Here is a 115,343-nt window from a genome sequence, read left to right as displayed (position 1 = left end):
GGAATATCTAGAAGAAAAAGAACTGTATAAAGATTTTAATATAGATAAAAAAGTAGTTGAAAAGGCACTTGAAAACAGAACTATAAAGACTGATTCTGGATTTAAAATAAGTGCAAATTTAGTAGACTTTGAAGATCCTATGAAATATAGCCTAAGACAAAATGAAGATGGAACGTGCGATATAGTAATTAAAAATGTTAGTTTTTACGAAGGATAAATAATAACTGAATAGGGGTTAGTACTTGAATATTAACTCCTATTCTAAAATAGGGAGATGATGTAATGCTATTCAATAGAGCCTATATAAATGAGTTAAAAGCAGAGAATGAAAGACTTAAAAGAAAAAAAGAAGAATATGAAGACGGAATGATAAGATCTATGAGTTCAAAAGATTCTTATAAAAAGGCAAATATAAAATTGATAAATGACATTGGGAATTTAAAAAAAGATATAGAGAGTAAAGAAAATAGTGTATGCAACTTACTAGAAGCAAATAAGGAACTTAGTTTATCTAATAATTACTTAGAGAATAAGATAAAACTTCTAGAACAAGTTATAAAGCAACATGAAGAGAATGAATGCAGATTGAACCAGAAGGTTGTTAAATATAAAGGAATGCTTGATAAGATAGATAATTGCACTAGGATGCTTGAAGGGAGAGAGATGAATAAATCAGTTACGGCGGAAGAATTTGAACTTGGGTTCAATAAGTTTTGCGATAAAAATAAAGGCGACTATGATAAGTGTAAATCGAGTTGTAAATATTACGAAGTTTCGAGATATAATTGCGATTTGCTTTGGATATTAGATAACTACAATGTAACAAGAAAGGATAATAAATAAAATGGAATATACAGATTATAGACAAGCAGTAGAACACAATAAGGACTTATGCAGTACAATAGCCATGGAAGAGAATGCAGAGCTTATACAAGCTATTTCAAAGGCTAAGAGGGGCAAACTAGATAAAGATAATCTAGCAGAAGAAATAGCAGATGTATTGATTTGTATAGATTGGATTCAAGAAATATACGGAATAAGTCCGGCAGAAGTATATAGCTGGACGGATAGAAAAAAAGAAAGAATAGTTACAAGATTAAATACTGGTGAATTTAAGTAGGAATTAAATATTGTATTTTAAGTGGTACCGGCATAAATGTCGGTACCAGGAGGAGGAAATATAATGGGATTAAGTAGAATAGCTAAAGAATGCAAAGAATGCAAAGAATGTAGCTTTAAATATATATGCAATAAGAAAAAAATGGTAGCATATGCAGAAGCTCCTAACAGTATGAGCAACACGGAACAAGCAAGTCAACCTATAATAGCTAAATATACTCCTATAACAATTAACCTAGGTGGTGGCGAACAAGTTCAAACATCATTAGGGGAATTAAAAAAGCAGTTAGAAAAAGATTTTTATGAAAAATCAGGCTTAGGTATTTCAAAAATTAAATAAGTTAGGAGGAAATAAAATGTTTGACCCTATGAAAGAATTAATGGAAAAGTTTGCAAAAGAAGAAGATAGACAACGAAGAGAAATTGAACAAAATCCACTAGCTGCATACTCAACAACGGAGTTAAAGAAAGAGTTGAGAAGAAGAAAAGGGAAATTAAAATAGGAGGAACTTATGAGAATACATGAGCTAAAGATATTACCTAAGTACTTTGAAAGAGTGATTAAAGGTGAGAAAACTTTTGAAATAAGAAAAAATGATAGAGATTTTCAAACTGGTGATGAAATAGAGCTGAAAGAATTTGATAATATAAGAAATGAATTTAGTGGTAGATGTGTATTTGGAAGGATAAGTTATATACTCAATAGTGGAGAATATGGTCTAAAACAAGGATATTGTGTGTTTTCTTTTAAAATAAATAAAGTAGCTATGGAGGAATTGAAATAAATGAGGAAAGTTAAAGAAGGTAATGTTATATTTTTAATACCAAAACAACCAGATACAATGGATCTAAGATGTAGTTGTTGTGGAGTGATTAAGAATGAACTTGATATAGATGTTTTAGAAGGGGTTTATAGATGTGAATGTGGCTCAAGTAGTTTTATTCCACAAATTGATATAGAAGAAATGATGTAGAAGACTGGAGGGAATATACATGACAAAAGAGGAATTAAAGGAGTACATAGAAACTAAAAGAGAAATAAAAATAATTGAAGAAAAGATAGAATTTCTTAAAGAAAAGAAAACTAGTATAAAATCAATGATAATAGATGATATGCCTAAACCAGAACCGGAGCAGGATAGATTAGGAGAATTACTAGGAGAAATAGAAGAATTAATAGATATATATAATAAAAAGCAGGACAAGTTATTTAAACAACAGATGAAAATAGAAAAATGTATAGATAAAATAGAAGATTCAATAGATAGAAATATAATGAGACTTAGATATTTAGAAGGTATGAAGTGGGAAAAGATATGTGTTGAAGTTAATTATAGATGGGCACAAATACATAGACATCATAAAAGTATATTAGAAAAAATATGTGAGAAACAAAATGATGATATGAAATGATACTATAAGCCATGATAATATTGTATTATGGAAGATTAAATAAAGAAATGACTTAAATTCTCATACAAATTTAAGTTGTCTGTCGAGGGAAAGGTACGGTAAAGCCTTCCCTCAATATGTTAGCATTGGATTATAAGGGATTAAATCATATCGAAGGCCAAGAATGATATTAAAAACTTATCTTTAGTTCGATTCTAAAGGCTAACCAATACGTATTAGACTGGATGATAACAGTATAAAATTAATCAAGCCATATAATTTAAACGGCAAAATTATGGACGTAATCCGTAGATGTAGGTTCGAATCCTGCTATGGCTTCAATAGAAGGAAAACTAATAAACCCAACATAAAAGTTGTAAAAATATAAATTAATCGTAGGGTAATGCGATTAACATTTACTTAAAAATAGTAGTAGTAACAAATAGTTTAATTATTTCAATAAACACTATATATTGTATAACCTATAATTAAAGCCTAGTTCTAACATCGCTAGGCTTTCTTTGTGGGAATGGTGGACCAATAACCTTTCATGTTATGTTGTAGTTCGATTCTACAAATTCCCTTGTGTAATTTACTCATAATATTCCCTCATTAAGAGCAGCTAATAATTTAGTTGCTCTTTTTATTATGTTTGAAAGGTGTGTTGAAAATGAAACGTTGGATTGATGCAGGATTAATAGCCGAGGTTACAGAGATGCCAGAAGATTTATTTAAGTATGATGATCTAATGAAATCTGTACCTAACTTTGATAAGACTGATGGTGCAAAGAAAGTGTATTCAAGAAAAGAATATATTATATTGGCAGTTAAGAATGGATATATAGTTTATAATACTTTAAAACCTTTTGAAAAATCTCATACGCATCTTCGTTCATTCAATATGTCAAAGACTATTATAGAAAACTGTATCAATAAAAGAACACCTAAAACAAATAACTTATATTTGCTTGAAAGTCACGTTAGAGTAAGTAGTGATGCTAAGTATATAAAGTTAGTAGAGGAATTGATTGAAGCTAAAAGAGATAAAGATAAATTGAAATATAGAAATAAAAATATAAAAAAGTAAAGACTTGAGTATTAGAGTGTTTTATAATGTAAAAAGGGGGGATATTATGGATTGGAAAGAAACTATACATTTGGAATGTAAAAATTATATATGTGGTTATTGTGGCTTGAACGTTGGAAATGATAGGGGTTTTCATACTGATGAAAGAATTGGTATGTTAGGTGGTTCATATCGTGAATATAACATATATATATGCCCAAAGTGCAATAAACCAACATTTTTTGATGATAAAGAAAAGCAATATCCAGGAGTGAAAATTGGTTCAAATATTCAAAATATAACACATGAAGAAGTAGTAGATTTATATAAAGAAGCTAGAAATTGTTTTAGTGTAGATGCATTTACTTCAGTAGCTTTATGTTGTAGAAAATTGCTAATGAATATATCTGTTAACCTAGGAGCAAATGAAAATGAATCATTTTTTTATTATGTTAATTGGTTAGATAAAAATATGTATATACCACCAAATTCAAAAGGGTGGGTAGATCAAATCAGAAAAATAGGAAATAATGCAACCCATGAAATTAATATCATAAGCAAAGAAGATGCAGAAAAAACTATGAAATTTATTGAGATGTTGTTGAAAATAGTGTATGAACTTCCTGCTATGTTGAATAATCAAGAAGAATTCTAAAAATAGGGTTCTTTTTTATTAAATATATAATGAATTTTTTATATGAATTAACAAAATATAGAAAAAAGTGATATTATATACTTTTGGAGGTGATATTATGACTAAAACCAACGTGGAAATAGTAAAATTTAACGATATTAAATACCTAATAAACTCAACTTCTAGAAAGTACAATAATTTTAAAGATTTTTCTATAGTTAACAATTTAAAAAACGAAGGTACATATATAGTATATTTAAATTTTTATGATACAGAAATTGAGTATAGACAAGAATGTATTCAAGTAGAAATTATAAAAAATGTTTTGCATAGAGAAATAGGTGATGCTATTAAAAATGCAGAAAATGATTTTGATAATTTTATAGGTCAAGAGATAATAGAAAATATAGAAAAAATTAATTTTGTTGATATTATATTGAAATATAAGACAAATAGAACTGTTAAAAATTTTAATCTTAGTCACTTGAAGAGAAGTAGTTGTGGACATAATTATAAAACAAATATAAGTGATATTTATTTTAGAATTACATGTTATGATCCTACAGATATATACGATTTAGTACGTGAGGGAAAAACTGATAAAGAACTATATATTGAGAGTAATGAAAACGGCATGTTGATAAGTTTATTTGACAATAATAAAGCTATATTGTTAGGGAAAGATGATAATAGCGTAAAGGATATATTGTATTTTATTGAATATGAAAAAGATAGTGCAGGATATATAATATCTAAATATGATGAAAAAGATAATAATAATTGGAATAACAAAAGAGTTGTTGTTGAAAAAATAGAAACATCATCTATAAATACAAAAGATTTATCGGACGAGATAGTATGTTTTTTACAAGAAAAATTTAATGTAGTAATTGATAATCAATCAAAGATAAGGTTGGAAGAAGAATTAAAATGGAGACTTAATAATAAAAATAAAAAACAATAAAATATAATCTAAAGAACTCTAGTTATAGGGTTCTTTTTTTATGCTTAAATATAAAGGTAATGAGGTGGTGATATGGCTAGAGTAAGAAGTCCTAATAGAGATAAAGCTTATGAAATATATAAACTAAATAATGGAGAAATCTTACTTAAGGATATTGCTACTCAACTTGGTGTGAAAGATACTCAAGTTAGAAAATGGAAATCTCAAGATAAATGGGAAGAAAAACTAAAAGGAACGTTACCTAAGGAGAAAAGGAACGTTAATAATAAAAAAGTAACTAAAAAGAAGGCAGAAAAACAAGCTGATTTTAATGAAGTTGAGTCGGTATTAGAAAATACTGAACTTACTGAAAAACAAAGATTATTTTGTATTTATTATATAGAGGATTTTAATGCTACAAGAGCGTATCGCAAGGTTTATGGATGTAGCTATAATACAGCTAAAACAGAAGGTTCTAAATGCCTAACAAAACCTAACATAAAATTAGAAATAGATAGACTGACTGAAGAATGCTTACAAGAACAAGAAATTAATTCTAAATTACTTAATAAAAGATTATTTCAAAAGTATATGAATATAGCTTTTTCTGACATAACTGATTTCTTAGAATTTAATAGTGAGAAAGTAGAAGGAGAGTTTGGGCCATATCTAAAAAATAGTGTAGTTCTAAAAGATAGTACTCAGCTGGACGGAACTCTTATAAGTGAAATATCTGAAGGTAAAGATGGAGTTAAAGTTAAATTATTAGATAAAATGAAAGCGTTAGATTGGTTAGACAAACACATAGGATTGGCTTCAGAAGAACAAAAGGCAAGGATTGAAAATATAAAAGCTAAAACTAATAAGATAACAGGCGATAACACCGAGGTAGAAGATACATCAGAAACGGATAGTGATATTTATGGCTGTGACTAAAAAGAAAACAATATACTTTAAATTTTCTGATAAGCATAAAGAATATATTAGGAATTGCGCTAAAAATACTTATAATTTTGCAGAAGGAGCGGTAAGAGCTGGTAAAACTGTTGATAATGTTTATGCTTTTGCTCATGAGATTAAAGATACTAAAGATAAAATACACTTAGCTACAGGTTCAACAAGTGCAAATGCTAAATTAAATATAGGTGATGCTAATGGATTTGGCCTTGAATATATTTTTAGAGGACAATCTCACTGGGGAAAGTATAAAGGCAATGAATGTTTATACATTAAAGGTCCAAGTACAAAATACAAGCAGAGAATAGTAATATTTGCTGGTGGTGCTTTAGCTAATTCATATAAAAAGATAAGAGGGAACTCTTATGGAATGTGGATAGCAACAGAAATCAACTTACATCATGATAATACTATAAAAGAAGCTTTTAACCGTTTGATTGCAGCTAATAAAAGAAAAATATTTTGGGATTTAAACCCGGACAATCCTAATGCAACTATATATACAGAGTACATAGATAAATATGATAAGTTAAATCAGAAAGGTGAACTATTAGGAGGATATAACTATCAGCATTTTACTATAGACGATAATATAACAATATCAGATGAACGTAGAGAAGAGATAAAATCACAATATGATAAAACTTCTATTTGGTATCAAAGAGATATTCTAGGTAAAAGATGTATAGCTGAAGGACTTATATATAGGCAATTTGCAGATAACACGGAAAAATATAAAAATAATGAAGTTAAAGATTTAATGATGATTAATGTAGGAGTTGACTTCGGAGGGAATAAATCTGGACATTCTTTTGTTGCTACTGGAATAACACCAGGATATAGAAAAATAAAACCGTTGTCTAGCGAAAGACATTTTGGAGATATAGATCCTAAAAAGCTAGGGCAATTATTTGTAAGCTTCTTACAGAAAATTCTAGATAGATATGGGTTTATAACTTGTGTTTATTGTGATAGCGCAGAACAAGTTTTAATAAGAGGATTAAGAAGTTCAGCCATTGAAGCAAGGTTAGGGCATATTCATATCAGAGATGCACTTAAATCATCTATTACAGATAGAATACAACTTACTTGTATGTTGATAGCTCAAGATAGATTTGAATATACAGATGATTGTGCTACTTTAGAAATTGCTTTATGTGGGGCAATATGGGACCCAAAGGAACTTACTGAAAATGTAAGGTTAGATGATGGTACAAGTGACATAGATACACTTGATGCATATGAATATTCAATAGAAAAATATACTAATAGGCTATTACCTAGAAAAAGATAGAAAATCGCAGGAGGAATAAGCCATGTTTGAAAAAATAAAAAACTTTATAAAGGGGGTGCTAAAAAAGTTGAATAAGAAACCAATCATTGAAAAAGAACTTAATATTGAAGTTGCTGTATCAGATGAAATGATAAAAGCTATAGATTTATGGACTTCAATATATAACAATAAACCTCCTTGGATAAATGAAAATGTAAAAACAATAGGATTAGCCCCTGCTATTGCTGGAGAATTTGCGAGGCTTGTAACTTTAGAGTTGGAAAGTGTAATTACAGGAAATGATTACATAAATGAACAGTATCAAATAGTTATAGAAAGAATAAGAGATTATTGTGAATTTGCTTGTGCAAAAGGTGGAGTGGTATTCAAGCCTTATATAAGCGATGAAGATATAGCGGTTGATTTAGTTCAAGCTGAAAACTTTTATCCTACATCTTTTAATAGTAAAGGTGAAGTAACAGGAGCGATATTCTTAGAGTTTAAGCAAGAAGGTAAAAAGACATATACAAGAGTTGAATATCATAACTTGACAAAACAAGGATATTATATTTCAAATACTGCATATGTAAAAGAAAATTACAATGGAGCTTCTTTGAACAATAATAATGATTTAGGTGATCAAGTGCCTCTTGGTGCAGTAAAAGGCTGGGAAGATTTAGAGGAAGAAGCTCTTATTAAAAACGTAGATAAGCCTTTATTTTCTTATTTTAAGATTCCTATAGCTAATAACATTGATACATCAAGTCCACTGGGAGTTAGTGTTTACAGCAGAGCTACAGATTTAATAGAAGAAGGAGATAAACAATATAGTAGGATACTTTGGGAATATGAAGGCACAGAGCTTGCAGTTAATGCAGGTATAGAAGCTTTTGCATTAGATAGAGAAGGTAATCCTAAAATACCAGTAGGAAAAGAAAGACTATATAGAACCTTTGATATAGGAAATGGTTCTAATAATAAGCTTCTTGATACTTTTAGTCCAGATATTAGAGACGCCCCACTATTTAACGGATTAAATCAATTACTTAGAAAAATAGAGTTCAATTGTGGATTAGCATATGGAACTTTAAGTGATGTACAGGAGACAGCTAAGACAGCTACTGAAATAAAAACAAGTAGACAAAGAAGTTATGTGACTGTAAGTGATATTCAAAAGGCTTTAGAAAAATCTTTAATAAATTTAGCTTATGCAATGAATGTGTGGGCCATGCTTGCTGGATATTCTAAGACTAGTAAATATGATATGTCATTTAAGTTTGATGATAGTTTAGTAATAGATAAAGATACAGATTTGCTAAGTATGCAAAATGATGTAGCTTCTGGACTTATTAGGCCAGAGTTATATATCATGAAAAAATATGGAGTAACTGAGGAAGAAGCTCTTAAAATGATGCCGAATAATCAAGAACTAGATGAAGTTGATGATTTAGAATAGGTGATTAAATGTTAACACCAGATTATCTTAAAAAAGCTCCAGATTATATAGTTAAACTGTATCAAGAGTTAGAAGATTTTATTATTGAAGATATATCAAGAAGGATTGCTAAAGCTGGGAAAATTACTAGTACAGCAGAATGGCAATATATAAAAGCTCAAGAAATAGGACTAAGCGAAAGAGAAATAAAAAAGAAAATAAAAGAGATGCTTAAAAAGTCAGATAAAGAAATAGATAAATTATTTAAAGAAGCAGCAGAAGAGTCTATTAAATTTGATAATAAAATATATGAAAAAGCTAATCTTAAGACTATCAGTTTAGATGGCTCTAAAATGTTACAAGACTATGTAAAAGCATTTAAGAAACAGACAAAAGGAGAATTAAAAAATATAACTAATTCATTAGGATTTTGCACAAAAGAAGTAAATGAAAAAATAAAAAGCAGATTGTTAACTCAAGCTTATATAAAACATATGGATTTTGCACAACTTCAAATATCAAGTGGAGCTATAGATTATAATACTGCTATTAGGAATACCGTAAAGGAACTTTCAAAAAGCGGAGTTCAATTTATTAATTATGATAGTGGTTGGCATAATAGATTGGATGTAGCTGTAAGAAGGTCAACATTAACAGGACTTAATCAGATGTCTCAGAAAATGACAGAAGGCTTAATGGAAGAAATGAACTGCGAATATGTAGAAGTGTCTGCACATCCTGGAGCTAGACCAACTCATGAAGAATGGCAAGGTGGAGTATATCAAATGAATGGGAGTTCTTCGGAATATCCTAACTTTGAAGATACTACAGGCTATGGAAGCGCAGATGGTTTAGGTGGGTATGGTTGTAGGCACAGCTTTTTTCCGTTTTTCCCAGGTATAAGTACAAGGACTTATTCAAAAGAGGATTTAAAGAATATAAATCCATATGAAAATATAGATTATAATGGTAAAACTTATACTTATTATGAAGCTACACAAAAGCAAAGACAATTAGAAAGAGATATAAGAGCAAGTAAAAGAGAGTTAGTAGGATATAAGGCTATAGGAGATAATCAAGCATTTGCAAATGCAAGTATCAAGCTACAACAACAGAAAGAAGCTTATAATTCTTTTAATAAAGCTGTTAACTTGAAAGCAAATAATGCAAGAACTCAGGCTAATGGATTTGGAAGGAGTATAAGTCAAAAATCTGTTAATAATTATAAATCTGTTGAAAAAGAAGCTAATAGGTTATACAATTTAGGTAGTAGCAAAGATAATATAAAAGCTTACTTGAGAGACAAACCAACGAGAGATATTTTAGAGAAACGTAACATACAATTTGTTCAAAGAATTAACGAAAAGGAAGTAATTGTTAAACTAGATAAGCCGAATATAACCGGTGTGAGAGAGCATATTTATGATAATATGAAGGTAAAAGAAGATAGAAAAAATATGACACCAAGTAAAGGGCAAGAATTTGTTGATAATGCTAAGTTAGTACTTTATCAAGAACTTAACGAGACGATTAAATTCTTAGCAGACAAAGGCTATACAGTGTTAAATTTGGACTATGAGTTAGTAACTATAGTTCCACAAAAATGGAGAAATAAATATAATAAATATATTTAATTTAAATTGAGGTGATAATCAAATGGCTAGAGCAGAAGAAAAAAAATATTGTCCATTACTAAATCAAGAAATAACTCGAATGATATGCTATGAAGTTGGTGAAGTAAGAGATGATAATATGGACATGGAGATTTTTGCACTTGATTCATTTGACATAGAAGAAGCAAATGAAAAATGTGAAAAATGCAAATGGTATATGACAATAATAGAATAATAAAAAAGCATTTACTAAAAGTTAAGAGTAGGTGTTTTTTTTATGTGTAAATTTAGGAGGTAAGTAATATGTTATGGAATGAAGCTTTTAAATTAATGAAAGAAGGAAATGAAATAAAACTACCTTCATGGGGCGGTTACTGGTATTGGGATAAAGACAAAGAAACAATAATTATACATGCAAAGATGATAATAAGTTAGACATAAGAGAAACACAAATTCCAGATAAATATTCCAAAATGACAAAGCCTTATTTATTTATAAAAACTGCAGATGATAATAGAATACAGTGGGTAACTTCTCAAGCAGATGTATTCGCAGAGGATTGGATGTTTTATAATGAATAAAAATAAGATTTTAGTAATTACTTTATATACAATAACAAGCTTATTTATGATATTAGGTATATTTTTCATGCTAATGCTAATTAGTTTTATGTTACCACTTGAGTACACGATAAATCCAAAATTATTTATAATTATATTATCAATAATGACGGCCGTTATGTATGTAGGTTTAATGAAAATGATAGATAAAGTTGATCCAAAGTCCTTATAGGGCTTATTTTTATGTCTTTTTATTACTTATAGACGTAAAAGAATAAGTAAATTACTAAAAAATAAGAGATGTGAACTCGTAAAAAACGTAGTTTGGAGGTAAATATATGAAAAGAGAATTTTTAAAAAATTTAGGCCTTACTGATGAACAAATAGACAGCATTATGGCTGAAAATGGTAAGGATATAGAAAAACATAAAGCTTCATTAGATAAAGCTAATCAAGACTTAGAAACAACAAAGGAAAAAGTAACAGGACTTGAAATGCAGTTAGCTGATGCAAATACTCAAATACAGCAGTTTAATGATATGGACATTGAAGGTATTAAAAAATCAGTTGATGATTGGAAAGCTAAATATGAAGCTGATACAGAAAAACTTAATAAGCAGTTAACAGATAAAGATTACGAGTATAACTTAAAAGAGTATACAGGTAAATTTAAATTTGCTAATGAACGTGTTAAGAACTCTATTATTCAAGATTTAAAAGAAAAAGATTTTAAACTTGAGAATGGAGTCTTTTTAGGTGCTGATGACTATATGAAGCAGTTACAAGAAAGTGAGCCAACTTCTTTTATAGCTGATGAACCTAAAGATCCAGTACCACAAATTATTAAACCTGGTGGAGGAGATCCATCACCTAAAAATAATGGCTTTGGTTTTGCAAATATGTTTTCTGGTGTAAGACCAAGAGAAGAAAAATAATAAAAGAAGAGAGGATGATTTAAATGACTAATTATGCTACAGAATATTCGAGGGAATTAGCTCAAGCTTTCCCATATGTACTATACTTTGGAGATTTATATAATACTCCTAACAACGGAAGATATAAGTGGGTAAATGCTAAAACAATAGAAATACCAGTAATAACTACTACAGGAAGAAAAGATGCTAATAGGGATTCTATAATGGCAGCTGCTAAAAGACATGGTAATGAGTGGGAGCCTAAGACACTTACTAATGAAAGATATTGGGATACATTAATACATCCTATGGATATAAACCAAACTAACATGGTGTTATCTATAGGAAATATAACTAAAGTATATAATGAAGAGCAAAAGTTCCCAGAAATGGATGCTTACACAATATCAAAAATATACGCTGATTGGACAGCAAGAAGTAAAACAGCGACTGCATTAGCTTTAACAGCAGAAAATATACTAGGTCAATTCGATGCCATGATGGAAAAAATGGATAATAAGAGAGTTCCATCCATGGGAAGAATACTTTATGTTACACCTGCAATAAAAACATTATTGAAAAATGCTAAAGAGATTGTAAGAAATATAAGTATAGATAAAGGAATTGCTTCTACAATACAAAGAACTGTATCAAGAATAGACGAAGTTAAAATAGTAGATGTTCCAGAAGAGTTAATGAAAACTACATATAACTTTACTGAAGGATGGGTTGCAGGAGCAGGAGCTAAGCAAATACAAATGTGCTTAATACATCCAGTGGCTGTAATAACACCAATAAGCTATGAATCTGCTTGTTTAGATGAGCCATGTGCTAAGACTCAAAATAAATACTATTACTATGAAGAATCTTTTGAGGATGTATTTATATTAAATAAGAAATCTGATGCTATAGACTTCGTTATAGAAGCAGCAGTATAGAAAGAAGGTTAAATTATGCTTACTGTAAGAAAACAAAATAAAGAATTAACTATATTGGACTCTCAGAAGGAGTCCTTTTTAGATCTTGGATATAGTGTCATAGATAAAGAAGGGAATGTAACTGAAGTTGGAAAAGCTACTGAGCTTGGAAATTTAAAAGAAGAAAACGAAACTTTAAAAACAGAAGTAGCTAAATTGAAAGATAAAGTTAAGAAGCTTCAAAATGAAAATAAAAAATTAAAAGAAGAAAAAGAAGCAAATAAGGAATAGGGGCTGAGGGTATGGAATATGTAACTTATCTTGAATATACAGAGTTTTCTAAGGGTAAATCCATACCCGAAGAAAGCTTCAATGACTTAATTGGATTTGCGTGGGATTTTATAGATTGTATAACATTAAACAGAATACATAGTCTTGAAAGTATACCTACCGGCGTTTATAAAGCTGTATGTGTTGTAATAAATGAAAAATATAAAATAGATAAAGAAAAAGAAAATGGTGTTGTTACTCAAGAAAAAATAGGTGATTATTCTGTTAGCTATCATATAAATGAAGATGCTAAAGCTTCTGAAACTAGACGATTATATAATGTAGCCAAAATGTATTTAGCTTCTACATGTCTTTTATTTAGGGGTGTTGGAATATGAAGTTTAATGAAAATATAACTTTATATAATGCTTATTATGATAAAACTAGTGATGCATTAAAATATAGGAGAACATATATAAGAGGTGTAAGTTTTCAAGGGAAAAGAGCTTTAAGTTCAGCTAGTAAAGATTTATTAGCAAATGATAATGCTTATAACATATACATACCATTTAATGCAGATATAGAAGATAAAATCTATGTGAGGCCTAAAGAATATGAAAAACTAAGTGAAGCTGAGAAAGAGAAATATTTTACTTTTAACAATGATGATAAAATAGTTAAAGGTATCATAGATTTTGAATTGACAGGTAGAAAGCCTAATAATATAGCTTATTTAGAAAACTCATATGATGATGTTGTTAATATAACTAGTATAAGTATAAATGATTACTGTAGTGAGAAATTAAGGCATTGGAAGGTAGGTGCTAAGTAATGGCTAAAGTAAAATTAAAAATGGAACCTTTGCAAAAGATTTTAACTGCTAGAAGGCTACAAGAAAATGGAGAGGGACAAAAGTTTTTATCTAGTCAAGTAAAAAAATTTTGTGATCCTTATGTACCGTTTCAAGAAGGCCCGCTTAAAAATACAGCAGTAGTTAATACAAAGAGCGTAATTTATCCGTCTATTTATGCTAGATATCAATACTACGGAGTTAGTAAACTAGGTAAACCACTTAACTATGGCCACCCTCCTTTGAGAGGAAAGATGTGGGATAAAAGAATGATGGCAGATAAAGGTCCGGAACTTGTAAGTTCTGTTGCAAAATTCTGCGGAGGAAAATCTAAATGACAATTTTAGAAGCAATAAGAAATTATATTAAAGAATGCCCCTATTTAAGTGAATTTAGTAGGGGCATTAATGTTGATTACCTAGGTGAAAATACTAATAGTTATTCAATTGAAAGTATTCCAGCTACACCAATAGTTCGAAGATATGTAGATGGTTCAAGTATAAGACAATTCTTATTTGTATTTTCAAGCCGAGAAGCTTATGGCCAAGATGCTTTTCAAAACTTAGAAAACATAGGGTTTTATGAACTCTTTTCAAAATGGATAGAGCAACAAAATAGATTAAGAAAACTTCCTGATCTAGGAGAAGGAAAAACAGTAAGAAAAATAGAGACTCTTACTACTGGTTATACTGGTGAAATCATGGATATGCAAATGGATAAATGTAGGTATCAGATACAATGTAGGATAGAATATTTTCAAGATAAAGGAGTGAGTTAATATATGCAAACAATATTTAGATATATGGAAGCTGATTATTTAAAGAAAGCTGGAACAGAAGGAACTTATATATTCATGGGAGCTGGATATACTGCTCTTGATGAAAGTCCCGGAGCAGAGATGGATGAAAAGACTTATATACATAATAAAACATCTTCTTCTACGGTAAAGGGGTATAAAAGAAAATTTCCTTTTACTGCAGAAATGATAAAGGACGAAGCTACAATAATGGATTTATGGTCAGTAGCTAGAGATAGTAAGACAGGAGTAGATGCAGAAAGAGATTATGTAAAAGCTGATTTATATAGCCCTGTTGAAAGCAAAGCGAATACATACAAGGCTAGAAAGTTTAAAGTTAGTGTTGAAATATCAGATAAAAAAGGTGATGGCGGAGAAATACTTGAATTAACAGGCAATCTTAATGCTGTAGGTGACCCTGTATTAGGTGAGTTCAATACAAGCACTTTGACTTTTACTGCTGATAGTGAATTAACACCAGCATAATTTAGGAGGATTAAATAATTATGATATTAAAAATTAACAATGAAGAAATTGAATTAGACTTTGATGTGTATGATGTAGATACATCTGAAAAATATGAGGATGCATTAAAAGAGGTTATACAAGGAAATGAATCGTTAGAAGATAATGCGAGTACATCTCAAATAATAAGAGAACAATGTAAATTAGTTTTTAAGTTTTTCAACGATATATTTGGTGAAGGTACTGACAAAGATGTATTTGGGGACAAGGTAAATTTAAGAATATGTTTAGATGCGCTTGAACAAGTTATAGCAAATGCTAATACTCAAGTTGAGGGTATGAAGAATAGAGTAAATAAATATTCTCCAAATAGAGCTCAAAGAAGAAAGAAAATGTAGGTTATGGAGTGTAATATACTTATTGATAAATTACCTAATTTAGTTAATATAGCTGGTGCGAAGTTTGTTATTAATACAGACTTTCGCACTGGTATTTTATTTGAAAAAATGATGCTAGATAAAGAAATAGAAGAAGATGAAAAATCAAAGTTAGCTATAAATCTTTATTATGACAATGAGGAAAATAGGCATTTAAGATATATTATAAATAACATGAATAATAAAGATGAAGCTACAGATAAATTACTTTGGTTTTATAGGTGTGGTAGAGAAGAACACGAAGTCGTAGGAAGTAAAAAAAGTTACTCATCAAGTAGTAGTAAAAATATTTATGATTATGACTTCGACCAAGAATATATATATTCAGCATTTTTAGAGCAATTCAATATAGATTTACAAGATATAGAATATTTACATTGGTGGAAATTTAGAGCATTATTTAATTCTTTAAATGAAAATTGTAAATTCTCTAAGATATTAAATTATAGAAGTATAGATCTAAGCAAAGTGAAAGATAAAGATGAAAAAGAATTTTATAAAAATATGAAGGCTTTATATGAAATACCTACTAAGATAAGTAAGGAAGAGAAAGAAAAAGTTGATGCTATAAATGAAGCTCTTAGAGCTGGTAAAGATATAAAGAATCTGTTGTAAAAATGATTTCGCTATAATACTATTACAGTATATAGGGAGGGGATTATATGAAAAGTTCATTTAAGAAATTTTTCGATTTTGAAAGCAAAGTAGATGGAAAATCAGTAAGTGATATTAAAAAGGAACAAAATACGGTAAAAACAATAGGGGAAATCATGGATGAAAAGGAAGGAAAACAAATACCGAAGAAAAGGTTAAGTAATAAATTAACTGGACGTGAAAAGATATTAATAGTAATGGTTATTTTTTTCTTTATTGCATACTGTGGAGCTAGTAGTCAGAGAGATACTTATCGAGAACAATTAAAAACATTAACGCAAGAAAAAGCAGAATTAGAAAGTAAAGTTACAAATCTCGAAGAAGAAAATGATGAACTACAAAGTAAAGCAGTTGAAACTGAATCTACTGAAAAAGTGACTGACAAAATAGATATATCGAATATGAGTGTGTATGCATCATTTTATAATGGTTCCGAAATATATGGCGGACATGTTCACAAAGACTATGATTGTTTGTTTTGTAAAAAAGAGTCACTTGGAAGTAAATTAGATGTTCAAGAAGTAGATATCAATGAATTAAATCAGATAGAAAAATATAAAAGTATAAGATTTTGCTCTATGTGTTTTCCAGAGCCTTATTGTGGAAATAGCATAACTGGAGTGGTTAACAATTAAATAGATTTTAAATTAAGCGCTTACTTTTTAGTAGGTGCTTTTATTATGCCTAAAAACAAGGAGGTGAAAATGTATGAGTGATGGTCAAATTATTATAGATACCGCCTTGGATAGTAAAGGAATAGAACAAGGAATTAAAGAGCTTAGTGGCATTGCAAATAAAGGATTAAAAGGTTTACTAGATCAATTTTCTAAAATATCCCCAACAGCAAAAACAGCGACTTTAGGAGTAAGTGCTTTAGTTGCTGGATTTAAAGCTTTTCATCAATTAGGAACTACTGCACTTAAAGAAGTAGGAGGCGCTTTATCTAGTATAGGTTCAATAGCACTTGATGTAGGAAAGCAGATATGGGATTCTCTCGCACAGATAGGACAGTTTCCGACATCGATTAATGATGTTATTTCTGAATATACTTCTTATAATTCAACAATGAAAGAGGTAGAAGCTATATCTGGAGCTACAAAAGAAGAATTTAAGCAACTATTAGATGTTACAGCTAAGCTAGGTAGAGAAACTCAGTTTACAGCAACTAATGCAGCAGAAGGTCTTAAATACATGGCTATGGCTGGATGGAGTGCAAAAGAGTCTATGGATGGATTACCTTCTGTACTTAGACTAGCTCAGATAGGTTCAGCGGATTTAGGTACTACATCAGACATAGTAACAGATACAATTACAGCAATGGGAATGAGTGCGACAGACTGTGGAGATATGGTAGATATGTTTGCTGCTACTATTACAAAAAGTAACACTACTGTTGAAATGATGGGAGAAACAATGACATATGTCGCTCCCATAGCTGGAAGTTTAGGTGTACAATTTGAAGATTTAGCTTTAGCAACTGGATTACTTGCAAATGTGGGTATTAAAGCTAGTATAAGTGGTACTTCTCTTAGAACTATGCTTACAAATTTAGCATCTCCAACAGATAAAGCAGCTACAACCATGAAAAAATATGGAATTTCAATGAAGGAAACAAATGACGGCTCTGTTGACTTAGATGCCACTATGCAGAATTTAAGAAAAAGCCTAAGTAGTTTGCCTCTTAAAAAACAAGCAGAAGCTGCTAAAAATCTTTTTGGTAAAACTGGCATGGCTGGTGGACTTGCGATTATAAATGCTAGTGAAAGCGATTATAAAAATTTAAAAACTGCCATTGAAGGTTCTACCGAGTCTATGACTTATTGGAAGAAAGAATGTGAAAAGGCAGGAATGACAGAAGAACAAACTGCTAAGAGGTTGGACGAATTACATAATGTATTTACTGAATCGAAGGATATGGCAGATGCTCTTAATATAAGTTCTACAGATTTAACTAAGTCAATTTCTCTATTAGGCAAAGATGGTAAAGTAACAAGTGGAAATATTGAAAATTTATTTACTGTATTTAATAAGTTGAACAATGCTACTGAGGAACAAAAAGTATTGATGAAAAAATACGGTATAGAATTAGTAAAAAATGATGATAACTCATTAAATTACGACAAGTCACTTAAAAATATAGTTACTTCATTGAGAGATAAAACAGATGCAGAAAGAGAAGCTATATTAACAGGATTAGATCTAGCAGGTTCAATTGAAGAAATTAATGAGCTATGTGCTCTTACTCCAAATGAGTTCAATAAAACAATTAAAGCAATAGAAGAAACTCAAAGTGCAGCAGAAAAAGCACAGAAGATAATAGATGAGTCATTAAAAGGTTCTATTATGAGATTAGGTTCCGCTCTTAGTGGTTTAGGCCTATCTATAATGAGTGAATGTGCTCCTGCTTTAGGTAAATTTTGCGACTTAATGGCTGAAAGTGCAACTTTACTTCTTAATGGAGATGTAGATGGAGCTGTTACAAAATTTACTAAGGGATTAAAAAGTGAATTTAAAAATATACCTAAGATAATGTCAAATGCTTTTAAAGGTATTGAGAGTTTTGTGGTTAAACAAGGACCTAAACTTTTTGATGCTGGTAGTTCATTGCTTAAAAATATATGTAAAGGTATAACTGGTAATAAAAAAAGTATTAGTGGTGCACTAGATAGTGCTGTAAAACAAGGTGCTGAGTTTATAAGTAAAAATGCTCCTGATTTAGGTGATGCAGCTATAAGTATAATAGATAGCTTATCGAAGTCATTTGACAAGAATAAAGGTGATATAGGTGATGCTTTATACAAAGCAACAAATGAAGCAGTAAAGGTGTATCTTGAAACTAAAAAGTTAGAGTGGAAAGTTAAAATTAATCTAATACCGCAAATAGTATTAGGTGCTATGGAAACTGGAAACGCTACAACTAAAGCTGAGGATTCTGGGAATTCACCTCTTGGTTTTTCTGGGGCAAAAGAAGATTATGCAGGTACAAAATCTTTAAAAGACTGGTTTGAAGATTTATTATCTGCTATAACTCCAAAAGCAGATGCAGCAGAAATAGAAAATGAAGGGAAAAAAGTAGGAGAAAAGGTAGTTAATGGAGCAAAAGACGGAGCTATAACATCTATACAAGATGCAACTAAAGAAATACAGCAATCAGCAACGAATATGTATAATGGCGCTAAAACATCATTTTCAAAATTAGCAGAAGTAGGAACTCAATCAGCTTCTCAAATGTATAACGGTATGAGAACTTCGTTTACAAGTCTTGCTAGTGTAGGTAAACAATCTATGACAGATATGTATAATGGATGTAAAACAAGCTTATCTGGACTTAGAAATATTGGGACTACACAGATGATAAGTCTTAAAAACGTTACAAGAACACAGTCAACAGAAGCTAGAAATGCGTTTACAACTCAATTCATAAGCCTTAGAAAAGTTGCTAGTACTCAAAGTAAAGAGGCTAGAGATGCTGTAACAACTCAAATGATAAGCATGAAGAAAGTAGTAAGTACTCAATCAAGAGAAGCAAGAAATGCATTTACGACTCAAATGATAAGTATAAAAAATGTAGCTAGAGTTCAATCTCAAGAGGCAGGAAGATATATAGCTACTGGGTTGGCTAGTGGTATTAGGAGTGGGACATCAAGCGCTGTCAGCGCAGCAAGAAGTATGGTTGCTCAAGTCAATGCAATAGTAAAAAGTGTAGCTAAAATAAATTCTCCTTCAAAGGTAACTACTGAATATGGTGAGTTCTATGCAGAGGGACTTGGTGTTGGTATTAAAAATAAAACTCCTGAACTATACAAAACTGCTATGAATCAGATTCAAGGGCTTAATAATAGAATGAAATCTGCTGTAAATGCAGAGATGTCTAGAATATATGTAAGCGCTAATGCTAATTCAACGAGCAATATTAAAAGTTACAATACAACCGAAGCTAGATTAAATAATGAGGATATAGAAAGACTAGGGGAAGCTTTAAGCTCAAGACCTAATATAATGAAAACTATTATAGGCGAGAAAGAAATAATTGAAGTTGTTGCAGAGCCAGTACGAAAACACATTGCTAAAAGCGATGAAAGAAACAAAAGAAAAAAAGGAGATAGTTAGATGCTAAATTTTAATGATATTGATTTAGAACAAATTTTAAATGTAATTAGTATAGAAAAACCGTTAATATCTTCAAGGACTAACTACTCCAAAGATATATCTTCAAGACATGGAGAAAAGTATAACGGCTTCAAATATGGCCCTAAGCCAATAAAGGTTAAGGCAGATATTAAGAGAGCCAGTGAGGAAGAATATTTAGAAGCATTGGACGAATTATCAAGTGCTTTAGATGTTCAATCAGAATGCCCGCTATATATAGACGATAGCGGGCGTTTTTTCTTTGCTGTGCCAGACGGTGACTATGAAGAAGATAAGATTTGTGACGGCTTTGGAACAATAACAATTGAGTTTATATGTTATGTGCCCTTTGCGTACAGTGAGGAAGCCAAGCAATATGACGGAAGTTATCTTGTAGAATGTGTTAATGAGGGAAATACAATTTGTCACCCTGTAATTGGTATTGGGCTAAGTCAAGATTGTCATTTTGTTCAAGTTGAAAACATGACAAATCATAAGAAAATATTAGTAGGTACTTATCCCGATCTAGCTTACACAACTATAAAAGAAAAATCAACTGTGTTAAGTGATAACTGCGAACAAACTACAGACTGGATTGTTGGAAGTTCAAGTGTTGATAGCGATAGGGCTACAAATGGAACTCTATCGGTTACTGAAAGTGGAGCAGGTATAACGGCTGGTGACTTTGGAAGTAAATCTTCTGGTGCTAACTGGTATGGGACAAGTGCTAGAAAAAACTTAAATGCTCAAGTTAAGGATTTTTATGTTGAGTGTGTTATGAGACATAATTCACCAGGTAAAAATGGAGACCCAAATACGGGAGATAATGAAACTGAAACAGTTGTAAGTGGCTCTAAGAAAACTTATTACAAGGTTAAATGTACCTCATTAAACGTTAGAAGTGGTCCAGGAACTAGATATAGAAGAGTAGGAGCATTAAAGAAAAACACAAAGGTATATCCTTCTTCTGTCTCTAAGCACTGGGCTAAGATAGAGTATAAAGGCAAGACTGCATATGTATCTACGGATTATCTTAGAAAATGTGTGAGTAGCAACACTGTAACTGCTACTAGAAAGAACTTTGTAACTCATAAAAGCACTGCTATTAGAAGTACCTACAAGAAAACTTCTAAAGACAAATGCACTATAAAAACAGGGCAAGTAATTAGATGCATTACTAGTAAGAAGTATCTTGACCCTACAGACAAGAAGAAAGAACGCTATTATTATAAGCTAGCTCAAAAGTATAAGGGACATTCGGGATATGTAGCTGTAGCTAATTTAACTGCGGCATCAAATACATTTTATGACTATGAAATTGAGCCAGATACAGCCGATGACAAAGTGGGAATGGTTGAGCTATACGGATATACTGCTAATAATGAAAAGTTATTTAGAATAGGGCTTTATGATGATAACGAATGGTATGAGTTTACTTATCCACTGATACAAGTTGGATCTCAAGACTTCTTGAAGGATAAAACTGTAGCTCCTGCGCCTAAGACAATTACACGATACGAAGGTGGAGGAGATAAGCTAACTGTAACTAAAGATGCATTATTGAGTGGTAAGTATGGTCCGTGGGAAAAGTTCTACGGAAAGTTAGGTATACAAAGAAAAAACGGCAAATGGAAAGCATGGGTTTACAAAATCAAAGATGGTAAAACAGTAAAACAATTACTTAGCAAAAAAGAAGTTAAAATAAGTGGCAGTAATACGGGTAATCTTGCTTACATTGTTGCGTATTTTGGAACTTTTGCCGAAACGTCAGAAAAAGCATGTGATATGGCTATCAATCATGTTACTGTTAAAAACCTTAATCCTAAAACGTCAACATATCAGAATGTTAAAAAATTTGAAGAAGGAGACGTTATAAGTATTGATTGTTATAACAACAGTGTTTATTTAAATGATAAGCCTTACCCTGATGCGGTAGATATTGGCTCACAGTTCTTTGGATTAGACGTAGGAGAAAATACGATAAAAGTTAGTAGCGATGATATTGACTTGTCAACATCGGTAACATTTAATGAAAGGTGGCTATAAATATGAGTAATCAAATATGCGATACTATATTTGTCATGGATCCACAATTCAATGTAATAGGTATATTAAGTAATAACGGAGCGTTTCCTAATGCTCCGTTTTTTGATGATATATATATACAAGAATTAGCCACTGGAGCTGAAACTTATGAATTTTCCACACATTCAAATTCTATTACAAGTGAAATTCTTCAACTAGGCAACTATATAGTATTTAAATATGGTGACAAATACAAGTTATTTCAAATCATGGATAATGACGATGAACACAAGGAAAGTCAAATTATAACTTGTTATTGTGAAATGGCTGGATTGGAGTTGCTTACTGATTATTGTGAACCTTTTTCAATTGAAGGTAATGTTGAATTATTTTTCAATACAGTGCTGCAAGATACTAATTGGTCATTAGGTGGGTATAGTTCATCGCTAGTCACAAATATTCAGCAAGTTAAAAATGAAAAATATGCTAACGTATATAAGATAATACAAGATAATATCGAAACATATGGAAATATAGAAATTGAATTTAGAGTAGATTTCAATGGTAATACTGTAACTGGGTTTTATATAGATGTTTACGAGAATGGTTATCGTGGAAGTAAAACATACAAGCGTTTTGAATATGGTGAAAATGTAGAAGGAATAAAAAGGAATAGAAATATGTATGACTTTGCAAGTGCCATGATAGGTACTGGTAAAGATGGTTTAACATTCAAGGATATAGAATGGAAAAAAGCTGATGGAAAGCCTGCGGATAAACCAAAAGGACAAGACTTTATTGTAGATTTAGGCGCTAATGAAAGATTTAATAAGCGTGGTAAGTATATTAAATCATTATATGAAAGTGACGACAATAATCCTCAAGATTTATTATTACACTCTTGGGAAAGGCTACAGGAAGTAAAAGAACCTAAATTTGATTATGAAGTTGACTTGGCTCTTACTGATACAGAATTTGAAGAAATATCAATCGGAGATACTAACTATGTTATAGATAATGACTATAATCCTCCTATACTTTTGGAATGTAGAGTTGGTAAACTTGAAATTTCATTAACTGATAATAGTAAGAATAAATGTACTTTAAGTAACTACAAAGAGGTTACTAGTAAAATTAGAGAACCTAAAGATGGAGAAAACGGCAAAACTCCAGAGATAGGTGATAATGGTAACTGGTGGATAGGTGGATTCGATACGAATAAGCCGTCTCAAGGACAACAAGGGTTACCTGGTCCCGCTGGTGAACCCGCTAAATATGTAAGAGTTAATAGTGAGCAAGTTTTTAAATATGCTAATGGATTTGCAGGAAGTCCAACTCCTTCTGTAATAACTATTAATTCTTCTGTTATTGGTGTAACTAACCCAAGCAGAGTTTGGTCATATAAAACTCCTTCTATGAGTAATTACGTTAGTATGTCTTCTACAGATGCAAATATAGTTATAATGCATAATGACGTGATTTGGGGAGGAAGTAAAAGCATTACAATTAGATGTAGCGTTGGTGATAAATACGATGAAATAACTTTAGTAAAAGTAGCAGATGGAAGTCAAGGAATACAAGGTAATGGAGTTAAAAGTACTCAAGAAGAATTTTATTTATCTTCTGATAAAGTAAATCAACCAAGTGAGACTGATTCTAATTGGACAACTACATGTCCTCAATGGAAACCTGGTAAATATATATGGACAAGAATAAAAATGACATATACCAATAATAACGTAGAATATGTTGGTTACTCCGTTGATACGTCTTGGGAAGCGGTTAATGAACTACAAATTAGTGACAGAAACTTCATTTTAAAATCAGATATGTATATAGAAAATGGAAGGGATATAACTACTTGTTCTATATCGGACGATTTTATTGCTAGATATAATGAAAGTAAAGGTAAAAAAATAATAACATCTTTGGAAATTACTGCTGACAATGCAATATCTACCAACACTTCTGGAAGTAAAAGAGTTGGTGTTGAGACAAATGTTGAGTTCACCGATGGTACTTATGGTTACATAGGTTGTTGGCAACAGCTAAGTGATGTGCCATTTAGTTGCGATAAAAAAAGAATATCGTATGAGCAAATTGTATCTAGTAAAGATATAAAACGTATCGTTGGTATAGGATTATATATACAAGGGCTTACTAGTGGAACAGTAAAAATAGGTAAGCCGAAGACACAAATATCTGATAAGGTTACAGACTGGAATTTAGCTCCCGAAGATAATGTGACTGGCGTAGATGTTATGTTTTATTTATCTACATCAAATACAGAATTAATAGGCGGAACATGGCAAACTACTGCTCCAGAATGGACAGAAGGTAAGTATATGTGGCAGAAAACTGTTACTACTTTAGGTAATGGCCATACAAAAGAAACTAATCCAACTTGTATAGCTGGTGCTAAGGGTGATTCGGGATATACAATAGTATTATCTAACGAAAATCACGCGTTCCCTTGTCAATGGAATGGTAATATACCAAGTGCGATAACTACTACAACAAAAGTTGTAGCTCTCAAAGGAACAAAGGAGATAACTCCAACTATAGGAACTTTACCTACTATTCCAGGGCTTACATTAAATAAAAGCGGAGCGACCATAACTATTGTGGCTAATGTGGGGACTAATTTATCAGATTATGGCATGTTTGATATACCTATAACTGTAGATGGAATAGGATTTACTAAGACTTTTACTTGGACAAAATCTAAAGCTGGTACAAATGGTTCTAACGGAAGCAATGGTATAAGTCCTTTAAATGCGACATTGTCGGGGCAAAGTCTTATGAAATATTTAGACAAAACAACTGCCCCTACTCCTGCGACTATCTCTATAAAATGCAAGGCTATGAAGGGCGCTACAGAAGTGACAGGGACATGCACTTATCAATGGCAGGCTTATTATAATGACGCATGGAATAACATAGGCACAGGCTCTAGTATAAGCATAGCTTACAACTCTAGTTATTTCTTGAATTTAGACATATTGCAAATAAGAGTAAGCATCACTTACAGTAACGAAACCATAACGCTTGAGCATACGATAAGTAAAGTATATGACAATAAATATATATCTCAACAAGAAATATTTGATAAATTAACAGAAAACGGAAATGATTTCATATATACTGATCCCGATACTGGAAAAATATATATCGACGTTACTTATGCAAGAACAGGGCAATTAGTAGCTGACCTAATAAAAGGTGGAGTACTAACGCTCGGAGGAATGGGGGATAATAGTATCTCCGACTATGGAGTATTTAGAATTTTGGATTACGATGGCTTAAATGAACTTGCTAGATTTGATGGTGGTGATGCATGGTTTCAGAGTTTATCTGCAAGTGAAATTAATACTGATAAATTAATAGTTAATGATATAGAAGCAAGCGGAATAACAAAGCAGCTCACAAGTAACGTAAGTGTTTCTGTAAATAGTAGTACTGGAAATGATGATAGTATATTTGAAGATGGCGCTATATTTGCAAGTATGCAAGGAGCTTTGGACGCTTGCCCTAAAAATTTAGGCGGTAAAATGGTGAGTATAACCCTTGAAACAAATACTACGGAAGATGTATACTTTGATTTTTTTTACGGTGGAAGAATGAGAATATTTTTTAATGGTAAAAAATTGTATGGATTCTTGAGAGGAAATAGATGTACTCATCATTTCCAATTTTTTGGAGGAACAGCAGATGATTATTACGCATCTACTGGAAAGGTAATGCCAAATAAAGGGTATGCTCATGCTTCAATATCTACGAGTGTGTCATTGACAGCGTGTAGCGATTGTGCCATGTATAATATGAATATATATGCAGCTACTAACTTAGCAGACGACTGCACAGAATCAGTTGGATTATGTTGTGGTGATGGAGGGTATGTTTATCTAAATGGTGTTACGCCTATAAATTGTATGCATGGATTTAGGGCAAATGCTAATGGCGTTTTATACTCTACTGGAACTGGTGGCAAGGGTAGCAAATATGGATTTACTGCCGTGTCTGGCGGACAAGTTAGATTATCAAATGGTAAGCATACTGGTGGGGTTACTGCAAATACATACGAATCTAGTGGTGCTACAGTTAAATATCACAGCGCAACCTTTGAAGGTACTGCAACTGGTGGGAATAATGACAGTAAACCTACGCCAACAACGTATAAGGTATCTTATACTAGCAACTATGGAGATACTTACAGAAGTTCAGTATACAACTCTTGGAAAAAAGATAATACTGTAAGACAGGGAGATTACGGTTATGGAGACTGTAATGGAGCATGGTTCTTTAGTTCCAATTTTGCAGAATTAAAAGGCAAAACTGTAACAAAAGTAACTATAAAAGTATCGAGGACTTCTGGAGGGACTTCTTCAAGCGTAACTCATACATTAAAAGCTCATAAGAACAGTTCCCGACCAGGTGGTATGCCAGATTATATAGATGGTTTTTCTCAATCATTTGGGTTGTCCGTAGGTGCTTCAACAACTGTAACAATAACTAATTCAACTGTATTAAAAGCTATAAGCGATGGCGTTTGTAAAGGATTTGGTTTACGTTCTGCATACGACAAATCTCACTATAGCGTATGTAAAGGTAGCGCTACTGTAACAATTTGGTATCAATAATTAAGGAGGTATTTATGAGAATTAATGGAGAATACGATAACTGCGGATTATCAGAAGAAGAGATTAGAGCAAGAAATGAAATGGATGAACCCGCACAACCAGGATTAAACGAGAAAGAAAAAATCAAAGAACTGCAATATGAGAATACTATGCTAAAAGAGTGTATTCTGGAAATGAGTCAAGTTGTATATGATGGACAATAAGGTGGATTGGTATGATAGCAAAACTATGGATGCAAGAAATAATAGATGAAAATAAGAAATATACACAAGTACCTAAATTACTCAAAGAACAAGTCAAAATATTATTAATAGATGCTGGGCATGAAGAACTAATTGTAGAATAGTTCTTTTTTTATTTTCAATAGGTAAATGATGCGAAATAAAAATGTTTTTGATGCCATATAGATAAATAGGAATTTGATGAAAAAATTTTTAATAAAAGGCCATTATTAAGAGATAAAAAACAAAAAAGATAATAAATCTTGAGGATTATATACAGATTATCAAGCTGAAACCTTTTGATTCCCTAGAAAAATAGCTTTTTATATTAAAATAAGAGCTAAATAAGGTAAATTATCCAGCTCCTATTATATTGTGCAATTAATTAATATCTAAATTAATTTCTACTAGATTCAGCAGCCTCTGCATCTGATTTAGTTAGATGTACTGTATTTTTGGGATGCTCAGGTGGAGCATAAATAGCATATAGTTTAAGTGGTCTATTTCCTTTATTTATAACATTGTGCCATTTGCCAGCTGGTATAAGAATAGCATATTCAGCAGAGATTTTTCTTTCAAAATCAAGATTATATTGGGTATCGCCCATTTGAACAAGCGCTTCACCATCTTCGATTCTTATAAATTGATCTCCTTCTGCATGAACTTCAAGACCTATATCATCACCAATATCAATACTCATTAGAGTAACTTGCAAATGATTCCCTGTCCACAAGACTGTACGGAAAGTATTATTCTGTCTGGTTGTATATTCAATATTAAAGACAATAGGATTTGGACCATAATCTTTTAATATAAGATCAGGTCTTTTATATATTGACTTAGTGTACTCAAAAGGGTATGGATACATATTATACATTTCTTGGTTACTCCAAAAAGGGTATGAGTACATGTTGTACATTGGTGGTGGTATAATACAAGGATATGGATATGGGTTAGGAATATTAGGCATATTTATTTATCACTCCTTTTATAAACTTTATAGAATTATATGATGAACTTTTAAATAAATTACTTAGAATTAACAAATAGGCTTATATAGCAGATCCTAAGTTTAAAATAAAGTAAACCTATTTACTAAGTATATGAAGGGATTAAAAGAAAAAGGAAAGATATATTTAGAAATCTTAGCAGGAAGGGTAATAGATATTGATAACGTAAGAACAACTCGATATGGGGTATCATACATTTAAAAATATATAGATTACAAAACTTATAAAACAAAAGGATCTAATTAATTAGGTCCTTTTTTATATAAAGAAAGTTAAATATAAAAATTTCTTTCTTAAGAGGAATCTGTTATTGATGGTAGAATATTTTTTATGAATGAGAATGTATCAATAGTAGGATATGTATTGATTATGTTCAAGTTGTTAATATTCATACTTGAGGTGATGTGGTTGAATTTAATAGGAAGTTTATTTCTTTATATAGCAAGTCTTACCATTATGCTGATTATAGCTTTATTTGTTATAGCGATATTAATTAAATCAATATAGAAGGAATATACTCCTAATAAATAGAAATATTTGAAAAAATGATATTAGGAGGATTAATTATGAAAAAGGTAGAACTAACCATAAAAGATGTAATACTCATCGATATAATAGATGAAGGATTTAATGAAATCCCTAATATGAGGAATAATATAACCCCAAATAACTTTAATATCAGTAGAGAACTATTTACTAAGTGTATGAAGGAATTAAAAGAAGAAGGTAAAGTAAACTTAGAAATCATAGGAGGAAAAGAGTTAGATATTGATAACTTAAGAACAACTCGACACGGGATATCATACATTAAAAAGATATATAGATTACAAAACTTATAAAACAAAAGGGCCTAAGTTAATTAGGCCCATTTTTAATGCAAAGAAAGCGAGGTATTTATGAACAATGAAATAATAATAGCAATATTAGCATTCGTGGGAACCTTAGCTGGTTCCTATTTTAGTAATAACAAAAATACTGCAGTAATGCAGGAACAAGTTAAAGATTTAAAAGAAGATATAACAGTTCTTAGCAACAGAGTAGATAAGCATAACAATCTCATTGAGAGAATGGCAGTAGTAGAGCAGAGCTGTAAATCTGCTCATCATAGATTAGATAATATAAATTAGGAGGTAAGGTTATGGATTTAACTTTTTTAAATGATTATGTAGTGTTAGTTATAGTAGGTATATGTGTATGTGTTGGGTATGTATTAAAGAATAGTTTTCCTTCATTAGATAATAAGTATATACCTTTAATCATGGCTATTTTAGGCGTGGTACTTAATGTATGGATAGTTAAAATAATTAGTCCAGATGTAATACTAGGGGGTATGTTTAGCGGTCTTGCAAGTACAGGATTACATCAATTATTTGTTACATTAATCAATAAGGAGGATAAATAATATGAGTTATATTAATAATGGAGTAATAAAGAATGGATCTAAAATAGGAACTGCTATTGTTGATAGTTCTGGTTTATTAAAAAAAGGATGGATGATACCTTATGTATCATTTACACCATCATCTGTTACAATACATGAGACAGATATGCCAAATGTGAGTTCAGAGCAAATATATAAATCATTAAAGAATGGCAATAGTGATACAAGTAGAAAACAAGCATCTTTTCAAATTTGTGTATCTGCAACAAAAATAATGCAGTGTGTAAACTTATTTAGAACTTGTTGGCATGCAGGGAATAGAACAGGAAGTTCAACTAGTATAGGTATAGAAGTTGTTCAATACGATGATAAAACATTACAAGAAAAAGCTTATAAGAATGCAGCTGAATTAGTAAAAATTATATTAGCAGAGATTAAAACAGTTAAAAAAGTTGTGCAACATAATTATTGGAGTGGGAAAAATTGTCCAAGTAAACTAAGAGCTAAATGGAAAGGTTATACTTGGGATTGGTTTACTAATTTAGTATATTCGAAAGAAAAATATGTACAGTTAAAAAATGGAGATTACAACAAGAAAGCAATAGTAATAACTCCTACACTTAATGTAAGGAAATCAAGACCAGATAAGAATGGAAAACTTGGTAAATACGACTTCAAATTAAAAGAAGGAGATATTATAGAAGTAGGATATGTTCTTAATGGCTGGGCTTCTATTTGGGTAGAAGGTGACATGGGATATATCAATACTAGTAGTAAGTATATAAAATTAGTATAAATAAAATAGCTAGGTTGGATAATTAAATCCTTCCTAGCTATTTTTGCCCTAGCTATTTTTGCAATTATTTTGCTTTTTTAATTGTTATCTCTCCATTTTCAAAAGAAACAAGTACTTCTCTATCTTCAACATCGATACCCATTTCCTTTATCCAGGTAGCTGGAAGTGAAATTCTTGGAGTATAACTTCCACTACCGGATTTACTAAAAGATATATTCAACTCTCTTTCTTCCATGTTCTACCACCACCCCAGTAATTTAGTTAATACAGCTATAGATGTAATTAGAGACATAATATTAACTATTAAGTTTATTATTTTTAGTTTTTGCATTTTATTTTTGTAAGAAATGACATATAATATTTTTAAAGGAATAAATCCATACCTTGAAGGCTTTTGCCCTCTTGGCACTACTTACTTAGAAAAGTAATTATAATCGTTATATTTACTACCATGTTTGTAATTCCTACGATTATGCTTACTACTGTTAGCGCTGTATCTAAGTTTGAGTTTTGGTTTTTATTTCTTTTTTTATTTATTCTTCTAACTCCTCTCTTGTTTGCCATTTCTTTTCCTCCTTCCATACTATAATTATATTATTTTTATGACGTCCCGTCAAAAGTTTTGTAAAAAAATACCAACTAATTTTTAATTTTTACAATAATATCTAGTAGTAGATATGTGAAGTAATAAAAAATAAGTTGGCATTACGGTGACCACCTTTGACACAATAAAAATAATTTTTAAATATAGGTACTATTATAATATGTATAGGACCTTTGAAGTATGTCCATAATTTTAATAATCCATGTTATAGTGTAATTTTAAAAGGCTGGTAGGGAAATAAAGTTCCTTACCAACCTTTTTTGCTATTCTTTGTTAGAATCCCAATACTCTTCACCTTGTTGAGCTTTTTTATTAGATTTTAACCATTCTTTATAAGTTACTTCTTTTCCATTTATATAATATTTAGTTTTTTGTTCATCTGTATTTTTATCTTCATATTCTTTAAAGCTATCCCAATACTCTTTATCTCTTGTATCTGTATCAGGATCATAAACATAGCCTTCATCTTGTTTTTTACCTTCTTTACCCAAGTGAGTACCATCTTTAATATTTTCATCTTGATTTTCTTTTTTAGTAGATTTTTTATTTGTTTTAGTATAAGGTTTACTTTCAGAAGAAGTTTCACCTGATGATTTTTGAGATTTATTTGATGACTTATCAGTTTCTTTTTCATTACTATCATCTTTATTTTGTTCAACTTTTGTATCTTCTTTGGTTTCATCTTTAGTAGTACTATCATTATTTGTACACCCAGATAAACCAATACAAATAACTCCGCTTATTATAAAACTTAATATTTTCTTCATTATATACACCCCTTATTTAATATAGTAGCAGAAAAGACTAGAGAAGTTAATCTCTAGTCAAAAATACTACATTTTATAGTATTTATTTTCTATATTATCAAATCTTTTTAAAAGTATATCTGAATTGTATAAACGAGCTTCTATTTGTTCATTATCAACTTTATCAGCGCAAATCTCATTATACAGTTGTAAAGCTTCATCATATCCATATTCTTCGCTAAAGAACTCATTACCTCTAATATCAGTCCAACTAACTTTATATTCTTTCATTATATATCCTCCTCATAAATTTTTATTTACTTATGTATATGAAATAATTAATCAAGAGTTGACTAACATTAATAAAAAAATAAATAATTCTTTTATAATTTTAATGTAACAATTAACTAACATTAACATATATTTAATTAACAAGATAAAAAGTAAAGGATATTAGTTAAAAATTGTATAACTAATTATTAGATAATATTTAAGAATTATTTAATTAACAATAGAATAAATTTTAGAGAGGTGATAGTTATGGCAAATAGAAATAATAAACCTATAGTGATACCAGTATCTTTTAAAACAAGTACACTAGATGATAAAATGTTGCTAGATTGGTTGGAAAGTAAATTTGAAATTTACGGAAAAAGTAACTATATTAAACAAGTTTTGAAAGCAGAAATGAAAAGAGAAATAGAAAAAAGCGAATAGTAAAAGAGCTCCAGGACCGCCATCCATAGAGCTCAAAGGTATGTGAACTGCATATAAATACAATTCTATTATTACTTCTATAATAATTTATAAAAACCCTTCTATTAAAAGAAAGTCTTTTCTATAATATCTAAAGCAAGAGCACATCCAAACCAAAATATAGCTTCACCCATATGCATTCACCGTCCTATAATTTTGTAGTTATAGTTTATACAATTTTAAGGAGGTTTAAACATGAAATCTTATACATTTTCAGAATACAGACAGTTGCAAGAGTTGAGTACAATAGATAAATTTTTAGGAAAACTAAAGAAAAATAAAAAAGAATATGCAAAATTAGTATTTTTATTAGCGGTAATAATTCCAAAACCTATTCTTGCAGCTAATAATGATTTAGGATTAGGATCTGTAGCTTTTGAAATAATACACATGGTATTAATATTTGCTAAGTATGGTTGTTTAGGTAAAGGTATAATATGTATGACACAAGAAATGCTGCAAGGAGCTAACTTAAAAGAAGCGTTTAGTGAAGGTATTCAATATTTCATTTTCTATATAGTATTAAATCTATATCCAAGATTATTTGATATGATTAAATTTTAATAGGAGGGCATTACTGTGGATAAAATACAATCATTTTTAGTTCAATTTGGTAGTGAGTGTTTAGAAACTATTAGCATGGTATGTTATGACTGGTTGGTGGTAGTAGGATTAATAGCGTTAGTATTATATGTATTCGGTTGGGAAAAAGGTAAAAGTATAGGTTTTATGATGCCTGCAGTATATATAATTATTCAAATATTATCGAAGGTGATATGCCGTGTTTAATAATGTAATTATTGGAAAAGTTAGGTCTATGAAGGTGAGTGATTACTTTGAATATAAAAAGTGCGAATATATATACTTACAACTTATCGTAACTAAATCAAATAGAAATAATAATACAGAACAAATAGCGGCATTAGTAAACAAGATGTTCAAAAAGACTAATAAATATATAAGTCAAGCTAGTAAAAGATTAATAATAGAGGAAAGACCTAAAGCAAGCTTCTATATACACATCACTAAAGATAAAGTTCAATTCTATTTTATAATTCCGAAGATATTCCAAAATCAATTTAAAGTTAAATTTAAAGAAATATGGAAAAACATAGAGATAAAAGAAGTCGATAAGCTTCCAATAGATATAAACTCATGTACTAAATATGATATTCATTATAAATACGATGATAGTTTATCGTTAGCTGTAGATAAAAGGAACAATGATTTATTGAATGCTAACATGAGTATTACATCAATGTTAGAAGAAAATGAAGAAGTAGGAATATTTTATAATTTCATACCTACAAGTGAAAATCAATCCAACTATTTTAAGAATAAAGTATATAATAAGTCAATTAAAAAGTTTCAAGAGGGTGAAAATCTAAAAAAACAAAAAAATATAAAAGACTATGGAGTAATTTCTCTTAAAATTTTAATCAACTTTATAAATGACCTTTTAAATTGTCTGGTATCAAATTCTAATGATAACCAATGTATGTTTAATCATTTAAAAAAAGAAATATCTTATAGTACTAAAAGAAAGAGCGAGAAGGCTATATGCGAAAATCAAACTATAATTTTAGCTAAATCTAATGATAAATCAAGGGAGGTTGAATTATCTAACACTTTAGCTAATACTTTTAAGAGTATAGAAGATGATAATAGCTTAATCGTAACCCAAATAACTAAAAATATAGATATAAAAAAGACAGTTATAAAAAATGTGAATGTAAATAAAACTACAGTAGAAGAATGCAGCAATTTTATAAATATGCCTAGTACAGATGTTATTAAACAGTTTAACATGATAGAGCATAATAAAGTATTAGAACTTAAAGCTCCTAAATGTTTAGAGGATGGAGAAATAAGGATAGGAAAAGTAAAAAATAAAGAAAATACACAAGAAGTATATTATTCTACAGATGAACAAATGAAAAGAATGAGTAGGGTACTAATGGGAAGCCAAGGAGCTGGGAAAGATTATTATATGGGTAATTTATCAGAGGACATAATTAAATCTAACAGATCTTTGTTTGTAATTGATTATATAGATGTATGCCAATTAGCAGATGATATAAAGAAAAGAGTACCAAACGAAAAGCTTATTGAAATAAATACTAATAGAGATGATGAATTACAGGCATTCTTAATTAATGAATTAACATATAAACCTCATGATAGTTTAGATGTTAAAATAGAAGTGTCTATGCAAAAAGCACAGCAATTCGAATTATTACTTGATACTATAAATGATGTTAAAAGTGAATTATCACCTAGAATGTTAAGGTACTTGTATTGTGCTGGAATAGTAGCTTTTTACAATAATGTAAATAGTAGCTTTAAAGAAATAATAAATATATTAAAGAATCCAGATTATAGAAGAAATATAATTAATAATTTAGATAAAGAAGGTAAGATAGAATTATCAGAAGAAATAGAAGATTTACGAGAATTAGATAAAACAGATAAAAAAGGTAATGTTGAAAATTACGATAGTAAAATAGATGGAATTTTAGATAGAATAGCTAAATTAAAAAGTGCTAGTTTTTATACTAAAAAAGCTTTTATGAAAGACGGTTCGAATAATATTGATTTTGTAAAAGCTATGAACGAAAGAAAAGTCGTATTAATAAAAATACCTCATAAGTCATTTAAGAGTAAAATGTTGAAGGATTTAATGTGTACTTTTTACCTGCAAAAGATATGGATTGCTAAACAAGAAGCTGATAAAAATATACAAACAGAAGTATTTATTAACGAATTGCATCAATGTCCTCATGCACAATTATTATTAGAAGATATATTAGTAGAGCACAGGAAATATAATTTGACATTTACATTAGCTATGCATTACTTGGATCAACTAACAGCTAAATGTAAAAAGTCACTGTTATCAAGTGGGGCAAGTTTTATACTAATTAGTGGATGTGATCCAGAAGCATATAAAGGCTTATCGGTATATTTTGAAAAGGATGGATATACTGAAACCGATTTAACAGAGCTAGAAAGATATCATGCTTTATGTTTAATTAAAAATGAGAATACTGGATATTCAAGCTTTATATGTAAGCTGCCTAGTTAATAGGTAGCTTTTTTATATAATAATTATATAAATTTACATAAAAAGTGAGTATATGTATAAAAGCACATACTCATCCTATAAACTCTAACCAATATCAAAAACGTGTACTCAATATCTAAAACGAGTTTTAGAACACTACGTTTATTAAATACACTTGATATAGAGTATGATTTTTGACCATGGAAATATTCCTAAATTTAAAAAATATTACTATATTAAATATAATAATAAAATTATTGGATTAGACATAAAATTATGATAGAATATTAATTGTTTAGTTGTGGATAACTTTAATAGACTAGACGAAATACTAGACAATTGTGATTTTACAATAGTAAAACAATTGAAAATACTAGGTTATAGAAATAATCTAGGACTTGTTCGAGATCCTCCAAGTATAAAAAACTAGGTTAGCTTATTTAGTGGCAGTATTTAAGTTAATCCTTAGATACGGCTTTTTTGTGCAAAAAGCGTATAGGATCTCCTTTAGAAAGATTGAGAGGAGATAAGATATGGAAAAAAGAAAAGTAATAATTGATTGTGATCCAGGTATAGATGACTGCCTGGCAATACTTCTAGCTTTAAATTCCAAAGAGTTGGAAGTTGTAGGACTTACAATCTGTAGCGGTAATGTACCGGCAGATATTGGAGCAAAAAATGCTTCAAAAGCACTTCAAATATCAAAAAGGCTTGATATACCAATTTATGTGGGAGAAAGATCCCCATTACAAAGAGAACTTGTAACAGCGCAAGATACTCATGGAGAAGATGGTATAGGAGAGAATTTCTATGAAGATGTAAACAAGAAAATATTAGACGGAGGAGTAGACTTTATTATTGATACCTTAAAAAGCAATAAAAAAGTATCTATAATAGCTTTAGGGCCAATGACTAATATTGCAAAAGCTTTAATGAAGAATAAAGAAGTTTTCAATAACTTAGACGAATTTGTATCTATGGGTGGAGCCTTTAGGATACATGGAAACTGTTCACCAGTTGCAGAGTTTAATTATTGGGTAGATCCTCATGCAGCTGATTATGTTTATAAAAACTTACCTAAAAAAATTCATATGGTAGGCCTAGATGTAACTAGGAAAATAGTTTTAACACCAAATATTATTGAGTTTATAAATAGACTTGATAAGGAAAAATCAAAATTTATAAGTGAAATAACAAGATTTTATATAGATTTCCATTGGGAACAAGAGCACATAATAGGATGTGTAATTAATGATCCTCTTGCAGTGGCATATTTCATTGATAGAAATTTATGTAAGGGCTTTGATTCTTATGTAGAAGTAGTCCATGATGGAGTGGCTATAGGTCAATCTATAGTAGACTCATTTAACTTTTACAAAAATAATTCAAATGCTTATGTTTTAACAGAAGTAGATGAAAAAGCTTTTATGAAAATGTTCTTAAAAAGAATATTTAAAGGATATGAAAATGAAATAGATACGATTCAGGGGGTAATATAAAAATGAATAAGAGTATGAATACAAGAAATTTAACTTTGATGGCAATGGGAATTTCTTTAAATATAATAGGAGCATTAATAGCATTAACATTAAGATTACCTATTTATTTAGACTCCATAGGCACAATATTAGTGGCTTGTTTATTAGGACCTAGATTTGCAGTTATGACTGGCGTATGTGGCAGTTTAGTAAGTGGAATGACATTTGATCCATATTCATTGTATTTTGCTCCAGTACAAATAAGTACAGGGCTTTTAGCAGGATTAATGTATGATAAAGGATTTTTGAGTGGGAAAAAAACACCATTTGGAGTATTTATATTTACTTTACCAACAAGTATTATAAGTGCAGTAATTGCAGCATTTTTATTTGAAGGAGTCACATCTTCTGGTTCTTCTTATATAGTACAAATATTAAGTCATTTTAACGTACCTTTGGTAATTAGCGTATTTATAACTCAAGTATGTACAGATTATGCAGATAAATTTTTAGCTGTAGTTTTAGTAGCTTTAGGTGTAGCAGCACTGCCTAAAAGTTATAAATTATCATTTAAGCAGAAGGTGAATGAACAACATGGATAGATATAGTGAAGTAATAAATAAAAATCAACGTGAAATAGTGCTACTTAAAGCTTTTCCATGTAAATGGGGAAAATGTAGCTTTTGTGATTATATATTAGATAACTCTAAAGATGAAGAAGAGATAAATAAGCTTAATTTTGAAGTATTAGAAAATGTTACTGGTAAATACAAAGTATTGGAAGTAATAAATTCAGGTAGTTGCTTTGAAATTCCTAAGGATACTTTATTTAAAATAAAGGAAATAATCAAAGAAAAGAAAATTGAAAGATTATTTTTAGAAAGTCATTGGATATATAAAAATAAAATTCAGCAAATGAGAGATTTCTTTGAAATACCTATAACATTTAAGATAGGTGTGGAGACTTTTGACAATGACTTTAGAAATGGATATCTTAATAAAAATGCAAAATTTGAGACAGTCGAAGAGTTGAAAAAATATTTTGATTCTCCGTGTATTATGGTAGGAATAAAAGGTCAAACTAAAGAAATGATAGATAAAGATATGGAAATTGTACAAAAGTATTTTGAACATGCAACTATTAATGTTTTTATTAATAATTCTTCTAAAGTAAAAAGAGATGAAAAATTAGTTGCTTGGTTTAGTAAAAAATATAAGTTTTTAATAGATGATCCTAAGATAGAGATTTTATTTAACAATACGGATTTTGGAGTAGGAGATTAAGAAGTAGTCCCTTTGGGGCTTAACTTAATCTTATAAACAAATTCAGTATATAATAGTAAATATTTTTATTATCAAAAATGAGTGGTACATACTCAAATGCAAATAGGATAATAGAATATTATCCTGAAGTAGATATACGCATAATAGATTCAAAGACTAACTGTATGAAATGATATAGAATCTAAAGGGTTATGAGATGTTATTGTACATCATATTAATTGTGAAGAAGAAGGTCTCAAAATTAGCTAATGCTGTTGGAAGATAAGTTGGGAAAAAAGGTTGGAATTGGATCTATAGGACCAGTAATTGGTCTTCATGTAGGTACTGGGAGTATTGGTATTGCATATTATACTAAGTAGAAAATATAAATATATAATTATTTTTGTAACAAACTATTAAAGATAAGGACATATATAAAACTAAATTATAATAAAAAGAGTATATCAAAATTAAATTGATATACTCTTTTTATTATAATTTTAATTATTCAGTTTCAGAAAACTCGTCTTTACCAACACCACATAAAGGGCATTCCCAATTATCTGGCAAATCCTCAAATGAAGTTCCTGGGTTTATGCCATGATCAGGATCACCTATTTCTGGATCATAAACATAATCACAAATATCACAAATATACTTTTTCATAATTTATCCCCCTTTATTTAACTATAAAAATATTTAATTCATTATTACTCATAATAATGGATAATAATGTAAAAAGCTACATTATTAATGCAAGTATACAAAATACTTTTAATCTATCTTACTAAATTAATATTTTATACAGAAATAATACAACAATATTCTAAATAAAATGACATTTTTTTATTCTTACCTATTTTCATTTTTATAAAAAATAATATATAATTTAATTATGACGAAATAGCATACAATGGGGGGAATTTTATGTTTAATAGTATATCAAACAAAAAGGTTTACGAGGAAGTAATTGAACAAATACAAAAAAATATAATTGAGGGTGAATTAAAAAAAGGGGATAGACTACCATCAGAAAGAGAATTATCAGAGCTTATGAATATAAGCAGGACATCTATAAGAGAAGCATTAAGGGTATTAGAAAGTATGGGAGTAGTAGAAAGTGTTCATGGAGAAGGAAATTTTATTTGCTCGAATACTGATAAATCGTTACTACAACCTTTGTCTATGATGTTTAAATTAAATAATGGTAAGTATAAAGATATTTTTGAACTTAGAAAAGTTTTAGAAGTAGAAAACGCTAGACTTGCAGCTATTAGAGCAACTGTTATGGATTGTAGAGAATTGATTAGTATAATAGAAGAAATGGAAGAAGAAAGTACAGGTTCAAATAGAAATGAAATTTTAGTTGAGTTAGACAAAAGGTTTCATAATAAAGTAGCATCTATGAGCAAAAACTGTTTAATAGAAAGTTTATTTAATACAGCATCCATGTTATTTGAAAGATTTATTGAAGATGCCAGATCTGAAATTATCCAAAATGATATGGCTGATAAATTTTTATTAAGTCAGCACCATGCAATTTGCAATGGAATAATAAAAAAAGATGAAAAAGAAGCTTTAAAAGCCATGGAAGCCCATATGAAGTATGTTGAAGAAAATTTTGACAAATAATGTCTTAAAATAAATTATGAAAATATAAAAAATATTGTTAAATTTCAGACTATTATTGTTTTTTGAAAAAAATTAGAATAAACTTTAAATATAAAAGTGGTAATACCACTGACCACCTTTGGAATGACCAGTATAAACAAGGGGGAATATAATGATGAATGAATATGCTTTGTTTCTTATTGCTTTAGTTCCTATAGTTTGGCTAATAGTATCTTTAGGTGTACTAAAACTGCCAGCATATAAGACATGTTTGTTTACTGCGTTTCTAAGTTTACTAATTGCAATAATATTTTGGGAAATGCCTATTATTGATGGAGTAACAGCCTCAATAGAGGGGGTAGTCATTGCACTTTGGCCAATACTTTTGGTAATAGTTGCAGCCTTATTTACCTATAATCTTGCTTGTGAAACTAAAACAATGGATGTTATGAAAACTATGCTGTCTAGTATAACTACTGATAACAGAATTCAAGTTTTAATTTTAGCTTGGGGATTTGGAGGATTTCTTGAAGCTGTAGCTGGATATGGGACAGCTGTTGCCATACCAGCAAGTATCCTAGCATCTATTGGCTTTAATCCTATTTTTGCAGCAGTTATATGTTTAATATCTAATACTGTTCCTACTGCATTTGGTGCAATAGGAATACCAGTTACAACACTAGCAACAGTTACCAATCTGGATGTTGTTCAACTAAGTTATATCACATCACTACAACTTGCAGGTTTTATAATGCTAATTCCATTTTTATTAGTTATTTTAACAGAGAGAAGTATAAAAGCAGTAAAAGGTGTTTTTTTTATTACCTTAGTCTCTGGGGCATCCTTTGCCATTCCTCAAATTTTTATAGCAAAATATTTGGGCGCTGAATTGCCAGCACTTATAGGGAGCATTTGCTCCATGATATGTACAATTATTATGGCAAAATTTATGAATAAGAATGAAGAAAAATCAGAAGATTTAGCTACAGATGATGATACTGAAGTAGTAGCAAAGAAAGTATCAGCTAAAGAAGGAATTTTAGCTTGGCTGCCTTATATTCTTCTTTGTACATTAATTTTAATAACAAGTCCTTTAGTACCTAGTTTAAATTCATTTGTAGGACAATTTAGTAGTAATTTTCATATATACAGCGGGGATTCTACTTCTACAACAGGTTTTTCTTGGATAAATACACCTGGTATGATGATTATAATTGCAACAGTGATTGCAGGATTTATTCAAAAAATAAAATTATCATATATGACAAAAGTATTTAAAAATACAGTAATACAATTAAAAACATCATTTATTACTATAATGTCTATAGTTGCCATATCAAAGATTATGTCACATAGTGGTATGACTAGTTCAATATCATTTGGACTTTGTGCAATAACAGGAAGTTTTTATCCGTTAATTTCACCGCTTCTTGGAGCTATAGGAACATTTGTTACTGGTAGTGATACCTCAGCAAATATTTTGTTTGGAGGGCTACAAGTGGAAGCAGCTAAATCTTTATCAATAGATCCTTATTGGATTGCTGCAGCAAATACGGCTGGTGCTACAGCTGGGAAAATGATTTCACCACAAAGTATAGCAATTGCCACTTCTGCAACAGGATTAATTGGTCAAGAAGGAAAGATTTTTAGTTCCACAGTTAAGTATTGTTTAGGATATGTAATCATACTTGGTTTAATAGTATATTTTGGTAGGTTTTTACCTATACTTGGGCTTTAATTTTAAGGGGGAAAGTATTATGACAATTATAAAAGTACCTTATTCAAAACAAGGTATGAATCTAGAAATAGAAGATAAAAACTTAGAAGCTATTTTAGTTTCTAAATCACATGATTTTATCGTCACAAAAAGTGAGAGCGAAATTGTAAAGAGTTCTTTAGACAATCCAATTGGCACATCAAGATTAGAAGAATTAGCAAAAGGTAAAGAAAATATTGTTATTATAACAAGTGATCATACTAGACCAGTACCAAGTCGTGTAATAATGCCACAAATTTTAGAAAGAATTAGAAGAGGAAATCCAAATGCAAAAATTAAAATATTAGTTGCTACAGGATTTCATAGACCTAGCACAAAAGAAGAATTAATTTTCAAATTAGGTGAAGAAATAGTTGAAAAAGAAGAAATTGTGATGCATAAGTCTACAAATGATGAAGACATGATAAAAATGGGGGTACTTCCCTCTGGTGGAGATTTTTATATAAATAAATTAGCTGCCAAGGCAGAATTACTTGTGGCAGAAGGATTTATAGAACCACATTTTTTTGCAGGATTTTCAGGTGGAAGAAAAAGCATCCTTCCTGGTATAGCATCTGCAAAAACTATAATGTACAACCACTGTAGTGAGTTTATAGATAGTGAAAATTCAAGAACTGGAACTTTGAATAATAATCCTATTCATGAAGATATGGTATATGCTGCAAAAACTGCAAAATTAGCTTTTATAGTTAATGTGGCAATTGATAAGGATAAAAAGGTTATAGCATCTTTTGCAGGAGATGTAGATAAAGCACATAAGCAAGGGTGTGAATTTGTGACTAAATTATCAAAAATAGATAAAATTCCAGCTGACATAGTTGTAAGTACAAATGGAGGATATCCTCTAGATCAAAATATTTATCAATCAGTAAAAGGGATGACAGCAGCTGAAGCTACTTGCAAAGAAGGTGGAGTAATAATAATGGTGGCAGCTTGTAATGATGGTCATGGAGGAAAGTCTTTCTATGATAATGTGGCAAATGCATCATCACCAAAAGAAATATTAAAAAATGTTAGAAATGTTAAAAAAGAAGATACAGTTCCTGATCAATGGGAATTTCAAATATTAGCAAGAATTTTAGATAAATTCACTGTAATAATGGTTACTGATGAATGTGACCCAAAAATGATTACAAGTATGCATATGAAACATGCTTATAATTTTGAAGAAGCTCTAAATTTGGCTTATGAAATAAAAGGTGAAGATGCTAAGGTAGTTGTCATTCCAGATGGCGTATCTGTAATTGTTAAATAGTTAAGGAGGAAGAAGAATGGAAATTTTAGTATGTGTTAAACAAGTTCCTGGAACAACTATGGTTGAAGTTGATCCAGTAACTGGCGTTTTAAAAAGAGATGGAGTAGATTCAAAGATGAACCCTTACGATTTATTTGCCTTAGAAACTGCATTAAGAATTAAAAAAGAAAATAATGCAACTATAAAAGCAATAACCATGGGACCACCTCAAGCAAAGACAGTAATAAAAGAAAGTTTTTCTATGGGAGTTGATGAAGGAGCAATAATAAGTGATAGAAAATTTGGTGGAGCTGATGTACTTGCAACTTCTTATACCTTGTCTCAAGGTATTAAAAAGATATCCAATCCAGATCTAATTATATGTGGAAAACAAACTACAGATGGAGATACAGCTCAGGTAGGTTCAGAAATTGCTGAATTTTTAAATATACCTCATGTGACAAATGTAACTAAAATAATAGAAGTAAAAGAAAATCATATAGTTGTAGAAATAGATTTACCAACCTCTATGGACGTGTGTGAAATAACTTATCCATGTTTAATAACTGTGGAAAAAGATATATTCCAACCAAGATTACCTTCTTTTAAATTAAAAATGGCTACTAAAAATAGAGAAATACCAATGTTTACTTTAAATGATTTTGAAGATAAAGATGAAAATCATTATGGGTTAAATGGTTCGCCTACTCAAGTAAAAAGGATATTCCCACCTACTCCAAATACAGATAAAAACGTATTAAAAGGAGATGGTGAAGAGCTCACAGAGGCTTTATTTAATAAAATAGTAGACTTAAAAATATTATAGAAGGGAAAAATTAAAATGGCTAAAATAATTGTGAATTCTGATAAAATTAATAATATAAAAGAAATTTTAGAGCTATGTCCATTTGGTGCATTGGAAGAAGTTGATGGAAAAGTCGAAATAAATGCAGCTTGTAAAATGTGTAAAATGTGTGTAAAAAAAGGACCAGAAGGTGCTTTTGAATTTGAAGAAGATAAGATAGTAGCTATAAACAAAGATGAGTGGAAGGGTGTAACCGTATATGTGGAACACTCAGAGGGAGAAATTCATCCAGTAACCTATGAATTAATAGGAAAGGCAAGAGAATTGGCAGGAAAAATAAATCACCCAGTTTACTGTATATTTGTGGGAAATAACATAAAAGACAAATGTGTACCACTACTTTCTTATGGTGTTGATGAAGTATTTGTATATGACAGTGAAGAATTAGATAAATTTAGAATAGAACCATATGCTGCAGCTGTGGAAAGCTATATATCAAAAATAAAACCTACAATAATGTTATTTGGTGGAACAACTATAGGTAGATCTTTAGCACCAAGACTTGCAGCAAGATTTAGAACAGGTCTTACTGCTGATTGTACTATTTTAGATATTCAGGAAAATACAGATTTGGATCAAATAAGACCTGCTTTTGGTGGAAATATAATGGCGCATATAAACACTCCAAATCACAGACCACAATTTGCTACTGTAAGATATAAAATATTCTCAGCTCCTGAGAAAGTTGAAAATCCTAGCGGAAAGATTACGATTTGTGATATAAAAAAAGATAATTTAAAATCGAATATAAAAGTACTAGAAACAAAAGTAAAAAATAAGGTTGTTGGAATTGAAGATGCAGAAGTTGTAGTTGTTGTAAGTAGAGCATTTAAAAAAGCTGAAGATATAAAAATAGCTAAGAAATTAGCAGATCTTTTAGGAGGTCAATTGGCAGGTACTAGACCTACTATTGAATCAGGATGGATAGATCCTAAAAAGCAAATTGGACTTAGTGGTAGAACTGTAAAACCAAAACTCATAATAACTTGCGGTGTATCTGGAGCAGTTCAATTTGTTGCAGGAATGAAAGGTTCTGATTATATAATTGCTATTAATCAAGACGAAAATGCTCCTATATTTGACGTGGCTCACTTGGCATTAATAGGTGATATTTATGAAATAATACCAATGCTAATTGAAAAGATTGAAAACATTAAAAAAGAGAATAATTCACAAGCTGAGTTTGCACTATCTTAAAATAGTAGGAGGGGGAATATTATGTACAAAAAATTAGATGAAAATGATATAGAATTTTTAAAAAGTATTTGTAGCGAAGAAAATATTATTGTTGGCGATGAAATAAGTGAAGATTTTGCTCATGATGAGTTGGCAGGGGAATTAAAATATCCAGAGGTAATGGTTTATGTAAAAAGTACTGAGCAAGTTTCTAAAATAATGAAATATGCTTATGAAAATAATATACCTGTGACACCTAGAGGGCAAGGTACAGGGCTTTCTGGAGCATCTGTTGCCCTTCATGGTGGAATAATGATGAACATGTGTAAGATGGATAAAATATTAGAACTTGATGAAGAAAACCTAACTTTAACTGTAGAGCCAGGGGTATTACTTATGACTATAAGTGGGTATGTGGAAGAACATGATTTATTTTATCCACCAGATCCAGGAGAAAAAAGTGCTGCCATTGGAGGGAATATAAATACTAACGCTGGTGGTATGAGAGCAGTAAAATATGGCGTAACAAGAGATTATGTAAGAGGGTTAGAAATTGTTCTTCCAAATGGAGAAATAATTAATGTAGGTGGAAAAGTTGTTAAAAATTCCTCTGGTTATGCAATAAAAGATTTAATAGTAGGTTCAGAAGGGACATTAGGAATTGTAACTAAAGCTATTTTAAAATTACTCCCACTACCTAAAAAAGCTATTAGTTTACTAATTCCTTTCCCTGATTTAGAGTCAGCAATAGATACTGTGCCTAAAATAATAAAATCAAAATCTATACCAACAGCAGTAGAATTTATGGAAAGAGAAGCTATTGTAGGTGCAGAAGAATTCTTAGGAAAGAAATTTCCAGATAATTCTTCAAATGCATACTTGTTATTAAAATTTGATGGAAACTCTACTGAAGAAATAGAAAAAGAATATGAAAATGTAGCAAAACTTTGCTTAGAGTGTGGAGCATATGACGTATTAATTTCAGATACAGATGAGAGAAATGAAAGCATATGGTCTGCAAGGGGAGCATTCTTAGAGGCTTTTAAAGCAAATAGTGTAATAGATGAATGTGACGTTGTTGTACCAAGAGATAAAGTGGCAGAGTTTATAAGATATACTCATGATATACAAAAAGAAGTGGGTCTTAAAATAAAAAGCTTTGGCCATGCAGGAGATGGTAACTTACACGTTTATCCTCATAAAGATGATTTACCAGAAGAAGAATGGAGAAAGAGACTTGATCATGCTTTTGAATTAATGTTTAGAAAAGCTAGAGAATTAAATGGAGAAGTTTCAGGAGAACATGGAATCGGATATGCCAAGAGTCCATATTTCTGTGAATCAAAAGATAAAAACTACGTAAATATATTAAAAGGAATAAAAACTGCTTTTGATCCTAAAAATATTTTAAATCCAGGTAAAATTTACTAAATATATATTAAAAATATAAAAAGGTGAACTTATATAAGTTCATCTTTTTATATTTTTAATTCTAAATTAATTAGAAATTTATGATAAAAATTATCGTTATTTTAATAAAAGTATACTATTTATTGGTTTTTAGGGAAAAAATTACAAATTATACTTCTATTACGATTTATTTTAACTTATAATAAATTTAAGGAGAGGAGATGAGAAAGTGCCAAGTAGTTTTACAAAAGAGTCAATTAAATTTATTATTTTAGTAGCATTCGCATCAATAATAGTATTAAATCCATCAGACTTTAATTCAAAAAGTGAAACTGTTAAAAATGTCAATGTAGCATATTCACAAAATAAGGAATTTGTAAAAAATGGTGGATACACATACTATTATAGTCCGAAAACAGGTAAAAAACTTACAGGTCTACAGACTATAGATGGTTACAGATATTATTTTTCCAGTACAGGAAAAATGCAAACTGGATTACAAACTATAAACGGGTATAAATATTACTTTTCTACAAGTACTGGTAAAGGATTAAGTGGATTAAGAGAAGTTGGTGGAGGTAAATACTACTTTTCAAAATCAACTGGAAAAGCTTTAAGTGGATTAAGAGTAATAAGTGGAAATAAATATTATTTTTCAACAGCCACTTATAAAGCTTTAAGTGGGTTAAGAGTAATATCAGGAGAAAAGTATTATTTTTCGCAAAGTTCAAAAGAAGCCCTAAGTGGATTAATGGAAGTAGATGGAGATAGATACTATTTTTCTAAGAATACAAAATCAGCTCTAAGTGGGTTGAGGGTAATAAGTGGAAACAAATATTATTTCTCAAAATCTACATATAAATCACTTACTGGTTTAAGAATTATATCAAGGGAAAGATATTATTTTTCACCAAGTAATGGAAAAGCTTTAAGTGGATTAGTAGAAGTAGATGGAAATAAATATTATTTTGCTCCTGAAACTAAGATAGCTTTAAGCGGATTTATAACTATTGACAATAACAAGTACTACTTTGATAAATCTTTTAAACAAATGGTATTTGGACTACAAATAATTGATGGAAAGTATTATAATTTTGATGAGAAAACAGGTATTCTATTAGACGATGAAAAAACAAAAGGAATTATATATAAAGATGGTGAACCTTATCTTTATTTAGATGAAGAGGGGAATAGTAAAACCGGTATGATTACTGTTGAAGACGGTGTAAGATATTACTTTTTAAAAGGTGGAGGAATACACAAAGGTCTTAGAACTGTGGGAAGTAAATTATATTATTTTTCTACTGAAGATGGAAAAGCCCAAAATGGAATTACAAAAGTAGGTTCAGATACATATTACTTCCATCCAAAGTATTTTTATGCTTTAACAGGTCTTCATTCTATATGGGAAAAAACTTATTATTTAAATCCTAATGATTATAAAATGATGAAAAACGATACAGTTCAAATTGGATATTTATTATTTACAGCTGATGAAAATGGGCTAGTGAATGATGTTAAGCCTGCAAAAGGATACGAGGACAATAAAAGAGCAAAAGGACTTATTGAAGGATTTAAATTAATAGGAACTACATATGGTTCAAATGATGGACAAACAATGTGTAATAGGTTTGCTGCAACAGTATATCTTGCTGCTGGAAATGATGAGCTGGTAAAATATAGTCAAAATACTGGTAAAATGCTTTATAAAAAAGCAAGTGAGCAAGCAGAATATGTGCTTAAAAAAGGTTATAATGAAAATATGACAGCTTATAATTTAAAACCAGGAGATTTAATATATTGGGATAATGGTCCAACAGGCCCTGCTGAGGATAAATTTACATTTAATGGAACTGAATACTCAATAGGTCACGTATCGGTATATGTTGGTGATGGTATAATGATAGAAGCAACAAGTCAACCATGGGTAGGAGAAGGTCATACTAGAGTAACTACTTTTGACCCTTCAAGTGCAAAACCTACATCTAATCCAATCATATTTGCAAATATGTTACCATAAAAGAAATAGCTATGTTAAATTAATTAACATAGCTATTTTTATATTAACATTGTAGTTATATATTTGAATTTAAATAATCAATAGCATAATTAACATATAACTTTGTACCTATTTCTAATGCGTCTTCATCAATATTAAAGCTACCACTATGATGGGAGTAACAAGCAGATTTTTCTTCATTTCTACATCCAACAAAAGCTAAAGCACCAGGAGCTTTCTCAAGATAGAAAGAGAAATCTTCACTACCTGTTACTTTTTCAAATTTTATTACTTTATCTTTACCTACTATTTTCTCTGCAGCAATTTGTGCAATAGCAGAGGAGTTTGCATCGTTAATTGTTGGAGGTAAAAGGAAATTATAATTTAAAGAAGCTTTAGCTTTGTAGCCGTTAGCTATATTGTTAATTATATTTTCCATCATATTAGGAAGTCTTTTTCTAAGGTCTAAATTAAAACATCTTGTAGTACCTTCCATATATGAGTTTTCAGCAATTACATTAAATCTGCTACCTGAATTAAGCATACCAATACTAAGAACTAGAGGATGAAGAGGGTCAACTTGTCTACTTACTATATTTTGTAAATTCATTACTATAGAAGACGCAACAACTAATGCATCAATACATTCGTGAGGTGCAGAACCGTGTCCGCCTTTTCCTGTAATATTTATACTAAACCAATCAGCACTAGCCATTCTAGGTCCGGATTCTACAGATATTTTACCAACGTCAATGTTTGACCATAAATGGATGCCAAAAACTGAATCAACATTATCCATAGCACCATCTTTTATCATGGCTTTAGCACCTTCACCTATTTCTTCTGCAGGCTGGAAAAATAGTTTTATAGTACCATGTAATTCATCTTTTAAATCATGCAATGTTTTTGCAGCACCAAGAAGCATAGAAATGTGACCATCATGACCACAGGCATGCATCATACCTGGAACAAGAGATTTATATTCAATATCATTTAATTCCTGCACAGATAAAGCATCTATATCAGCTCTAAGAGCCACTGTTTTCCCGGTATGGTTCCCATCTATAGTAGCTACTACACCAGTAGATGCACATGAAACATATTCTATACCCATCTTATCTAATTCTTCTTTTATTCTTTTTGAAGTATTAAATTCTTTAAAACTAGCTTCAGGATTTTTATGAAATTCCCTTCTTAAATTTATAACATAGTCTTTATTTACTTTAGCCAATTTATTCATTGTCATTTTATTACCCCCGTTTTTGTAGGAATTTTAAGAACTATACCGATTAGGATATAGTTCTTTAGTTGCATTATAAAAGGCCATATTATATGAGCTTTATACGTTCAGATTAATTATATTTATGATTGGAGTAATATTTACATATGGTAGTAGATTCCTCCACCAGGACCAAGTGGTAAATTAAATATCATAAATATAACTAATAAAATTATCCATGCCAAACCAAATAGTAATGAATATGGTGTCATACTTGCCATTACCGTACCAATTCCTATATCCTTGTCATATTTTTTAGCAAAAGCTAATATGACAGGGAAGTAAGTAAATATTGGGCTTATAGGATTTGTTATAGAGTCACCAATACGATAAGCCATTTGAGTTAGTGCAGGATCATATCCAAGCATTAAAAACATTGGAACAAATATTGGTGCCATTACAGCCCATTTTGCAGAGCAACTACCAACAAATAGATTTATGAAAGCGGCAAATACTACAAAGGCTACTAAAAGTCCTGGACCTGTAAGACCGATACCTTTTAGCCACATAGCCCCTTTAATTGATAAAAGGGAGCTCATATTAGATGAATTAAATAAAGCTAGGAATTGACCAGCTGCAAAAGCTAATACTATATAAGAGCCCATACCTGCCATAGATTCATATAGAATTGCTGCTAAATCTTTGTCATTTTTTATCTTTTTAGTTATAATACCATAAGTAAGCCCAGGTACAAAGAAAATTATAGTAATGATTGGGACCATACCAGCCATAAGAGGTGAAGATGCTGAAAGAAGAGAATTTGTTTTCGCATCTTTCATAAAGGCATTAGGTCCTATACATAGGGCAACTAGTATAATTACACAAATTAATAATCCTATAGAAGCGTACTTCATAGCTTTTCTTTCTAATGACGTAATTTCTGAATCTACGTCACTATCTGTTGCTATATAATCAGTGCCTTCAAAACGAGGAGCTAAGTATTTTTCTGTAACAAATGTACCAAGAACTACAAGTATAAGTGTTGAGACTATTAGAAAATACCAGTTCATTGCAGGAGTACCAGTATAATTTGGATCAATTATTTGAGCTGCTGGAATAGTAAAACCTGCGACAAGAACATCAAGCATACTAACGATTAAATTAGCAGAAAATCCTGCAGCAACCCCTGCATATCCAGAAAATAAACCTACAAGAGGATGTCTGCCTACACCTAAGAATACAAGTGCAGCTAATGGTGGAAGAACAACAAAACCTGCGTCTGCAACAGCATTGGCCATTATACCAACAAATATGATAGTTCCAGTAAGTAATTTTTTTGGAACCTTAGTAACGGTACTTTTCATTACAGTTTCCATATATCCCGATTTCTCAGCCAAACCTGCTCCAAGCATAGTGACAAGTACTAATCCTAAAGGAGCAAAACTTGTAAAGTTTGTAACTATATTTGTTAAAAATAATTGCAACTGTTCTTTGCTTAATAAATTTACACCTTTAACCACTAAATTTTTGCCAGTTGCTTCATCAATTTGTCCAGGGTGTATAGCAGTAACGCCTGATTTTGCAACAAAATAAGATAATATCATAACAACAAACCAAAGTATTACAAAAATAGTAACTGGATCTGGTAATTTATTACCAACCCTTTCAACCACATTTAAGAATCGCATTAGCAATCCTTCTTTTTTTTCTACCTTTACTTTTGCCTTACCCAAGATAATCCCCCCTTTTTAATTTAACTATTTAAATAGTCAATTGAAACTTGACATAAAGCCTTACAAAGAACTTTCATATTTCTATCATCCCATTGGAATTTTGAGTTATGATGAATTACGGGATGATTTTCATCCTCTGCTATACCAACAAATACGAATGAAGCAGGAACTTCTTTTGCTAAATATGCAAAGTCTTCACCACCCATAGATGGCTCATTTAGTTCAAAAACATTTTCTTCACCAACAACTTTTTTTAGAGATGACATAACTAAATCTGTCATAGGGTAATCATTTATCAATGGTGGAAATTGTTTTATATACTCGTATTCGTAAGTTGCACCTTGGCTAGTAGTAATTCCATTTAATATGTCTTTTATAGTTTTTTCTGTCCAGGTTCTAGTTTTTTCATCGAAGGTTCTAACAGTACCGCCAAGAATTGCTTCTGTAGGAATTGCGTTATGACAATCGGTATTTCCAGCTTTAACATGACAACAAGATAAGACCAATGGATTAAGAGGATTATTCTTTCTGCTTACAATAGTTTGGAGTGTATTTATTACTTGAGATAAAATTGGGATAGGATCAATGGAGTTTTGTGGTACACCACCGTGACCACCTTTGCCTATAATTTTTATATTGAATATATCTGGAGATGCCATCATAGGGCCGTGTTTAATGCCTATCATTCCCTCTTTTACTTCTCCCCACAAATGTCCACCAAAGGCAGCATCAACATGAGGATCTTCTAATAAACCTTCATCAATCATTGGTTTTGCTCCGCCTTCAATTTCTTCATCTGGCTGGAACATAAACTTAATATTTCCATGTAAATCATCTCTTAGTTCGCTTAATATCATAGCAGCACCTAGTAGTGAAGCTGTATGACCATCATGACCACAAGCGTGCATTACACCTGGAATTTTAGATTTAAATTCTAAATTGGTTTCTTCGTTTACTCTAAGAGCATCCATGTCAGCTCTAAGAAGTATGGTTTTTCCAGGATACTTTCCCTTTAATAATGCAATGACTCCTGTTTTAGCAACATTGTTTTTTACTTCTAATTTCAAATTTTTAAGTTCATTGTATACTAACTTTGAGGTATTAAGTTCCTCATAACCAACTTCAGGATACATATGCAACTGATGTCTTATTTCAACTATTTTGTCATAATACTTTTCACATAATTCATTAATCTTATTTACCATATTTTCTCCTTTCTATAAAATTATTATCAAAATGATAAAAGTATGTTTTCTAAATAATAACACTGTTTATAGATTTTATCTACAATAAGTACAAATTATGTATATTTTATATTTAAAACTAGGTTATATAAAAAATAAAGATGTACTATTGAATAGATAAAGATTAAAATATAAGATTGAGGATCAAAGTAATAAGGAGGGGAAAATGGGAGATATAATAAAAATTGTTATTTGTATAATTTTGATGATTATAATTTGTTCATCATATGATTTATATTCATTTAGAAAGAGATTCAATAGAAATAAAACTAAAATAATTGAAAACTATGGGTGTGAAATAAATATTGAATATGCAGACTATAAAATGAATAATATTGCTACATTTTTTAAAAATAAGAATCAAAAGGAAGGAATAGATAACATTACATGGAGTGATTTGTCTATGGATGATGTTTATAAAAAAATAAATAATACAGAAAGTTCTGCTGGAAGAGAAGTATTATATGATATGCTGAGAAATCCTTTATATAGTCTAAAAGAGTTGAAAAAAAGAGATAATATTGTTGAATATTTTATGCATAATTTTGAAGAAAGACTTAAATTACAATTGATTTTATCAAATTTGGGATATAATTACGATGCTAATACAACTCTCTGTTTGTTTTTAGAAGAGGATAACTCTAAAAATAGATTACAATTTTATAGAATTTTAAGGGTAATTCCATTTATATCATTATTATTAATAGGAGTAAACAAATGTTTTCTTCTTATAACAATGTTAAGTGTAGCATTAAATATATTTATAAGTTTTAATAATAAGAATAGAAAAATTGATACTAGTGGATTTACATATATAATTAGAACTATAAATGTGGCATTTAAGATAAAAGATATGAGAATAAAAGTACTTGACGATAACTTAAAGAATATTGAAGAAGATTTGGAAAAAGTTAAAAAAATTAAGAAAAAATCTATATCTAAAAATCCAAACTCAATATTGTCAGATTTAAATTTTTTTAGTGAATATGTTAATATGATTACTTTATCAGAGTTAATAACTTATGAAAAAGTTAAAGAAACTATTATAAAAAATAAAGAGTATTTGAAAAGTATCTATGAATATGTAGGTGGTGTTGATGCTTTAATAAGTATATCTTCTTTTAGAACTTCTTTAGATTATTATTCTAAGCCACAGCTTTCAACTAGTAGGAAAAAAGAAGATAATATTATAAATTTTGAGGAAATATACCATCCTCTTATTAATAATCCAGTGAGTAATTCACTTGAGATAAATAGAGGAGTTCTTATAACAGGGTCAAATGCATCAGGAAAATCAACTTTTATAAAAAGTGTGGCTATAAACCAAATTTTATGCCAAAGTATTTACACTTCTTGTACTAAAAAATATGAAGGAACATTTTTTAATATATATACTTCAATGGCTCTTAAAGATGATGTATTAAACGAAGAAAGTTATTATATGGTAGAAATAAAATCATTAAAACGGATAATTGATAAATGTAATGAAAATATACCATGCCTTTGTTTTGTAGATGAAATTTTAAGAGGAACAAATACGGTGGAGAGAATAGCATCATCCTCTGAAGTTTTAAGTCATTTAAATAAATCAAATACTATTTGTATTGCAGCAACTCATGATATTGAGTTGACTTATTTATTGGAAAGAGAATATGATAATTATCATTTTGAAGAAGAAATTACTGATGATGATATAGTATTTGATTATAAGCTTAATAAAGGCAGGGCAAAGTCAAGAAATGCAATTAAATTATTAAGTTTAATCGGTTATGAACAGAATATAGTTGAAAGAGCCCATGAAAAAGCAGAAAACTTTGTGAAAAGTGGTAAATGGTTATAGATAAAAAGGATATGAATATCATATCCTTTTTCATTTTAGTGAAATTATTTTTTTAATGGATTAGGAGTATTTACAGTAAGTATTTTTACTAACTTTGATGTGTTATTACTCCAGTTATGTGGAGATTCTGATTTAATATGTGCACTATCGCCAGGATATAAATCAGTTATTGAATTATCAACATTTAAAGTTAAAATACCTTCAAGTACATATATAAATTCTTCTCCTTCATGAGAATATAGCTCTATTTCTTCAGGCTCACTATACTTATGTGGCATGACTTCTTGTATTCTTGGAAGCATATCATAGGCAAAGGTATCTTTGTTTAAAGTATATTGAATAATCTCTGAATCTATTACTGTGTACTTTCTATCATAACTTCTTGTTATACAAGATTTATTACTTTCATCTGGATAGTCAAAAAAGTCTAGAACGTTTGCATCTAGAACTTTTGCAATCTTAGCAAGAGAGTCTACAGCTACACTAGTCATTCCTCTCTCAAGTTGAGATAAAAAGCCTATGGATAAATTTGTTTCTTCACTTAAGTATTTAAGAGTGAATTTTTTTTCCGTTCTTAGCTCTTTTATTTTTAAACCTATAGTAGTATTATAGTTCATTTACTTAACCCCTTTTCGAATTTTATTATTAATAATTTAAATATTAAAATAATACGCCTAATAAGTCAACTTATATAAATAAGAAATAATTTCATATTAATAAAAAAATATAAAAAATAATGAAAAAAACCAATGACAAATTAATAACAATATATTATTATGAAATTATAAGGAAATAAAATTCATATACATGAAATATAGAGGGGAGGTTATGAAAATACCAAATATAATAAGTATTCAAAAATATTCTATCCATGATGGAGATGGAATAAGAACAACAGTTTTTTTTAAAGGTTGTTTACTAAATTGTTGGTGGTGTCATAATCCTGAAAGTCAAAGTTTTAAAAAAGAAGTAATGTTCAATAGAGAAAAATGTACTAACTGTTTATATTGTACTAAGATTTGTTCACATAACACAAAAGATGAAGAAAGTGGAAGTGTTAATTATGATAGATCTAATTGTGAAGTTTGTGGTAAGTGTTTAGATTATTGTGTAAATAATGCTAGAGAAATTGTGGGTAATGATTATTCAATTAATGACATAATGAAAGAAATTGAAAAAGATAGTATGTTCTATGAATCTTCTTTTGGTGGAGTAACTTTATCTGGTGGTGAAGTAATGTTGCAAGAAAGCGATTTTATAGTTTCTTTGTTAAAGAAAATAAAGAGAAAAGGATATAATGTGGCTATTGATACATGCGGGTATGCACCGGAGGTCAACTATGAAAAGGTTTTACCATATGTTGATACCTTTCTTTATGACATTAAAACTATGGATAATGAAAAGCATAAAAAGTATATGGGCAAGGGAAATGAGCTTATACTTAGTAATTTAAAATATTTAAGTGAAAATAATGCAAATATTTATATAAGAATTCCAGTTATAGGAACTGTAAATGATGAAAATAAGGATATGGAAGAAATAATTAAATTTTTGAAAGAAAATATAAGTGTAAAACAAGTGAATTTATTGCCATATCATAACATTGCTAGCAGTAAATATGACAGATTAGATATGCAGTACAAAGGTGAAAACTTTACAATTCCAAGCAAAGACAGAATGAAAGAACTTCAAGAACTGTTTATAAAAAATGGATTTAATAATACAAAAATAGGGGGTTAAACCATGGAAAGAGGAATGAATGAAAGAATTAAAAAATTAAGAAAGCAAAGTGTAGAAGCTACTCCACATATTTACATGGAAAGAGCTGATTTAATGACTGATGCTTATATGGAACATGAAGGATCTGTTTCTATTCCAGAAATGAGGGCTTTAGCTTTTAAACATTTTATGGAAAACAAAACACTTTGTATTAATGAAGGAGAATTAATAGTTGGAGAAAAAGGTGATTCACCTCAATCATCACCATCTTTCCCAGAACTTTGTTGTCATACATTAGAGGACATGAAAGTTATGAATGATAGAGATTTAATCTTCTTTAAAGTTACTGAAGAAGATATGAAATTACAAGAAGAAAAAATAATACCTTTCTGGGAAAAACGTTCAGTAAGACATAAAATTTTAAATGCTATGACTGATGAGTGGAAAACTTGTTACGAAAATGGTATTTTCACTGAATTTATGGAGCAACGTGGACCAGGACATACTGTTGGTTCAAAGAAAATATATGAAAAAGGATTCTTAGATTATAAGGAAGATATTAAAGCAGCTAAAGAAAAAATAGATTATTTTAATGATAAAGAAGCTGTAGACAAATTAGCTCAATTAAATGCTATGGATATATGTTGTGATGCAATAATAACTTTAGGTGAAAGATATGCAGCTTACGCTAGAGAATTAGCAAAAGTTGAAGCTGATCCAGCAAGAAAAGAAGAGTTATTACAAATAGCAGCTAACTGTGATGTAGTACCTGCTCATAAGCCTAAGACTTATTGGCAAGCAATACAAATGTACTGGTTTGTACATTTAGGGGTAACTACTGAATTAAATCCATGGGATGCATACAGTCCAGGAAGATTAGACCAACATTTATATCCATTCTATGAAAAAGATGTTGAAGCTGGAGATTTAGATGATGAAAAAGCTTTAGAGTTATTAGAAAACTTATGGGTTAAATTTAACAACCAACCAGCACCACCTAAAGTAGGTATAACATTAAAAGAAAGTGGAACTTACACTGACTTTGCAAATATAAATACTGGTGGTATTACTGAAGATGGTAAAGATGGAGTTAACGAAGTTTCTTACTTAATACTTGATTGTATGGATGAAATGAAATTATTACAACCAAGTTCAAACGTACAAATTAGTAAAAAAACTCCTCGTAAATTCTTAAAAAGAGCTTGTGAAATATCAAGAAAAGGATGGGGTCAACCAGCATTTTATAATACAGAAGCAATAATACAAGAGTTACTAAATGCAGGTAAAACTATTGAAGATGCTAGACTTGGTGGAACTAGTGGATGTGTTGAAACAGGAGCATTTGGAAACGAAGCTTATATATTAACAGGATATTTCAACCTTCCTAAAATATTAGAACTTACTTTATACAATGGTTATGATAATGTAAGTAAAAAACAATTAGGATTACAACTAGGATATGCTAAAGACTTCAAATCATTTGAAGAACTATTTGAGGCTTACAAGAAACAAATAGAATACTTCTTAGATATAAAAATAAAAGGAAGCAATGTAATAGAAGAAATTTATGCTAGATACATGCCAGCACCATTCTTATCAATAATAACAAATGATTGTATATCAAGTGGTAAGGACTACAATGCTGGAGGAGCTAGATACAATACAAACTATATACAAGGTGTTGGTATAGGAACAATAACAGATTCTTTATCAGCAATTAAGTACAATGTATTTGATAAGCAAAAATTCTCTATGGAAGAATTAATGAAAGCTTTAGAAGATAACTTTGAAGGACATGAAATAATCAAAAATTTAGTGAGCAATAAAACACCTAAATATGGTAATGATGATGATTATGCAGATGATATTATGCAAGACGTATTTAATTTCTACCAAAAAACAATAACTGGTAGACCAAATATGAAGGGTGGACAATATAGAATAAACATGCTACCAACTACTTGCCACGTTTATTTTGGGGAGGTAATGATGGCATCTCCAGATGGAAGACTTGCTAAAAAACCAGTTTCAGAAGGTATTTCACCATCTAAGAGTGGAGATACAAATGGACCTACTGCAGTTATAAAATCTGCATCTAAAATGGACCACTTAAGAACTGGTGGAACACTTTTAAATCAAAAATTCACTCCAGGCGTTGTTGCAGGAGAAAATGGTTTAGATCAAATGTCAAACTTGGTTAGAGCTTACTTTGATATGGATGGACATCACATACAATTTAACGTTATAGATAGACAAACATTAATAAATGCTCAAAATAATCCAGAAGAGTATAAAGACTTAATAGTTCGTGTTGCAGGATATAGTGACCACTTCAGAAACTTAAGCAAAGCTCTTCAAGATGAAATAATTGAGCGTACTGAACAAGCTTTATAGACTTTAATTTGTTTAACATAAACAATTAAAATTTATTATAAATAAAAACACTGTAGTTACTAAAAGCCATTTAAATAGTAGCTACAGTGTTGATTTGGGAAAAGGAGATATTTGAAATGAGTAAAAAATTAGGATTTATTGGGGCAGGAAATATGGCAAAGGCTATGATGGGAGGTATCATAAGAAATGAAATTATTCCTTGTGAAGAGATTATAGCATCAGATGCTTATGCTCCAAGCTTAGCTGCAGCAAGAGAAAGTTTAAACATTGAAACTACAGAAAGTAATTTAAAAGTAATAGAAGAAGCTGAGGTAGTTGTTTTAGCAGTAAAACCTCAATATTATGCAGCAGTAATAAATGAAGTAAAAGACCATATAAGAGAAAATCAAATTATAGTAACTATAGCACCGGGTCAAACTTTAGAAAGATTAAATTCTCTATTTGATAGAGATGTGAAGATAGTAAGAACAATGCCTAATACTCCAGCATTAGTTTGTGAGGGAATAACAGGAGTTTGTCATAATGATTTAGTAACTAAAGAAGAATTAGATTATGTATGTAATATTCTAAGTGGTTTTGGAGAAGTAGAGGTTGTAGGAGAAAACTTAATGGATGTAGTAGTTTCAGTAAGTGGCTCTTCACCAGCTTATGTATATATGTTTATAGAAGCTTTAGCAGATGGTGCTGTTGCAGACGGAATGCCTAGAGATAAAGCTTATAAATTTGCGGCTCAAGCAGTTATGGGAAGTGCAAAAATGGTATTAGATACTGGTAAACATCCAGGAGAATTAAAAGATATGGTTTGTTCTCCAGGAGGAACTACTATAGAAGCAGTTAGAGTTTTAGAAGAAAAAGGATTTAGAAGTGCAATAATAGAATGTATGAAATCTTGTGTTAATAAAGCAAGAGGTTTATAGAATTATTATATTAATATAAATAATAAGGGAGAAAATTATGGAATTTAATAATGTAAAAGTTGTAAAAAAAGCTACAGTATATTTTGATGGAAAAGTAACTAGTAGAACTGTGTATTTTGAAAATGGAGAAAGAAAAACATTAGGATTTATGATGCCAGGTGAATATGTATTTAACACTGGTGTTGAAGAATTAATGGAAGTTATAGGTGGAGAAATGGATATTTGTTTACCTGGTGAAAGTGAATTTAGAACTTATAAAGAAGGGGACAGCTTTATAGTTCCTGAAAAATCAGCTTTTGAAGTAAGAGTTAAAACTTACGGAGATTATTGCTGTTCTTATAAAGATAAGTAATAAAAAGTGTAATGAGATTTACTTATAATCTCATTACACTTTTTTAGTTTATAACAATTTGGATTGAACAAGGTAGTTGTGTGAAATTACATGGCTATCACATAGTGTTTTAAGCAGGAGAATTTTTTCTTCTGGATTCATATGTTTTAGAGCATTTAGAATAATAGGAAAGTTAGTTTTATAATTAGCTGAAATATTAGTAATAGTTTCACATTTAGTTGAATTCAAAATTTCAAACAATGCCCCAATAAATTGTTTGCATTTTTTATCTGAAATTTGGTTTAGTCAAATGTTAAGCGTTTTGTTAACATATTTAGATTTTGAAGATAATTCATTTAAATAAACGAAATCACATTTTCCAACTTCCCACCATAAAGGATCATGTTGCATTATGTCACCCACACCACTACTTTTTACAACATGATAATGCTCATGATTTTCGAGTAGGATACCAACTAAAGAAGAGTAAGGGATAGTTTTATTTATTTTATTTTTTATAATTTTATCTCTAAAACCAGCACCGTCATGGCTGAATAAGCAGCAATATTACCAACTTTTGAATGATCTCTAATATGCAATTTATGAGGTAATATTTTAGAAATTGTATTCACATATGCAACTCCTTCTAATTGAGATGGAATAGGGCATACAAATGCCATATTAAAATCCTCTTTCCAACCAACTACTGTAATATCTGTTCCTCTAAATCCTAAATATGCAAGCTCATTGTTTATTATAAATGTTGTGTCAGAAAATTGTTTTTCTTCATCTATATTTATTTTTGATATATGGTAATTAATTTCAATATTTCTAAATCATGGACTTGCAGTTAAAGCAAATAATAGTTGTTTATTTTTTTAGGTAAAATAAAGCTACGAAACATTTTTTCAAAATACTCAGCCTTTAATAAATCTTTAAAATATACAGGAGGCTTTAGACTATACAGATCACCTACTAAATCATCGTACAAAAAATTTGTGACTTGAGAAAGAATAAGAGAGTCTACAGTATTAAATTTTTTTTCGTTAAAGGTATAAAACTCATTTTCAACGTAGTCGATTATATTCCTCATAATAACCTACTTGAAAATTTACTTTATATTAATAATATGCTCAATACTATTTTATATAGTAACTATAAATATTGAATATACTTAGATTGGTTAAAACTATATAAAAGTATGTTATTTTATAGAAAGCTTAGTAGTTTGCTGCGGTTCTTAATTCAAATTTGTAGCAGGATGTAATATTTTATTATAATAAAGGATATTATGTATAGACATAGAATTTAATAAAGAGTGTTATACATGTAAACCTCTCATTACTGTGCACAAAATGAGAGGTATTTCTATTTTTACTCAAATACAATATTAATTAGAGGAGAGATGTTAATGGAATGGTTGGATAAATTAAATGAATCTATAAAATATATTGAAGATAATTTACAGGGAAATATAGATTATAATGAAGCTGCTAAAATAGCATGTTGTTCTACTTATCATTTTCAAAGAATGTTTTCATATATTGCAGGTATTACTCTTTCAGAATACATACGACAAAGAAAAATGACTATAGCCGCATTTGATTTACAAAAAGGAGAAAAGGTTATAGACGTATCCTATAAATATGGCTATGAAAGCCCTACATCTTTTAATAGAGCATTTCAAAAGATCCACGGGGTTTCTCCGTCTGTAGCCAGTAAGCCAGGAACTGTTCTAAAGTCATATCCTCCAATAAGTTTCAAAATTACTATAAAAGGGGTAAAAGATATGGAATATCAAATAATAAAAAGAGATGAAATAAGAATTGTAGGGTTAAAAAAAGAAATGAGTAAAAATATTGAAGAAAATTTTCAAGAAGTACCTAAATTTTGGTGTGAAGTATCGCAAAATAATAAGTTAAATGAAGTAATATCACTTATGGATGAAAATAGCAAAGGAGTACTTGGAGTTAGTGCATGTATGGATATTATGGATAAATGGGAATATTATATTGGAGTTGAGACAAATAAGGAGATAAAAGAAGGTATGCATGAATATATAATTCAACCTTGCACATGGGCTGTATTTCCTGGGAAAGGTAAAATGCCAGAATCTATACAAGAAGTTGAAAAAAGAGCAATAACTGAATGGTTGCCATCTTCTTCTTATGAATATGCAAATCAACCTGATATAGAGTTATATATTAATGCAGACCCATTAGACTCAGTATTTGAAGTTTGGATACCAATAAAAGAAAAATAAGAATAATTATATGGCAAAATACAAAATGCAACAAATTGTAACATACCTTAATATAATATAACAAACTTATATTAAGAAGGTAAATAAGTCTAGTTGTAATAGAATAAATTATAGAAATAATTCTTATAATAGTTGGTCACGCATTTTTTATCCAGGGGAAGAAAGAGTTTACCATGGTATTGAGCCCAACGTATTTATCTGGACACTCTGTAGTATCTGAAGCTACTTGTGAAGTTTTATCTTATTACTTTCTAGCAGAATCTGAAAAACTTAGTGAAATTGCCAAATAAGCATCTACTTCAAGGCTGCATGTGGGAGTTCAATTTAGATGTGATTGTGTAGAAGGATTAAAATGAGGAAAGCAAATTGGTCAACTTATTATAGAATATTTGAAAAATCAAAAATACTATGATGATGCTAAAGTATACACACCGATGCACCAATAATGCTTGTATATTAATAATAAAATATAAAAAGTTGCGCATCAATTGAGATAAGCAGCTTTTTTTATCTAAAAAAATCATTTTACATAATTCTTATCCATTATACTGAAAATTCAGGTAAAATATTAATTGGGAGATATATATTCAAGGGGGGAGAAGAGTGACAGGTGGATTTTTTAGAAAGTAGGGTAGGAAAGCAATTATTAATAATTATAGGTATAATAATATGCGCCATAGGAATTAACGGTTTTTTAACACCGGCAGATTTACTTAGTAGTGGCCTAGCAGGAATAGTTGTTATATTTAATAAGTTACTTGGGATTAATCAAGGAGTAGCCATATTAATTATGAATATCCCAATATTTTTAATTTGTAAAAAATACGTGGACAAGGAGTTCTTTTTTACAAGTATAATCAATATGTTTATTTATTCATTTGCTTTAGGTATTTCAGAAAATCTTTATAAATATATAAGGATTGATGATTTAATGATTCAAAGCATTTTTGGAGGCGTTTTAATAGGTGTTGGTGTTGGTTTAATATTTAAGGCTAACTCATCTGTTGGAGGCTTAGATATTGTAATGGCAGCTCTAAAAATTAAATATGATATATCTATAAAAAATGCATCTCTAATAATAAACTTTTTTATTATTTGTGCAGGAGGTGTGTTCTTTGGTGGTCTAAAGGCAATGTATACTTTAATTTCTATGTATTTAACATCTATATCAATAGAAAAGGCAAAAGATGTTTTTAATAAACAAAAGTTAATTTTACTTATATCAGAGAAAAACATGGAGATTGCTAATAGTATAATGAAAACTACAGGAAAAGGTGTAACTTTTTTAGATGCGCAAGGGGCTTACTCAAAAGCAAATAAAAAAATGATATATTGTGTAGTTTCTTCTAGTCAAATTGCTAAAATAAAGGAAATCATATATAAAGAAGATAAAAATGCATTTGTGTCAATAAATAATATTGATGAAGTAAAAGGTGGAGGATTTAAGGAGAAAAAGTTATAGTTTGTAAAACAGCAATTTAAATATTGCTGTTTTTTTATGAAAATCTTCATACAATTTTTATATAATAATAAAAACTTTAATGTGAACTTAACTAAAATATAAATACAATAGTAATATATTATAAAAAAGGGAGTTGAGTAAAATGGTTAAAGTATATGAAGATAAAAATAGTACAATAGATAAAGCTATTTACTATTTAAAAATAAATGATTATGATTTGGCTATTTATAAAATTAAAGAGGCTATGGCTGAGGATTTATCTTCAGGTAGAATTCATAATTTATTAGGAATTTATTATGAAAAGCGAGGAGATTATAATAGAGCAAGAAAACACTATAGAGTTGCAACTGATTTAGAATCTACTCTGATTGCTCCAAGAAAGAATTTAGAACGAGTTGGATATTTTAAATATTTATGTAATGACAAGTATATAGATTATGATGAATAAATAAGTTTTTCATATGTATTTATTATCTGCTATAATTTCTAATATGAATATACTAATAGAAAGGTGGGAGCCAATTTACAATGAATTTTTATGAAGATTTGGGAATAGCAATGGAAAACCTAAGTAAAAGGGGAGCGTTTCTTACAGTAAAAAATAAAAACATAGTAAATACAATGACAATTGCTTGGGGATATGTGGGATATAGCTGGAATAGACCATTTTTTGTTGCTATGGTTAGACCTCAAAGATACACACAAGAATTAATAAAAGAGGCTAAAGATTATACTATAAGTATTCCCTATAGTGACGACTTTAAAGAAGCATTAACTATTTGTGGAACAAAGTCAGGGAGAGATATAGATAAAGAAAAAATAAGCAAAATTAAATTTATACCAAGTCAAGTTGTCAATTCACCAATTGTATATAATTGTGATATGTACTACGAATGTGAGATAAAATATGTTGACCTTATAGATAAAGACAAATTTCCTGAAGAGTTGAAAAAGAATTATCCTAAAGAAGATTATCATTATTTATATTATGGTGAAATAGTAAAAGCTTATAAAAAATAAGAAAAAGCAGTGAGTATCACTGCTTTTTAATTATTTACTTTTAGTGATGATGTTCTACATTAATTCTATAAGAATTCATTACACCTTTGAAAAGGTGGGGAACTGTAGGTGGCGTCCAAGTTATAGCATTGGCACCAGCTTTTATGGTTTCTCTAATTGTATCATCAGTAGGTCCACCTGTTGCTATAATAGGAAATTTTGGGTATTCTTTTCTTATTTTTGCAACTATCTTGGGAGTATCTTTTGATGCAGAAACATTTAATATGCTTGCTCCTGCATGTATTCTTCCTTCTATATCGCAATCTTCACTTATGATACTAACAACCACAGGAATATCTAGTGCGTCAGATAGACTTTTAAGTGTTTCATTAGAGGTGGGAGCATTTACGACGACTCCTATAGCACCTTGTATTTCAGCATTTGTACCAAGCATAACAGAACGAAGTCCATTTGTTAGTCCACCTCCAACTCCTGTAAAAACAGGTACATCAGAAGCTAAAAGCAGGGCTTGAGTAATTATTGGTTGAGGAGTAAATGGATATACTGCTAAAATAGCGTCTGCATTTACATTTCTTATAATAGCTAAATCTGTTGTATATACTAAAGATTTAATTCTTTTTCCAAAGACATTAATTCCGCTACATTCTCTAATAACTTCTGGCACACGAAGAAAAGATTTTCGAAGAGTTCCATCAATGGCTGTTGGCATCTCTTTCATATATTAAACCTCCAATTCAAAAAAAGGTATTCTAATTAAAAATTATAATTTCTTTTTTAATATTTCCAAGGAAGTTAATTTATATGTAGATTAAGATTTATTAATAATTATTATAATTAAATACTAAATTATTTAACATATAATAAATTACTGTTTTAAATAATGAATTTTGACTAATTTACTTTTAATAAATGAGATATTTAAGGATTTATTTAAATTTGTATAAATATTTTCATACTTGCTTTTGTAACTGTGATGTTATTTAGAAATTTTAGAATAAGGGTTATAAAAACATTATAATTTTTAATGATATTAGAAAAATAGTTTGACGACAAACTATTTATTGGGTATAATTAGTCTGGTGAAAAACTAATAGTGGATGGAACCTATAAATTACATTAAGCAAGTAAAAAATAAACAATTTTGCTAAATCAGTTAATAAAATTTAAATTTTTATAAATATTATAATTAAGACATAAAAGGAGAAATAAAATGGCAAACTTAGATGTGATTTATAATCGAAAAAGTGTGAGAAAATTTAAAGATGTGGAAGTACCAAGAGAAGACATATTAAAAATGTTAGAGGCAGCAATTGAAGCGCCATCACCAAAACATCAACAAAACTGGAACTTTGTTGTAATAACTAACAAAGAATTAATAAATAAAATGGCCGAAATAGTAGCTGAAAGTCATGAAAAAATCGGTGAAATAGCTAAAACTGAAAAGGATAGAAAAATACACATGAGTGTACTAAAATACTATACTTCATTTAAAAATGCGCCTGCAGTTGTAATGGTTTATTCAAAGCCTTATGATATGATAGAGTACAAAATATTAGAAGAAAATGGAGCTTCAAAGGAAGTGCTAGATGTTTTAGTATCTCCTCAATCTGCAGCACAAGCAATAGGTGCAGCAGTGGAAAACTTCTTATTAGCAGCAACAGAAATGGGTTATGGAAGTTGTTATATGACAGGACCTACTCATGCTAAGGCAGAGTTAGAAAAATTAATAGGATTTGAAAAGCCTAATTACGAATTAATGTCCATGATATCTGTTGGTATAGCAGAGGATAATACTCCTGCAAAATTACCTAGAAAACCACTTCAGGAAGTAGTTACTTTTATAGACTAAGAGAAATATTAGATTAAAAAAAACTGTAGGTACTCATAGTGCCTACAGTTTTTTTAATCTAATTTATTGGCATTTCTGAAGTTTGTACTAAGTTTTTTTAGTAATCTTAAGAATTCTTTTTTCTCTTCTTCTGTGAAATTATTATATGCAGTTTCCCTAACTTGAGAAGATATATGATTAAATCTATCTTCTATATTTCTTGCATTGTCAGTTAATTTTATATAAGTTACTCTTTTATCAGAGATAGATTTTTCTTTTTCTATATATCCTAAGCTTATTAACTTATTTACTAAAGCAGTTACAGTTGATTTATCTTTTCCAATTTTACTTGAAATTTCCTTCATAGTTAAAGGTTTATCACTTTCAAAGAGTGCAGTAAGTATATTACCATGACTAGGTATTAAATCATCTAAATTATTTTTTTTAAGTTTGTTATCTATAAATTTTATCATTTCTGATTTTGTTCTACTTATAAAATATATAATATATTTATCCTTCATAATTACCTCCTTAAAACAAAAGTGAAGTTTTTCAAATCTAACTTATTTTATAATACCATAGATTAAAAGAAAATAAACACAATTTTAATCATATATATTAATGGTTAAGTTGTCTGTTATTTGTGTAAAAGTTAATAAACTTTAGATGAAGTTGTAATATTTGTAAAATAATAAAAAACAGTAGATTTACTAAGTGTAAATCTACTGTTTTTTATTATTCTTCTTCAGCATTAATGTTATATTTTTTTACTTTTCTATAAAGAGTAGCTATCCCAATGTTTAATGCCTTTGCTACTTGTTTCATTTCTTGTGTATTATTTCCATATTTTTTTATTGCTTTTTCAATTTCTTCTTTTTCCAACTCTTCAACAGTTCTAATTTCTTCTTTGTACAATTCATCTAATTTATAAGAAATTAAGTTGGACATACTACTGATAAACTCACATAATTCTTGATCCTTAGATAAAATTTTATTTTTTTGTTCCTCTGTGAAAGCTGCTATACCAAGTATTCCTATATTATTATTACCAAGTTTTATTGGTGTGCAAATATCAGCTAATTCTTTACAGTCTTTACTATGAATACAATTTTTACAACTATCTTCTATGTCTCGATTTATAATGTAAGGTTCTCCAGATATTAATACATTAGAATAAGCAGATTTATCAGAGATTTTTTCATCAATTTTATCTTTGAAAATACCTGTGCCAGCTATTCTTACTAAATCTTTTGATACTACTGTAACATCTACATCAAGTACAGTTGAAATATTTTGGCAAACGCTTTGTATATAATTTTTTATATCGATTAATTTCAAAATTCAACCTCCCAACATAATTTATTCTAAAAAATGTGGTTTACTTAAGTATATCATATTATTATTGTTAATTTTTATCAATTTTAATATTTTAAAACAGGTAAAATTTTGTAAGATGAAAAAATTATCAAATTGATAATAAAATGCTTGTGTTATCAATTTGATAGTGCTACAATAATATTATCATTTTGATAATTGGAAATAGGGAGGAATAGTAATGATATATAAAGATGGTTTGGAGTTAATAGGGAATACGCCTATTATATCTTTAGATAAAATAGGATATGAAAATGTATATGTTAAATTAGAAAAATATAATCCAGGTGGAAGCATAAAAGATAGAATTGCACTCTCCATGATTGAAGGAGCTGAAAAAAGAGGAGTATTAAAAGAAGGTAGTGTATTGGTGGAGGCTACAAGTGGAAATACAGGTATAGGTCTTGCTATGGCAGGAAGCTTAAAAGGTTATAAAGTTATAATAATAATGCCAGAAACCATGAGTATGGAAAGAAGACAGCTTGTAAAAGCTTTTGGAGCGGAATTAATATTAACAGAAGGATCTAAAGGTATGAATGGATCTATTGAAAAGTTAGAAGAACTATTAAAAGAAAATGATAACTATATAAATCTTGGTCAATTTGAAAATGAAGATAATCCTAAAGTTCACTATGAAAAAACAGGACCAGAAATCTATAAAGAAGTTCCAGATATAAATGTTATTATTGCAGGTATAGGCTCCGGTGGAACAATAAGCGGAGTAGGAAAATTTTTAAAAGAGAAAAATGAAAGCATAGAAGCCATAGGAATAGAACCTTTATCATCACCGCTTATTACAGAGAAAAAGGCGGGATCACACAAAATTCAAGGAATAGGTGCAAACTTTATACCTAAAAATTACTATGAGGATATAGTGGATGAAGTAATTACAGTAAGCGATGAAGATGCTTTTGAAATGGTTAGATTGCTTGCAAATAAATTAGGTGTTTTAGTAGGAATATCTTCTGGTGCAAATGTATTTGGGGCTATAGAAATTTCTAAAAAACACCCTAATAAAAAAATAGTGACTGTTGCGCCTGATGGTGTAGATAAATATATGTCCATGGGAATTTTTTAGAGAGGTGAGATTATGTTGTTTGAACATACAAGAGCAGATATAAATTTTATACTAGAAAATGATCCAGCTGCTAGAAATAAGATAGAAGTATTTTTGCTATACCCTTCTGTACACTCTCTTATAATGTATAGAATATCTCACTTCTTTTATAATAAAAAAAGATTTTTTCTTGCTAGAGCAATATCTCAATTGAGTAGATTCTTTACTGGTATAGAAATTCACCCAGGCGCGCAAATAGGTATGGGAACACTTATAGACCATGGAAGCGGAGTTGTTATAGGAGAAACGACCATAATTGGAGATAGAGTTACTATATATCAAGGAGCTACTATAGGTGCTACAGGAAATGAAAAAGAATTTAAAAGACATCCTACTTTAGGTGATGATATTGTAGTTGGTTCGGGAGCAAAAATACTAGGTCCTGTTAATATAGGTGATCATTGTAAGATAGGAGCTAACTCAGTTGTTTTAAGGGATATGCCATCTAATAGTACAGCTGTAGGAATACCTGCAAAAATTAAATATAACACAAGTAATGTGAATGAAGAAGATATAGACAACGTTATATATTTTATATAAATGAGAGAGGTGAAGACCTCTTTTTTTTATGTGAAAAAGAAAATGTCCAAATATTTTTATGGTAAATTGTGTGAAATGTGATACTATTAATAATATGAACAGTGTTCATTAATTGAACGATGTATATAAAATCAATAAGATTTGCAAGGAGGAAAAATGGGAATACAAGAAAGACGTAAGATGGAAAAAGAAAAAATTAAAAAAGAAATACATAAAGCAGCGAGTGAAATAATAATAGAAGAAGGATATTCAAAATTATCCATTCGAAAGATAGCAAGTAAGATAGATTATTCTCCTTCTTTAATATACAACTATTATGAAAATAAAGCAGATATAGTATTATCAATATGGCAAGAAAAATCATCAAAAATAATTTATACCATGAGTAATTTAAAATTGAATGATCCTAACGAAGAAACTAATATTAAAAATTTATTTAAAACATACATTAATTTAATTTTGGAAAGTCCTGAAGAATACAGAGCAATAATGCTAAATAATATTGATATAATTAAAAAAGTAAATTTTGATTTTACAGAAGAGGAAAGAAGCAGTTTAAAAATAAAAGAGACTAAAAAAAAATATGATAAATATTTAGAAGAAGGATTGTTGCGCCATGTTGATACAGAAAAATATGCATTTTTTTCTTGGATATCTATAAATGGATTTATATCAAATATGGTGCTATCAAATAATCAAGATAAAGAATTTTTAAACAAATTAATAGATGAATATGTGGATTTTATGATCTACGGATTATTTAAAAATAATTAAAAAATATAGAAAATAAATTTTAAAGGGGGATACTAATGATGTTCAAAAAAACTAAAATATTTTTATCTGTTCTTATAGTTATAATTGGGAGCGGATTTTTTGCAATGACAAGAGGAATAAAAGAAGGCAAAAATGTTGAAATAAATAGTGTAGATATAAGTAAGTTGGAAGATGGAACTTATGTAGGAAAATATTCTAAGGACAGATGGACTAGTGAAGTAGAAGTTAGTGTAAAGAATCAAAAAATAGAAAATATTAAAGTATTGACAGAACCACTAACTCCAGATGTAAGTAGTGAATTGTGGGAAAAAATAATAGAAAAACAAAATGTAAATGTAGATGTTATAAGTGGTGCAACTGTATCATCAAAAGCATATTTGAAATCTGTGGAAAATGCACTAAAAAAATAGGGGGATTAATATGAAAAGTATAGTTGTTTATGAATCAAGGTATGGTAGTACAGAAAAATATGCAAAATGGATAGGAGAAGAACTAGATTGTAGAGTATCCAAAATAGATGATGTAAGCACAGTAGATTTATTAAACTATGATAATATTATTTTTGGTGGTTGGCTACATGCAGGGACTATAAAAGGTTTTAAAAATATTTATAAAGATATTGATAAATTTAGGAGTAAAAATCTCATAGTATTTTATGTAGGTCTATCGATTATGGATGACAAAATTTATGAAGAAGTAAAGAAAAACAATTTTAAAGATATAGATAATATAAAACAATTTTATTTAAGAGGTGCTTTTAATTATAAAAATTTAAATGTAACAGATAAATTAATGATGAATATGTTTAAAAGAATATTAAAAAAACAAAAAGAAGAGGAAATGGATGAAAATACAAAAGGCATGCTAGATGCTTATGTAACACCTGCTGACTTTACAGATAAAGAAAATATTAAACAAATAATTAAGTTAGTTAAAGAGCTAAATTTACAATAATAAAAACTCAGCTTAAATATTTAAGCTGAGTTTTTATATTAAATACAACACTTATAATCGTCGCAGTTTATACAAGGTTCCACATGAACAGTTATACCTTTTACAATTTGCAACTCTTCTAGAATTGATATTTCAAGTTTATTTGCAATTTCATGTCCCTGTAGAACTGTTAAATCTTTATTTACACAAATAGTTAAGTCAACATATGCCATTGAACCGTGTTTTCTTGTTCTAAGTTCACCAATATTTAAAACACCATCTGTACAATTTGCAATTGCAATGATTTGTGATTCATCCTTTTCATCTATGGAATAATCCATTAATTCATTAATTGCATCCTTAAAAATATCTAATCCAACTTTTGCAACAAATAAACCAACAACTACTGTAGCAATAGGATCTAATGCTTTGAATCCAAGTAAAGAACCACCTATACCTATAAATGCAGCCACAGAAGATAAAGCATCAGATCTATGATGCCAAGCATCTGCTTTTAGTGATGGCGAATTTATTTTCTTAGCAACTTTTATAGTAATTCTATATTGATATTCTTTTATTACTATGGAAATTACAGAAATAATTAGTGGTAAAAATGTGGGCACTTGCACATCTTCCAAGTGAAGTAGTGAATTAAATCCATTTAAACTTATTTTTAATGCAACACCTATAAGTAACATGGACAATAAAAAAGACACTAAAGTTTCTGCTTTTTCATGTCCATAATTGTGTTCTTTATCATTGGGTGTTTTTGCAATTTTATTACCTATTAAAACTCCTATTGAACTAATTATATCTGATGCAGAGTGAAGACCATCTGCAATCATGGCGTTTGATTTTCCTAGTATACCTCCTAAGATTTTAATAAATGTTAAAATCACATTCCACAGAATTGATATTAATGTGACTTTTGTTGCTTCCTCATATCTACTATTGCTCATATTAATCCCTCTCACTTAAATTTTCGTTCTCAATTAATAATATTATATTACTGTTAAAATGTGATTATGTCAAGAAAAATAACTGGATTGTATTATCAATTGAAAATGACACTTGTTTTAACAAAATGAATACAATTAATAGATACCCAGAATAAGGGTTTTGTAATAAGGTTTCTGTTAATAATGAAAATAGTTGTTAAAAATCATTATATATGTTAAAATTCTTTACACGAAAGATTAAAATTTCAAGGGAGATTAATAATGAAAGAAAAATTAATGAAATTTATGTATGGAAGATATGGAAATGATGAATTGAATCAATTTCTTTTTAAGTTAGTATTTGTAAGTTTAATAATATCTTTATTAAGTGGTAGAGCAAGTTTCTTTGGCGAAATATTTTATATTTTGGCTTTAGCTATGGTGGTATTTATATATTTTAGAATGTTTTCTAAGAATTTTAATAAAAGATATTCAGAAAAAACAGCATATTTAAATTTTCATAATAAAGTAAAGTTATTACTGGATAAACAAAAGAAGATAAAAGAACAAAAGAAGTCATATGCATTTTTTAAATGCCCTTCTTGTAAACAGAAGGTGAGAGTACCTAAGGGGAAAGGTAAGATTTCTATTCACTGCCCAAAGTGCAATGTAGATTTTATAAAGAGAAGTTAATTTTAAAAGAAGTATCTCAAAGTTTTTTAAGAGATACTTCTTTTTTTATGAAAAGGTATTGTATTATCAAAATGATAATGATATAATCTAAATTATCATTTTGATAATAAACATTTGGGAGGATAATATGAGTAATACATTTTTATCGCAATTTTTAATGATAACTAATATATACAGTGTATTAATGGTTGTTGTTCTAGTAGGCTTATTCTTTATAATAAATAAAATAAGCAAGAAATTTAAATTTACAAACTTAATGGTAATTTCAATATTTATGGGCTTAGGTCTTGGAATTTTAATTCAAGCATTGGCTCAGTTTCCTAAAGACCCTACATCTATTACATGGATAAATGAAGTAAGTATATGGTATGGATTATTTGGAAACGGATTTATGGATTTATTGAAAATGATAGTAATGCCTTTAGTCTTAGTTTCAATAATTAGAGTTATAATGAATATGAAAGAAGACAACTTAGGAAAACTAACATTTAGATCTGTGGCAATGTTTTTTGCAACAACAGCAATAGCAGCTATTATCGCTGTAATAGTAGCAAATATATTTGATTTAGGTGCTTCTGTACAAGTAGCAAATACTAGTGAAGAACTTAGAGAGATAACATCATTGCCAGACACTATAAGAAATTTACTTCCATCAAATCCAATAAAGGCTATGGCTGATGGAAATACAGTAGCAGTAGTAATTTTTGCAGCTTTTATAGGTCTTGCCATAAGAAGACTTAGAAAAAAATACTTAGAAATAATAAAACCTTTTATAGATATTGTGGAAGCTTTTTATAAAATTATAGTTTCAGTTGCTATCACAGTTATAAAACTTATGCCTTATGCAGTTGTACCATTGATGGCAAGTACCATAGCAAGTAGAGGCGTAAATTCACTTTTAGATGTTGTAGATTTTATCTTAGCATTATATATAAGTGTGGCAATTATGTTTGTTGTTCACTTGGTAATAATTACTCTAAGTGGAATGAACCCAATAACTTATATTAAAAATGCATCAAAAGCATTAATTCTAGCTTTCACATCTCGTTCAAGTTTAGGAACATTACCTGTTACTATAGAAGCTTTAACTGAAAATATGAAAGTAGACTCAGGAACTGCCAGTTTTGTAACTAGCTTAGGTTCAAACATGGGTATGAATGGATGTGCAGGAGTATATCCAGCATTAGTTAGTGTATTGATTGCTAATATGGCTGGAGTAGATATGAACTTTACTTTCTACGTAATGTTAATAATAGTTATAACAATAAGTTCACTAGGTATTGCAGGAATACCAGGAACTGCAACTATGTCTGTATCTGTGGTAATTTCAGGTATGGGAATGGGAGCATATTTTCCGCTGGCTGGAGCAATAATAGCTATAGATCCAATTCTTGATATGGGAAGAACAATGTTAAATGTTAATGGAGCAATGACAACAGCTGTTGCTGTGGACAAGTCATTAAAATCTAAAGAAAAAAAGATTCAAAAGTAGCTTAATTAAATAAAAAATAAAATAGCAACTATTTTAGATAACATAAAATAGTTGCTATTTTTATTATAAAAGGTTGTTTAAAGAGTCTTTTAATGAATAAACAAACTTATCTCTTAAAGTTGGAGAAATATCTAGTAAAGACAAATAAGGATTTAAATCTTCCATTTCTACAAGAAGTAAATTACCATTTTCATCTCTACAAGCATCAATTCTTTGAATTCCATGACTTAAATTATTCCAATTTAATAAAATATTACAAAAATCAAAATCTTTATTTGTAGGTGTATATTCTTCCATTTGCCATCTCTTTCCTTTATCTGGAGTATAAAGAGCATACTGGAATTTTCTATCTATATAATAAAAAGACACTTCGTACTGAAAATCTATGAATGGTTGAATTAAAAAATTGTAATTAGTTGAGTTAATTTTTTTACAAATTTCTTTCTTGCTTAAAAATTCTAAACCTATGGAATCGGCACCATCTATGGGTTTTATTATATAATTATCTACATATGGTAGTTTATGAAAGTCGTTAATATGATTGATAGTTTTAATAACAGGCATATTTTTGTTTGTAAGATCTATCAAATAATTTTTCCCGTTCATATCACCGTGGCCATCAAAAGAATTATAAGTAATTAAATTATTGGTTTTTATTTTATTTCTAAATATTTTATATTCTTCATCAAAATTGGCAGCAGGGCCTGTGTTTCTAAATAAAATTAAATCGAAATCTTCGCTAAAATCATTTATATCTTTTGGATTACAAATAACTAATTTGAAATCTTCTCTAAGTGCAGAGGTAAGGAAAAGATCTTCTTCATAGTAATTTCTACCTTTTGCATTGTAATATAAGTCAGTTACAAATAGTATTTTCTTCATAGCGCCTCCTATTGACAATAAAGTATATTTATAGTGAGAAATTATATAAATTATAGTTAAAAACTTATATTATATCAACCATTAAAGTGTCATCTTATATTTAAGTTTAATGTGTAGTTAGTATTATTGAAATTCTACTTTAGGAAATACAATAAAAATTTATTGAAAAACAATAAATTTTTATTGTATTTTTATAAAAAATATATTAATATAAATATAGAAAATAAAAAAGGAGAAAGAAAATGAGAAAATACAAAATTACATTATTATGTTTACTAATGACGTTATTATGCTTAGTGTCTTATAACTTAATAGGAAGCAAAGTTTTAGAAGATGGTACTTTACAGGAACCATTCTTTTTAATACCAATAGCATATTTATTTTTATTTACATCAATAATAAATGCAGTATTTATTAAGATTAAAGATGTATATAAATTAAAAAAACATAACTAAAAGGAGACAATATAAAATGAAAAATAGTTATTCTAAGATTTTAAATATTATAGTTTCAGCAGGTATAATATTAACATTAATTATGTTGGCAGGTTTACCTTTTATTCTGGGGGCACTTAGTAAAAGTGCATCCATAAATATTGAATCAAAATATGTGACAGTAATGACTGTGGGTATTTACATCTGTGCAGCACCTTATGTAATTGCATTATTTAATTTGAAAAAATTGTGTTCACATATAACAAGTAAAAATCCTTTTTCTCAGAGTATACCAAAGTTAATAAATAATATTGCTTACTGTTCATTTAGTGAGGTTATTCTTTTTAACTTAATCAACATAATTTTTTACTTTGTATTTAACATATATTTTTACGCACTTACTATTTTACCTTGTGTAATAGTTTCATTTTTATCACTTGCTATAGGAGTTTTTGCTCTTGTTTCGTCTAAATTATTTGAAATGACTATAGATATTAAGGATGAAAATGATAGAACTATTTAAGGAGGAAAGCAAATGGCTATAATTGTAAATTTAGATGTAATGATGGCAAAGAGAAAAATGAGTGCTACAGAGCTTTCTAAAAAATTGGGAATTACCATGGCTAATTTATCAATATTGAAGAATAATAAGGCAAGGGCTGTGAGATTTTCCACATTAAATGAAATATGTAAGGCACTTGATTGTCAACCAGGAGATATTTTAGAATATGTACAAGATGACGAGGAGATAAAGGAATAGAAGATAATGGGCAATAAATATTATGGATATGCAAACAAAGAAACTATAGATAATGATTTTGATTGGCAAGAGGAAAAAAATAAAAATATGGAAAACGAAATTAAAGATATATTAGAAAGATTAAAAGAAGAAGATGTGAATATATCAGATAAGTATAATATTGACTTTAATAAAAAATAAAGATGATAATAGCTAATTGTATTTAATTTATATTAATGATGAAAGTAGGATTTATGTCATAGAAGATATTTATTAAATTTAGATTAAGGGGATATATATGAAGAGAAAATTATTTGTCATTTTAGGTTTATTGTTTATGTTTGTAGCATTCTTTTGCTTAAGTTTTTCGAGGAACTATCATCATTTTTTTAGTAAGTCTACAAATTTGTCAAAAGAAAATGTTAATGATATATATTTAGGTGAAAGTATTAATAATGACAATGTAAAATTAAAGTATGGACATATAAATAAACTTAGCCAAGATAATGTTAAGTACAACTACTACTACTTAAATGAAAAAGTGGAAGTGGCAACAGAAAAATATAATGATAAAATTATAAGATTCGTTGTAAATGATAAAGATATATTTAGTAATAAAGGTATAAAAATTGGTGATGATAAAGATAAAATAATAAAATCCTATGGTAAAAATTATTATAAAAGAGTAGAGCAAGGAACTAATATTTTAGGCTATACAGATAAAAAAAACAAAACTTCTCTGGAATTTTGGATGTATGATGATAAAATTATGTTTTTTAGATTAGACTATAATTATATGGAATAATATATTATTTGTGATAAAGTCACAGAAAAAAACTAAAATAGTGATACAATATATGTATAATTAGATTTAACTGAGAAGGAGACATTAAAATGACAAAACCATCAATTTATCATAGTCAAGGATACACTTGTGCTGAAGCGCTAATAAAATCATACAACGAAGAATTTAAAACAGATATACCCGTTGCTTTAGGAAGTGGAATGGGAACTGGTATAACAGTAGGTAGCCTATGTGGAGCAGTCAATGCGGCTGTTTTAGTAGCAGGTTATATAAAAGGTAGAGAAGATAGTTCTACTCCAAATGAAGCTAGAAAATATTCAAAAGAAATAATGAAAAAAGTAAGAGAAGAATATAATACAGAAATTTGTGCTAACTTGAAGAAAAATAAGGTAAGTTGTAGCGAAATAATCGATTTTTCATATAATGCATTAAAAGAAGTTTTAAAAGAAGCATAAAATATGGAGGATGAGATGTTATGGGATTAATTTCAGGATTATTTAGAAAAAGAAGTTATACTACTATAACTGGATCCCAATTACAAAAGATGATGAATAACAACAATATATTAATTTTAGATGTGAGAAGTTCAGGTGAGTATAAAGGTGGACACATTCCAAATGCTAGAAATATATCTGTTGATACACTTTCATCAAAATTACCAACTTTAAACTTATATACAGATAGTGAAATAGTTGCGTATTGTTCTTCTGGAGGAAGAAGTGCAAGAGCTTGTGATATTTTATCTAAAAATGGATTTAATAAAGTTTACAACTTAAGTGGAGGAATATATTTTTATAAGGGTAAACTAACTAAAAATTAAAATATTAAAAGACCATCTAAATTGATGGTCTTTTTAGTATTTGTAATTATTTTCCATTCGTTAACAATCCATGTTGAGTACAATATATATAAAACTTACCTCTTTCAAATTTCCCACTAAGCCTTGGGAATCTTACTGTTGGACTTTGCTCTGGGTATAACTTTATTAATAGTACTCTGTCATAAGTAACATAAGCAGCAAATGATATATAATGCTCTTTAGACATTTCATGGTCAATAGTAATGTAATAGTCATTTTCAATTTCTTCTATATTTATTATATGATTTTCATCTATTATAGTTGGAATAGTAGCTTTTAGTTTCCTACCACAACAAGATATTTCACCTTCACCAGTTGTACTTATTATATTGCCACAGTTAGGGCAAACGTAAAATTTAATTCTTTTCATATTTCCTCCGTCTACATCATTAGGGTTTAAATCTCCTAATAATATTTTTTCTATATTAATATCAAATATTTTTGATAAATCTGTAAGTATTGATACATCAGGACAACCTAAACCTCGTTCCCATTTTGAAACAGTTTTATCACTTATATTTAATAAGTCAGCTATTTGTTTTTGAGTCATGTTTTTTTCTTTTCTAAGTTTTAATATTAGGCTTCCTACTTTTTCACAGTTCATATCTATCACCTCCACATATATAAGAATAAACTCTAAATTTAATATTTTCAATCAACTTTCCGTAGAGTCGCTATTTTATTTAATATATTTAACAAATTTCCATATAAATAAAGGTGAAGTAAAAAAAATTTTGTGTTATAGTTATGAATATAATAAATAGATTATTCATCTAGCAAAATTGTAGGGGGTCTTAATTATGAATAATAAAAAAGTCTTAAATTGGATGTCTAGGGTGATATATATTATTTATTTAGGTTCCATAATTTATTTTGTTTCTACAAATCAAGTAGAAAATATATTATATGCTTTGGCAAGTTTAGCGGGAACGATTATATTAGTTTACTTAAATAAGAAATTTGATAAGCTTTTTGATACTACGTTAATTATAACTTTAGTCATATTTATTTTATTTGCAGGTCTTTTGGGATCTTCTTTTGGATTTTATGCTTCTATAAAAAATTATGATGATTTTTTGCATATATGGTCAGGATTAATTTCTTGCAGTGTTGCATATGTGATGTTTAATTATTTTGGCAATATAGAAGTAAATAGCACCAAAAGAAAAATATTTTTCGTTATATTTATGTTTATGTTTAGCATGGGTGGTGCTAGCCTTTGGGAGCTTATGGAGTTTTCTGTAGATAAGTTTTTAGGAATGAACTGTCAAGCAGGAGGTTTAGTTGATACTATGATGGATACATTTGATTGTTTAATTGGAACTATTATAATGATACCTTATTATGTTAAACAATTGGCTAAATAATAGGATATAAGCATCTAAAAAGAGCAATTAAATTATAAATAAATAGAAATGAAAGTTAGGGGGAATTTAAATGAATTATGTAATTGTAGGAAAAGTAGTACCAAGTGTTGAAGTAAGTTTATCAAAAGGTGAGTCCATGTTCACACAAAGTGGAGGGATGTTTTACCAATCTGAAGGAATAAAGATGGACACAAATACAAAAGGTGGTCTATTAAAAGGTATAGGAAGAATGTTTGCAGGAGAATCAATGTTTATGGCAACATATACTGCAATGCAAGATGCTAAAATAGCTTTTGCTTCAACTGTTCCAGGAAGTATAATACCTATAAATGTAAGTGAAGGTTGCTTTACCATACAAAAAGGAGCTTTTCTTGCTGCTGAGTCTTCAGTAGAACTAAAAACTATTTTTAATAAAAAGATGGGAACAGGGTTTTTTGGTGGTGAAGGATTTATATTACAAGAGCTAAGAGGTAGAGGAACTGCCTTTTTAGAAATAGATGGTGATGCAATAGAAATGAATTTGGCTCCAGGAGAAGTTGTAAAAATAGACACAGGAAATTTAGTAGGATTTGAAGATACTGTTAAATATGAAGTAGAAATGGTTAAAGGTTTAGGTAATGTGTTCTTTGGTGGAGAAGGATTGTTTTTAACTAAGCTTACAGGACCAGGGCAAGTTGTCCTTCAAACAATGAATATGAATGAGTTTGCTCTTAGAGTAGGATCATTTATACCAACAAGCTCAAATTAAAAAAATAATAAATTTTATAATAATTAGGTATATCAAAAAATATACCTAATTATTATGGATGAAAAGCGACAATATTGTTTATTATAGTTACTATTTCTTCTGGAGATTCATTTAAATCATTTTCCAACCATGTTTGAACAACAGAAAAAACTCCCCCAACGTTATATTTTATAAAATAATCTAAAAACACATCGTCAGCCTTTGAAGAACTTATAAGTTTGTCAATTTCAGCTTTTCTTGCCAATAAAAAAATACGATCCATAAGATTATTTTCTATATGATGACAAAATAATATTTTGCATAATTCTTTATTTTCTTTAATAAGTTTAAGAGCATTAAGCAATAAAACATCTTTATAGTCCTCTAGTGGAGTTTCTTCTATATATTCTAATATTTGATTAAAGAATTCATCTTCCATTGATTGTAATAAATCATAAGCATCTTTATAATGAGTATAAAAAGTACCTCGGTTTATGTTAGCATTTTTACATATGTCTGTAACTGTAACCTGGTGAATTTTTTTACTTTTAAGTAAATCAAGTAAACTATCTTTAATTACTTTATGAGTATATAAAATTCTTCTATTTCCTTTAATACCAGCCATATACATAATCCTTTCTTTAAGTAAGGTTGCTACCGGAAATTTAATTGCTCCATATAGGACTTAAAATGGCAGCGAATTTTATAATTACAATTTTATATCACAAGTTATTAAATGAACAAAAAAAGATTAAATGTCTATTTAATAACAATATGATATCATGTGATTATTGTAAGTAGTTTATATATTATTTATACTTATTGTATTATAGCATTAATCAAACATAGTGTCTATTTAATAACAGTGAGCAGGTAAAGTAAATTGATGGGGGGAAGAGATGTCATATATACAAATAATAGATGAGTATAAGCGATACAAAATTGGAGAAAACACCGTTGTTGCTAATAATGGTATTAATTTTTCCATAGAAAAAGGAGAGTTTGTTATTATTTTAGGACCGAGTGGTGCAGGAAAAACAACAGTGCTAAATATTCTCGGTGGAATGGATACTTGTGATGAAGGAAACATAATTATTGATAATGTTGATATATCTAAGTTTAGTAATAAGGAGCTAATAAATTACAGAAGATATGATGTGGGATTTGTATTTCAGTTTTATAACTTAGTTCAAAATTTAACTGCACGAGAAAACGTAGAGTTAGCAACTCAAATTTCAAAGAATGCCTTAGACGTAGATAAAACGTTAGAGATTGTTGGTCTTAGTCATAGAAAAGATAACTTTCCAAGTCAATTATCAGGAGGAGAGCAGCAAAGGGTGTCTATAGCTAGAGCCATAGCAAAAAATCCCAAGTTACTTTTGTGTGATGAACCAACAGGAGCACTTGATTATAAAACAGGGAAACAAATTTTAAAAACTTTACAAGATACATGCAAAGAAATGGGCACAACTGTAATAGTTATAACTCACAACGCAGCACTTGCACCAATCGCCAATAGAGTTATAAATATTAAAGATGCCAAAGTTCAAAATGTACGAATAAATGAACAGCCTGTTTCTGTGGAATCTATTGAATGGTAGAGGATGATAGATGAAAAATAGAGCATATAAAAAATCAATAAAAAGAGAGATTCTATCTTCAAAAGGAAGGTTTATTTCTATAATGGCAATAATTTTCTTAGGTGTTGCTTTTTATGCTGGAATAAAATCTTGTGGGCCAGATTTAAAAGAATCCATAAATGAATATTTTGCAAAACAAAATTTAATGGATAGCAAGATAGTATCTACTATTGGACTTAATGAAAATGATTTAAAGTTACTAGAAAATAATGATAAAATTCTTGATTATTATGCAAGCAATAGTGTGGATGTGAATTTAGCTAATACAAATCATGTGGTTAAATTTATGGAGTATGATGGAAGTAGCGCTGACAAGATGAACACAGCAGTTGTTACAGAAGGAAGACTTCCGCAAAAAAGTGGTGAAATTGCCATAGATATAAATGCATTGAAAATAGATAAAAACCTGAAAATAGGTGATGAATACGTTGTAAAATCAGACAAAGATACAGAAAGTTATTTTAAAAAGAAAACTTTTAAAATTGTTGGATTTGTCCAAAGTCCCATGTACATAGATAATATGTCTAGGGGAACAACTACTGTAGGAAAGGGAAGCGTAGATTATTTTACACTTATAAATAGTTCTGATATATCCATGGATGCTTACAGTGAAATTTATGTGAAATTTAGAAATACAGAAAATATTGGAGCTTATGATGATAATTACAAAGATATAATGGAAGAAAACAATAAGTATCTTGAAAATTTATACTCACATAGATTAAAAGAAAGAATTGAAGAGATTAAATCAGAGGCGCAAAAAGAATTTGATAAAGCATATAAAAAAATAGAAAAAAATGAAAATAAACTTAAAGATGCTCAGAGTGAAATAGACAATGGTAAAAGGCAACTTTTAGATGGTAAAGCAGGATATGATAAAGCCTTAGCAAAGTTTCAACAAGAAATAAAAGATAAGGAAAAATTATTAAAAAATAGTGAATATGAATTAAAAAAAGGTCAAATAGAACTTATAAAGAAAAAGGAAACTTTAGTCAAAGGGGAAAAACAACTTGAAAGTGTTAAGACTCAGTTAGATGAGTCAAAGCAAGTATTTTTGAATCAAGGGATTGACCCTACAAAAGATACAAAAGAATATGAAAATCAAATATCAAGTCTGAATACTTTGATTTCGACATATGATGCACTGTCTAAAGATATAAAAGAAAGTATAAATAATTTAAAAGAAAATAATGAAATTCCAAGTGGAAAAATTCAATATTGGAAAATGATTATATCAAATCCTGATCTAGGATTAACTCAATTAATTGATTTAGTAAATGCATTAGAAAAAGATCCATCAAATATTTCTTTAGCACTTAGCCTTTCACAAAGTATAGAAAGCGCAAGTAAAAGTGCAAGTGAAAATAAAGTAAAGTTGGAAACTTTAGTTAATGGAATAATTCAGTATCAAGCAGGCGTAAAAACATATAAAAAAGAAAAAACTAAAATTACTGAAGGAAAGATATTACTAAATAAAGCTCAAAGAAAACTAGATAAAGGAAAAGAAGATTTAGCAAAGGGTAAGAATTCACTTGAAGAAGGTAAAATTCAAGGTCAAGAAAAACTTAACAAAGCACAAGAAGAGATTCTTAATTCTGAGAAAAAGCTTCTTGATTGGGAAGAAGAAATAAAAGAAAATAAAGAAAAACTAGTAGATGCAAGAGAAGAAATAGACAATCAAAGAGAAAAATTAAAAAAACTTGATGATAGCAAATATTACTTCTTTGATAGAAATGATAATCCAGGCTACTCCACATACAAAGGTTCAATTGACAGCTTAGATAAAATAGCATCAGTATTTCCTGTATTTTTCTTTTTAGTAGCAGCACTAATATGCTTAACCACTATGACAAGAATGGTAGAAGAAAATAGAATAGAAATAGGAACTTTAAAAGCATTAGGTTATAGAGATTTAGAAATAGCTAGAAAATATATAGTGTATGCTTCAATTGCCAGTATTGCAGGAGCTATAGTAGGTATAGTAGCAGGAAGTAGTGTATTACCATTAATAGTTAATATAGCTTATTCATCGAACTTTACTTTACCTAAAGTAATAATAAATTTCTATCCATCATATATAATTCAATCTTTAGTAGCATCACTACTTTGTACAGTTGGAGCATCATTTATTGTTCTAAAAGAAGAATTAAAAGAGAATCCTTCTAACTTAATGAGAACAAAAGCGCCAAAACTAGGGAAAAAAATACTACTAGAGAGAATTAAGCCTGTATGGAGAAGACTTAACTTTAATCAAAAGGTAACTTTTAGGAATCTTTTTAGATATAAACGAAGAATGTTTATGACAGTGTTTGGAATATCTGGATGTATGGCTATGCTTGTGGCAGGTATATCTCTTGAAAAATCTAATTCATCATTATCAGACTTACAATTTGGAAAACTAATAAAATATGATGCAATGGTTGTATTTGATGATAGCAGTACTAAGAAAGAAGATGAAGAGTATGATAAATATTTAAATAATCTACCAAATTATGAAGATGATTTAAATATTTATCAAGAATCAGTTACTTTTAGTAAAGAGAATATGAGCAAACAAAGTGCTATGATGTATGTTCCTCAAAATACAGATAAATTAAATGACTTTATCTTATTAAATGATAGAGTCAGTGGTACTGATTATAAACTAAGTAATGATGGGGCTATTATAAATGAAAAGTTAGCAAAACTTTTAAATGTATATGTGGGAGAATATATAACTTTAACAGATTCAAATAATAATAATCGCAAGATAAAAGTAGAGAATATAATAGAAAATTACACTGGTCATTATATTTATTTATCACCATCATATTACAAAAATATATTTAAAAAAGATGTGTCATACAATGCACAGTTATTAAAATTTAATTCTAAAACCTATGATGAAAATAAATTATCATCAAAACTTATGGACAATAGAAAAGTTGTAAATGTTACTCTTGCCTCTAAAATGAAAAGCATGAGCGAAGCAGCAGATTTAGGATTAGTTATGATAGTAATAATAGTTGCATCAGGAAGTTTAGCATTTGTAGTATTATACAACTTAATAAATATAAACGTATCGGAACGTATTAGAGAAATATCTACAATAAAAGTATTAGGTTTCTATGATAATGAAGTTGATATGTATATATTTAGAGAAAATATAATACTAACAGTACTAGGTATACTTGCAGGTTCTGTTTTAGGTAAACTATTATATGTATTTTTAGTAAGTACAGCAGAAATGGATAATATGATGATGATACCAACGGTAGATATAAGTAGCTATATTATATCAGGAGTCATTACAATGATTTTCGCTTTACTTGTTATGGTGATGATGCATAAAAAATTAAAAAACATAAACATGATTGATGCACTTAAATCGGTGGAATAAAACTAAAAATAAGGTAGGTACTTTAACCTGCCTTATTTTTATGTTATAAACTATTATAAAGGCAAATAAAAAATTAATTTTATATTTGGGAGAATCAATGTTTGTAAGAGGTATATTTAGCAATGTATTTTTATTGTTAGGTGTGGGAATTTTTAGTGCAATTGCTTCCATAAGTATCATTTTTAAAAAAAGACTATAAACTAATAGTATTAGACTTTGTTATATGTCTAGTATGTTTTGTGATTTTCAATATATTAATCAATTTATAAAATGAATGTAGTTATCTATGCTAGCTACATTTCTTTAGGTATATTAGTTGTTTTGGATTAAATAAGTAAGAGTTTAATTAATATTATATAAAACAAATAAACTATATCAGAAATTATATTATATAATATTATTTATAAACAACTAATATGTTGTGTGTTGTTTAAATTTAATAAAGATTTAGATTTACACCAAGGAGTGTCAATAGGGGGAGGTATTATGAAATTAAGTATAATAGGAGTTCCAACTTATTATGGATGTGACAATAATGGAACACAACATTCACCAGAAAAATTAAGAAACGCAAAGGTTATTGACTTAATAAAAGATAACGGTAAAATAGAAGTTGTAGATCTTGGAGATATTGATGTAAAAGAAGTGATAGAATCAGATAAGTTTAAAAATGAAAAAGATATTAAATATTTTGAAAGTATATATGATTTAAATTTAAAATTATCTAAAGCAGTAGATAAAGCAATGGATAATAGTGATTTTACATTAATATTAGGTGGAGATCATGGAATAGGACTTGGAAGTATAACAGGTGCTAGTAAGCATTCAAAAAATTTAGGCGTTGTATGGATTGATGCTCATGGGGATTTTAATACATCAGCAACATCACCAAGTAAGAACTTTCATGGAATGCCTTTAGCTTGTTTATGTGGTCATGGAGATACTAGATTAGTTAATTTATATTATGATGGTGTTAAAATAAATGAAGAAAACGTATTCCACATTGGTGGAAGAGATATAGATAAGGGAGAACAAGACTTATTAGACAATTCTAAAGTAAACCTTTATGATAAAAAAGCAATAGATAAAATAGGGTTGGAAGATGTGGTTAATGATATTATAAAAAAATGTAAAGGACAAAATATTGATGGTCTTCATATAAGTCTAGATATAGATTTTATGGATAAATTTATAGTAGAAGGTACAGGAACAAGAGTTGATGGAGGGTATACTGTAGAAGATACTAAGTATCTTTTGAAACGTCTTATTCAAACAGGAATTGTTAAGTCAATGGACTTTGTTGAATTTAACCCAAGACTAGATGTAAACGATAGTACTTTAAAAATTTGTAAGAATTTATTAGAGTATTTCGGCCAACTTCTCTCGTGTAAAGAATTGGTTAAGTGCTAAAATAAATAAGGCTGTGGCAGGTTTGTTAATACCAATCATCCACAGCTTTTTTATTATAAATTAAAATAGTGAATTTATTTTTATTTAATAGGATTGTGCCTCTTCTCTTGACATCCAAAAATGAATACCAGTAGTTGAATCCATCCAACGATCTTCATTGAAATTTTTCACTTCTACCCATTCACCTTTTCTGTAAATAAAATTTTCATCTACCAAAGACCAGGCTTCCTCATAATTTTCTTTAAAGTCAAAACTCTTTATTGTTAAAACTTTTGCCTTATTACATCTACATGATGGTAGGGTTGCAGAGGATCTTTTTGCATCGGAGGGAATTAGCAGTTGAACCATACAATCATTTATGCACTTTTTATATCCTAAAAATGCTCCAATTTCTGGACATCTAAGGCGAAACCATTTTGTATTTTCATTGGAATGAATTCCGTCTAGTTTGGCATACTCTAGAACAGCACCATATAAATCAGCACCTTCAATGTTACATTTTATCATATCACAATATCTAAAAGAGGCCGTTTTCATATTTGCATTCTTAAAGTTTGCACCATGAAGAGGACAACCATCAAATAATACATTTTCCACAATGCTATTTTGAAAATTTACTTTATCAAGTTTAACATCTTGAAAAGAACTTAATGTAAAGTCTATATTACTTAGATCCCAACCAGTTAAATCCATATGCTTAAAATTATATTCTCTTAGTATTAATTGATCAAAACTGTCTCTATGATCAATTATTTTTTTAAATTCTTTTTGTGTAATAATTTTCATATAATAACACCTCTTTTGGATAAATTTTTCTAAATATATTATATTGTAGCAGAAAATTTTGTTTTTAATGTATAATTTAGTTATAAAAGGAATTAAATAATTGAGAATAAGAAGGTGATTAGGTTGAAATATACAGTAAACGTTAATGAAACACAATCTTATTTAGATATGTATAATAAGCCTTATGAATTCATGTTATGTAGAAATTATGTAAAAACTTTTTCAACAGTATATCCAGAAGCAGTTGAAAAAGTTTTAAAGAAATTAGGTATTAATATAGAATATCCATTAGAAATAATAGATATTTATTGGAATGAAGAAAAAGATAAACGTTGCTAAGAAAGCTATTATTCAGTTACCTTGGATATTATATGACAATCCAAGTGATTAATAAGTTTAAAATAATAACTTAAGAGGAGATAAAAGTTTAATGAGACAAATAAAAGATGTATTTTACATAAATGCTAATGATAATGAAAACTTTTGTATACATTATGGGATGGAATTTAAAGAGTTTATTAAGTATTGTCCAACAAGTATAGAAAATATTTTAGTTACAGATGGAGATTATATTACTAACAATTTTAATTATAATTGGTTTTTAGAAACAGCAAATGGAGAAAATGAAATTTTGGAGCTGTCAAAGGAAGATATTTATGGATTGGGTAATTTTCATTGGATAGATTATAATAATGAAGAGAGTTTAAATAGTTGTACACCTGAAGAAAAGGCAGAGATTTTATATTTATCACATTTTTGCCAACCTTTAAAATCTCCATTTTTTAATAGAATAAACAATAATTTTGTTTACCTTGCTCATGATGATGGATGGTTTTGCAAATTATATTGCAAAGATATGTTAGTACTTAAAGATATAATTGCAAATAAAATTATAGACAGTTTTTCTACAAATAAAAGAAGAAAAATATATCCTATGGATGAAGAAATAAAAAATGAAATTTTTCAATTAATCAATAAAGGGCTTTTGATTGATTTTTCGAACATTTATAAATACGAGAAATCTATTAGTGTAGGCTATTATGTAATTGGCAACTATACGGATATGGATGATATGTACAATAATCTGGAACGCAACAAGCATAAAGCAAAAATAAAGGGGGCTATTGAGCATAAAAATAAAAAATGGAAGGTCTATAATTGGGATTAATAAATAAAAAATATACTAAGGGTGCAATTTTATCTACTTTTGTAAAAGGAATTACAATTTTAGAGTGGATGGACTCAAAAGTGGAATGTTATTATTGTAGTGAGTGCAAAAAATAACAATAGATGTACTTAAACAGCTATAATTTATAATGCATGATTATAAGATTGACAATATAAAAATAGCACTTTATTTTAAAATAAAGTGCTATTTTTATATTATTTAGTCAAAATATCAACGTATTCACCATAAATATATCCGAATGTGTTATTATATTTTATTTTAGACCAACCATTAGAAGTTATAGCAACTATATCAACTTTTTCATCCTTTTTCACTGTGCCAATTTTTTCATAGTTAGTGTTAGGTCCTTTTCTTACATAAACATCAGATAAAATTGAAGCAGTAGCTGAGTATTCTAACTCTTCAATTTCAGTAAGAGTCACATATTGAGAAGAAACATAGGCATAACTATTGTTAAATTTAATTTTATACCAATTATTAGAAGTTTTGGCAACAACACTTACTTTAGCATTTTTCTTTAAAGAGCCAATCTTAGCATAAGTAGTATTAGGTCCTTTTCTTACATTAATATTGTCAGTAATAGTTGCTTCTGCAAAACAAGGAGTCTCGCTTGGATCAGGTTTATTAGTTTTAATAGTTATATATTGAGAAGAAACATATCCATAACCACTATTAAATTTAATTTTATACCAACCATTATCAGCTTTAGCAACAATAGTAACCTTAGAATTTTTCTTTAAAGAACCAACCTTAGAATAAGTAGTATTAGGTCCTTTTCTTACATTAATATTATTATTTGCAGTACCATTAACAGAGTAAGGAGTTTCACTAGAGTCAGGCTTATTATTTGCAATAGTTATAAATTGGGAAGAAACATAAGCATAACCATTATTAAATTTAATTTTATACCAACCATTATCAGTTTTAGCAATAATAGTAACTTTAGAATTTTTCTTTAAAGAACCGACCTTAGCATAAGTAGTATCAGGCCCTTTTCTAGCATTAAGAGTATTATTTACAGTACCATTAGCAGAATAAGGAGTTTCACTTGGCTCAGGTTTGTTAGTTTTAATAGTTATATATTGAGAAGAAACATATCCATAACCACTATTAAATTTAATTTTATACCAGTTGTTAGAAGACTTAGCAACAATAGTAACTTTAGAATTTTTCTTTAAAGAACCAACCTTAGCATAAGTAGTATTAGGTCCTTTTCTTACATTAACATTATTATTTGCAGTCCCATTGGCAGAGTAAAGACTCTCGCTTGACTCAGGCTTATTATTTGTAATAGTTATATATTGAGAAGAAACATATCCGTAACCATTATTAAGTTTAATTTTATACCAATTATTAGAAGTTTTTGCAACTATGTTTACTTTAGCACTTTTCTTTAAAGAACCAACTTTAGCATAAGTAGTGTTAGGACCTTTTCTTACATTAAGATTTGATTTAGCAGCACCTTTTGCTGAATAAACAGTTTCCTTAATTGTGGCTGCATAAGCAGTAGTTATGTAATTACTATTTTTTGTAGAGAAATTTCCCGTAAATATTCCTGACATGCAAACAGTAGATACTAATCCTGTAATCATAACTTTTTTAAACATATTATTTTTCATAATATCACCTCAGATTATTTTTTAATTTACTATTTTAAAACAATTTATATTATAGCCTTATATTCCATTAATTGCCATAAATATTACAAAACTGAAATGTATTATTGATGCATATTTTTAATAAATACATATACATACTTGAAAATCCAGTAAGTTAAACCTACTGGATTTTTTATACCTTATTTAATTTTCTTCTGATTTAAGTGAATTCTCATTATAAAATAAGATATTAAAAAAATATTAATACTAATCAGACAAAGTGAAAATTGTATGTATTTAACATAATATTCAACTATTATAAACATATAAAGGATAAAAGTTGCTATAACAGAAAATAGAGCATCTTTTCCACAAAGGGCACAATATATACCATATATTAAAAATACTATGGGAAATATAATTAATGTATTGTTTACGCCTAAATACCCCGCCTCCATCATATTCATACCTGCTAGCTTATAAAATTTCTCCTGTGTTAAGAACCCCATTATTACAAGAATTGCAAAGGGAGTATATAATCCTATTTTTTTTATCATTGATGACTCCTTTCTTTGTTATAATAGTATATACGTCATAATGTATTGTAAATTAACATGTGTTTTTGTAACAAAATGTTACTAATAGACCTAGAGAAAAACTTGACTTCAAAATGAAATTTAAAGGATAATTAAGTAATAAAAATTATAATATGTTTAATAAATTTTCAAATAAAATAGTTATGCAATATTCATAGTGTAATGTTAATTCGATCTAAAAATTAATGCCATGTTTTGAAATTGTAGATTTATTTGGATTCAAAAACTAATTTCTTGATTATGAAAACCTTCAAATTATCAAATTAGTAACTATATATTTACAAATTTAGTAAAGACTATAGTATGAATAAAACTTTTGGAGGTAAGAGAATGGAAAATAATATGTCAATGGAGTATCCTATGTTTTGTTATCAATGTGAACAAACAGCAGGAGGCAAAGGATGTACAAAGCTAGGGGTATGTGGTAAAACACCAGAAGTTGCAAATCTTCAGGATTTACTTATTTACCAAATAAAAGGTATAAGTTGTTATGCAAAAGAAATAGTTGAAAAAGGAGAAAATGTAGATAAGGATATAGTAAGCTTTATTGAAAATTCTTTATTTACAACTTTAACAAATGTAAACTTTGATGCTGAAGTTCATGTAAAAATGTTAAAAGAATCTCAAAAAATAAAAGAAGCATTAAGAAAAAAAGTAGGCAAAATTAAAAATAATACAGAGCACGCTACATATAACTTAAGTGAAACTAAAGCAGAAATGCTTAAGGACTCAAAAAAAGCAGGGATAATGTATGATGGTGAATTGGATCCTGATATTCGTTCTTTAAGACAAACTATAGTATATGGATTAAAAGGAATATCGGCTTATGGGCATCAGGCAAGAGAGCTAGGATACTTTGATGATCAAGTTGATAATTTTTATGTAAGAGCACTAGAAGCTACAACTGACGATAGTCTAAGTGTAGAGGATTTAATAAGATGGACTATGAGAACTGGTGAAATGAGTGTGGCTGTTATGAAAAAGCTTGATGAAGCAAATACAAAGACTTATAAAAATCCAGAACCTAATAAAGTGAATGTTAATGTAAAAAAAGGTCCATTTATAGTAGTATCAGGACATGATTTATGGGATTTACAAATGTTGTTAGAACAAACTGAAGGTAAAGGTATTAACATATACACTCATGGTGAAATGATTCCATGTCACGGATATCCAGAACTTAAAAAATATGATCATCTTGTTGGAAACTTTGGTGGAGCTTGGCAGGATCAACAAAAAGAATTCGATAATCTTCCAGGTTGTGTACTTATGACTACGAATTGTTTAATGAAACCAAGAGAGTCTTACAAAGATAGAATATTTACAACAAGTGTTGTTGGATGGGATGGAGTTCAGTATATAGGAGTAGGAAATGACGGGAAAAAAGATTTTAGTCCAATTATAGAAAAAGCATTGGAACTTGGTGGGTATGAAGAAGACCAAGAGCCACATGAAATTTTAGTTGGATTTGGACACCATGCTACACTATCTCATGCAGAAACAATTGTTAATGCAGTGAAGGATGGAAAGATAAGACATTTTTTCTTAATAGGTGGATGCGATGGTGCAAGACCAGGCAGAAATTATTATACTGAATTTGCACAAAAAGTTCCTCATGACTGTGTAATATTAACTTTAGCTTGTGGAAAATACAGATTTAATAAATTAGAATTTGGTGAGGTTGCAGGACTACCAAGACTTCTAGATGTGGGGCAGTGTAATGATGCGTATTCAGCAGTTAGGATAGCAACAGCTCTAGCAGATGCTTTTGAAACTGATGTAAACGGATTACCATTATCGCTAATTATATCTTGGTATGAGCAAAAAGCAGTAGCAGATTTACTTGCATTGTTGTCCCTGGGAATAAAGGGGATATACTTAGGACCAACTCTTCCAGCATTTTTAAGCCCTAATGTACTTCAATATTTGGTTGATACTTTTGATTTGAGAACAATAAGTACACCAGATGATGATTTAAAATCTTGCTTAAAACAAGAAGTATAAAATTAAGTAGATAATGCAATAAGTAAAGTAAAAAATAATTAACAAATAAAAACTTGCATAAGAATTAATTTATGTTTATAATAATTAACAAATAAGAAATTCCCATGAAGGGGAGTAGCTTTCACATTATTGTGATAATCAGTCGTCAAAACGGATTAAAATCCCGGTTGATTAGCGAGTTTAAACTTGTTAGCAAGACCTTCAGAGTAGTTCTATCTACTTTGTTGGTCTTTTTTTATTGCAAATTATCACTTTAACAAAATTTAGTAGTATTTATATTAATTCAAAAATGAATTTTATAATAATGGGAGGAAATGGTATGTTTTATAAGGAAACAAGCGAAAAAACAATTGGACATTTTAAGAGTAGTCTAGATGGATTGTCTCAAATGGAAGTTATGAAAAGGCTGAAACAAAACGGACCAAATGAATTAAGAGAAAAAGCAAAGGTACCAACTTGGAAGTTATTTTTGGATAGTTTTAAAGATCCACTAGTAGTGATACTTTTAATAGCAGCCTTCGTTCAGGTATTTTTAGGAGAAGTAGTAGAGTCTGTAATTATATTTGCCGTACTTATCTTAAATTCTATTTTAGGGGTAGTTCAAACTAAAAAAGCGGAAGGATCTTTAGACAGTTTAAAACAATTATCTGTACCAAATGCAAAAGTAATTAGAGATGGGATTAAAATTACAGTTCCGTCGAAAGATTTAGTTGAAGGAGATATTGTTGTTTTGGAAGCTGGAGATTATGTACCAGCAGATGGAAGAATAATAGAAGCTCAGACTTTTAAAGTAGTAGAAGGAATGTTAACGGGAGAAAGTGAGCCAGTACTAAAACATGAAGACAAAATAGATGAAGAGTGTGCTTTAGGTGATCAGAAGAACATGGTATTTAGTGGTTCCATGGTAGTGTATGGCCGAGCTACTTATGTAGTTACAGCCTGTGGAATGAAAAGTGAAATAGGAAAGATAGCAGACTTATTAGATAACGCAGAAAACAAAGAAACACCGCTACAAAAGAAACTTGATGAATTTGGTAAAAAGCTTGGTGTGGGTATAGTTATATTAGCAGGGTTAATTTTCTTAGTTCAAGTTATTAGAGGAGCAAATATAGCAGATTCATTCATGTTTGCTATTGCTATAGCAGTTGCAGCCATACCAGAAGCATTGTCTTCAATAGTAACGATTGTATTAGCAAAAGGAACAAATACAATGGCTAAAAAACAAGCAGTTATAAGAAAGTTACCAGCTGTTGAAACTTTAGGTTCAACAAGTGTAATATGTACGGATAAAACTGGAACACTTACACAAAACAAAATGACTGTCGTTGATTTTTATATGTATGGTGATAAAGAAAAAGTTTTAGCTACTAATATAAATGAAGAAATAGCATTATCTAGAAATGATGATATAGCATCAACTAGTGAAGCTAATGAGAGTGAAATAGCATTAACTCTAGCATCAACTTTATGTAATGACTCAGATATAACAGAAGATGGTGTGGAAATAGGAGACCCAACAGAGGTTGCTCTTATAAATCATGCAGAGAAAAACAACATAAACTATAAAATATTAAGAGAAAAATGCAATAGATTAAATGAGCTACCTTTTGATAGTGATAGAAAATTAATGTCTACTATAAACAAAGTAGATAGTAAGATATACATGTTTACAAAAGGTGCTCCAGATGTGATTTTTAGCAGATGCAAATATGCATTAGATGGTGGAGATGTAGTAGCAATTAATGATGAAATTATAAATGAATTCAAAAAAGCAAACGAAGATTTTTCAAATAAAGCATTAAGAGTTTTAGCATTTGCTACAAAAGAAATTAAAGATGAAAACTTTGTACCAACTTTAGAAGATGAAGATGAACTTACTTTGATAGGTTTAATGGCAATGATTGACCCACCTAGAAAAGAAGTTTATGAAGCAGTAAAAGAAGCTAAAGAGTCAGGCATAAAAACAGTAATGATAACTGGGGATCATAAAACTACTGCAGCAGCCATAGGTAGAGACATAGGAATAATGGAAGAAGATGATCTAGCTCTTACAGGTAAGGAGTTAGATGATTTAACTGATGAAGAACTAGATGAAAAACTAGAACATATTTCAGTTTACGCTAGAGTTTCTCCTGAAAATAAAATAAGGATCGTTAAAGCTTGGCAGAAAAAAAATAAAATAACTGCCATGACGGGAGATGGTGTTAACGATGCCCCAGCACTTAAGCAAGCAGACATAGGTATAGGCATGGGAAGTGGAACAGAAGTCGCAAAAGATGCGTCTGCCATGGTACTTTTAGATGACAATTTTGCTACAATAGTAAATGCCATCGAGGTAGGTAGAACAGTTTACAATAATATTAAAAAATCAATAACTTATTTATTCTCAGGAAACTTAGGTGGTATAATTGCCATATTATTTGCAGTTATTGCAGATTGGTCAAATCCATTTACTACAATACAACTATTATTTATTAACTTAGTAACGGATTCTTTGCCAGCTATAGCATTAGGATTTGAACCACCAGAAAAAGGGATAATGAAAAATCCTCCAAGACATCCAGACGAAAGTATATTAGCTGGAGGAACTTTAAAGTCAGTAGCATTTAGAGGTAGTGTAATAGGTATGGTGACAATATTAGCACAATATATAGGAATGCAAACTTCACCAGAACTTGGAACAGCAATGGCTTTTGCAACACTTACATTATCTAGAATAGTTCAAACATTCGCTGCAAGATCAAATACTGAAACAATATTTAGTTTAGGACTTAGCAGTAATAAATATGCTTTAGGTGCAGTTGGCGTTTGTTTAGTAATGTTTTCATTAACATTATTACCTTTTATGAGAGAGATTTTCTCAATGCCAATATCATTTGAATTAAATAGTCTAGGAATTTCATTTGGGCTTGCTGTATTTGCAAGTTTAATTATGGAACTTAGTAAAAAAATTATTAACAAACAATTAAATTAATGATTTTGTAATATAAATAAAGGAGTATTTCAGTATAAAACTGAAGTGCTCCTTTATAATATGCTAAAATATATTATTTGTGAAATTAGATTATTATTTCTATAAATAACTAATTTTAGTCATGATGTATTACTCCTTATATTTCTTCTAACAGGTAAGAAATATAAGGGAACGGTTCCACTGTTCTTTTTAATATACCTTGTATATAGGATATTAATATTCCGTAATTAGTTATTGGTATATTTTGATCTTTGGCACATTTTACTCTATATTTCATTTCTCTTTCATTTAAAGTACATCCACCACAATGTATAATCATTTTATATTTAGATAAATCATAAGGAAACTCTGTTCCACTAGTAAATTCAAAGTTAAGATGCTTATTAGTGTATTGTATTACCCATTTAGGAATTTTTACTTTACCTATATCATTACATTGACGGTGATGAGTACATCCCTCAGAAATTAAAATAGTGTCATTATCTTTTAAAGATTCTAAAGCTCTAACGCCTTTTATTGTTTCTTCTAAATCACCTTTGTATCTGGCAAATAAAATAGAAAATGAAGTTAATAAAATATCATTTGGAGTCTCAACAGAAACTTTTGCAAATACTTGGCTATCTGTTATAACTAATTTTGGCTTTTTACCTAAATTTTGTAGAGTCTCTTTAAGTTCACATTCTTTAACTACAATGGCAATAGCATTGGCTTCTAATATATCTCTAATAGTTTGCTGTTGAGGTAAAATAAGTCTTCCCTTAGGAGCTGCTTTATCAATAGGTACAACTAATACCACGAAGTCAGAAGGATCAAGTAAATCAGCAACAATTTTAAATTTTGGTTCATCTGTAGTAACTTGTTTAGCTATCATTTCTTTTAATTCATGTATGTTTTCATTAGTAGTAGAACTTACCCAAATAGTATTAGATAAATTATAGGTACTTTCGTTTATATGTAAAAAATCCTCTTTTACTAGATCCAATTTATTCATAACTATGATATAAGGAATGTTTTTTTCTTTAAATCTAGCAATTAAGGCTTCATCTTCTGTTGTAGTACCTAAAGTTCCATCGACCACTAGAATACCTATATCAGTTTTATTTAATACTTGATAACTTTTTTGCACACGCATTTTACCTAATTTTCCAACATCATCAAGACCAGGAGTATCTATAATTATTACAGGTCCTAAAGGTAGTAACTCCATAGCTTTTGATACTGGATCTGTAGTAGTACCTTTAATATCAGATACTATAGCTAGACTTTGATTTGTTATTGCATTTATTACGCTGGATTTTCCTGCATTACGCTTTCCAAATATGCCTATGTGAACACGTTCAGCAGAAGGTGTACTATTTAATCCCATTATTATTGCCTCCCAATTTTTATATATAATAAATTATATCACAGTAAAAATTTTAATTATAAAAAATAATGAAAATATAAGATATATAAGCTTTAATAAAGGCTAAAAAAATAAAACTGGTGATTTTATAGTCACCAGTTCTAAAAGTTTGATTTAATTGCATCTAATACAAGAGTTCCTTCTTTATAAGTTGTGCATATATCAATAAAATAATGAGATTTACTATTATTATTTAGATATACTATTATACTGTTTAAACTTAATGCATATAAAGATGATACATATAATAAAGATGAATAAGCAGCTTTAAGTTCAATATTAGACTCATTTGAATAGTCTTTTGATATTTCCTTTGAACGTGATGCTAATATAGATTCACAATATTTTACATTTTCTTCAAACTTAGATATATCTAAAGGTTCATCTCCAGATATTTCATCAATCATAATATTAATTTTATTACCTACTATTTTTAAATCCTTTATGGCATCGGAAATATTATTAGTTTGAGCGTAAGATATATGTGTAAATAGCAACATAAAACAAAGTGCTAGTGATATGATTTTCTTCATAATTTCCTCCTGGTATATAAGGCTGTGTTAATACAGATAATATTTGAATATATTAACTGTTTTCTGACTTAAGTTCATGTAATGACATATTACCTTGCTTAAAAACAGCACATGTATCTATAAAATAACTAGTTTTACTGTCATCATTTATATACACCAGCATACTACTTAAGCTTAATTCGTATAGTGCTGTGACATATAATATTGTAGAATATGTTCTTCTGAGTTGTATATTAGTTTCTGTTGAATAGGCATTTGATATTTGTTTAGAGTTTGATGCTAAAATAGATTCACAAAATTTTATATCTTTTGTTAATTCATTAATATTTAGAGGTTCATCTCCAGTAATTACTTTTATCATAAGATTTACTCTATTATTAACCGTATCTAAATCTTGTATTGCAGTTTTAACGTTATTAGGTTGACCGTAGGATATATTTGTAAAAAGTAGAATAAAACAAAGGGTTAATGTTAAAAATTTTTTCATATTTTCCTCCAAGAATATAGTATTGTCAAATTTAGTATTTACTCAATACTTGCTAATATTCGCACAAATAACAATATTATAAAAATTAAAGTAATTATTGATATTAAGTTATTAGTTGATTAATATACAATTATACTAATGGTAATTTGACAAATGTTTTTATACTTTTTTCTTTACCTGAATAGATATCTTAAGAACAAAATCATCAGGATTTTTTACACAAACTTGATCAATTAAAACATCTTCATAAGCTAATCCAATTATTTCTATATCATTTTTATGTATAAACTGTAAAAGTTTTTTATAAATAATAGGAGCTTTTGAATAATACCCCTTTAAATATCCTACTAAGTAAGTTCCCTTAGGCTTGATTATAATATTTTTATAATTACAGTTTTTGTTTACTCTTATGTAATAATAACTGTAACTATTATCTTGAAGTAAATCTTCCTTTGTTTTTATAGAACCGCCAGCATACCCAAAATTCAAATCATTGTTATAAGCAAGATTTAAAAGATTAATATAAGCATCAATATCATAAGCATCTTCATTTTTATTAATTAGACTATTTAATTTATTTTTGTCTATTAAATCACTTAAAACAATATATTCTTCTTCTTGCTCCTCCAGTAAAATATCACATTTTATATTATTGGCTTCTTTAATAAGTTTAATTTTATTAGACATGACTTCTTGTTTTCTTTTAAGTTTATTTATTTCTTTCTCTATTTCTTTTGTCTCATATTCAAAAAGTTCTAACATATTTTCAGGAGTCCTATTATCCATATATTCTTTTATTTCCTTAAGTGGCATACCTATATCTTTCAAAGTATAAATAATGTTAAAAGTTTCTAATTGATACTCAGAATAATACCTATATCCAGTAGGCATAACTTTCTCTGGTTTAAATAAATTTATTTCATCATAGTAAAAAAGTGTTTTTTTGTGAACATTACACAGTTTTGCAAATTCACCTGTGGAAAAATATTTTATATTATTGTTCAATTTTTAATAACCTCCTTATTGACTATCCATTAACAGGATAGTTTATTATAAAATAAGTGAGTTTATATTGCAAGGAGGTCTTTATGGAAAATTCATTGGAAAAGAAAGTCACACTGACTTCTTTAATAAAATATACTTTACCAACTGTAATAATGATGATATTTTTTTCATTATATACCATAGTTGATGGTATGTTTATATCTAAATTTGTAGGTGCAAATGCACTTTCTTCTACAAACATTGTTTATCCTGTAATTAATATATTAATAGGAATAGGAGTTATGTTTGCAACAGGAGGTAGTGCAATTGTTGCTAAAACTATGGGAGAAAATAAAAATGAAGAGGCAAGAGAGTACTTCACCCTTATTACTATAAGCGCTATTATAGTAGGAATTGTTGTTGAAATTATATGTATTATTTTTATAAATGACATAATATATGCACTAGGATCAACTAAGTCTTTGTTTTTTTACTGTAAAGAATATTTATTCTTTATGATAATTTTCACGCCATTTATAATATTAAAGTTATATTTTGATTATTTTTTAGTAACGGCTGGAGTACCTAATCTAGGGCTTTTAAGTTCTGTCTGCGGTGGACTTTTAAACATAGTTTTAGATTATGTATTTATAGTTCAGTTAAATATGGGAGTTAGAGGTGCAGCTTTAGCTACTTGTATAGGATATGTTTTACCGAGCATAGTAGGTATAATTTACTTTTTCAACAAAAAAAACTTATTGCACTTTGTAAAGCCTAAATTTAACTTTAAAGTTATTTCAAGAAGTTGTTCTAATGGTATGTCAGAAATGGTTACACAAATATCTTCAGCACTTACAACTTTTTTATTTAATATTGTGATGATTAAATTTTTAGGTGAAGAGGGGGTAGCTGCTATTACAATTATGCTTTATATACAATTTTTGTTAAATGCAGCTTATTTAGGATTTACTTCAGGTGTGTCACCTAGAATTAGTTATAATTATGGAAGACAAGATGAAAATCAGGTAGAAAATTTATTTAAATATAGTATTATAATAATTTCAGCATTTGGTGTAATAACATTTATAATGTCTAGAGCCATGTCAGAAATATTAATATCATTATTTGCTACAAAAGGAAGCACATTATTTGAGATTAGTCATAATGGATTTATGATATTTTCAATTGCGTTTTTAGTGGCAGGAATAAATATATTTGGTTCGGGAATGTTTACAGCTTTTTCAAATGGAAAGATATCAGCTATTCTTTCTTTACTGAGAACTTTTGTTTTCTTCTTAATGGGAATATTTGTATTGCCTAGAATTATGGGAGTAGATGGAGTTTGGCTAGTAGTCCCTTTTGCAGAAGTCGCTACGATGGTAGTATCTTTAATCTTTATGTATAAATATAAAAAGGAATATTTGTATGACAATGCATTTGCCCTTAAAAGAAAAATAAGTATTAGTTAAAAAATCAGGGGCGTTACAAAAATGTAACGCCCCTATTTTATATTGATTTTAATAAAGTAAGCAAATTAATTCCAGTTTTTCCATTCCACCATAAAGGCAACACCTGCACTAAGTAAAGCAAGGCCTATTCCTATATATATAGCAGCCCAACAAAGTGGATTTATTGAATTAATAGATCTAATAGTAATTCCAAGACCCATCATAAATATCATTATTACATAACTTTTAACATCAAAGAAAGAAAATAAACATAGTTTATCATGTTCTTTTTCAGAAATTCTATTTTTATGTTTTTTAACTAACTTTATAAAAATAAAGTTGAAAAATATTAAAAATGTAACAACAGCAACCATTATTGAAATAAATGGATGAATTGATGAAGTAAATAGCACATTAAATCCAAGCTTTGATACCATACCACCAGCAAATATCCAAACTAATCCTGCTATAAATAGTAAACTTCTTTTTTTACATCTAGGTGTAAATAATTCCATAATATCATCTCCAGTTTTTAATCATGTAATATATATACCCAAGAAAATAGTAAATAAACAAATGGACAAATTTTTCTTGTTTTAAAATTTGTATAGTTTATGTTAAGAAAATAATTTATACTTATAAAAAAGATATAGACAATTACTTTATTAAGGAGAGTCATTAATGGAATTGAGAAAAATAATAGAAGAGCTTTATAGCGTTAGGAATTTAGACTTTGATGAGAGTGCTATTTATTATGAAAAATACAGAGATATACTTAAAGAAGAAATAAGTGAAAATTCATCAAATATAGAAGCCTATTGTTTACTTGCCATGTTAATATGTGAATATAGAGAAAGTACAAATAAATCAATTGAAATATTAGAAGAATGTTATATTAAAAATAAAGAAAGTTTCTCTGATAATAGTTTTTCATTATGGTCTACTTGCATGGCCTACTTTTTAATAGAAGAGGGATGTGATGAAGAAATTGAAAATAGAGGATATGATTTACTTTCTCAAGCTGTAAGTCGTAATTCAAATTATGAAAAAACATATTATGCATTTGGAAGAATAAATTTTGAAAGAAAAAATTATGAAAAAGCATGTAAGTTATTTCATAGGGCATTTGAGATAACTCCAAGAAAAGAATATAAATATTGTGAAGCAGTTAGTCACTTAATAAATGATAATCAAAGAGAAGGTATTTCATTATTAAAGTCCATATATACATATCCTTTTGAAGATATGTTAATCGACGGGAAGATTATATTTACCTTGGGTAGAGAGCTAGCACTTATGAGAAAAATAGAGGAAGCAAGAAAAATAGCTCATATATTATTAAATATAGATTATGAGGAATTTGATATTTGTGATGACGATATGGCTGACTTTATGTTTATTTTGGGTGATTATAAACGCTGCGTTGATCTATATGACAAAATTGAAATGTTTGAAGAACCTGTATGGTTGAATATATATTTTTATTCACTAAAACAGATGAATCAAATAAACAAGGCTAAGAAAAAATTAGTAGAAATTACACAAAATATTGAAAAGGGAATAAATGAAGAACCAAATTTTGATGATTGGGAAAGTTATGAGGATTACGAAGAATATATTATCTCTGAAAAAAATAGACTTGAAGAAATTAAGAAATGTTATGATAGCATTATAAATAATAATAAAGAGGTAAAATATAAACCCGATTATTATATTTATTATGAGTGTTATTATATTAACTGTCCCAGACATTTGATTTAGTTATGACATATATGAAAAGTATTATAATATATTTTTGAATTTGGTATTAAGATTTAAGCTATTAAGGGGGAAGATAAAATGTTAGAAGTTATAAAAAATAGACGTTCAATAAGAACATATATAGACAAAGAGGTGGAAGAAGAAATAATAATTGAAATTTTAAAATCAGCTATGCAAGCACCATCTTCAAAGAATTCTTCACCTTGGGAATTTGTTGTTATAGATGATAAAGCAATTTTATCTAACTTGTCAAGAACTCATCATAAATCGAAGCAAATTAAAGATGCAAAACTATGTATAGCAGTTACAGGAAACAAAGAAAGATTTCTAAAACCAGGAAAGTGGATACATGATTTAGGAGCATGTACACAAAATATTTTACTAGAATGTACGAATCAAGGGTTGGCTTCTTGTTGGGTTGGAGTTCACCCTAAGCGTAAGGTTATGGATAAAGTTAGAGAAACTTTGAATTTACCTGAAAATTTAATTCCATACTCTCTTGTAGCAATAGGTTATAGTAACGAAGAAAATAAATTTATAGATAAATTTGATAAAAATAAAATACATAGAAATAGATTTGAATAGCAGGTACTCATATGAATAATATAGAGGTATTTAAAAATATAAAGGAAGAAAGCAAAGTTAATCTAGAAAAAATACTTAAAACTAAAAAATTATCAAAGAAAGAAATTCTCTTTTATGAAAGAGATATGGTGGATAAAATTTATTTTATTAAAGAAGGTAAAATTTCTTTATTTAAAATAAATGAAAGTGGTGAAAGAAAAATTATCTTTATACTTCCAAAAGGACAAATGATAAATGATATTTTTATAGATGAGAAAAAAAGTAGTGCAGTATCATGTGAAGCTTTTGAAAAAAGCACTTTGTTAGAATGTAGTTCTAAGGATTTTATGAAGATCATGGAAAGTGATTTTATCTTAACTAAAAACGTATTAAATCACTTACAAAATATTAACAGAAGACTTTATCGACAACTTAAAAACTCCATATCCATAAGAATGGACAAAAAGCTTGCTGCCAAGCTTTATAGAATGGGTAGAGAATTTGGTGTAGAAAAAGATGAATGGACTTTAATTAATGCTAACTTAACCATAACATATATTGCTGATATGCTTGGATGTAAAAGAGAAACTTTATCTAGATCTATGAAAGTTTTACAAGATGAAAATTTAGTTAAAATAGAAAATAAAAAAATGTATATTAAAAGAGATGAACTATCATCCTATTTTAAAAATACATAGTACTAAGTGCCTACCTTTTGGTAGGCGCTTTTTTAGTTTCTTAATTAAAATTCATAATTTATTCACAATTTTGTGATTAATATCACAGACTTAGGGTAGTATACCATGTTATTATTTTTTTAACAAATTAAAGGGAGGAGAATATATGAAAATTAAATTAGATAAACAAAGATTTAATCAAGGTTTGAAAAGATTAAAGTTAGAATACAAAATATTAGCACCTGTGACAAAACCCTTCAAAGGCACTTTTTCTGATACGGATTTAACGAAATACGAAGAAATTGAAAGAATAGAGGACATAGAATTTAATAAAAAGTCTAATTTTTCTGCAAAAGAAATAATATTGCCAGTAAATCAGATACTTTTTTATTTTACTGAAAAAGAATTTAAAACAAGTGATTTAGGTGAGAAAAAGTTATTAGTTTTTCTTAGAGCTTGTGATTTAAATGGAATAAAAAGATTAGATGAAATTTATTTGAATAATGGCATGGAAAAGGATTTCTTCTACGAAAGATTAAGAAAAAAAGTTAAATTCGTTCTAATAGGATGCAAAGAAAGCTATAGAAATTGTTTTTGTGTAAGTATGAAGTCAAACAAATCTGACAACTATTCAATGGGATTAAATTTAAGAGAAGATGAAGTTTATTTAGACATAAAAGATGAAGATTTAGATATATTTAAAGGTCAAGAATGTGACTTTGAAGTTGATTATGTAAAATCAAATAATATATCAGTAGAAGTTCCAAGAAATATAAATTCTGCCCAATTATCAAAACATGAAATGTGGAATGAATATGATGCAAGATGTATAGCTTGCGGAAGATGCAATTTTGTCTGTCCAACATGTAGTTGCTTTACAATGCAGGATGTTTTCTACAAAGAAAATGAGAAGGTAGGAGAAAGAAGAAGAGTCTGGGCATCATGTCAAGTAGATGGATATACTGATATGGCAGGTGGTCACTCATTTAGAAAAAAACAAGGTGAGAGAATGAGATTTAAAGTAATGCACAAAATTTATGACTTTAATAAAAGATTTGGATATGACATGTGTGTAGGATGTGGAAGGTGTGACGATGCATGTCCGCAATATATATCATTTTCTCAGTGTATAGATAAAGTTAAAAAAGTAGTTAATGAGGAGGAAAAATAAATGAATGCTTATATACCAGTGGCAGCACCAATAATAAGTATAGTAAAACATACAGAAATTGAATGGACTTTTAGAGTAGAGACTTATACTAAAAATGTGCTTCCAGGAAAATTTTATGAAATATCAATACCAAAATACGGAGAGTCCCCAATTTCAGTAAGTGGATATGGAGAAAATTATATAGATTTCACCATAAGAAATGTGGGGAAAGTAACTAGTGAGTTATTTAACTACAGAGTAGGAGATAAATTTTTTATAAGAGGACCTTATGGAAATGGCTTCGATGTAAGTTTTTACGAGGATAGGGAAGTTGTAGTTGTTGCAGGAGGAAGTGGTTTGGCACCTGTAAGAGGAATAGTTGAACACTTCTACCATAATCCCCAAAAATGCAAAAGCTTTAAGTTAATAGTAGGTTTCAAATCTCCAAAAGATTTATTGTTCAAAGACGACATAAAAAAATGGAGTGAGAAATTAGATGTCCTTGTAACAGTTGATAAAGCAGAGGAAAGATATGAGGGAAATGTGGGTCTTGTTACAAAATATATTCCCCAACTAAATATAGACGATGTAACTAATATGTCTGCAATAGTTGTTGGACCACCAATGATGATGAAGTTTACTGTTGGAGAATTTTTAAAAAGAGATTTAGATGAAAAAAATATATGGGTTTCTTATGAAAGAAAAATGTGCTGTGGAGTAGGCAAATGTGGACATTGTAAAATGGATGACACTTATATTTGTATAGATGGTCCAGTATTTGATTATTCTTATGCAAAAAGTCTTATAGATTAGGGGGAAAGATAATGTTAAGAGATGTAAATACTAAAAAAGTAATGAAAAATGCTTATAGGATTACTAAGAATAAATATGAAACTTCTCTAAGAGTTAGAATTCCTGGAGGATGCGTAGATCCAGAAAGTTTAATGATAGTTTCAAAAATAGCTAATGAATACGGTAATGGACAAATCCATATTACAACTAGACAAGGTTTTGAAATCCTTGGTATAAAAATGGAAAATATGGAAGAAGTAAACAAAATAATTCAACCTGTTATAGAAAAAATGGAAATTAATCAAGAGACAAAAGACTCAGGATATCCAGCAGCAGGGACTAGAAACATATGCGCTTGTATAGGAAATAAAGTCTGTCCAAAGGCACAATATAACACTACTGAATTTGCAAAAAAAATGGAAAAAGCAGTATTTCCAAATGATTTACACTTTAAAATTGCTTTTACAGGATGCCCAAATGATTGTATAAAAGCAAGAACTCACGACTTTGGAATAATAGGAATGACACTTCCTTTATATGATAAAGATAGATGCGTATCTTGTGGTGCTTGTGTAAAAAAATGTGAAAAACTTTCCACTGGTGCTCTTAAAATGGAAAACTACAAGATAATAAGAAATCACGACAAATGTATAGGATGTGGAGAATGTACACTAAACTGTCCAACAAGTGCATGGACTAGAGATGAAAATAAATATTATAGGCTATCTATCATGGGTAGAACAGGTAAAAAAAATCCAAGACTTGCTGAAGATTTTCTAGTTTGGGCTGATGAAGAATCAATAATAAAAATAGTCCTTAATACTTATAAATATGTTAAAGAATATATAGATAAAGATGCTCCAGGGGGAAAAGAGCATATAGGATATATAATTGATAGAACTGGATTTATGGAATATAAAAAGTGGGCTTTAGAAGGCGTAGAGTTTTCAGACATAGTTAAAGTAAATGAAAATATTTATTGGAGTGGTATAAAATATTAAAAATTCAGGAGGGTTTATTATGCATAATGAAACAGTATTAAAAATAAGTGGCGCAGCAAAAAATAAAATCAATTTATTAGACAATAACAAATTAAAATACTTAGTATCGTCAGCTTTTGCAGGATTATATGTGGGATTAGGAATCATATTAATATTTACAGTTGGTGGATTATTAGGTGCAGCAAACTCTCCTGCAACGAAAATAATGATGGGATTATCTTTTGCAGTAGCGTTATGCTTAGTAATAATGACAGGGACAGAATTATTTACAGGAAATAACATGGTTATGACCGTGGGAAGATTAAATAAAGGTGTTTCAACTTTAGATATGAGTAAAGTATGGATATTTAGTTTTTTAGGGAATTTACTTGGGTCTATACTAGTTGCAGGATTTTTCGTTGGAACAGGTCTTGTGAATGAGGGGCCAGTAACGGAATTTTTTGCGACAACTTCTATAGCAAAAGCATCAGCACCATTTATATCGTTATTTTTTAGAGGTGTTCTTTGCAATATATTAGTTTGCGTAGCGGTTTTATGTTCATTTAGAACTAATGACGATACAGCAAAAATACTTATGATATTTTTGTGTTTATTCGCTTTTATAACTAGTGGATTTGAGCATAGTGTTGCAAATATGACAATATTTTCTGTAGTTTTAATATCACCAGTTATTCAAGGTGCAACATTAGCAGGAGCTGTTTACAATTTAGTAGCAGTAACCCTTGGAAATATGGCTGGGGGAGCATTAGTAATGGGGCTTGGTGTTTTTATAATGGGAAGTGAAGATAAAAATACAAGTAATTAGTCCATAAAATAAATACAAAAACACATTATTTCACCTGAGTATAGATATGTAAAAAGATTTAAATTTCTCTAATAACCCCTTATATTCTGAAAAATTTACCCAAATTACGATATAAAATAATTAATATGTCTAAATTAATGGTATTTTGTAAATATATGTATTAATATATATATTGGTTGAAAAATATTTAAATGATTGGGGGGTCTTTATGAAAATTTATATAGCAAGGCAACCTATTTTTAATAGTGATAAACTGTTATTTGGATATGAGTTATTACATAGAAATAGTAATGAAAATAGATATGCTAATATCGATGAAGATGAAGCTACAAGAGAACTAACTTATAATGTTTTATCAGAATTTGATTTATATTCTTTGATTAAACAAAAATATGGATTTATAAACTTTAATAAAGAATCCTTAATGTCTGACATACCTTTACTTTTTAATTCAAAGAACATTATAATTGAAATTTTAGAAAATACTGAAATGGATGAAGAGCTAATAGATAGAGTTGCTTTTCTCAAATATAAAAAATATACATTAGCACTTGATGATTTTGTGGATGATGGTACTTATGATGCACTATTACCTTATATAGATATTATAAAAGTTGAATATAGTTTACTTGATACAGACAAGAGAAGAGAAATAGCTAAGAAGTATAGAAATAGCAAAAAGCTAGTTGCGGAAAGAATTGAAACAGAAGATGATTATATAAATGCAATGAGAGATGGATACACTTTATTTCAAGGATATTATTTTAGCAAACCTATAATGATATCAAAAGACAGCCTTTGTATTGCATCATCATCATATTCACGCTTATGGGAAGAAATATCAAAAGGAAATCCTGAATTTGATGCTTTAGAAGAAATAATAAAATTAGATGTAGGTCTAACTTATAAACTATTATCTTTGATGAATACATCTATATACTATAGAGGAACTGAGATTAATTCAGTAAAACAAGCTTTAGTACGTTTAGGAATTGTAGAAACCCAAAGATGGATAATGCTTTTGTTTTTACGAGATATGACAGGCGAGGATAATGATGAATTTGCAAAATCATCTTTATTTAGGGCAACATTTATGGAAAAAATCATAACTAAATTAGATTATAAATATATGAGACATGATGCATATATGACTGGATTATTATCTTTAATAGATAATATTTTAGAAGAAGATATATTGTCAATTTTAGATTCTTTAGGACTATCCGAAATAATTAAAACGGCCTTTATAAATAAAGAGGGAGTATTATATGACTCCTTAGAATGTGTAAAAGAATATGAATTAAGTAATTGGGATATAGTTGAAAAATTTAATGAAAATTATAATTTAGACAAAGAAACTATTTCCTCTATATACTTAGAATCATTAAGATATGCTGACGCAATGTTTAGTAAGGTTTAATAATTTTACAATTTAACAAAAATACAAAGGTGATATTTTGAAATATAAATTATTTTGAGATATCACTTTTTTATATGCTTTTTAAAAGAGTTAATATATAGTATATAAATATTATAATCGATAAATAAAAAGCATTGATTGTTTTATATTTAACAAAATTTAGGAAAAAATTTAAAAAGGTCGTAGATATTAAAGTATTTTAAATCTATAATTAGTATTAAAGGGAAATTTTAAGATTATTTGTTCTGGAGGAGTATTATGGAGGAAATGAATATATATAAAAATTTAAATGATGTAAATACATTAAAATCTGATGAAAGTGTAAAGGAAACAATTACACATATATGTAAAGACATATTAGAAAATACAAAATCAGACGGCATATCTATCTATATTTTCAATAAAAAAGAAAGTGCTTTAATTCCATTTTTAGAATTGGGAGATGATATAAAGTATACTAAAATATTTACTAAAATTAACATAAATATGAAAGAATTAGAGATTATAAAACAGGAAAACACAGAATTATATCATAAAGATAGAGTTGAAAAGCTTATAAATATGAAAAAACATAAACGCTGTGAACTAGAAAAATCTTATAAAAATCATATTTTTAGTGCGTATAAGCTTTCTGTAGACAATGAATTTATAGGAAGTTTACAAATTATTTACAAGGAAGAAACAGTATATAACAATATACCTTATGATTATATGAATGGTGTTTGTAAATTAATTTCAATAATTTTAAGAAGTTGGTTATTAAATAAAGAGGTAATTTTAGAAAATCAAAAAAGAACGATAATAGAAAATGAACTTGATGAATATTTAGAAAAATCAACGGATTTAGTTTGCATATATGATGAAAATCAACGAATAATAAATCTAAGCTCCAGTTGGACTAAAATACTAGGTTGGACAAAAGAAGAGCTGCTAAATAAAGGGATATACGATTATGTGTATTTTGAAGATTTAAAAGAGTTAAGTGATATAAATAAATATCTATCGAAAATAAATGATAAAGAAAATAGAAAAACTGAAATTAAAACAAGGTATTTATGTAAAAATGGCACTTATAAATGGATTCATTGGAATATAGAGTATTCTGAAAAAATAAGTGGATATTTTGTTACAGGGAAAGATATTACAGAAAAAATAGTTGAGGAAGAAAGACAAAAAAATCTTGAAGAAAGAATAAAGTTAGAAGCTATGAAATGTGATTTCTTTACAAATATGTCTCATGAGTTTAAGACACCTTTAAATATTATCCTAGGAACAATGCAAGTTATGGAAAAGAGTACTGAAAATTATGGGAAAATACAAAATGATGATTTGTGCAGATACTTAAAAAATATAAAACAAAACTCATATAGACTTTTAAAATTGGTAAATAATTTAACTGATATTAGCAAAATGGATATTGGATATTATAATATTAATTTGAGTAAAAATAATATAGTTAATATAGTAGAGGATATATGTTTATCCGTAGTTGAACATGCAAAAAATAAAGGTGTTGAAATAATATTTGATACAGAATGTGAAGAAATTGAAATGGCTTGTGATCCAGATGCTATAGAAAGAGTAGTGTTAAACTTATTATCAAATGCTATCAAATATTCATTAAAAGAAAATAGCAGAATACTTGTAAATATATGTAACGATAAAGAATTTGTTTTTGTAAGTATAAAAGACAATGGAAGAGGAATACCAAAAGATAAGTTAGAAATTATTTTTGATAGATTTGGACAAGCAAATGTAGACTTTAAAAAACGATATGAGAGTAGTGGTATAGGGTTGTATCTTGTTCAATCAATAATAAAACTTCACGGTGGAAATATTAAAGTTGAAAGTGTAGAAAATGAAGGCTCTACTTTTACTTTTGCACTGCCTAAGAATTTAAAAATTAATGATGAAGCAAAAAATATTTCTCCTTTTGAAAAGAATAATTTAAGTATAGAAAAGTGTAAAATTGAATTTTCTGATATATATAATTAATACTTGGTGTGAAAACATTTTTTGGAATGATAAATATAAATTATTGAATAAAAATAGAGGAGTATATGACGTTGTTGTTTGTATAACATACTCCTCTATTTTTTTATTATACCTCTAATTTAAAATAAAAATTGGTGGGAGAAAAGTATATTATAAAAAAGATATACCCTTTATTTGAACTATGTTACTATATTTAGTAAGAGATAAAAAGGAGGGGGCATGGGTGATAAGATTTAAAAAAATAGTATTATTTTTGGTTCTGATAGTAATATCTATTAACATATCTTCGTTTAGGGTTTATGCACAAGACAATGGTTATTATATAAAAAATATGTATGTAAATGTGGATATAAATGACAAAAGGGAATTTAAGATAACGGAGACTATAGATGTATATTTTAATGAAGAACGTCATGGAATTATTAGAAATATACCCACATCTACGCGATTAGAAGATTACAATATAAAAGACGTATCTGTAGAAGGTGCACCTTATGAAATAGAAGACTCATTTGACATGAAGATAAAGATAGGTGATGAAGACGAAACGATAAGTGGTGATAAAACTTATAAAATAACATACACCATGGAAAACTATAACGAGGAAAAGCCAGAAGGTGACTATATTTATTTAAACGTCTTGGGAGATCAATGGGACACGAAAATTGAAAATTTCACTTCAACAATTACTTATCCAAAGAAAGCAAATTTAGAAAAAATAAATGTTACTGATGGTGAATATGGCAGTAAAGATTCAAAAAATGTACAATATGAGGTGAAAAACAATAAAATTTATATAAATTCAATAAATACTATAAAACCTCATAATGCTATAACAGTAAATGCTATGTTAAACGAGGGAGCCTTTAAAAATGCACCTATAAAACAATATCCATATATAATCGAAAAGCAATTCATAGATATCAATATTACAGATGACAAAAAGTATGAAATACAACGTGATTTTAAAATAAAAATAAATAAGAACTATTCGGGTGAAGAGAATATTATGATTGATCTGTTCGACATTATAAAGGGTAAAAATTTTTATTTATTAAATATGAGTGTAAATGATAAAAGTGTATCTTACAATGAAAAACATGGAATTATAACTTTAGATAAAAGTAGAGATGAATATAACTTTAAAGTATCATATACAATTGAGCCTAAGCTTAGTGATGATATTGTATTTAAGATAGTAGAGACAACTTTAGATGGAAAACTAGAAAATCTCAAAGTAAAGGTAAATTCTCCTTTTCTAATAAATAATGCAACTGTGGATTTTAATGAAAAAGGAGCCAATTATGGTACTGATAGATTTAATTTAGAAAAAGATGATAATAATGTAATATTTACAAATAAAAATACTATATATGATGGCGAAGATGTAAATCTAAGTATTGATATAGATGAAAATTTATTTGTAAGACCTTTGCCTGTATCTGCAAATATTGTTAAATTTTCAACACCTGTAATATTACTTATAATTGTTTTTTTATATTTTAGATTTAAAGATAAAAATCCTGTAACACCAGTGGTTCAATTTTATCCGCCTAGATCTATGAATAGTGCAGAAGTTGCATATGGTTTCAATGAAAGTATTAGCAACTCACAAGTTACATCATTATTATTCTATTGGGCAAGTGAAGGTTATATAAAAATAATTATGAAGGAAAAAAATAAGTTCACCATTGAAAAATTAAAAGAAATAGATAGTAACCATAAACCTTATGAAAAAAATTTATTCAATAGTTTATTTAAATATGGTGATGGTAAAAAAGTAACTGGTGAAAAATTAAAAACTTATTTTGGGGAAGAAGTAAGTAAGGCAGTAAAAGGTGTTACTGAAGAATTTAAATATGAGAAAAAACTTAGAGATAGTGCTTCTAAAAAAGCGGGATTTTTACTAAATATAATATCTGCAATACCGATAATATCATGTATGATGGCTGCTAGAGAGGTAGATCATGGGTCTGTATTAGGATGTATATTATTTAGTATTTTATTATTAGTTGTACATCTTGTATTTTACTTAATTTTTTATCAATTATTAAAGAAAAGACATGGATTAATTAAGAAAAATAATAAAATTATTGGTGTAATGGTTATTAGTTTTATTTACTTAATCATAATAAGATTACCATTTTTATTTTCTGACTTGGATGGACTTATAATAATAGCCAGTATAGTAGTATCATTAATTGGAAATATATTGAGTAGCTGTATTCCAAAACGAAGTGATTATGGCAAAGAATTACTAGGTGAAATAGTAGGATTTAGAAACTTTATGGAAGTAGCAGAAAAAGAAAGATTAGAATCTTTGTTAGAAGAAGATCCAGAGTATTTTTATAATACACTTCCTTATGCACAAGTTCTTGGAGTAACTAAAAAATGGGCCAATAAGTTTAAGGATATTTCTATGGAACAACCATCTTACTATGATACTTATTATCCATTAAATAACTATATTGCCTTAAATATGTTCGTAAATGATTTAAATAAAGTAGAATCCACAGCAAGTCACATTATAGACACTTCTTCTGGTAGCTCAGGAGGAGGATTCGGAGGTGGCGGATTTAGTGGAGGAGGCTCTGGTGGTGGAGGAGGCTCAAGTTGGTAGAACTAAATAAATATAAAGTATAATAAAATGGAGGTGAAATAATGACGGGGATTATTATTTTAGTAATAGCAGGTGTTATTGTAATATGGGGTGTTGCAACGTACAACAAGCTTGTATCACTTAGAATGAATGTAAAAGAAGGATTTTCTACTATAGACGTATTCTTAAAGAAAAGATACGACCTTATACCTAATTTAGTAGAAATAGTAAAAGGATATGCAGCTCATGAAAAGGAAACTTTGCAAAATGTAGTTCAGGCAAGAGGAAATGCCATTTCAAGTTCTCCAGAAGATAAGTCAAAATATGAAGGAGAATTATCTAATGCATTAAGTAGATTATTAATGATTTCTGAAAACTATCCAGATCTAAAAGCTGACAATCAGTTTATAAATTTACAAAAAGAATTACAAAATATAGAATCAGAAATTGAAAAATCAAGAAGATATTATAATGGAACAGTAAAAAATCTTAATAAAACAGTACAAAGTGTGCCAAGTTGTATAATTGCAAGCTTGTTTAAATTTAAGGAAGAACCTTTTTTTGAATTGGAAAATCCTGAAGAAAGAGAAAATATTAAGGTTAAATTCTAGATTTAAAGATAATAAAATTAATGTAAGAAAGCATGAATTATATAAAAAAGTCATTGGAGACATAACTCCAGTGACTTTTTTGCTAAAAATAAATAACTTATCTGATGTATTATGATGTAACTATGCAAATAAAATTCAAAAACCCTGTTTAATGTAAAAAGTGGTGGGTATATATAAAATTGTAAGTAAGTATTAACATTTAAAACTGACTACTAAAAGTAAGAGAATATAAATAAAAAATGGAGGAAATAAAAAATGAAAAAATTTGTTTGTACAGTATGTGGTTATATATATGAAGGAGAAACTGCTCCAGAAGTATGTCCAGTATGTAAAGTAGGAGCTGAAAAGTTCGAAGAAATGAAAGGTGAAATGAATTGGGCTGACGAGCATAGAATAGGTGTAGCTCAAGGGATTGACGAAGAAATAGTTGAAGGGTTAAGAGCTAACTTCGTTGGAGAATGTACAGAAGTAGGAATGTACTTGGCTATGTCAAGACAAGCTGATAGAGAAGGACATCCAGAAGTTGCAGAAGCGTACAAGAGAATAGCTTTCGAAGAAGCAGAACATGCTGCTAAATTTGCTGAATTATTAGGAGAAGTAGTTGTTGCTGATACTAAGAAAAACTTAGAAGCTAGAGTTGAAGCAGAATATGGAGCTACTGAAGGTAAATTAAAAATAGCTAAGAGAGCTAAAGAGTTAGGATTAGATGCTATACATGATACAGTTCATGAAATGTGTAAAGATGAAGCTAGACACGGTAAAGCATTCTTAGGATTATTAGAAAGACATTTTGGAAAATAAGCTTAATATAAAAAATCTAATAAAGGGATAGAAAGCTATTATATGATAGCTTTCTATCCCTTTTACTATTCAATTTGACTATATATAAAAGAAAAAATAGTTTTTGAATTTAGAATGATTTATTTATTGAAAAAAATTGGCAACATATGGTGTAACTTAACTAATTATATAAAACAATACAAAAATGTGTTAAAATATGTAGTAATAATACAGACAAATTATTACTAATAGGGTAAGAGGGGATTGGAAATGTTATCAATATACAATAAAATTAGTGACTATATTGTTGTACTAAACTATGTCGGGGAGATAATTTTTTGTAATGAAAGTTTTTTAAAACGATTGAATTACATTAAAGAAGATGTATTAAATTTGAATATTTTAAAAATAATAAAAAGCAAAGAAAATAATGTTATAAATGAGCTTATAGAAATAGAAGATAAAAGTAAAATTTTAGATTTTTGTTCAAAATCTAATGAAATAGTTAAAGTTAATTCCAATATTACAATAGAATATTTTAATAATGAGAAAAGTATTTTTATAGTAGGTAATGAAGTAAACTCAAAACCCTATACAATGGAAATGTTAGAAGATATTTTAGAGAATATTAA

At 28.8% G+C, this 115,343-nt stretch carries 130 protein-coding genes, 1 tRNA gene and 1 pseudogene (2 of these 132 running past the window's edge); 106 read left to right on the top strand and 26 right to left on the bottom strand.

Annotation, left to right across the window (positions count from 1 at the left end):
* The 36 genes from TEGL_RS12595 to TEGL_RS12420 form a co-directional block, all read left to right on the top strand.
* On the top strand, positions 1–217 hold the end of the coding sequence (locus tag TEGL_RS12595; protein ID WP_018592598.1) for a nucleoid-associated protein. Its footprint begins 776 nt before the window's first position; only the last 217 of its 993 coding nucleotides appear in the window; its start codon lies off the left edge, out of view; it ends in the stop codon at positions 215–217.
* A 65-nt stretch (positions 218–282) separates the two neighbouring features.
* On the top strand, positions 283–843 hold the full coding sequence (locus TEGL_RS12590) for a hypothetical protein (RefSeq protein ID WP_018592599.1): 561 nt from the start codon (positions 283–285) through the stop codon (positions 841–843).
* A gap of 1 nt (position 844) precedes the next feature.
* The gene (locus TEGL_RS12585) at positions 845–1,120 is read left to right on the top strand and encodes a MazG nucleotide pyrophosphohydrolase domain-containing protein (RefSeq protein WP_018592600.1); all 276 of its coding nucleotides are present in this window, start codon (positions 845–847) and stop codon (positions 1,118–1,120) included.
* A gap of 63 nt (positions 1,121–1,183) precedes the next feature.
* Positions 1,184–1,459: a hypothetical protein gene (locus TEGL_RS12580; RefSeq protein WP_018592601.1), complete on the top strand. Its 276-nt coding sequence runs from the start codon at positions 1,184–1,186 to the stop codon at positions 1,457–1,459.
* A 16-nt stretch (positions 1,460–1,475) separates the two neighbouring features.
* Positions 1,476–1,622, top strand: coding sequence for a hypothetical protein (locus TEGL_RS12575; protein WP_018592602.1), 147 nt, complete (start codon positions 1,476–1,478; stop codon positions 1,620–1,622).
* A 9-nt stretch (positions 1,623–1,631) separates the two neighbouring features.
* Positions 1,632–1,904, top strand: a complete 273-nt coding sequence (locus tag TEGL_RS12570) for an ASCH/PUA domain-containing protein (RefSeq protein WP_018592603.1) — start codon at positions 1,632–1,634, stop codon at positions 1,902–1,904.
* On the top strand, positions 1,905–2,093 hold the full coding sequence (locus TEGL_RS12565; RefSeq protein WP_018592604.1) for a hypothetical protein: 189 nt from the start codon (positions 1,905–1,907) through the stop codon (positions 2,091–2,093).
* Between the two features lie 19 nt (positions 2,094–2,112).
* A complete protein-coding gene (locus tag TEGL_RS12560) occupies positions 2,113–2,532 on the top strand; it encodes a hypothetical protein (protein ID WP_018592605.1) in 420 nt (139 codons plus the stop codon).
* 248 nt (positions 2,533–2,780) lie between these two features.
* Positions 2,781–2,850: transfer RNA gene (locus TEGL_RS12555), tRNA-Tyr, on the top strand.
* Positions 2,851–3,181: 331 nt separating this feature from the next.
* Positions 3,182–3,598: a hypothetical protein gene (locus TEGL_RS12550; RefSeq protein ID WP_018592606.1), complete on the top strand. Its 417-nt coding sequence runs from the start codon at positions 3,182–3,184 to the stop codon at positions 3,596–3,598.
* A 46-nt stretch (positions 3,599–3,644) separates the two neighbouring features.
* Positions 3,645–4,232 (top strand): DUF4145 domain-containing protein, encoded by a 588-nt coding sequence (locus tag TEGL_RS12545; RefSeq protein ID WP_018592607.1) that lies wholly within the window; start codon positions 3,645–3,647, stop codon positions 4,230–4,232.
* Positions 4,233–4,329: 97 nt separating this feature from the next.
* Positions 4,330–5,175, top strand: coding sequence for a hypothetical protein (locus TEGL_RS12540; protein ID WP_018592608.1), 846 nt, complete (start codon positions 4,330–4,332; stop codon positions 5,173–5,175).
* A 72-nt stretch (positions 5,176–5,247) separates the two neighbouring features.
* The gene (locus TEGL_RS12535; protein ID WP_018592609.1) at positions 5,248–6,090 is read left to right on the top strand and encodes a terminase small subunit; all 843 of its coding nucleotides are present in this window, start codon (positions 5,248–5,250) and stop codon (positions 6,088–6,090) included.
* Positions 6,077–7,405: a terminase large subunit domain-containing protein gene (locus TEGL_RS12530; protein ID WP_018592610.1), complete on the top strand. Its 1,329-nt coding sequence runs from the start codon at positions 6,077–6,079 to the stop codon at positions 7,403–7,405. The genes TEGL_RS12535 and TEGL_RS12530 overlap by 14 nt, the downstream gene beginning before the upstream one ends.
* Positions 7,406–7,427: 22 nt before the next feature.
* On the top strand, positions 7,428–8,840 hold the full coding sequence (locus TEGL_RS12525) for a phage portal protein (protein ID WP_018592611.1): 1,413 nt from the start codon (positions 7,428–7,430) through the stop codon (positions 8,838–8,840).
* A gap of 8 nt (positions 8,841–8,848) precedes the next feature.
* The gene (locus TEGL_RS12520; RefSeq protein WP_018592612.1) at positions 8,849–10,453 is read left to right on the top strand and encodes a phage minor capsid protein; all 1,605 of its coding nucleotides are present in this window, start codon (positions 8,849–8,851) and stop codon (positions 10,451–10,453) included.
* Between the two features lie 22 nt (positions 10,454–10,475).
* The gene (locus TEGL_RS12515; protein WP_018592613.1) at positions 10,476–10,667 is read left to right on the top strand and encodes a hypothetical protein; all 192 of its coding nucleotides are present in this window, start codon (positions 10,476–10,478) and stop codon (positions 10,665–10,667) included.
* 68 nt (positions 10,668–10,735) lie between these two features.
* On the top strand, positions 10,736–10,867 hold the full coding sequence (locus TEGL_RS12510; protein WP_018592614.1) for a hypothetical protein: 132 nt from the start codon (positions 10,736–10,738) through the stop codon (positions 10,865–10,867).
* 38 nt (positions 10,868–10,905) lie between these two features.
* Positions 10,906–11,013 carry a Thoeris anti-defense Tad2 family protein gene (locus TEGL_RS12505; protein ID WP_018592615.1) on the top strand — a complete coding sequence of 36 codons (108 nt, stop codon included), beginning with the start codon at positions 10,906–10,908 and terminating at the stop codon, positions 11,011–11,013.
* The gene (locus tag TEGL_RS12500) at positions 11,006–11,224 is read left to right on the top strand and encodes a hypothetical protein (protein WP_018592616.1); all 219 of its coding nucleotides are present in this window, start codon (positions 11,006–11,008) and stop codon (positions 11,222–11,224) included. Before TEGL_RS12505 ends, TEGL_RS12500 begins: the two co-directional genes overlap by 8 nt.
* A 106-nt stretch (positions 11,225–11,330) precedes the next feature.
* Positions 11,331–11,927, top strand: coding sequence for a phage scaffolding protein (locus tag TEGL_RS12495; RefSeq protein WP_018592617.1), 597 nt, complete (start codon positions 11,331–11,333; stop codon positions 11,925–11,927).
* A 23-nt stretch (positions 11,928–11,950) separates the two neighbouring features.
* Positions 11,951–12,844, top strand: a complete 894-nt coding sequence (locus TEGL_RS12490; protein ID WP_018592618.1) for a hypothetical protein — start codon at positions 11,951–11,953, stop codon at positions 12,842–12,844.
* Between the two features lie 15 nt (positions 12,845–12,859).
* The gene (locus TEGL_RS12485) at positions 12,860–13,114 is read left to right on the top strand and encodes a hypothetical protein (protein ID WP_018592619.1); all 255 of its coding nucleotides are present in this window, start codon (positions 12,860–12,862) and stop codon (positions 13,112–13,114) included.
* 11 nt (positions 13,115–13,125) lie between these two features.
* Positions 13,126–13,491 carry a hypothetical protein gene (locus tag TEGL_RS12480; RefSeq protein WP_018592620.1) on the top strand — a complete coding sequence of 122 codons (366 nt, stop codon included), beginning with the start codon at positions 13,126–13,128 and terminating at the stop codon, positions 13,489–13,491.
* Positions 13,488–13,925, top strand: coding sequence for a DUF6751 family protein (locus TEGL_RS12475; RefSeq protein WP_018592621.1), 438 nt, complete (start codon positions 13,488–13,490; stop codon positions 13,923–13,925). The genes TEGL_RS12480 and TEGL_RS12475 overlap by 4 nt, the downstream gene beginning before the upstream one ends.
* Positions 13,925–14,281: a minor capsid protein gene (locus TEGL_RS12470; protein ID WP_018592622.1), complete on the top strand. Its 357-nt coding sequence runs from the start codon at positions 13,925–13,927 to the stop codon at positions 14,279–14,281. The genes TEGL_RS12475 and TEGL_RS12470 overlap by 1 nt, the downstream gene beginning before the upstream one ends.
* Positions 14,278–14,721 carry a hypothetical protein gene (locus TEGL_RS12465; protein ID WP_018592623.1) on the top strand — a complete coding sequence of 148 codons (444 nt, stop codon included), beginning with the start codon at positions 14,278–14,280 and terminating at the stop codon, positions 14,719–14,721. The genes TEGL_RS12470 and TEGL_RS12465 overlap by 4 nt, the downstream gene beginning before the upstream one ends.
* 3 nt (positions 14,722–14,724) lie before the next feature.
* Positions 14,725–15,225 (top strand): hypothetical protein, encoded by a 501-nt coding sequence (locus TEGL_RS12460; protein WP_018592624.1) that lies wholly within the window; start codon positions 14,725–14,727, stop codon positions 15,223–15,225.
* A 20-nt stretch (positions 15,226–15,245) separates the two neighbouring features.
* Positions 15,246–15,602, top strand: a complete 357-nt coding sequence (locus TEGL_RS12455) for a DUF6673 family protein (protein WP_018592625.1) — start codon at positions 15,246–15,248, stop codon at positions 15,600–15,602.
* Between the two features lie 3 nt (positions 15,603–15,605).
* The gene (locus tag TEGL_RS12450; protein WP_018592626.1) at positions 15,606–16,256 is read left to right on the top strand and encodes a bacteriophage Gp15 family protein; all 651 of its coding nucleotides are present in this window, start codon (positions 15,606–15,608) and stop codon (positions 16,254–16,256) included.
* 47 nt (positions 16,257–16,303) lie between these two features.
* Positions 16,304–16,930 carry a hypothetical protein gene (locus TEGL_RS12445; RefSeq protein ID WP_018592627.1) on the top strand — a complete coding sequence of 209 codons (627 nt, stop codon included), beginning with the start codon at positions 16,304–16,306 and terminating at the stop codon, positions 16,928–16,930.
* 73 nt (positions 16,931–17,003) lie between these two features.
* Complete coding sequence (locus TEGL_RS12440) at positions 17,004–20,405, top strand: phage tail tape measure protein (protein WP_018592628.1); 3,402 nt, start codon at positions 17,004–17,006, stop codon at positions 20,403–20,405.
* The gene (locus TEGL_RS12435) at positions 20,406–22,469 is read left to right on the top strand and encodes a distal tail protein Dit (protein WP_018592629.1); all 2,064 of its coding nucleotides are present in this window, start codon (positions 20,406–20,408) and stop codon (positions 22,467–22,469) included.
* Between the two features lie 2 nt (positions 22,470–22,471).
* Entirely contained in the window at positions 22,472–27,088 is a 4,617-nt protein-coding gene (locus TEGL_RS12430; RefSeq protein ID WP_018592630.1) for a phage tail spike protein, read from the top strand.
* Positions 27,089–27,102: 14 nt separating this feature from the next.
* A complete protein-coding gene (locus TEGL_RS12425; RefSeq protein WP_018592631.1) occupies positions 27,103–27,291 on the top strand; it encodes a hypothetical protein in 189 nt (62 codons plus the stop codon).
* An 11-nt stretch (positions 27,292–27,302) separates the two neighbouring features.
* Positions 27,303–27,434, top strand: a complete 132-nt coding sequence (locus TEGL_RS12420; RefSeq protein WP_018592632.1) for a hypothetical protein — start codon at positions 27,303–27,305, stop codon at positions 27,432–27,434.
* Between the two features lie 272 nt (positions 27,435–27,706).
* Here TEGL_RS12420 and TEGL_RS12415 read toward each other — a convergent pair whose 3' ends face one another.
* Complete coding sequence (locus TEGL_RS12415) at positions 27,707–28,009, bottom strand: cupin domain-containing protein (protein WP_330360114.1); 303 nt, start codon at positions 28,007–28,009, stop codon at positions 27,707–27,709.
* Positions 28,010–28,649: 640 nt separating this feature from the next.
* On the opposite strand from TEGL_RS12415, the gene TEGL_RS12410 reads away from it, so the two are divergent.
* From TEGL_RS12410 to TEGL_RS12390, 5 genes are read left to right on the top strand one after another with little or no spacing between them, the layout of a single operon-like run.
* On the top strand, positions 28,650–28,826 hold the full coding sequence (locus TEGL_RS12410) for a hypothetical protein (RefSeq protein WP_154650669.1): 177 nt from the start codon (positions 28,650–28,652) through the stop codon (positions 28,824–28,826).
* A 59-nt stretch (positions 28,827–28,885) separates the two neighbouring features.
* Positions 28,886–29,158 carry a hypothetical protein gene (locus TEGL_RS12405; RefSeq protein WP_018592634.1) on the top strand — a complete coding sequence of 91 codons (273 nt, stop codon included), beginning with the start codon at positions 28,886–28,888 and terminating at the stop codon, positions 29,156–29,158.
* Between the two features lie 57 nt (positions 29,159–29,215).
* Positions 29,216–29,446, top strand: a complete 231-nt coding sequence (locus TEGL_RS12400; protein WP_018592635.1) for a hypothetical protein — start codon at positions 29,216–29,218, stop codon at positions 29,444–29,446.
* 11 nt (positions 29,447–29,457) lie between these two features.
* The gene (locus TEGL_RS12395; protein WP_018592636.1) at positions 29,458–29,721 is read left to right on the top strand and encodes a phage holin family protein; all 264 of its coding nucleotides are present in this window, start codon (positions 29,458–29,460) and stop codon (positions 29,719–29,721) included.
* A 1-nt stretch (position 29,722) separates the two neighbouring features.
* Positions 29,723–30,496: a peptidoglycan recognition protein family protein gene (locus tag TEGL_RS12390; protein WP_018592637.1), complete on the top strand. Its 774-nt coding sequence runs from the start codon at positions 29,723–29,725 to the stop codon at positions 30,494–30,496.
* A 64-nt stretch (positions 30,497–30,560) separates the two neighbouring features.
* Here TEGL_RS12390 and TEGL_RS12385 read toward each other — a convergent pair whose 3' ends face one another.
* From TEGL_RS12385 to TEGL_RS12370, 4 genes are all read right to left on the bottom strand, one after another.
* Positions 30,561–30,731, bottom strand: a complete 171-nt coding sequence (locus TEGL_RS12385) for an AbrB/MazE/SpoVT family DNA-binding domain-containing protein (RefSeq protein WP_018592638.1) — start codon at positions 30,729–30,731, stop codon at positions 30,561–30,563.
* A 173-nt stretch (positions 30,732–30,904) separates the two neighbouring features.
* Complete coding sequence (locus TEGL_RS12380; RefSeq protein ID WP_018592639.1) at positions 30,905–31,060, bottom strand: hypothetical protein; 156 nt, start codon at positions 31,058–31,060, stop codon at positions 30,905–30,907.
* Between the two features lie 303 nt (positions 31,061–31,363).
* Positions 31,364–31,867: a hypothetical protein gene (locus tag TEGL_RS12375; RefSeq protein WP_018592640.1), complete on the bottom strand. Its 504-nt coding sequence runs from the start codon at positions 31,865–31,867 to the stop codon at positions 31,364–31,366.
* A 66-nt stretch (positions 31,868–31,933) separates the two neighbouring features.
* A complete protein-coding gene (locus tag TEGL_RS12370) occupies positions 31,934–32,137 on the bottom strand; it encodes a hypothetical protein (RefSeq protein WP_018592641.1) in 204 nt (67 codons plus the stop codon).
* A gap of 249 nt (positions 32,138–32,386) precedes the next feature.
* On the opposite strand from TEGL_RS12370, the gene TEGL_RS12365 reads away from it, so the two are divergent.
* The 10 genes from TEGL_RS12365 to TEGL_RS12325 all read left to right on the top strand — a co-directional run bounded on the left by TEGL_RS12365 (position 32,387) and on the right by TEGL_RS12325 (position 38,787).
* Positions 32,387–32,563, top strand: coding sequence for a hypothetical protein (locus TEGL_RS12365; RefSeq protein ID WP_018592642.1), 177 nt, complete (start codon positions 32,387–32,389; stop codon positions 32,561–32,563).
* Between the two features lie 234 nt (positions 32,564–32,797).
* Positions 32,798–33,166: a hypothetical protein gene (locus tag TEGL_RS12360; protein ID WP_018592643.1), complete on the top strand. Its 369-nt coding sequence runs from the start codon at positions 32,798–32,800 to the stop codon at positions 33,164–33,166.
* A 15-nt stretch (positions 33,167–33,181) separates the two neighbouring features.
* On the top strand, positions 33,182–33,391 hold the full coding sequence (locus TEGL_RS12355) for a hypothetical protein (RefSeq protein WP_018592644.1): 210 nt from the start codon (positions 33,182–33,184) through the stop codon (positions 33,389–33,391).
* Positions 33,384–35,687 carry a hypothetical protein gene (locus TEGL_RS12350; RefSeq protein ID WP_018592645.1) on the top strand — a complete coding sequence of 768 codons (2,304 nt, stop codon included), beginning with the start codon at positions 33,384–33,386 and terminating at the stop codon, positions 35,685–35,687. Before TEGL_RS12355 ends, TEGL_RS12350 begins: the two co-directional genes overlap by 8 nt.
* 280 nt (positions 35,688–35,967) lie before the next feature.
* Positions 35,968–36,096: a hypothetical protein gene (locus tag TEGL_RS12345; RefSeq protein ID WP_278244926.1), complete on the top strand. Its 129-nt coding sequence runs from the start codon at positions 35,968–35,970 to the stop codon at positions 36,094–36,096.
* A gap of 103 nt (positions 36,097–36,199) precedes the next feature.
* Positions 36,200–37,165: a nucleoside hydrolase gene (locus TEGL_RS12340; protein ID WP_018592646.1), complete on the top strand. Its 966-nt coding sequence runs from the start codon at positions 36,200–36,202 to the stop codon at positions 37,163–37,165.
* 2 nt (positions 37,166–37,167) lie between these two features.
* Positions 37,168–37,746 (top strand): ECF transporter S component, encoded by a 579-nt coding sequence (locus tag TEGL_RS12335; protein WP_018592647.1) that lies wholly within the window; start codon positions 37,168–37,170, stop codon positions 37,744–37,746.
* Positions 37,739–38,428 (top strand): radical SAM protein, encoded by a 690-nt coding sequence (locus TEGL_RS12330; protein WP_018592648.1) that lies wholly within the window; start codon positions 37,739–37,741, stop codon positions 38,426–38,428. The genes TEGL_RS12335 and TEGL_RS12330 overlap by 8 nt, the downstream gene beginning before the upstream one ends.
* Before the next feature lie 59 nt (positions 38,429–38,487).
* On the top strand, positions 38,488–38,601 hold the full coding sequence (locus tag TEGL_RS19825; RefSeq protein ID WP_367656621.1) for a hypothetical protein: 114 nt from the start codon (positions 38,488–38,490) through the stop codon (positions 38,599–38,601).
* A gap of 81 nt (positions 38,602–38,682) precedes the next feature.
* Positions 38,683–38,787 (top strand): DegV family protein, encoded by a 105-nt coding sequence (locus TEGL_RS12325; RefSeq protein ID WP_242827312.1) that lies wholly within the window; start codon positions 38,683–38,685, stop codon positions 38,785–38,787.
* A gap of 124 nt (positions 38,788–38,911) precedes the next feature.
* On the opposite strand, the gene rd is transcribed toward TEGL_RS12325, so the two are convergent.
* Entirely contained in the window at positions 38,912–39,073 is a 162-nt protein-coding gene (gene rd / locus TEGL_RS12320) for a rubredoxin (RefSeq protein WP_018592650.1), read from the bottom strand.
* 261 nt (positions 39,074–39,334) lie between these two features.
* On the opposite strand from rd, the gene TEGL_RS12315 reads away from it, so the two are divergent.
* The 7 genes from TEGL_RS12315 (at position 39,335) to TEGL_RS12285 (ending at position 48,500) form a co-directional block, all read left to right on the top strand.
* Positions 39,335–40,039 carry a FadR/GntR family transcriptional regulator gene (locus tag TEGL_RS12315; RefSeq protein ID WP_018592651.1) on the top strand — a complete coding sequence of 235 codons (705 nt, stop codon included), beginning with the start codon at positions 39,335–39,337 and terminating at the stop codon, positions 40,037–40,039.
* A gap of 151 nt (positions 40,040–40,190) precedes the next feature.
* Positions 40,191–41,756, top strand: coding sequence for an L-lactate permease (locus tag TEGL_RS12310; RefSeq protein ID WP_018592652.1), 1,566 nt, complete (start codon positions 40,191–40,193; stop codon positions 41,754–41,756).
* Positions 41,757–41,775: 19 nt separating this feature from the next.
* A complete protein-coding gene (gene larA / locus TEGL_RS12305) occupies positions 41,776–43,050 on the top strand; it encodes a nickel-dependent lactate racemase (protein WP_018592653.1) in 1,275 nt (424 codons plus the stop codon).
* A gap of 16 nt (positions 43,051–43,066) precedes the next feature.
* Complete coding sequence (locus TEGL_RS12300; RefSeq protein WP_018592654.1) at positions 43,067–43,855, top strand: electron transfer flavoprotein subunit beta/FixA family protein; 789 nt, start codon at positions 43,067–43,069, stop codon at positions 43,853–43,855.
* Positions 43,856–43,870: 15 nt separating this feature from the next.
* Positions 43,871–45,091 carry an electron transfer flavoprotein subunit alpha gene (locus TEGL_RS12295; RefSeq protein ID WP_018592655.1) on the top strand — a complete coding sequence of 407 codons (1,221 nt, stop codon included), beginning with the start codon at positions 43,871–43,873 and terminating at the stop codon, positions 45,089–45,091.
* 21 nt (positions 45,092–45,112) lie between these two features.
* The gene (locus TEGL_RS12290; RefSeq protein ID WP_018592656.1) at positions 45,113–46,501 is read left to right on the top strand and encodes an FAD-binding oxidoreductase; all 1,389 of its coding nucleotides are present in this window, start codon (positions 45,113–45,115) and stop codon (positions 46,499–46,501) included.
* A 208-nt stretch (positions 46,502–46,709) separates the two neighbouring features.
* Positions 46,710–48,500, top strand: a complete 1,791-nt coding sequence (locus tag TEGL_RS12285) for a hypothetical protein (protein WP_018592657.1) — start codon at positions 46,710–46,712, stop codon at positions 48,498–48,500.
* Positions 48,501–48,555: 55 nt separating this feature from the next.
* Here the strand turns inward: TEGL_RS12285 and TEGL_RS12280 are convergent, their stop codons facing one another.
* The 3 genes from TEGL_RS12280 to TEGL_RS12270 all read right to left on the bottom strand — a co-directional run bounded on the left by TEGL_RS12280 (position 48,556) and on the right by TEGL_RS12270 (position 52,636).
* Positions 48,556–49,725, bottom strand: a complete 1,170-nt coding sequence (locus tag TEGL_RS12280) for a M20 family metallopeptidase (protein ID WP_018592658.1) — start codon at positions 49,723–49,725, stop codon at positions 48,556–48,558.
* Positions 49,726–49,859: 134 nt separating this feature from the next.
* Positions 49,860–51,431, bottom strand: coding sequence for an AbgT family transporter (locus TEGL_RS12275; protein ID WP_018592659.1), 1,572 nt, complete (start codon positions 51,429–51,431; stop codon positions 49,860–49,862).
* 20 nt (positions 51,432–51,451) lie between these two features.
* Positions 51,452–52,636: a M20 metallopeptidase family protein gene (locus TEGL_RS12270; protein WP_018592660.1), complete on the bottom strand. Its 1,185-nt coding sequence runs from the start codon at positions 52,634–52,636 to the stop codon at positions 51,452–51,454.
* A gap of 205 nt (positions 52,637–52,841) precedes the next feature.
* Between TEGL_RS12270 and TEGL_RS12265 the strand changes: the two genes are divergently transcribed.
* Positions 52,842–54,515, top strand: coding sequence for a MutS-related protein (locus TEGL_RS12265; protein ID WP_018592661.1), 1,674 nt, complete (start codon positions 52,842–52,844; stop codon positions 54,513–54,515).
* A 44-nt stretch (positions 54,516–54,559) separates the two neighbouring features.
* On the opposite strand, the gene TEGL_RS12260 is transcribed toward TEGL_RS12265, so the two are convergent.
* The gene (locus TEGL_RS12260; protein ID WP_018592662.1) at positions 54,560–55,132 is read right to left on the bottom strand and encodes a helix-turn-helix domain-containing protein; all 573 of its coding nucleotides are present in this window, start codon (positions 55,130–55,132) and stop codon (positions 54,560–54,562) included.
* 211 nt (positions 55,133–55,343) lie between these two features.
* Here TEGL_RS12260 and TEGL_RS12255 point away from each other — a divergent pair, with 211 nt between their 5' ends.
* The 4 genes from TEGL_RS12255 to TEGL_RS12240 all read left to right on the top strand — a co-directional run bounded on the left by TEGL_RS12255 (position 55,344) and on the right by TEGL_RS12240 (position 59,897).
* On the top strand, positions 55,344–56,255 hold the full coding sequence (locus tag TEGL_RS12255) for a trans-4-hydroxy-L-proline dehydratase activase (protein WP_018592663.1): 912 nt from the start codon (positions 55,344–55,346) through the stop codon (positions 56,253–56,255).
* Between the two features lie 3 nt (positions 56,256–56,258).
* Positions 56,259–58,628, top strand: a complete 2,370-nt coding sequence (gene hypD, locus TEGL_RS12250) for a trans-4-hydroxy-L-proline dehydratase (protein WP_018592664.1) — start codon at positions 56,259–56,261, stop codon at positions 58,626–58,628.
* Between the two features lie 116 nt (positions 58,629–58,744).
* The gene (gene proC / locus TEGL_RS12245) at positions 58,745–59,545 is read left to right on the top strand and encodes a pyrroline-5-carboxylate reductase (protein ID WP_018592665.1); all 801 of its coding nucleotides are present in this window, start codon (positions 58,745–58,747) and stop codon (positions 59,543–59,545) included.
* A gap of 37 nt (positions 59,546–59,582) precedes the next feature.
* Complete coding sequence (locus TEGL_RS12240) at positions 59,583–59,897, top strand: pyrimidine/purine nucleoside phosphorylase (protein ID WP_018592666.1); 315 nt, start codon at positions 59,583–59,585, stop codon at positions 59,895–59,897.
* A gap of 285 nt (positions 59,898–60,182) precedes the next feature.
* Here TEGL_RS12240 and TEGL_RS19820 read toward each other — a convergent pair.
* Positions 60,183–60,670: pseudogene (locus tag TEGL_RS19820) on the bottom strand (Mbeg1-like protein).
* 617 nt (positions 60,671–61,287) lie between these two features.
* Between TEGL_RS19820 and TEGL_RS12230 the strand changes: the two are divergent.
* The 4 genes from TEGL_RS12230 (at position 61,288) to TEGL_RS12215 (ending at position 64,621) form a co-directional block, all read left to right on the top strand.
* Positions 61,288–62,139, top strand: coding sequence for an AraC family transcriptional regulator (locus TEGL_RS12230; protein WP_018592670.1), 852 nt, complete (start codon positions 61,288–61,290; stop codon positions 62,137–62,139).
* A 610-nt stretch (positions 62,140–62,749) separates the two neighbouring features.
* Complete coding sequence (locus TEGL_RS12225; protein ID WP_018592672.1) at positions 62,750–63,601, top strand: YitT family protein; 852 nt, start codon at positions 62,750–62,752, stop codon at positions 63,599–63,601.
* 142 nt (positions 63,602–63,743) lie between these two features.
* Positions 63,744–64,049, top strand: a complete 306-nt coding sequence (locus tag TEGL_RS12220; protein ID WP_018592673.1) for a tetratricopeptide repeat protein — start codon at positions 63,744–63,746, stop codon at positions 64,047–64,049.
* Positions 64,050–64,129: 80 nt separating this feature from the next.
* Positions 64,130–64,621, top strand: a complete 492-nt coding sequence (locus TEGL_RS12215; protein ID WP_018592674.1) for a flavin reductase — start codon at positions 64,130–64,132, stop codon at positions 64,619–64,621.
* A gap of 40 nt (positions 64,622–64,661) precedes the next feature.
* Here TEGL_RS12215 and TEGL_RS12210 read toward each other — a convergent pair whose 3' ends face one another.
* On the bottom strand, positions 64,662–65,339 hold the full coding sequence (locus tag TEGL_RS12210; protein WP_018592675.1) for a hydrolase: 678 nt from the start codon (positions 65,337–65,339) through the stop codon (positions 64,662–64,664).
* Positions 65,340–65,831: 492 nt separating this feature from the next.
* Here TEGL_RS12210 and TEGL_RS12205 point away from each other — a divergent pair, with 492 nt between their 5' ends.
* Positions 65,832–66,470 carry a nitroreductase family protein gene (locus tag TEGL_RS12205; protein ID WP_018592676.1) on the top strand — a complete coding sequence of 213 codons (639 nt, stop codon included), beginning with the start codon at positions 65,832–65,834 and terminating at the stop codon, positions 66,468–66,470.
* 53 nt (positions 66,471–66,523) lie between these two features.
* Here TEGL_RS12205 and TEGL_RS12200 read toward each other — a convergent pair whose 3' ends face one another.
* Both TEGL_RS12200 and TEGL_RS12195 read right to left on the bottom strand, forming a co-directional pair.
* Positions 66,524–66,970 (bottom strand): MarR family winged helix-turn-helix transcriptional regulator, encoded by a 447-nt coding sequence (locus tag TEGL_RS12200; RefSeq protein WP_018592677.1) that lies wholly within the window; start codon positions 66,968–66,970, stop codon positions 66,524–66,526.
* A gap of 214 nt (positions 66,971–67,184) precedes the next feature.
* Positions 67,185–67,787, bottom strand: a complete 603-nt coding sequence (locus TEGL_RS12195; protein WP_018592678.1) for a helix-turn-helix domain-containing protein — start codon at positions 67,785–67,787, stop codon at positions 67,185–67,187.
* Between the two features lie 217 nt (positions 67,788–68,004).
* Between TEGL_RS12195 and cysK the strand changes: the two genes are divergently transcribed.
* The 5 genes from cysK (at position 68,005) to TEGL_RS12170 (ending at position 71,208) form a co-directional block, all read left to right on the top strand.
* Positions 68,005–68,901, top strand: coding sequence for a cysteine synthase A (cysK, locus tag TEGL_RS12190; protein ID WP_018592679.1), 897 nt, complete (start codon positions 68,005–68,007; stop codon positions 68,899–68,901).
* Between the two features lie 12 nt (positions 68,902–68,913).
* A complete protein-coding gene (epsC, locus tag TEGL_RS12185) occupies positions 68,914–69,480 on the top strand; it encodes a serine O-acetyltransferase EpsC (RefSeq protein ID WP_018592680.1) in 567 nt (188 codons plus the stop codon).
* A 156-nt stretch (positions 69,481–69,636) separates the two neighbouring features.
* Positions 69,637–70,254, top strand: coding sequence for a TetR/AcrR family transcriptional regulator (locus TEGL_RS12180; RefSeq protein WP_018592681.1), 618 nt, complete (start codon positions 69,637–69,639; stop codon positions 70,252–70,254).
* Between the two features lie 35 nt (positions 70,255–70,289).
* Entirely contained in the window at positions 70,290–70,664 is a 375-nt protein-coding gene (locus TEGL_RS12175) for an FMN-binding protein (protein WP_051149956.1), read from the top strand.
* A gap of 10 nt (positions 70,665–70,674) precedes the next feature.
* Complete coding sequence (locus TEGL_RS12170; protein ID WP_018592683.1) at positions 70,675–71,208, top strand: flavodoxin domain-containing protein; 534 nt, start codon at positions 70,675–70,677, stop codon at positions 71,206–71,208.
* 38 nt (positions 71,209–71,246) lie between these two features.
* Here the strand turns inward: TEGL_RS12170 and TEGL_RS12165 are convergent, their stop codons facing one another.
* Positions 71,247–72,146 (bottom strand): cation diffusion facilitator family transporter, encoded by a 900-nt coding sequence (locus tag TEGL_RS12165; RefSeq protein ID WP_018592684.1) that lies wholly within the window; start codon positions 72,144–72,146, stop codon positions 71,247–71,249.
* Positions 72,147–72,407: 261 nt separating this feature from the next.
* Between TEGL_RS12165 and TEGL_RS12160 the strand changes: the two genes are divergently transcribed.
* The gene (locus TEGL_RS12160; RefSeq protein WP_018592685.1) at positions 72,408–72,818 is read left to right on the top strand and encodes a hypothetical protein; all 411 of its coding nucleotides are present in this window, start codon (positions 72,408–72,410) and stop codon (positions 72,816–72,818) included.
* Positions 72,819–72,945: 127 nt separating this feature from the next.
* Positions 72,946–74,310, top strand: coding sequence for a cation:dicarboxylate symporter family transporter (locus tag TEGL_RS12155; RefSeq protein ID WP_018592686.1), 1,365 nt, complete (start codon positions 72,946–72,948; stop codon positions 74,308–74,310).
* A gap of 63 nt (positions 74,311–74,373) precedes the next feature.
* Here TEGL_RS12155 and TEGL_RS12150 read toward each other — a convergent pair whose 3' ends face one another.
* A complete protein-coding gene (locus TEGL_RS12150; protein WP_018592687.1) occupies positions 74,374–75,192 on the bottom strand; it encodes a hypothetical protein in 819 nt (272 codons plus the stop codon).
* 242 nt (positions 75,193–75,434) lie between these two features.
* On the opposite strand from TEGL_RS12150, the gene TEGL_RS12145 reads away from it, so the two are divergent.
* The 7 genes from TEGL_RS12145 to TEGL_RS12115 all read left to right on the top strand — a co-directional run bounded on the left by TEGL_RS12145 (position 75,435) and on the right by TEGL_RS12115 (position 77,990).
* A complete protein-coding gene (locus TEGL_RS12145; protein WP_018592688.1) occupies positions 75,435–75,647 on the top strand; it encodes a DUF3955 domain-containing protein in 213 nt (70 codons plus the stop codon).
* A gap of 16 nt (positions 75,648–75,663) precedes the next feature.
* On the top strand, positions 75,664–76,149 hold the full coding sequence (locus TEGL_RS12140) for a DUF2975 domain-containing protein (protein WP_018592689.1): 486 nt from the start codon (positions 75,664–75,666) through the stop codon (positions 76,147–76,149).
* A gap of 12 nt (positions 76,150–76,161) precedes the next feature.
* Positions 76,162–76,386, top strand: a complete 225-nt coding sequence (locus TEGL_RS12135; RefSeq protein WP_018592690.1) for a helix-turn-helix domain-containing protein — start codon at positions 76,162–76,164, stop codon at positions 76,384–76,386.
* A gap of 6 nt (positions 76,387–76,392) precedes the next feature.
* Positions 76,393–76,566 (top strand): hypothetical protein, encoded by a 174-nt coding sequence (locus TEGL_RS12130; RefSeq protein WP_018592691.1) that lies wholly within the window; start codon positions 76,393–76,395, stop codon positions 76,564–76,566.
* A gap of 97 nt (positions 76,567–76,663) precedes the next feature.
* Positions 76,664–77,170 carry a hypothetical protein gene (locus TEGL_RS12125; RefSeq protein ID WP_018592692.1) on the top strand — a complete coding sequence of 169 codons (507 nt, stop codon included), beginning with the start codon at positions 76,664–76,666 and terminating at the stop codon, positions 77,168–77,170.
* Between the two features lie 89 nt (positions 77,171–77,259).
* Entirely contained in the window at positions 77,260–77,625 is a 366-nt protein-coding gene (locus tag TEGL_RS12120) for a C-GCAxxG-C-C family (seleno)protein (protein WP_018592693.1), read from the top strand.
* Positions 77,626–77,645: 20 nt separating this feature from the next.
* Positions 77,646–77,990, top strand: coding sequence for a rhodanese-like domain-containing protein (locus TEGL_RS12115; protein WP_018592694.1), 345 nt, complete (start codon positions 77,646–77,648; stop codon positions 77,988–77,990).
* Positions 77,991–78,036: 46 nt separating this feature from the next.
* Here TEGL_RS12115 and TEGL_RS12110 read toward each other — a convergent pair whose 3' ends face one another.
* Positions 78,037–78,633, bottom strand: a complete 597-nt coding sequence (locus TEGL_RS12110) for a helix-turn-helix domain-containing protein (RefSeq protein ID WP_018592695.1) — start codon at positions 78,631–78,633, stop codon at positions 78,037–78,039.
* Between the two features lie 196 nt (positions 78,634–78,829).
* Here TEGL_RS12110 and TEGL_RS12105 point away from each other — a divergent pair, with 196 nt between their 5' ends.
* Together TEGL_RS12105 and TEGL_RS12100 are read left to right on the top strand one after the other, a co-directional pair.
* On the top strand, positions 78,830–79,396 hold the full coding sequence (locus TEGL_RS12105; RefSeq protein WP_018592696.1) for a hypothetical protein: 567 nt from the start codon (positions 78,830–78,832) through the stop codon (positions 79,394–79,396).
* 70 nt (positions 79,397–79,466) lie between these two features.
* Positions 79,467–80,144: a TIGR00266 family protein gene (locus TEGL_RS12100; protein ID WP_018592697.1), complete on the top strand. Its 678-nt coding sequence runs from the start codon at positions 79,467–79,469 to the stop codon at positions 80,142–80,144.
* A 52-nt stretch (positions 80,145–80,196) separates the two neighbouring features.
* Here TEGL_RS12100 and TEGL_RS12095 read toward each other — a convergent pair whose 3' ends face one another.
* Positions 80,197–80,748, bottom strand: a complete 552-nt coding sequence (locus tag TEGL_RS12095; RefSeq protein ID WP_018592698.1) for a TetR/AcrR family transcriptional regulator — start codon at positions 80,746–80,748, stop codon at positions 80,197–80,199.
* A 274-nt stretch (positions 80,749–81,022) separates the two neighbouring features.
* On the opposite strand from TEGL_RS12095, the gene TEGL_RS12090 reads away from it, so the two are divergent.
* The 3 genes from TEGL_RS12090 (at position 81,023) to rocF (ending at position 86,552) form a co-directional block, all read left to right on the top strand.
* Positions 81,023–81,724 (top strand): ABC transporter ATP-binding protein, encoded by a 702-nt coding sequence (locus TEGL_RS12090; RefSeq protein WP_018592699.1) that lies wholly within the window; start codon positions 81,023–81,025, stop codon positions 81,722–81,724.
* Positions 81,725–81,734: 10 nt separating this feature from the next.
* Complete coding sequence (locus TEGL_RS12085) at positions 81,735–85,142, top strand: FtsX-like permease family protein (RefSeq protein WP_018592700.1); 3,408 nt, start codon at positions 81,735–81,737, stop codon at positions 85,140–85,142.
* Positions 85,143–85,628: 486 nt separating this feature from the next.
* Positions 85,629–86,552: an arginase gene (gene rocF, locus TEGL_RS12080; RefSeq protein ID WP_018592702.1), complete on the top strand. Its 924-nt coding sequence runs from the start codon at positions 85,629–85,631 to the stop codon at positions 86,550–86,552.
* Between the two features lie 84 nt (positions 86,553–86,636).
* Here the strand turns inward: rocF and TEGL_RS12075 are convergent, their stop codons facing one another.
* Positions 86,637–87,338, bottom strand: coding sequence for a pentapeptide repeat-containing protein (locus tag TEGL_RS12075; protein ID WP_018592703.1), 702 nt, complete (start codon positions 87,336–87,338; stop codon positions 86,637–86,639).
* A 123-nt stretch (positions 87,339–87,461) separates the two neighbouring features.
* Here TEGL_RS12075 and TEGL_RS12070 point away from each other — a divergent pair, with 123 nt between their 5' ends.
* From TEGL_RS12070 to TEGL_RS12060, 3 genes are all read left to right on the top strand, one after another.
* Positions 87,462–87,677, top strand: coding sequence for a hypothetical protein (locus tag TEGL_RS12070; RefSeq protein WP_018592704.1), 216 nt, complete (start codon positions 87,462–87,464; stop codon positions 87,675–87,677).
* 91 nt (positions 87,678–87,768) lie between these two features.
* Positions 87,769–88,506, top strand: coding sequence for a hypothetical protein (locus TEGL_RS12065; protein WP_018592705.1), 738 nt, complete (start codon positions 87,769–87,771; stop codon positions 88,504–88,506).
* Positions 88,497–88,622 (top strand): hypothetical protein, encoded by a 126-nt coding sequence (locus tag TEGL_RS12060; protein ID WP_018592706.1) that lies wholly within the window; start codon positions 88,497–88,499, stop codon positions 88,620–88,622. The genes TEGL_RS12065 and TEGL_RS12060 overlap by 10 nt, the downstream gene beginning before the upstream one ends.
* A 99-nt stretch (positions 88,623–88,721) precedes the next feature.
* Here the strand turns inward: TEGL_RS12060 and TEGL_RS12055 are convergent, their stop codons facing one another.
* Both TEGL_RS12055 and TEGL_RS12050 read right to left on the bottom strand, forming a co-directional pair.
* A complete protein-coding gene (locus tag TEGL_RS12055) occupies positions 88,722–90,146 on the bottom strand; it encodes an SH3 domain-containing protein (protein WP_018592707.1) in 1,425 nt (474 codons plus the stop codon).
* Between the two features lie 179 nt (positions 90,147–90,325).
* Positions 90,326–90,682 carry a hypothetical protein gene (locus TEGL_RS12050; protein ID WP_018592708.1) on the bottom strand — a complete coding sequence of 119 codons (357 nt, stop codon included), beginning with the start codon at positions 90,680–90,682 and terminating at the stop codon, positions 90,326–90,328.
* Positions 90,683–91,051: 369 nt separating this feature from the next.
* Between TEGL_RS12050 and hcp the strand changes: the two genes are divergently transcribed.
* The gene (gene hcp, locus TEGL_RS12045) at positions 91,052–92,725 is read left to right on the top strand and encodes a hydroxylamine reductase (protein WP_018592709.1); all 1,674 of its coding nucleotides are present in this window, start codon (positions 91,052–91,054) and stop codon (positions 92,723–92,725) included.
* A 319-nt stretch (positions 92,726–93,044) separates the two neighbouring features.
* Entirely contained in the window at positions 93,045–95,699 is a 2,655-nt protein-coding gene (locus tag TEGL_RS12040) for a cation-translocating P-type ATPase (RefSeq protein ID WP_018592710.1), read from the top strand.
* 136 nt (positions 95,700–95,835) lie between these two features.
* Here the strand turns inward: TEGL_RS12040 and hydF are convergent, their stop codons facing one another.
* The 4 genes from hydF to TEGL_RS12020 all read right to left on the bottom strand — a co-directional run bounded on the left by hydF (position 95,836) and on the right by TEGL_RS12020 (position 99,129).
* Entirely contained in the window at positions 95,836–97,065 is a 1,230-nt protein-coding gene (gene hydF, locus TEGL_RS12035) for a [FeFe] hydrogenase H-cluster maturation GTPase HydF (RefSeq protein ID WP_018592711.1), read from the bottom strand.
* Between the two features lie 140 nt (positions 97,066–97,205).
* Positions 97,206–97,637 (bottom strand): hypothetical protein, encoded by a 432-nt coding sequence (locus TEGL_RS12030; protein ID WP_018592712.1) that lies wholly within the window; start codon positions 97,635–97,637, stop codon positions 97,206–97,208.
* A 52-nt stretch (positions 97,638–97,689) separates the two neighbouring features.
* On the bottom strand, positions 97,690–98,124 hold the full coding sequence (locus tag TEGL_RS12025; RefSeq protein WP_018592713.1) for a hypothetical protein: 435 nt from the start codon (positions 98,122–98,124) through the stop codon (positions 97,690–97,692).
* 159 nt (positions 98,125–98,283) lie between these two features.
* The gene (locus TEGL_RS12020) at positions 98,284–99,129 is read right to left on the bottom strand and encodes a MerR family transcriptional regulator (protein WP_018592714.1); all 846 of its coding nucleotides are present in this window, start codon (positions 99,127–99,129) and stop codon (positions 98,284–98,286) included.
* Positions 99,130–99,212: 83 nt separating this feature from the next.
* On the opposite strand from TEGL_RS12020, the gene TEGL_RS12015 reads away from it, so the two are divergent.
* Positions 99,213–100,577 carry an MATE family efflux transporter gene (locus tag TEGL_RS12015; protein ID WP_018592715.1) on the top strand — a complete coding sequence of 455 codons (1,365 nt, stop codon included), beginning with the start codon at positions 99,213–99,215 and terminating at the stop codon, positions 100,575–100,577.
* Positions 100,578–100,642: 65 nt separating this feature from the next.
* Here TEGL_RS12015 and TEGL_RS12010 read toward each other — a convergent pair whose 3' ends face one another.
* Entirely contained in the window at positions 100,643–101,071 is a 429-nt protein-coding gene (locus TEGL_RS12010; protein ID WP_018592716.1) for a hypothetical protein, read from the bottom strand.
* A 166-nt stretch (positions 101,072–101,237) separates the two neighbouring features.
* Here TEGL_RS12010 and TEGL_RS12005 point away from each other — a divergent pair, with 166 nt between their 5' ends.
* The 13 genes from TEGL_RS12005 to TEGL_RS11945 all read left to right on the top strand — a co-directional run.
* Positions 101,238–102,317, top strand: a complete 1,080-nt coding sequence (locus tag TEGL_RS12005) for a tetratricopeptide repeat protein (RefSeq protein ID WP_018592717.1) — start codon at positions 101,238–101,240, stop codon at positions 102,315–102,317.
* Between the two features lie 78 nt (positions 102,318–102,395).
* On the top strand, positions 102,396–102,902 hold the full coding sequence (locus tag TEGL_RS12000; protein ID WP_018592718.1) for a nitroreductase family protein: 507 nt from the start codon (positions 102,396–102,398) through the stop codon (positions 102,900–102,902).
* Positions 102,903–102,913: 11 nt separating this feature from the next.
* Positions 102,914–103,579 (top strand): Crp/Fnr family transcriptional regulator, encoded by a 666-nt coding sequence (locus TEGL_RS11995; protein ID WP_018592719.1) that lies wholly within the window; start codon positions 102,914–102,916, stop codon positions 103,577–103,579.
* A 145-nt stretch (positions 103,580–103,724) separates the two neighbouring features.
* Positions 103,725–104,729 (top strand): anaerobic sulfite reductase subunit AsrA, encoded by a 1,005-nt coding sequence (gene asrA, locus TEGL_RS11990; RefSeq protein WP_018592720.1) that lies wholly within the window; start codon positions 103,725–103,727, stop codon positions 104,727–104,729.
* Positions 104,730–105,521, top strand: coding sequence for an anaerobic sulfite reductase subunit AsrB (asrB, locus tag TEGL_RS11985; protein WP_018592721.1), 792 nt, complete (start codon positions 104,730–104,732; stop codon positions 105,519–105,521).
* An 11-nt stretch (positions 105,522–105,532) separates the two neighbouring features.
* Positions 105,533–106,501: a sulfite reductase subunit C gene (gene asrC / locus TEGL_RS11980; RefSeq protein WP_018592722.1), complete on the top strand. Its 969-nt coding sequence runs from the start codon at positions 105,533–105,535 to the stop codon at positions 106,499–106,501.
* A 19-nt stretch (positions 106,502–106,520) separates the two neighbouring features.
* On the top strand, positions 106,521–107,306 hold the full coding sequence (locus TEGL_RS11975; RefSeq protein ID WP_018592723.1) for a formate/nitrite transporter family protein: 786 nt from the start codon (positions 106,521–106,523) through the stop codon (positions 107,304–107,306).
* Between the two features lie 208 nt (positions 107,307–107,514).
* Positions 107,515–108,726: an EAL and HDOD domain-containing protein gene (locus TEGL_RS11970; RefSeq protein ID WP_018592724.1), complete on the top strand. Its 1,212-nt coding sequence runs from the start codon at positions 107,515–107,517 to the stop codon at positions 108,724–108,726.
* Positions 108,727–108,984: 258 nt separating this feature from the next.
* Positions 108,985–110,721, top strand: a complete 1,737-nt coding sequence (locus tag TEGL_RS11965) for a PAS domain-containing sensor histidine kinase (RefSeq protein ID WP_018592725.1) — start codon at positions 108,985–108,987, stop codon at positions 110,719–110,721.
* A 223-nt stretch (positions 110,722–110,944) separates the two neighbouring features.
* Positions 110,945–113,341, top strand: a complete 2,397-nt coding sequence (locus tag TEGL_RS11960; RefSeq protein WP_018592726.1) for a DUF2207 family protein — start codon at positions 110,945–110,947, stop codon at positions 113,339–113,341.
* Positions 113,342–113,382: 41 nt separating this feature from the next.
* Positions 113,383–113,931 carry a LemA family protein gene (locus TEGL_RS11955; protein WP_018592727.1) on the top strand — a complete coding sequence of 183 codons (549 nt, stop codon included), beginning with the start codon at positions 113,383–113,385 and terminating at the stop codon, positions 113,929–113,931.
* A 255-nt stretch (positions 113,932–114,186) separates the two neighbouring features.
* Positions 114,187–114,732: an NADH peroxidase gene (locus TEGL_RS11950; RefSeq protein ID WP_027626955.1), complete on the top strand. Its 546-nt coding sequence runs from the start codon at positions 114,187–114,189 to the stop codon at positions 114,730–114,732.
* 249 nt (positions 114,733–114,981) lie between these two features.
* A protein-coding gene (locus TEGL_RS11945) for an ATP-binding protein (protein ID WP_018590506.1) crosses the window boundary here: on the top strand, positions 114,982–115,343 show its 5' portion. Its footprint extends 2,035 nt past the window's final position; the window shows 362 of its 2,397 coding nt (coding positions 1–362); it begins with the start codon at positions 114,982–114,984; its stop codon lies beyond the right edge, outside the window.

The organism is Terrisporobacter glycolicus ATCC 14880 = DSM 1288 (assembly GCF_036812735.1).
Taxonomy (GTDB): domain Bacteria; phylum Bacillota; class Clostridia; order Peptostreptococcales; family Peptostreptococcaceae; genus Terrisporobacter; species Terrisporobacter glycolicus.
The sequence above is the reverse complement of the archived record's forward strand: the minus strand, read 5'-3'. Positions and strand labels throughout refer to the sequence as shown.

Bases quoted from the DNA above. Each gene is read 5' to 3' on its own strand.
- TEGL_RS12430 (WP_018592630.1), top strand. From the start codon at position 22,472: ATGAGTAATCAAATATGCGATACTATATTTGTCATGGATCCACAATTC.
- hydF (WP_018592711.1), bottom strand. From the start codon at position 97,065: ATGGGATTAAATAGTACACCTTCTGCTGAACGTGTTCACATAGGCATA.
- TEGL_RS12175 (WP_051149956.1), top strand. From the start codon at position 70,290: ATGATGTTCAAAAAAACTAAAATATTTTTATCTGTTCTTATAGTTATA.
- TEGL_RS12475 (WP_018592621.1), top strand. From the start codon at position 13,488: ATGAAGTTTAATGAAAATATAACTTTATATAATGCTTATTATGATAAA.
- hypD (WP_018592664.1), top strand. From the start codon at position 56,259: ATGGAAAGAGGAATGAATGAAAGAATTAAAAAATTAAGAAAGCAAAGT.
- TEGL_RS12065 (WP_018592705.1), top strand. From the start codon at position 87,769: ATGAGACAAATAAAAGATGTATTTTACATAAATGCTAATGATAATGAA.
- TEGL_RS12290 (WP_018592656.1), top strand. From the start codon at position 45,113: ATGTACAAAAAATTAGATGAAAATGATATAGAATTTTTAAAAAGTATT.
- rd (WP_018592650.1), bottom strand. From the start codon at position 39,073: ATGAAAAAGTATATTTGTGATATTTGTGATTATGTTTATGATCCAGAA.
- TEGL_RS12370 (WP_018592641.1), bottom strand. From the start codon at position 32,137: ATGAAAGAATATAAAGTTAGTTGGACTGATATTAGAGGTAATGAGTTC.
- TEGL_RS12580 (WP_018592601.1), top strand. From the start codon at position 1,184: ATGGGATTAAGTAGAATAGCTAAAGAATGCAAAGAATGCAAAGAATGT.
- TEGL_RS12510 (WP_018592614.1), top strand. From the start codon at position 10,736: ATGTTATGGAATGAAGCTTTTAAATTAATGAAAGAAGGAAATGAAATA.
- TEGL_RS12170 (WP_018592683.1), top strand. From the start codon at position 70,675: ATGAAAAGTATAGTTGTTTATGAATCAAGGTATGGTAGTACAGAAAAA.
- TEGL_RS12160 (WP_018592685.1), top strand. From the start codon at position 72,408: ATGAAAGAAAAATTAATGAAATTTATGTATGGAAGATATGGAAATGAT.
- TEGL_RS12310 (WP_018592652.1), top strand. From the start codon at position 40,191: ATGATGAATGAATATGCTTTGTTTCTTATTGCTTTAGTTCCTATAGTT.
- TEGL_RS12565 (WP_018592604.1), top strand. From the start codon at position 1,905: ATGAGGAAAGTTAAAGAAGGTAATGTTATATTTTTAATACCAAAACAA.
- TEGL_RS12010 (WP_018592716.1), bottom strand. From the start codon at position 101,071: ATGGAATTATTTACACCTAGATGTAAAAAAAGAAGTTTACTATTTATA.
- TEGL_RS12030 (WP_018592712.1), bottom strand. From the start codon at position 97,637: ATGAAGAAAATCATATCACTAGCACTTTGTTTTATGTTGCTATTTACA.
- larA (WP_018592653.1), top strand. From the start codon at position 41,776: ATGACAATTATAAAAGTACCTTATTCAAAACAAGGTATGAATCTAGAA.
- TEGL_RS12295 (WP_018592655.1), top strand. From the start codon at position 43,871: ATGGCTAAAATAATTGTGAATTCTGATAAAATTAATAATATAAAAGAA.
- TEGL_RS12205 (WP_018592676.1), top strand. From the start codon at position 65,832: ATGGCAAACTTAGATGTGATTTATAATCGAAAAAGTGTGAGAAAATTT.
- TEGL_RS12125 (WP_018592692.1), top strand. From the start codon at position 76,664: ATGAAGAGAAAATTATTTGTCATTTTAGGTTTATTGTTTATGTTTGTA.
- TEGL_RS12135 (WP_018592690.1), top strand. From the start codon at position 76,162: ATGGCTATAATTGTAAATTTAGATGTAATGATGGCAAAGAGAAAAATG.
- TEGL_RS12385 (WP_018592638.1), bottom strand. From the start codon at position 30,731: ATGGAAGAAAGAGAGTTGAATATATCTTTTAGTAAATCCGGTAGTGGA.
- asrB (WP_018592721.1), top strand. From the start codon at position 104,730: ATGAATGCTTATATACCAGTGGCAGCACCAATAATAAGTATAGTAAAA.
- TEGL_RS11955 (WP_018592727.1), top strand. From the start codon at position 113,383: ATGACGGGGATTATTATTTTAGTAATAGCAGGTGTTATTGTAATATGG.
- TEGL_RS12590 (WP_018592599.1), top strand. From the start codon at position 283: ATGCTATTCAATAGAGCCTATATAAATGAGTTAAAAGCAGAGAATGAA.
- TEGL_RS12365 (WP_018592642.1), top strand. From the start codon at position 32,387: ATGGCAAATAGAAATAATAAACCTATAGTGATACCAGTATCTTTTAAA.
- TEGL_RS12210 (WP_018592675.1), bottom strand. From the start codon at position 65,339: ATGAAAGAGATGCCAACAGCCATTGATGGAACTCTTCGAAAATCTTTT.
- TEGL_RS12585 (WP_018592600.1), top strand. From the start codon at position 845: ATGGAATATACAGATTATAGACAAGCAGTAGAACACAATAAGGACTTA.
- TEGL_RS12155 (WP_018592686.1), top strand. From the start codon at position 72,946: ATGAGTAATACATTTTTATCGCAATTTTTAATGATAACTAATATATAC.
- TEGL_RS12100 (WP_018592697.1), top strand. From the start codon at position 79,467: ATGAATTATGTAATTGTAGGAAAAGTAGTACCAAGTGTTGAAGTAAGT.
- TEGL_RS12505 (WP_018592615.1), top strand. From the start codon at position 10,906: ATGACAAAGCCTTATTTATTTATAAAAACTGCAGATGATAATAGAATA.
- TEGL_RS12025 (WP_018592713.1), bottom strand. From the start codon at position 98,124: ATGAAAAAATTTTTAACATTAACCCTTTGTTTTATTCTACTTTTTACA.
- TEGL_RS12435 (WP_018592629.1), top strand. From the start codon at position 20,406: ATGCTAAATTTTAATGATATTGATTTAGAACAAATTTTAAATGTAATT.
- rocF (WP_018592702.1), top strand. From the start codon at position 85,629: ATGAAATTAAGTATAATAGGAGTTCCAACTTATTATGGATGTGACAAT.
- TEGL_RS12415 (WP_330360114.1), bottom strand. From the start codon at position 28,009: ATGAGTATTGATATTGGTGATGATATAGGTCTTGAAGTTCATGCAGAA.
- TEGL_RS12450 (WP_018592626.1), top strand. From the start codon at position 15,606: ATGGAGTGTAATATACTTATTGATAAATTACCTAATTTAGTTAATATA.
- TEGL_RS12410 (WP_154650669.1), top strand. From the start codon at position 28,650: ATGAATGAGAATGTATCAATAGTAGGATATGTATTGATTATGTTCAAG.
- TEGL_RS12265 (WP_018592661.1), top strand. From the start codon at position 52,842: ATGGGAGATATAATAAAAATTGTTATTTGTATAATTTTGATGATTATA.
- hcp (WP_018592709.1), top strand. From the start codon at position 91,052: ATGGAAAATAATATGTCAATGGAGTATCCTATGTTTTGTTATCAATGT.
- TEGL_RS12405 (WP_018592634.1), top strand. From the start codon at position 28,886: ATGAAAAAGGTAGAACTAACCATAAAAGATGTAATACTCATCGATATA.
- TEGL_RS11965 (WP_018592725.1), top strand. From the start codon at position 108,985: ATGGAGGAAATGAATATATATAAAAATTTAAATGATGTAAATACATTA.
- TEGL_RS12525 (WP_018592611.1), top strand. From the start codon at position 7,428: ATGTTTGAAAAAATAAAAAACTTTATAAAGGGGGTGCTAAAAAAGTTG.
- proC (WP_018592665.1), top strand. From the start codon at position 58,745: ATGAGTAAAAAATTAGGATTTATTGGGGCAGGAAATATGGCAAAGGCT.
- TEGL_RS12540 (WP_018592608.1), top strand. From the start codon at position 4,330: ATGACTAAAACCAACGTGGAAATAGTAAAATTTAACGATATTAAATAC.
- TEGL_RS12380 (WP_018592639.1), bottom strand. From the start codon at position 31,060: ATGGCAAACAAGAGAGGAGTTAGAAGAATAAATAAAAAAAGAAATAAA.
- TEGL_RS12575 (WP_018592602.1), top strand. From the start codon at position 1,476: ATGTTTGACCCTATGAAAGAATTAATGGAAAAGTTTGCAAAAGAAGAA.
- TEGL_RS12485 (WP_018592619.1), top strand. From the start codon at position 12,860: ATGCTTACTGTAAGAAAACAAAATAAAGAATTAACTATATTGGACTCT.
- TEGL_RS12375 (WP_018592640.1), bottom strand. From the start codon at position 31,867: ATGAAGAAAATATTAAGTTTTATAATAAGCGGAGTTATTTGTATTGGT.
- TEGL_RS11975 (WP_018592723.1), top strand. From the start codon at position 106,521: ATGCATAATGAAACAGTATTAAAAATAAGTGGCGCAGCAAAAAATAAA.
- TEGL_RS12050 (WP_018592708.1), bottom strand. From the start codon at position 90,682: ATGATAAAAAAAATAGGATTATATACTCCCTTTGCAATTCTTGTAATA.
- TEGL_RS12465 (WP_018592623.1), top strand. From the start codon at position 14,278: ATGACAATTTTAGAAGCAATAAGAAATTATATTAAAGAATGCCCCTAT.
- TEGL_RS12015 (WP_018592715.1), top strand. From the start codon at position 99,213: ATGGAAAATTCATTGGAAAAGAAAGTCACACTGACTTCTTTAATAAAA.
- TEGL_RS12140 (WP_018592689.1), top strand. From the start codon at position 75,664: ATGAAAAATAGTTATTCTAAGATTTTAAATATTATAGTTTCAGCAGGT.
- TEGL_RS12085 (WP_018592700.1), top strand. From the start codon at position 81,735: ATGAAAAATAGAGCATATAAAAAATCAATAAAAAGAGAGATTCTATCT.
- TEGL_RS12530 (WP_018592610.1), top strand. From the start codon at position 6,077: ATGGCTGTGACTAAAAAGAAAACAATATACTTTAAATTTTCTGATAAG.
- TEGL_RS12340 (WP_018592646.1), top strand. From the start codon at position 36,200: ATGGAAAAAAGAAAAGTAATAATTGATTGTGATCCAGGTATAGATGAC.
- asrC (WP_018592722.1), top strand. From the start codon at position 105,533: ATGTTAAGAGATGTAAATACTAAAAAAGTAATGAAAAATGCTTATAGG.
- TEGL_RS12460 (WP_018592624.1), top strand. From the start codon at position 14,725: ATGCAAACAATATTTAGATATATGGAAGCTGATTATTTAAAGAAAGCT.
- TEGL_RS12255 (WP_018592663.1), top strand. From the start codon at position 55,344: ATGAAAATACCAAATATAATAAGTATTCAAAAATATTCTATCCATGAT.
- TEGL_RS12445 (WP_018592627.1), top strand. From the start codon at position 16,304: ATGAAAAGTTCATTTAAGAAATTTTTCGATTTTGAAAGCAAAGTAGAT.
- TEGL_RS12145 (WP_018592688.1), top strand. From the start codon at position 75,435: ATGAGAAAATACAAAATTACATTATTATGTTTACTAATGACGTTATTA.
- TEGL_RS11995 (WP_018592719.1), top strand. From the start codon at position 102,914: ATGAATAATATAGAGGTATTTAAAAATATAAAGGAAGAAAGCAAAGTT.
- TEGL_RS12270 (WP_018592660.1), bottom strand. From the start codon at position 52,636: ATGGTAAATAAGATTAATGAATTATGTGAAAAGTATTATGACAAAATA.
- TEGL_RS12300 (WP_018592654.1), top strand. From the start codon at position 43,067: ATGGAAATTTTAGTATGTGTTAAACAAGTTCCTGGAACAACTATGGTT.
- TEGL_RS11950 (WP_027626955.1), top strand. From the start codon at position 114,187: ATGAAAAAATTTGTTTGTACAGTATGTGGTTATATATATGAAGGAGAA.
- TEGL_RS12550 (WP_018592606.1), top strand. From the start codon at position 3,182: ATGAAACGTTGGATTGATGCAGGATTAATAGCCGAGGTTACAGAGATG.
- TEGL_RS12470 (WP_018592622.1), top strand. From the start codon at position 13,925: ATGGCTAAAGTAAAATTAAAAATGGAACCTTTGCAAAAGATTTTAACT.
- TEGL_RS11970 (WP_018592724.1), top strand. From the start codon at position 107,515: ATGAAAATTTATATAGCAAGGCAACCTATTTTTAATAGTGATAAACTG.
- asrA (WP_018592720.1), top strand. From the start codon at position 103,725: ATGAAAATTAAATTAGATAAACAAAGATTTAATCAAGGTTTGAAAAGA.
- TEGL_RS12260 (WP_018592662.1), bottom strand. From the start codon at position 55,132: ATGAACTATAATACTACTATAGGTTTAAAAATAAAAGAGCTAAGAACG.
- TEGL_RS12105 (WP_018592696.1), top strand. From the start codon at position 78,830: ATGAATAATAAAAAAGTCTTAAATTGGATGTCTAGGGTGATATATATT.
- TEGL_RS12280 (WP_018592658.1), bottom strand. From the start codon at position 49,725: ATGACAATGAATAAATTGGCTAAAGTAAATAAAGACTATGTTATAAAT.
- TEGL_RS12215 (WP_018592674.1), top strand. From the start codon at position 64,130: ATGAATTTTTATGAAGATTTGGGAATAGCAATGGAAAACCTAAGTAAA.
- TEGL_RS12440 (WP_018592628.1), top strand. From the start codon at position 17,004: ATGAGTGATGGTCAAATTATTATAGATACCGCCTTGGATAGTAAAGGA.
- epsC (WP_018592680.1), top strand. From the start codon at position 68,914: ATGTTGTTTGAACATACAAGAGCAGATATAAATTTTATACTAGAAAAT.
- TEGL_RS12110 (WP_018592695.1), bottom strand. From the start codon at position 78,633: ATGAACTGTGAAAAAGTAGGAAGCCTAATATTAAAACTTAGAAAAGAA.
- TEGL_RS12535 (WP_018592609.1), top strand. From the start codon at position 5,248: ATGGCTAGAGTAAGAAGTCCTAATAGAGATAAAGCTTATGAAATATAT.
- TEGL_RS12090 (WP_018592699.1), top strand. From the start codon at position 81,023: ATGTCATATATACAAATAATAGATGAGTATAAGCGATACAAAATTGGA.
- TEGL_RS12400 (WP_018592635.1), top strand. From the start codon at position 29,216: ATGAACAATGAAATAATAATAGCAATATTAGCATTCGTGGGAACCTTA.
- TEGL_RS12150 (WP_018592687.1), bottom strand. From the start codon at position 75,192: ATGAAGAAAATACTATTTGTAACTGACTTATATTACAATGCAAAAGGT.
- TEGL_RS12230 (WP_018592670.1), top strand. From the start codon at position 61,288: ATGGAATGGTTGGATAAATTAAATGAATCTATAAAATATATTGAAGAT.
- TEGL_RS12560 (WP_018592605.1), top strand. From the start codon at position 2,113: ATGACAAAAGAGGAATTAAAGGAGTACATAGAAACTAAAAGAGAAATA.
- TEGL_RS12075 (WP_018592703.1), bottom strand. From the start codon at position 87,338: ATGAAAATTATTACACAAAAAGAATTTAAAAAAATAATTGATCATAGA.
- TEGL_RS12480 (WP_018592620.1), top strand. From the start codon at position 13,126: ATGGAATATGTAACTTATCTTGAATATACAGAGTTTTCTAAGGGTAAA.
- TEGL_RS12335 (WP_018592647.1), top strand. From the start codon at position 37,168: ATGAATAAGAGTATGAATACAAGAAATTTAACTTTGATGGCAATGGGA.
- TEGL_RS12115 (WP_018592694.1), top strand. From the start codon at position 77,646: ATGGGATTAATTTCAGGATTATTTAGAAAAAGAAGTTATACTACTATA.
- TEGL_RS12495 (WP_018592617.1), top strand. From the start codon at position 11,331: ATGAAAAGAGAATTTTTAAAAAATTTAGGCCTTACTGATGAACAAATA.
- TEGL_RS12455 (WP_018592625.1), top strand. From the start codon at position 15,246: ATGATATTAAAAATTAACAATGAAGAAATTGAATTAGACTTTGATGTG.
- TEGL_RS12200 (WP_018592677.1), bottom strand. From the start codon at position 66,970: ATGAAGGATAAATATATTATATATTTTATAAGTAGAACAAAATCAGAA.
- TEGL_RS12420 (WP_018592632.1), top strand. From the start codon at position 27,303: ATGATAGCAAAACTATGGATGCAAGAAATAATAGATGAAAATAAGAAA.
- TEGL_RS12165 (WP_018592684.1), bottom strand. From the start codon at position 72,146: ATGAGCAATAGTAGATATGAGGAAGCAACAAAAGTCACATTAATATCA.
- TEGL_RS12130 (WP_018592691.1), top strand. From the start codon at position 76,393: ATGGGCAATAAATATTATGGATATGCAAACAAAGAAACTATAGATAAT.
- cysK (WP_018592679.1), top strand. From the start codon at position 68,005: ATGATATATAAAGATGGTTTGGAGTTAATAGGGAATACGCCTATTATA.
- TEGL_RS12095 (WP_018592698.1), bottom strand. From the start codon at position 80,748: ATGGCTGGTATTAAAGGAAATAGAAGAATTTTATATACTCATAAAGTA.
- TEGL_RS12005 (WP_018592717.1), top strand. From the start codon at position 101,238: ATGGAATTGAGAAAAATAATAGAAGAGCTTTATAGCGTTAGGAATTTA.
- TEGL_RS12500 (WP_018592616.1), top strand. From the start codon at position 11,006: ATGAATAAAAATAAGATTTTAGTAATTACTTTATATACAATAACAAGC.
- TEGL_RS12000 (WP_018592718.1), top strand. From the start codon at position 102,396: ATGTTAGAAGTTATAAAAAATAGACGTTCAATAAGAACATATATAGAC.
- TEGL_RS12545 (WP_018592607.1), top strand. From the start codon at position 3,645: ATGGATTGGAAAGAAACTATACATTTGGAATGTAAAAATTATATATGT.
- TEGL_RS12570 (WP_018592603.1), top strand. From the start codon at position 1,632: ATGAGAATACATGAGCTAAAGATATTACCTAAGTACTTTGAAAGAGTG.
- TEGL_RS12315 (WP_018592651.1), top strand. From the start codon at position 39,335: ATGTTTAATAGTATATCAAACAAAAAGGTTTACGAGGAAGTAATTGAA.
- TEGL_RS12240 (WP_018592666.1), top strand. From the start codon at position 59,583: ATGGAATTTAATAATGTAAAAGTTGTAAAAAAAGCTACAGTATATTTT.
- TEGL_RS12180 (WP_018592681.1), top strand. From the start codon at position 69,637: ATGGGAATACAAGAAAGACGTAAGATGGAAAAAGAAAAAATTAAAAAA.
- TEGL_RS12425 (WP_018592631.1), top strand. From the start codon at position 27,103: ATGAGAATTAATGGAGAATACGATAACTGCGGATTATCAGAAGAAGAG.
- TEGL_RS12520 (WP_018592612.1), top strand. From the start codon at position 8,849: ATGTTAACACCAGATTATCTTAAAAAAGCTCCAGATTATATAGTTAAA.
- TEGL_RS12360 (WP_018592643.1), top strand. From the start codon at position 32,798: ATGAAATCTTATACATTTTCAGAATACAGACAGTTGCAAGAGTTGAGT.
- TEGL_RS12330 (WP_018592648.1), top strand. From the start codon at position 37,739: ATGGATAGATATAGTGAAGTAATAAATAAAAATCAACGTGAAATAGTG.
- TEGL_RS12515 (WP_018592613.1), top strand. From the start codon at position 10,476: ATGGCTAGAGCAGAAGAAAAAAAATATTGTCCATTACTAAATCAAGAA.
- TEGL_RS12220 (WP_018592673.1), top strand. From the start codon at position 63,744: ATGGTTAAAGTATATGAAGATAAAAATAGTACAATAGATAAAGCTATT.
- TEGL_RS12395 (WP_018592636.1), top strand. From the start codon at position 29,458: ATGGATTTAACTTTTTTAAATGATTATGTAGTGTTAGTTATAGTAGGT.
- TEGL_RS12120 (WP_018592693.1), top strand. From the start codon at position 77,260: ATGACAAAACCATCAATTTATCATAGTCAAGGATACACTTGTGCTGAA.
- TEGL_RS12390 (WP_018592637.1), top strand. From the start codon at position 29,723: ATGAGTTATATTAATAATGGAGTAATAAAGAATGGATCTAAAATAGGA.
- TEGL_RS12490 (WP_018592618.1), top strand. From the start codon at position 11,951: ATGACTAATTATGCTACAGAATATTCGAGGGAATTAGCTCAAGCTTTC.
- TEGL_RS12055 (WP_018592707.1), bottom strand. From the start codon at position 90,146: ATGAAAAATAATATGTTTAAAAAAGTTATGATTACAGGATTAGTATCT.
- TEGL_RS12040 (WP_018592710.1), top strand. From the start codon at position 93,045: ATGTTTTATAAGGAAACAAGCGAAAAAACAATTGGACATTTTAAGAGT.